97 protein-coding genes, 1 other RNA gene and 1 pseudogene (1 of these 99 only partly in view) are annotated in these 113,853 nt (G+C 61.8%); 59 read left to right on the top strand and 40 right to left on the bottom strand.

The window, feature by feature from the left end; genetic code table 11:
• From ACH6CX_RS15355 to ACH6CX_RS15395, 9 genes and pseudogenes are all read left to right on the top strand, one after another.
• Nucleotides 1-682, top strand: a pseudogene (locus ACH6CX_RS15355) (IS3 family transposase); the annotation flags it as partial.
• A 54-nt stretch (nucleotides 683-736) separates the two neighbouring features.
• Nucleotides 737-1,285: a hypothetical protein gene (locus tag ACH6CX_RS15360; RefSeq protein ID WP_233005846.1), complete on the top strand. Its 549-nt coding sequence runs from the start codon at nucleotides 737-739 to the stop codon at nucleotides 1,283-1,285.
• 124 nt (nucleotides 1,286-1,409) lie between these two features.
• Nucleotides 1,410-1,790 carry a hypothetical protein gene (locus ACH6CX_RS15365; RefSeq protein WP_233005845.1) on the top strand — a complete coding sequence of 127 codons (381 nt, stop codon included), beginning with the start codon at nucleotides 1,410-1,412 and terminating at the stop codon, nucleotides 1,788-1,790.
• A gap of 421 nt (nucleotides 1,791-2,211) precedes the next feature.
• Nucleotides 2,212-2,580 (top strand): carboxymuconolactone decarboxylase family protein, encoded by a 369-nt coding sequence (locus ACH6CX_RS15370; RefSeq protein ID WP_233005844.1) that lies wholly within the window; start codon nucleotides 2,212-2,214, stop codon nucleotides 2,578-2,580.
• A 180-nt stretch (nucleotides 2,581-2,760) separates the two neighbouring features.
• Entirely contained in the window at nucleotides 2,761-3,363 is a 603-nt protein-coding gene (locus ACH6CX_RS15375) for a cation transporter (RefSeq protein ID WP_233005843.1), read from the top strand.
• Nucleotides 3,364-3,539: 176 nt separating this feature from the next.
• On the top strand, nucleotides 3,540-4,991 hold the full coding sequence (locus ACH6CX_RS15380) for a catalase (protein WP_233005842.1): 1,452 nt from the start codon (nucleotides 3,540-3,542) through the stop codon (nucleotides 4,989-4,991).
• A gap of 83 nt (nucleotides 4,992-5,074) precedes the next feature.
• Entirely contained in the window at nucleotides 5,075-5,497 is a 423-nt protein-coding gene (locus ACH6CX_RS15385; RefSeq protein ID WP_396675811.1) for a hypothetical protein, read from the top strand.
• 228 nt (nucleotides 5,498-5,725) lie between these two features.
• Entirely contained in the window at nucleotides 5,726-6,571 is an 846-nt protein-coding gene (locus ACH6CX_RS15390; protein ID WP_237064360.1) for a DUF817 domain-containing protein, read from the top strand.
• 38 nt (nucleotides 6,572-6,609) lie between these two features.
• A complete protein-coding gene (locus ACH6CX_RS15395) occupies nucleotides 6,610-7,674 on the top strand; it encodes a peptidase M42 (protein WP_233005839.1) in 1,065 nt (354 codons plus the stop codon).
• Nucleotides 7,675-7,683: 9 nt separating this feature from the next.
• On the opposite strand, the gene ACH6CX_RS15400 is transcribed toward ACH6CX_RS15395, so the two are convergent.
• Complete coding sequence (locus ACH6CX_RS15400; RefSeq protein WP_233005838.1) at nucleotides 7,684-8,646, bottom strand: YwqG family protein; 963 nt, start codon at nucleotides 8,644-8,646, stop codon at nucleotides 7,684-7,686.
• Between the two features lie 164 nt (nucleotides 8,647-8,810).
• Between ACH6CX_RS15400 and nhaA (ACH6CX_RS15405) the strand changes: the two genes are divergently transcribed.
• The 8 genes from nhaA (ACH6CX_RS15405) (at nucleotide 8,811) to mnhG (ending at nucleotide 16,038) form a co-directional block, all read left to right on the top strand.
• Nucleotides 8,811-10,049, top strand: coding sequence for a Na+/H+ antiporter NhaA (gene nhaA, locus ACH6CX_RS15405; protein ID WP_233005837.1), 1,239 nt, complete (start codon nucleotides 8,811-8,813; stop codon nucleotides 10,047-10,049).
• A 226-nt stretch (nucleotides 10,050-10,275) separates the two neighbouring features.
• Nucleotides 10,276-12,579: a hydrogen gas-evolving membrane-bound hydrogenase subunit E gene (gene mbhE, locus ACH6CX_RS15410; protein WP_334079178.1), complete on the top strand. Its 2,304-nt coding sequence runs from the start codon at nucleotides 10,276-10,278 to the stop codon at nucleotides 12,577-12,579.
• Nucleotides 12,576-12,992: a Na+/H+ antiporter subunit B gene (locus ACH6CX_RS15415; protein WP_233005835.1), complete on the top strand. Its 417-nt coding sequence runs from the start codon at nucleotides 12,576-12,578 to the stop codon at nucleotides 12,990-12,992. Before mbhE ends, ACH6CX_RS15415 begins: the two co-directional genes overlap by 4 nt.
• 2 nt (nucleotides 12,993-12,994) lie before the next feature.
• Nucleotides 12,995-13,363 carry a Na+/H+ antiporter subunit C gene (locus tag ACH6CX_RS15420; RefSeq protein WP_233005834.1) on the top strand — a complete coding sequence of 123 codons (369 nt, stop codon included), beginning with the start codon at nucleotides 12,995-12,997 and terminating at the stop codon, nucleotides 13,361-13,363.
• Between the two features lies 1 nt (nucleotide 13,364).
• Nucleotides 13,365-14,870: a Na+/H+ antiporter subunit D gene (locus ACH6CX_RS15425; RefSeq protein ID WP_233005833.1), complete on the top strand. Its 1,506-nt coding sequence runs from the start codon at nucleotides 13,365-13,367 to the stop codon at nucleotides 14,868-14,870.
• Nucleotides 14,871-14,889: 19 nt separating this feature from the next.
• Nucleotides 14,890-15,363, top strand: coding sequence for a Na+/H+ antiporter subunit E (locus ACH6CX_RS15430; RefSeq protein ID WP_233005832.1), 474 nt, complete (start codon nucleotides 14,890-14,892; stop codon nucleotides 15,361-15,363).
• Nucleotides 15,363-15,704 (top strand): monovalent cation/H+ antiporter complex subunit F, encoded by a 342-nt coding sequence (locus ACH6CX_RS15435; protein WP_233005831.1) that lies wholly within the window; start codon nucleotides 15,363-15,365, stop codon nucleotides 15,702-15,704. The genes ACH6CX_RS15430 and ACH6CX_RS15435 overlap by 1 nt, the downstream gene beginning before the upstream one ends.
• Nucleotides 15,691-16,038, top strand: coding sequence for a monovalent cation/H(+) antiporter subunit G (mnhG, locus tag ACH6CX_RS15440; RefSeq protein WP_233005830.1), 348 nt, complete (start codon nucleotides 15,691-15,693; stop codon nucleotides 16,036-16,038). The genes ACH6CX_RS15435 and mnhG overlap by 14 nt, the downstream gene beginning before the upstream one ends.
• A gap of 36 nt (nucleotides 16,039-16,074) precedes the next feature.
• Here mnhG and ACH6CX_RS15445 read toward each other — a convergent pair whose 3' ends face one another.
• Genes ACH6CX_RS15445 through ACH6CX_RS15460 form a run of 4 tightly spaced genes read right to left on the bottom strand, consistent with a single transcriptional unit; the run spans nucleotide 16,075 to nucleotide 18,865 of the window.
• On the bottom strand, nucleotides 16,075-17,199 hold the full coding sequence (locus ACH6CX_RS15445) for a 5-(carboxyamino)imidazole ribonucleotide synthase (RefSeq protein WP_396675816.1): 1,125 nt from the start codon (nucleotides 17,197-17,199) through the stop codon (nucleotides 16,075-16,077).
• Between the two features lie 2 nt (nucleotides 17,200-17,201).
• Entirely contained in the window at nucleotides 17,202-17,666 is a 465-nt protein-coding gene (gene purE, locus ACH6CX_RS15450; protein WP_255774794.1) for a 5-(carboxyamino)imidazole ribonucleotide mutase, read from the bottom strand.
• A gap of 33 nt (nucleotides 17,667-17,699) precedes the next feature.
• Nucleotides 17,700-18,650: a sodium-dependent bicarbonate transport family permease gene (locus tag ACH6CX_RS15455; protein ID WP_396675818.1), complete on the bottom strand. Its 951-nt coding sequence runs from the start codon at nucleotides 18,648-18,650 to the stop codon at nucleotides 17,700-17,702.
• Between the two features lie 2 nt (nucleotides 18,651-18,652).
• A complete protein-coding gene (locus ACH6CX_RS15460) occupies nucleotides 18,653-18,865 on the bottom strand; it encodes a hypothetical protein (RefSeq protein WP_233005826.1) in 213 nt (70 codons plus the stop codon).
• Between the two features lie 112 nt (nucleotides 18,866-18,977).
• Between ACH6CX_RS15460 and ACH6CX_RS15465 the strand changes: the two genes are divergently transcribed.
• The gene (locus ACH6CX_RS15465) at nucleotides 18,978-19,925 is read left to right on the top strand and encodes a LysR family transcriptional regulator (protein ID WP_233005825.1); all 948 of its coding nucleotides are present in this window, start codon (nucleotides 18,978-18,980) and stop codon (nucleotides 19,923-19,925) included.
• Nucleotides 19,926-19,966: 41 nt separating this feature from the next.
• Here the strand turns inward: ACH6CX_RS15465 and ACH6CX_RS15470 are convergent, their stop codons facing one another.
• The 3 genes from ACH6CX_RS15470 to ACH6CX_RS15480 form a co-directional block, all read right to left on the bottom strand.
• Nucleotides 19,967-20,290, bottom strand: coding sequence for a hypothetical protein (locus ACH6CX_RS15470; RefSeq protein WP_237064350.1), 324 nt, complete (start codon nucleotides 20,288-20,290; stop codon nucleotides 19,967-19,969).
• Between the two features lie 242 nt (nucleotides 20,291-20,532).
• A complete protein-coding gene (locus ACH6CX_RS15475; protein WP_233005823.1) occupies nucleotides 20,533-20,811 on the bottom strand; it encodes a PepSY domain-containing protein in 279 nt (92 codons plus the stop codon).
• Between the two features lie 89 nt (nucleotides 20,812-20,900).
• A complete protein-coding gene (locus tag ACH6CX_RS15480) occupies nucleotides 20,901-21,407 on the bottom strand; it encodes a hypothetical protein (RefSeq protein ID WP_233005822.1) in 507 nt (168 codons plus the stop codon).
• Between the two features lie 197 nt (nucleotides 21,408-21,604).
• On the opposite strand from ACH6CX_RS15480, the gene ACH6CX_RS15485 reads away from it, so the two are divergent.
• The gene (locus tag ACH6CX_RS15485; RefSeq protein WP_396675821.1) at nucleotides 21,605-22,636 is read left to right on the top strand and encodes a Fe(3+) ABC transporter substrate-binding protein; all 1,032 of its coding nucleotides are present in this window, start codon (nucleotides 21,605-21,607) and stop codon (nucleotides 22,634-22,636) included.
• A 94-nt stretch (nucleotides 22,637-22,730) separates the two neighbouring features.
• The gene (locus tag ACH6CX_RS15490) at nucleotides 22,731-24,431 is read left to right on the top strand and encodes an iron ABC transporter permease (RefSeq protein ID WP_233005820.1); all 1,701 of its coding nucleotides are present in this window, start codon (nucleotides 22,731-22,733) and stop codon (nucleotides 24,429-24,431) included.
• Between the two features lie 16 nt (nucleotides 24,432-24,447).
• Here the strand turns inward: ACH6CX_RS15490 and ACH6CX_RS15495 are convergent, their stop codons facing one another.
• From ACH6CX_RS15495 to ACH6CX_RS15510, 4 genes are all read right to left on the bottom strand, one after another.
• Nucleotides 24,448-25,500 carry an ABC transporter ATP-binding protein gene (locus ACH6CX_RS15495; RefSeq protein ID WP_237064347.1) on the bottom strand — a complete coding sequence of 351 codons (1,053 nt, stop codon included), beginning with the start codon at nucleotides 25,498-25,500 and terminating at the stop codon, nucleotides 24,448-24,450.
• Nucleotides 25,501-25,589: 89 nt separating this feature from the next.
• Nucleotides 25,590-26,864: an adenosylmethionine--8-amino-7-oxononanoate transaminase gene (gene bioA, locus ACH6CX_RS15500; protein ID WP_237064346.1), complete on the bottom strand. Its 1,275-nt coding sequence runs from the start codon at nucleotides 26,862-26,864 to the stop codon at nucleotides 25,590-25,592.
• Nucleotides 26,865-27,030: 166 nt separating this feature from the next.
• Nucleotides 27,031-29,496, bottom strand: a complete 2,466-nt coding sequence (locus ACH6CX_RS15505; protein WP_396675824.1) for an ABC transporter permease — start codon at nucleotides 29,494-29,496, stop codon at nucleotides 27,031-27,033.
• Entirely contained in the window at nucleotides 29,496-30,221 is a 726-nt protein-coding gene (locus ACH6CX_RS15510; protein WP_233005816.1) for an ABC transporter ATP-binding protein, read from the bottom strand. Before ACH6CX_RS15510 ends, ACH6CX_RS15505 begins: the two co-directional genes overlap by 1 nt.
• A gap of 79 nt (nucleotides 30,222-30,300) precedes the next feature.
• On the opposite strand from ACH6CX_RS15510, the gene ACH6CX_RS15515 reads away from it, so the two are divergent.
• Both ACH6CX_RS15515 and ttcA read left to right on the top strand, forming a co-directional pair.
• On the top strand, nucleotides 30,301-30,975 hold the full coding sequence (locus tag ACH6CX_RS15515; protein WP_233005815.1) for an arylesterase: 675 nt from the start codon (nucleotides 30,301-30,303) through the stop codon (nucleotides 30,973-30,975).
• Nucleotides 30,976-31,097: 122 nt separating this feature from the next.
• A complete protein-coding gene (gene ttcA / locus ACH6CX_RS15520; RefSeq protein ID WP_233005814.1) occupies nucleotides 31,098-32,030 on the top strand; it encodes a tRNA 2-thiocytidine(32) synthetase TtcA in 933 nt (310 codons plus the stop codon).
• Here the strand turns inward: ttcA and ACH6CX_RS15525 are convergent.
• Nucleotides 31,912-32,430, bottom strand: a complete 519-nt coding sequence (locus tag ACH6CX_RS15525; RefSeq protein ID WP_233005813.1) for a hypothetical protein — start codon at nucleotides 32,428-32,430, stop codon at nucleotides 31,912-31,914. The genes ttcA and ACH6CX_RS15525 overlap by 119 nt on opposite strands.
• A 279-nt stretch (nucleotides 32,431-32,709) precedes the next feature.
• On the opposite strand from ACH6CX_RS15525, the gene putP reads away from it, so the two are divergent.
• The 3 genes from putP to ACH6CX_RS15540 all read left to right on the top strand — a co-directional run bounded on the left by putP (nucleotide 32,710) and on the right by ACH6CX_RS15540 (nucleotide 35,432).
• On the top strand, nucleotides 32,710-34,179 hold the full coding sequence (gene putP / locus ACH6CX_RS15530) for a sodium/proline symporter PutP (RefSeq protein WP_233005812.1): 1,470 nt from the start codon (nucleotides 32,710-32,712) through the stop codon (nucleotides 34,177-34,179).
• Nucleotides 34,180-34,353: 174 nt separating this feature from the next.
• On the top strand, nucleotides 34,354-34,866 hold the full coding sequence (locus ACH6CX_RS15535) for an O-acetyl-ADP-ribose deacetylase (RefSeq protein ID WP_233005811.1): 513 nt from the start codon (nucleotides 34,354-34,356) through the stop codon (nucleotides 34,864-34,866).
• A 101-nt stretch (nucleotides 34,867-34,967) separates the two neighbouring features.
• Nucleotides 34,968-35,432, top strand: coding sequence for a DUF962 domain-containing protein (locus tag ACH6CX_RS15540; RefSeq protein ID WP_233005810.1), 465 nt, complete (start codon nucleotides 34,968-34,970; stop codon nucleotides 35,430-35,432).
• 70 nt (nucleotides 35,433-35,502) lie between these two features.
• On the opposite strand, the gene ACH6CX_RS15545 is transcribed toward ACH6CX_RS15540, so the two are convergent.
• The gene (locus ACH6CX_RS15545; protein WP_233005809.1) at nucleotides 35,503-35,988 is read right to left on the bottom strand and encodes an Lrp/AsnC ligand binding domain-containing protein; all 486 of its coding nucleotides are present in this window, start codon (nucleotides 35,986-35,988) and stop codon (nucleotides 35,503-35,505) included.
• A gap of 202 nt (nucleotides 35,989-36,190) precedes the next feature.
• Between ACH6CX_RS15545 and ald the strand changes: the two genes are divergently transcribed.
• The gene (gene ald / locus ACH6CX_RS15550) at nucleotides 36,191-37,336 is read left to right on the top strand and encodes an alanine dehydrogenase (RefSeq protein WP_233005808.1); all 1,146 of its coding nucleotides are present in this window, start codon (nucleotides 36,191-36,193) and stop codon (nucleotides 37,334-37,336) included.
• Between the two features lie 234 nt (nucleotides 37,337-37,570).
• Here the strand turns inward: ald and ACH6CX_RS15555 are convergent, their stop codons facing one another.
• Nucleotides 37,571-38,293: a 16S rRNA (uracil(1498)-N(3))-methyltransferase gene (locus tag ACH6CX_RS15555; RefSeq protein ID WP_334079181.1), complete on the bottom strand. Its 723-nt coding sequence runs from the start codon at nucleotides 38,291-38,293 to the stop codon at nucleotides 37,571-37,573.
• Nucleotides 38,294-38,339: 46 nt separating this feature from the next.
• On the bottom strand, nucleotides 38,340-39,185 hold the full coding sequence (locus tag ACH6CX_RS15560; protein ID WP_237064343.1) for a 6-carboxytetrahydropterin synthase: 846 nt from the start codon (nucleotides 39,183-39,185) through the stop codon (nucleotides 38,340-38,342).
• A 143-nt stretch (nucleotides 39,186-39,328) separates the two neighbouring features.
• Here ACH6CX_RS15560 and ffs point away from each other — a divergent pair.
• Nucleotides 39,329-39,426, top strand: an RNA gene (ffs, locus tag ACH6CX_RS15565) — signal recognition particle sRNA small type.
• Nucleotides 39,427-39,646: 220 nt separating this feature from the next.
• Entirely contained in the window at nucleotides 39,647-41,566 is a 1,920-nt protein-coding gene (locus tag ACH6CX_RS15570; protein WP_237064342.1) for a M2 family metallopeptidase, read from the top strand.
• Nucleotides 41,567-41,818: 252 nt separating this feature from the next.
• On the opposite strand, the gene ACH6CX_RS15575 is transcribed toward ACH6CX_RS15570, so the two are convergent.
• The 8 genes from ACH6CX_RS15575 to purM all read right to left on the bottom strand — a co-directional run bounded on the left by ACH6CX_RS15575 (nucleotide 41,819) and on the right by purM (nucleotide 51,465).
• The gene (locus tag ACH6CX_RS15575) at nucleotides 41,819-43,042 is read right to left on the bottom strand and encodes an alginate export family protein (RefSeq protein ID WP_237064341.1); all 1,224 of its coding nucleotides are present in this window, start codon (nucleotides 43,040-43,042) and stop codon (nucleotides 41,819-41,821) included.
• A gap of 141 nt (nucleotides 43,043-43,183) precedes the next feature.
• A complete protein-coding gene (locus ACH6CX_RS15580; RefSeq protein ID WP_233005803.1) occupies nucleotides 43,184-44,062 on the bottom strand; it encodes an ABC transporter ATP-binding protein in 879 nt (292 codons plus the stop codon).
• Between the two features lie 65 nt (nucleotides 44,063-44,127).
• Complete coding sequence (locus tag ACH6CX_RS15585) at nucleotides 44,128-45,123, bottom strand: ABC transporter permease (RefSeq protein ID WP_233005802.1); 996 nt, start codon at nucleotides 45,121-45,123, stop codon at nucleotides 44,128-44,130.
• Between the two features lie 71 nt (nucleotides 45,124-45,194).
• The gene (locus ACH6CX_RS15590; RefSeq protein WP_237064365.1) at nucleotides 45,195-46,514 is read right to left on the bottom strand and encodes a CmpA/NrtA family ABC transporter substrate-binding protein; all 1,320 of its coding nucleotides are present in this window, start codon (nucleotides 46,512-46,514) and stop codon (nucleotides 45,195-45,197) included.
• 687 nt (nucleotides 46,515-47,201) lie between these two features.
• Complete coding sequence (locus ACH6CX_RS15595; protein ID WP_233005801.1) at nucleotides 47,202-48,653, bottom strand: OmpP1/FadL family transporter; 1,452 nt, start codon at nucleotides 48,651-48,653, stop codon at nucleotides 47,202-47,204.
• 249 nt (nucleotides 48,654-48,902) lie between these two features.
• Nucleotides 48,903-49,601 carry a DUF3108 domain-containing protein gene (locus tag ACH6CX_RS15600; protein ID WP_237064339.1) on the bottom strand — a complete coding sequence of 233 codons (699 nt, stop codon included), beginning with the start codon at nucleotides 49,599-49,601 and terminating at the stop codon, nucleotides 48,903-48,905.
• A 146-nt stretch (nucleotides 49,602-49,747) separates the two neighbouring features.
• Nucleotides 49,748-50,419 (bottom strand): phosphoribosylglycinamide formyltransferase, encoded by a 672-nt coding sequence (gene purN / locus ACH6CX_RS15605; RefSeq protein ID WP_396675832.1) that lies wholly within the window; start codon nucleotides 50,417-50,419, stop codon nucleotides 49,748-49,750.
• Nucleotides 50,419-51,465 carry a phosphoribosylformylglycinamidine cyclo-ligase gene (purM, locus tag ACH6CX_RS15610; protein WP_233005798.1) on the bottom strand — a complete coding sequence of 349 codons (1,047 nt, stop codon included), beginning with the start codon at nucleotides 51,463-51,465 and terminating at the stop codon, nucleotides 50,419-50,421. The genes purN and purM overlap by 1 nt, the downstream gene beginning before the upstream one ends.
• A gap of 226 nt (nucleotides 51,466-51,691) precedes the next feature.
• Here purM and ACH6CX_RS15615 point away from each other — a divergent pair, with 226 nt between their 5' ends.
• A complete protein-coding gene (locus ACH6CX_RS15615; protein ID WP_233005797.1) occupies nucleotides 51,692-52,795 on the top strand; it encodes a DUF2066 domain-containing protein in 1,104 nt (367 codons plus the stop codon).
• Between the two features lies 1 nt (nucleotide 52,796).
• The gene (gene hda, locus ACH6CX_RS15620; protein ID WP_334079186.1) at nucleotides 52,797-53,522 is read left to right on the top strand and encodes a DnaA regulatory inactivator Hda; all 726 of its coding nucleotides are present in this window, start codon (nucleotides 52,797-52,799) and stop codon (nucleotides 53,520-53,522) included.
• A gap of 11 nt (nucleotides 53,523-53,533) precedes the next feature.
• Here hda and ACH6CX_RS15625 read toward each other — a convergent pair whose 3' ends face one another.
• Genes ACH6CX_RS15625 through ACH6CX_RS15635 form a run of 3 tightly spaced genes read right to left on the bottom strand, consistent with a single transcriptional unit; the run spans nucleotide 53,534 to nucleotide 57,344 of the window.
• Nucleotides 53,534-54,889: an MBL fold metallo-hydrolase RNA specificity domain-containing protein gene (locus tag ACH6CX_RS15625; protein ID WP_233005795.1), complete on the bottom strand. Its 1,356-nt coding sequence runs from the start codon at nucleotides 54,887-54,889 to the stop codon at nucleotides 53,534-53,536.
• Nucleotides 54,886-55,815 carry a ribose-phosphate diphosphokinase gene (locus tag ACH6CX_RS15630; protein ID WP_396675835.1) on the bottom strand — a complete coding sequence of 310 codons (930 nt, stop codon included), beginning with the start codon at nucleotides 55,813-55,815 and terminating at the stop codon, nucleotides 54,886-54,888. The genes ACH6CX_RS15625 and ACH6CX_RS15630 overlap by 4 nt, the downstream gene beginning before the upstream one ends.
• Complete coding sequence (locus ACH6CX_RS15635; RefSeq protein ID WP_396675837.1) at nucleotides 55,812-57,344, bottom strand: thymidine phosphorylase family protein; 1,533 nt, start codon at nucleotides 57,342-57,344, stop codon at nucleotides 55,812-55,814. The genes ACH6CX_RS15630 and ACH6CX_RS15635 overlap by 4 nt, the downstream gene beginning before the upstream one ends.
• Before the next feature lie 201 nt (nucleotides 57,345-57,545).
• Here ACH6CX_RS15635 and ACH6CX_RS15640 point away from each other — a divergent pair, with 201 nt between their 5' ends.
• Complete coding sequence (locus ACH6CX_RS15640) at nucleotides 57,546-58,478, top strand: universal stress protein (protein WP_233005792.1); 933 nt, start codon at nucleotides 57,546-57,548, stop codon at nucleotides 58,476-58,478.
• Nucleotides 58,479-58,574: 96 nt separating this feature from the next.
• Here ACH6CX_RS15640 and ACH6CX_RS15645 read toward each other — a convergent pair whose 3' ends face one another.
• Both ACH6CX_RS15645 and ACH6CX_RS15650 read right to left on the bottom strand, forming a co-directional pair.
• Nucleotides 58,575-60,494: a DUF885 family protein gene (locus ACH6CX_RS15645; RefSeq protein WP_233005791.1), complete on the bottom strand. Its 1,920-nt coding sequence runs from the start codon at nucleotides 60,492-60,494 to the stop codon at nucleotides 58,575-58,577.
• 118 nt (nucleotides 60,495-60,612) lie between these two features.
• Nucleotides 60,613-61,194 (bottom strand): superoxide dismutase, encoded by a 582-nt coding sequence (locus tag ACH6CX_RS15650; RefSeq protein ID WP_233005790.1) that lies wholly within the window; start codon nucleotides 61,192-61,194, stop codon nucleotides 60,613-60,615.
• A gap of 263 nt (nucleotides 61,195-61,457) precedes the next feature.
• Between ACH6CX_RS15650 and ACH6CX_RS15655 the strand changes: the two genes are divergently transcribed.
• Both ACH6CX_RS15655 and ACH6CX_RS15660 read left to right on the top strand, forming a co-directional pair.
• Nucleotides 61,458-62,222, top strand: a complete 765-nt coding sequence (locus tag ACH6CX_RS15655) for a hypothetical protein (protein ID WP_237064337.1) — start codon at nucleotides 61,458-61,460, stop codon at nucleotides 62,220-62,222.
• 153 nt (nucleotides 62,223-62,375) lie between these two features.
• A complete protein-coding gene (locus ACH6CX_RS15660; RefSeq protein ID WP_233005788.1) occupies nucleotides 62,376-63,884 on the top strand; it encodes a fumarate hydratase in 1,509 nt (502 codons plus the stop codon).
• 170 nt (nucleotides 63,885-64,054) lie between these two features.
• Here the strand turns inward: ACH6CX_RS15660 and ACH6CX_RS15665 are convergent, their stop codons facing one another.
• Nucleotides 64,055-65,890, bottom strand: a complete 1,836-nt coding sequence (locus tag ACH6CX_RS15665) for a DUF885 domain-containing protein (RefSeq protein WP_233005787.1) — start codon at nucleotides 65,888-65,890, stop codon at nucleotides 64,055-64,057.
• 292 nt (nucleotides 65,891-66,182) lie between these two features.
• Here ACH6CX_RS15665 and ACH6CX_RS15670 point away from each other — a divergent pair, with 292 nt between their 5' ends.
• The gene (locus ACH6CX_RS15670) at nucleotides 66,183-66,527 is read left to right on the top strand and encodes a 4a-hydroxytetrahydrobiopterin dehydratase (RefSeq protein ID WP_233005786.1); all 345 of its coding nucleotides are present in this window, start codon (nucleotides 66,183-66,185) and stop codon (nucleotides 66,525-66,527) included.
• A 119-nt stretch (nucleotides 66,528-66,646) separates the two neighbouring features.
• Nucleotides 66,647-66,877, top strand: coding sequence for a DUF1272 domain-containing protein (locus ACH6CX_RS15675; RefSeq protein WP_233005785.1), 231 nt, complete (start codon nucleotides 66,647-66,649; stop codon nucleotides 66,875-66,877).
• 156 nt (nucleotides 66,878-67,033) lie between these two features.
• Here the strand turns inward: ACH6CX_RS15675 and ACH6CX_RS15680 are convergent, their stop codons facing one another.
• Entirely contained in the window at nucleotides 67,034-67,795 is a 762-nt protein-coding gene (locus tag ACH6CX_RS15680) for a TlyA family RNA methyltransferase (RefSeq protein WP_233005784.1), read from the bottom strand.
• 108 nt (nucleotides 67,796-67,903) lie between these two features.
• Here ACH6CX_RS15680 and nhaA (ACH6CX_RS15685) point away from each other — a divergent pair, with 108 nt between their 5' ends.
• Entirely contained in the window at nucleotides 67,904-69,370 is a 1,467-nt protein-coding gene (gene nhaA, locus ACH6CX_RS15685; protein ID WP_233005783.1) for a Na+/H+ antiporter NhaA, read from the top strand.
• On the opposite strand, the gene ACH6CX_RS15690 is transcribed toward nhaA (ACH6CX_RS15685), so the two are convergent.
• The gene (locus tag ACH6CX_RS15690; protein ID WP_396675842.1) at nucleotides 69,358-70,104 is read right to left on the bottom strand and encodes a Mut7-C RNAse domain-containing protein; all 747 of its coding nucleotides are present in this window, start codon (nucleotides 70,102-70,104) and stop codon (nucleotides 69,358-69,360) included. The two genes, nhaA (ACH6CX_RS15685) and ACH6CX_RS15690, sit on opposite strands and share 13 nt — an antisense overlap.
• 182 nt (nucleotides 70,105-70,286) lie before the next feature.
• Here ACH6CX_RS15690 and ACH6CX_RS15695 point away from each other — a divergent pair, with 182 nt between their 5' ends.
• The 8 genes from ACH6CX_RS15695 (at nucleotide 70,287) to ACH6CX_RS15730 (ending at nucleotide 78,731) form a co-directional block, all read left to right on the top strand.
• Nucleotides 70,287-71,456, top strand: coding sequence for a carbon-nitrogen hydrolase family protein (locus ACH6CX_RS15695; protein ID WP_396675844.1), 1,170 nt, complete (start codon nucleotides 70,287-70,289; stop codon nucleotides 71,454-71,456).
• Nucleotides 71,457-71,480: 24 nt separating this feature from the next.
• Entirely contained in the window at nucleotides 71,481-72,851 is a 1,371-nt protein-coding gene (locus tag ACH6CX_RS15700) for a flavin monoamine oxidase family protein (RefSeq protein ID WP_237064330.1), read from the top strand.
• Nucleotides 72,844-74,040, top strand: a complete 1,197-nt coding sequence (locus tag ACH6CX_RS15705; RefSeq protein ID WP_233005779.1) for a C69 family dipeptidase — start codon at nucleotides 72,844-72,846, stop codon at nucleotides 74,038-74,040. The genes ACH6CX_RS15700 and ACH6CX_RS15705 overlap by 8 nt, the downstream gene beginning before the upstream one ends.
• Entirely contained in the window at nucleotides 74,037-75,374 is a 1,338-nt protein-coding gene (locus ACH6CX_RS15710; protein ID WP_233005778.1) for a hypothetical protein, read from the top strand. The genes ACH6CX_RS15705 and ACH6CX_RS15710 overlap by 4 nt, the downstream gene beginning before the upstream one ends.
• A gap of 155 nt (nucleotides 75,375-75,529) precedes the next feature.
• Complete coding sequence (locus ACH6CX_RS15715) at nucleotides 75,530-76,342, top strand: DUF4349 domain-containing protein (RefSeq protein ID WP_233005777.1); 813 nt, start codon at nucleotides 75,530-75,532, stop codon at nucleotides 76,340-76,342.
• 72 nt (nucleotides 76,343-76,414) lie between these two features.
• Nucleotides 76,415-77,269, top strand: coding sequence for a thioredoxin (gene trxA, locus ACH6CX_RS15720; protein WP_233005776.1), 855 nt, complete (start codon nucleotides 76,415-76,417; stop codon nucleotides 77,267-77,269).
• 122 nt (nucleotides 77,270-77,391) lie between these two features.
• Nucleotides 77,392-77,709 carry a YqfO family protein gene (locus ACH6CX_RS15725; protein ID WP_233005775.1) on the top strand — a complete coding sequence of 106 codons (318 nt, stop codon included), beginning with the start codon at nucleotides 77,392-77,394 and terminating at the stop codon, nucleotides 77,707-77,709.
• A 77-nt stretch (nucleotides 77,710-77,786) separates the two neighbouring features.
• Entirely contained in the window at nucleotides 77,787-78,731 is a 945-nt protein-coding gene (locus tag ACH6CX_RS15730; RefSeq protein WP_396675846.1) for an alpha/beta fold hydrolase, read from the top strand.
• A gap of 42 nt (nucleotides 78,732-78,773) precedes the next feature.
• Here ACH6CX_RS15730 and ACH6CX_RS15735 read toward each other — a convergent pair whose 3' ends face one another.
• From ACH6CX_RS15735 to ACH6CX_RS15750, 4 genes are all read right to left on the bottom strand, one after another.
• Entirely contained in the window at nucleotides 78,774-79,313 is a 540-nt protein-coding gene (locus ACH6CX_RS15735; protein ID WP_396675848.1) for an NUDIX hydrolase, read from the bottom strand.
• Nucleotides 79,314-79,401: 88 nt separating this feature from the next.
• Complete coding sequence (nhaC, locus tag ACH6CX_RS15740) at nucleotides 79,402-80,871, bottom strand: Na+/H+ antiporter NhaC (RefSeq protein ID WP_233005772.1); 1,470 nt, start codon at nucleotides 80,869-80,871, stop codon at nucleotides 79,402-79,404.
• Nucleotides 80,872-80,924: 53 nt separating this feature from the next.
• Nucleotides 80,925-82,193, bottom strand: coding sequence for an arginine deiminase (gene arcA / locus ACH6CX_RS15745; RefSeq protein WP_396675851.1), 1,269 nt, complete (start codon nucleotides 82,191-82,193; stop codon nucleotides 80,925-80,927).
• Between the two features lie 16 nt (nucleotides 82,194-82,209).
• Nucleotides 82,210-83,643: a basic amino acid/polyamine antiporter gene (locus tag ACH6CX_RS15750; protein WP_396675853.1), complete on the bottom strand. Its 1,434-nt coding sequence runs from the start codon at nucleotides 83,641-83,643 to the stop codon at nucleotides 82,210-82,212.
• A 232-nt stretch (nucleotides 83,644-83,875) separates the two neighbouring features.
• Here ACH6CX_RS15750 and ACH6CX_RS15755 point away from each other — a divergent pair, with 232 nt between their 5' ends.
• The 6 genes from ACH6CX_RS15755 to ACH6CX_RS15780 all read left to right on the top strand — a co-directional run bounded on the left by ACH6CX_RS15755 (nucleotide 83,876) and on the right by ACH6CX_RS15780 (nucleotide 92,869).
• Nucleotides 83,876-85,132, top strand: coding sequence for an efflux RND transporter periplasmic adaptor subunit (locus ACH6CX_RS15755; RefSeq protein ID WP_396675855.1), 1,257 nt, complete (start codon nucleotides 83,876-83,878; stop codon nucleotides 85,130-85,132).
• A 93-nt stretch (nucleotides 85,133-85,225) separates the two neighbouring features.
• The gene (locus ACH6CX_RS15760; RefSeq protein ID WP_396675857.1) at nucleotides 85,226-88,387 is read left to right on the top strand and encodes an efflux RND transporter permease subunit; all 3,162 of its coding nucleotides are present in this window, start codon (nucleotides 85,226-85,228) and stop codon (nucleotides 88,385-88,387) included.
• 108 nt (nucleotides 88,388-88,495) lie between these two features.
• Nucleotides 88,496-89,107, top strand: coding sequence for a CoA pyrophosphatase (locus tag ACH6CX_RS15765; protein WP_233005767.1), 612 nt, complete (start codon nucleotides 88,496-88,498; stop codon nucleotides 89,105-89,107).
• Nucleotides 89,108-89,253: 146 nt separating this feature from the next.
• Nucleotides 89,254-91,086 (top strand): ABCB family ABC transporter ATP-binding protein/permease, encoded by a 1,833-nt coding sequence (locus ACH6CX_RS15770; protein ID WP_396675859.1) that lies wholly within the window; start codon nucleotides 89,254-89,256, stop codon nucleotides 91,084-91,086.
• A gap of 477 nt (nucleotides 91,087-91,563) precedes the next feature.
• The gene (locus ACH6CX_RS15775; RefSeq protein ID WP_396675892.1) at nucleotides 91,564-91,659 is read left to right on the top strand and encodes a hypothetical protein; all 96 of its coding nucleotides are present in this window, start codon (nucleotides 91,564-91,566) and stop codon (nucleotides 91,657-91,659) included.
• Entirely contained in the window at nucleotides 91,619-92,869 is a 1,251-nt protein-coding gene (locus tag ACH6CX_RS15780; RefSeq protein ID WP_396675894.1) for a Zn-dependent hydrolase, read from the top strand. The genes ACH6CX_RS15775 and ACH6CX_RS15780 overlap by 41 nt, the downstream gene beginning before the upstream one ends.
• Before the next feature lie 254 nt (nucleotides 92,870-93,123).
• On the opposite strand, the gene ACH6CX_RS15785 is transcribed toward ACH6CX_RS15780, so the two are convergent.
• Together ACH6CX_RS15785 and ACH6CX_RS15790 are read right to left on the bottom strand one after the other, a co-directional pair.
• The gene (locus tag ACH6CX_RS15785; protein WP_396675861.1) at nucleotides 93,124-96,147 is read right to left on the bottom strand and encodes a thrombospondin type 3 repeat-containing protein; all 3,024 of its coding nucleotides are present in this window, start codon (nucleotides 96,145-96,147) and stop codon (nucleotides 93,124-93,126) included.
• A gap of 448 nt (nucleotides 96,148-96,595) precedes the next feature.
• Nucleotides 96,596-99,142, bottom strand: coding sequence for a thrombospondin type 3 repeat-containing protein (locus ACH6CX_RS15790; RefSeq protein ID WP_237064308.1), 2,547 nt, complete (start codon nucleotides 99,140-99,142; stop codon nucleotides 96,596-96,598).
• A gap of 356 nt (nucleotides 99,143-99,498) precedes the next feature.
• Between ACH6CX_RS15790 and ACH6CX_RS15795 the strand changes: the two genes are divergently transcribed.
• From ACH6CX_RS15795 to ACH6CX_RS15820, 6 genes are all read left to right on the top strand, one after another.
• Nucleotides 99,499-100,956, top strand: a complete 1,458-nt coding sequence (locus tag ACH6CX_RS15795) for a DNA-3-methyladenine glycosylase 2 (RefSeq protein WP_233005762.1) — start codon at nucleotides 99,499-99,501, stop codon at nucleotides 100,954-100,956.
• Nucleotides 100,953-101,465, top strand: a complete 513-nt coding sequence (locus ACH6CX_RS15800) for a methylated-DNA--[protein]-cysteine S-methyltransferase (RefSeq protein WP_305080596.1) — start codon at nucleotides 100,953-100,955, stop codon at nucleotides 101,463-101,465. Before ACH6CX_RS15795 ends, ACH6CX_RS15800 begins: the two co-directional genes overlap by 4 nt.
• 198 nt (nucleotides 101,466-101,663) lie before the next feature.
• On the top strand, nucleotides 101,664-102,194 hold the full coding sequence (locus tag ACH6CX_RS15805) for a gamma carbonic anhydrase family protein (protein ID WP_233005761.1): 531 nt from the start codon (nucleotides 101,664-101,666) through the stop codon (nucleotides 102,192-102,194).
• On the top strand, nucleotides 102,191-102,418 hold the full coding sequence (locus ACH6CX_RS15810; protein ID WP_233005760.1) for a DUF1289 domain-containing protein: 228 nt from the start codon (nucleotides 102,191-102,193) through the stop codon (nucleotides 102,416-102,418). Before ACH6CX_RS15805 ends, ACH6CX_RS15810 begins: the two co-directional genes overlap by 4 nt.
• Nucleotides 102,419-102,568: 150 nt before the next feature.
• Nucleotides 102,569-106,084, top strand: coding sequence for a DNA polymerase III subunit alpha (gene dnaE / locus ACH6CX_RS15815; RefSeq protein WP_233005759.1), 3,516 nt, complete (start codon nucleotides 102,569-102,571; stop codon nucleotides 106,082-106,084).
• A gap of 165 nt (nucleotides 106,085-106,249) precedes the next feature.
• Nucleotides 106,250-107,203, top strand: a complete 954-nt coding sequence (locus tag ACH6CX_RS15820; protein ID WP_233005758.1) for an acetyl-CoA carboxylase carboxyltransferase subunit alpha — start codon at nucleotides 106,250-106,252, stop codon at nucleotides 107,201-107,203.
• A gap of 120 nt (nucleotides 107,204-107,323) precedes the next feature.
• On the opposite strand, the gene ACH6CX_RS15825 is transcribed toward ACH6CX_RS15820, so the two are convergent.
• Together ACH6CX_RS15825 and ACH6CX_RS15830 are read right to left on the bottom strand one after the other, a co-directional pair.
• Complete coding sequence (locus ACH6CX_RS15825) at nucleotides 107,324-108,232, bottom strand: DegV family protein (protein WP_233005757.1); 909 nt, start codon at nucleotides 108,230-108,232, stop codon at nucleotides 107,324-107,326.
• A 224-nt stretch (nucleotides 108,233-108,456) separates the two neighbouring features.
• Nucleotides 108,457-109,896 (bottom strand): sugar porter family MFS transporter, encoded by a 1,440-nt coding sequence (locus ACH6CX_RS15830; protein ID WP_396675866.1) that lies wholly within the window; start codon nucleotides 109,894-109,896, stop codon nucleotides 108,457-108,459.
• Nucleotides 109,897-110,282: 386 nt separating this feature from the next.
• Between ACH6CX_RS15830 and tilS the strand changes: the two genes are divergently transcribed.
• The 3 genes from tilS to kdsA form a co-directional block, all read left to right on the top strand.
• Complete coding sequence (gene tilS, locus ACH6CX_RS15835) at nucleotides 110,283-111,590, top strand: tRNA lysidine(34) synthetase TilS (protein WP_233005755.1); 1,308 nt, start codon at nucleotides 110,283-110,285, stop codon at nucleotides 111,588-111,590.
• A gap of 124 nt (nucleotides 111,591-111,714) precedes the next feature.
• Entirely contained in the window at nucleotides 111,715-113,349 is a 1,635-nt protein-coding gene (locus tag ACH6CX_RS15840; protein ID WP_233005754.1) for a CTP synthase, read from the top strand.
• 82 nt (nucleotides 113,350-113,431) lie between these two features.
• Nucleotides 113,432-113,853: the 5' end (the start) of a 3-deoxy-8-phosphooctulonate synthase gene (gene kdsA, locus ACH6CX_RS15845; RefSeq protein ID WP_233005753.1), read on the top strand. Its footprint extends 424 nt past the window's final position; only the first 422 of its 846 coding nucleotides appear in the window; it begins with the start codon at nucleotides 113,432-113,434; its stop codon lies beyond the right edge, outside the window.

Genomic DNA, 113,853 nt, shown 5'->3' on the forward strand with positions numbered 1-113,853 from the left:
AGGCTCGCTATGGGGCTCCCAGGATTGCCCGAGAGCTCTTGGATGCAGGGGTCCCTTGCTCAACCAACTATATCGCTGGAATTATGCATAAAGAGCATATCCGTGCGAGGAATGGAAAAGGTTTTCGTTATAGCAGGCCCGTCGAAGGTAGAGTCAACGTTGCTACCAACCTGCTGAAGCGATGCTTTCAGCTAAATCGGCCTAACCGTCGCTGGACCAGCGACACTACCCACATCTGGGTTAGAGATAGATGGTTGTATCTCGCCGTGGTGATGGACCTGTATTCGCGTCGCATCGTCGGGTGGCGCTGGATACCCAGATGACCGAAGAGCTTACGCAGCGGGCATTGAAGATGGCCCTGCAGCATAGGGAGTCAAAGCCAGGCTTGATCGTGCATTCAGACCGGGGCGTTAAGTATCGAGCCCAGGGGTATCAGGACCTGCTAATGGCGAATGGCTGCAGATCCAGTATGAGCCGCCAGGCCAATTGCGGGGACAACGCCGCAATGGAGTCCTTCTTCAGCCGCCTGAAGCTAGAGCTGGTATACGCGGGGCATTTTAAGAGTGTCAACCAGGCGAAGGCTGAAGTGTTCGAATACATCGAAGTTTTTTACAACAGGGTACGTAGACACTCTACACTGGGATACATAAGTCCAGCTGAATATGAGCGCAAATGCGCATAGTTATAGTGTCTACTTTTTGTGGGTAAGGCCACCTTTTTTGACTCAGAGGAATAAATGAAGAAGCTACTTGTACTATTTTTTTTGTGCTCTCAAGCAATCGCATCTGAACCAGGTATCTCACTTGAAAAAATCGATAATAAAGTAGACTTGGGCGAGTATCTGACAATGATTGTAGATACCGTAAAAGACAGCAAGAACCGGATTCGCTTCTTTAAGGCTGAGGAGCTCTACGAATACCACTGTTATGAAGATTGCGGGTATATCTTTCTGACCTCTGCAACCGGCCCGGACCTACCGTATGAGTTCTTCCCGTATCGAGTGATTGGGGCCAAGGATATTAAGATATTGCCTTATCACGGCAATGAAACATGGCGTGACTACGGTTTTGAATGTGGTTGGAGGCAAAGCCAGTATACTGAACTGGAAATTAAAGACTATACGAATAAAAAAAGGAACTTTGCTCTTGTTGAACTGAGCATTCCCGCCAGCGACGAGGGTGAGCTCAATTATAATTCTGTGAAGTTACAGTTGATGGAAAAGCGCTCTGAGAAGCTGCCTTATAGCGCGATACCGCCGGGTTGTGCTACCGATCTGGTAGGCTAACAACAACTAGCTGCAGCTGATGCCTTGCTTTGTGCGATTTTTGTGCGGCGGCTGCGCACCCATTTTCGTGTAAACTGCGCATAGGGAAGATCGCCCTCTGCGGGCAGCATTATGTGAAATCTAGATGAGCTATTTAGTAAGAGTAATAACTGGGCTATCGGCAATAGCGTTGCTGTTAGTTCTAGTCATGGTTTTGTTTGCGTTGGCACCGTCGTTCCTGCTGGAGTACTGGATGCTGGCAGAATTCATGAGTGGTGATTGGCAATCCTCTAGTGACACAATTGATTACATTTTAAGATTTTCCGTGAGCTTCTGGATGATAGTTGGCTTCAGTTACCTGTTCGGTGCGGCGGTTTATCGCTTTCTAAGAGTCTCATTCGGAAAAACATGGATGATCGTACTGGAATCGGGCCGCAGGAGCTATTTCCCTGCGTTCTGGAAGTTTATTCTCGGGTCGCTGCTATATTTTCTGCTGGTTACCCTTACCCTGTGGCTTCTTCCGTGAGCCATGGCAGCCATTGCATGATAATCGCAGGCAGATTGCTCCAGCGCTTTGGGTAGCGGCGGCCAATGGAAGGATCAAAGTCCTTCTAGCATGGTGAGAAGATCCGGGAAGGGCGCGATTCCAGCAAGGTGTGCGGACTCCCAGGCGTGCCGAAGCGCGGTTTTTATCCTGGGCACAGTATTAGGCAGCCTCAGCCCACCACTTGCCCCCGTGCTGCCCGGCTCCGGCGTGTGGGCGCTTGCAAGGTCCTGGCTGGGATCATGTTTTCAACTACATTGGCGTGAGCTTGCCTGTTTTTGATCCGGGTAGCAGCGGCGCCATCGCCAGCTCTTTTGAGCGGAAAGGCGTTTGCCAAGTCTTGACGTAAGCCCCCGGATCTGTGCAGGTATTCCGGCTTTGATACACGGTGAGGATACAAGCCATGACTAAAAAAGCGCCAGAAGCTGGTGGGTACCCCGACAGGTTACAGAACTTCGAAAAGCACGCCCGCACCCTGTCATCGGCACAGCCCGCGGTAATGAGTGCATTCTGGGACTTGCACAAGGCGGCGGTGTCTGGGGGCGCCCTCGATTCGAAAACGAAGGAGCTGATAACACTGGCAATCAGCGTTGCTACACATTGCGATGACTGCATCGCGCACCATACACATGACGCGCTTGAAGCCGGCGCCAGCAGCGAGGAAATTGCCGACGCACTCGGTGTGGCGATACTGATGGGTGGTGGAACCAGCGTGGTTTACGCCACGCACGCCATCAGAGCGCTGGAGGAATTTTCCGGCCCGGCAGGATAAGTAGACCTACCCGGGTAGCCGAATGGGTGACCGCTGCTGGCCTGGCTGGTTGCAGCTCTTTTGCACTATTAGCCGCAGAATAGTGAGAGCTACGCATTTGCAGGTGGTTTACCCTTGGGTATCTTGTATGAGTGCGTTGCGGCAGGGGGTTTTATACAGCACCAGCTAGCCGGGGTATAGATGACAGGGTGTGATGAAGAGCTGGATGCCAGTGCCGGGCGTGAACGGGGGACGCTGATCGCCGTTCTCGCCATCAACGCCGTGATGTTTGTGATTGAGCTCCTGACCGGTGTGCTGGCGGAATCAACGGCGCTGATTGCCGATTCCCTCGATATGCTCGCCGATGCCACCGTATACGCCATCAGTCTTTATGCGGTGGGCAGGGGCAGTCAGCTTAAGCGGCGTGCCGCACGCCTCAGTGGAGTACTGCAGGTTACCCTGGCGGGGCTGGTGCTGCTCGATGTGCTTCGCCGTTTCCTGCTGGGCAGCGAACCAACCAGCGGCCTGATGGCGGGGATGGGCATCGTGGCGCTGGTTGCCAATGTGGCCTGCCTGCTATTGGTTGCACGCCAGCGCCACGCCGGGATACATATGCGGGCTTCCCTGATCTTTTCTGCCAATGACGTGATCGCCAACCTGGGCGTTATTGTGTCCGCGGGGCTGGTATGGCTGCTGGACAGTCGCTATCCCGACCTTGTGGTTGGCCTCGTCATCGCGATGGTGGTTTGTCGCGGTGGTATTCAAATTCTTATTGAGGCTGGTGAATCCCACACTGGCCGCTGATGAGGCAGCTGTGCGTCCGCACCGAGCCAGACGAGGCCCGCCCCTGTAGCCCAGGCCGCTGGTGGGCCGGGCAGGGCAACGGTTGTTGTGCGCCTTTTGCCACTTGCTCCCGGTGCGGCTGGGCTATGTTACCCCTAGCAATCTCCCCCGCCATTTCGATCCCGAGGATAAGACCCGTGAGCAAGGACGACCGCAAGCCCACCACCAATGATGCCGGCATGCCGGTGCCCAGTGACGAATACTCCCTTACCGTTGGGCCGGATGGCCCGATCCTGCTGCAGGACCATTACCTGATCGAGCAGATGGCCAACTTCAACCGGGAGCGGATTCCGGAGCGCCAGCCCCATGCCAAGGGTTCCGGTGCCTTTGGCTATTTCGAGGTGACGCAGGATGTGACCGCCTACACCAGGGCGGCGGTGTTCCAGCCCGGTACCAAAACCGATACTGTCATCCGTTTTTCCACCGTGGCCGGGGAGCGGGGCAGCCCGGATACCTGGCGGGATCCGCGGGGCTTTGCCCTGAAGTTCTACACCAGCGAGGGTAACTACGACCTGGTGGGCAATAATACGCCGGTGTTCTTTGTGCGCGACCCGATGAAGTTCCAGCACTTTATCCGGTCCCAGAAGCGCCGTGCCGACAATGGCCTGCGGGACCACGATATGCAGTGGGACTTCTGGACCCTGTCGCCAGAGACCGCGCACCAGGTCACCTGGCTGATGGGGGACCGGGGCATCCCAAAAAGCTATCGGCATATGAACGGTTACTCCAGCCATACCTATATGTGGGTGAACAAGGATGGCGAGAGGTTCTGGGTCAAGTACCATTTCAAGACTGACCAGGGCATCGAATGCCTCACCCAGGAAGAGGCAGACCGGCTGGCCGGGGAAGACGCCGACGTACACCGCCGCGACCTGTTCGATGCCATTGCCGGGGGCGACTACCCCAGCTGGACGCTCAAGGTCCAGCTGATGCCATTCGATGAAGCGGAGAAATACCGTTTCAACCCGTTCGACCTGACCAAGGTCTGGCCACACGACGACTATCCGTTGCAGGAAGTGGGCAAGCTCGTGCTGAATAAAAATCCCACCGACTTCCATACCGAGATAGAGCAGGCCGCGTTCGAAGTTAACAATACGGTCCCCGGTATCGGCTTCAGCCCGGACAAGATGCTGCTGGGCCGGGTGTTTTCCTATGCTGATGCCCACCGTGCACGTCTGGGGGTCAACTACAAGCAGATCCCGGTCAATGCGCCCAAGTGTCCGGTGCACAGTTACAGCAAGGATGGCGCCATGCGGGTGCAGAAAGTATCTGACCCGGTCTACGCGCCCAATTCCAAGGGCGGCCCGGCTGCGGACGGGGGGCAATATCCCTACCGGGAGAAGTGGTCCGCCAGCGGCGAGTTTATGCATGCCGCTTACACCCCCCATGCTGAGGACGACGACTTTGTGCAGGCCGGGACCCTGGTGCGCAAAGTGATGGACGATGCCCAGCGCGAGCGCCTGGTATCGAATGTGGCGGGCCACCTGAGGGCCGGTGTGACGGATGAGGTGCTGCAGCGGGCCTTCGGGTACTGGCGCAATATCGACAAGGATATAGGTGACAGGATTGAGAAGGCAGTGAAAGCCTGACAAGTCCCTATTCCGGAGGAACCCCGGATACGGGTGCCCACCTCCATCGCTGATAGCAAGGGATCGATTACCGGGAAGCTGATATGGCGTTTGTGGCCATTATTGCGCTGTATGTGTCACTGGGGATACTTGCGGCAGCGGGTACCATTGCCATTTCCGGGCGCCTGTTTGCCGGAGTGGGTGAGTGGGTTTTCTATAGCCTGCTGTTAATCCTGATCGCCGTCTTCTATCCCGTGTTCAGCGTATACTTCACCAACCCCGCTAGCTGGCCAACAAAACTGGTTGCCGCGGCCGGATTCGGCTTGCTGGGGCTGTTGGGCTTGCGGTTCGCCGGCGCCCTGGTGGCCGGGTACCTGCTGCACGGGCTCTGGGACTTGCTGCACGAAGCCTGGGCAGTTGCTGGCGTTGGCATCGGGCTTCCCCTGACTGAAATCCCGCTCGCCTACGGCTTCCTGTGCCTGGCGTATGACTGTTCAATTGCCACCTATATTCTCCGATGTCGATAAGCCTGGTTGGGGCAGCCGAGCACAAGCTGACCGGGAGTGCGCGACCAGCGGGGAGGGACGCAAGGCAGCTTGCAGCGTGGAACAGGTGAGGCCAGGGTGACCGGGGAATCCGCTTGCCATACTCGGCCATCACCATGGCGGCATCGCCCCGCCTGCTTGCACCTGCCATGAAGTGAGGGGAAACTTGGGGCAATGGTCGGCACAGACCGGCAGTTTAGAGGGGGCGGTATGAGCTTGGCGGTGTTTATCAGGGAGCTGTGGCTGTTTGGCGTCAAGCAGGCCTACGCCTGTATGTTTGGTGGCTTCCTGCTGCTGGTGATGATCGTTACCCGTTACTGGTACCCGCTGGAATCCCTGCACCGTTACGATTTTATTTTCCTGGCGGCGGTGGCTTTCCAGCTGTTCCTGCTGCTGTTCCGCTTTGAGACCCTGCGCGAGGCCCTGGTGATCGTGGTGTTTCACCTGGTGGCCACCGTGATGGAGCTGTTCAAGACCGCGGATGCAATTGGCTCCTGGGTATATCCGGAAGCCTTTGTGTTTGGCGTGGGTAATGTGCCCCTGTTTACCGGCTTTATGTACAGCGCGGTCGGCAGCTATATCGCCCGGGTATGGCGCATCTTTGATTTCCGCTTCACCGATTACCCGGGGCATTACTGGGCAGTGACGCTGGTGGCCCTGATTTACCTCAATTTCTTCACCCATCATTTCCTGCCAGACCTGCGCTGGCTGTTGCTGGCGATAACGGTCCTGTTATTCTGGCGTACCCGGATCTATTTCCGTGTCGAGCGGGAGCACCGCTATATGCCGCTGTTGCTGGGGTGGTTGCTGGTGGCGCTGTTTATCTGGCTGGCGGAGAATATCGCTACCTATGTAAACATCTGGATCTACCCCAACCAGTCCGCCGGCTGGAACCCGGTGCCGCTGGCCAAGCTGTCTTCCTGGTACCTGCTGATGTTGTTGAGCTTTGTGCTGGTATCGCTGGTCAACCGGGTGCGGGGCATCGGCGCCCGGGGCGGGCAGCCAGTGGCTGGGGCCGGAAAAAACGGCCTGGTTGCGCCGGCGCTGCAGGACTGACTGTTACCGGGCCAACAACAATACGGAGGCTGTGACACATGCAGAAGCCGGACGAGTTTATCGATTTGCTCAAGCTGCTGGTGCGTAGCCCCAGCGTGGTGGGTGCAGAGCACGCATTCTTCCGGGTACTCCAGCGGGAGCTGGAGGAGCGGGGTGCCGAGGTCACCTGGTATGAGGGGCTGCTGGTGGCACGGGGGCGCGAGCCGGAGTCGGTGATGTTTTCCGCCCATGCCGATCGCCACGGCCTGATCTGTACCGGCCCCAATGAATTCCAGTATGCCGCTTTTGTTGCCGGGCGCCGCTCCGACCTGCTGGGCAACTCGGTTTCCGAAAAGCTGATGCGGAAGATCGTCGACCGGTTCCACGGGGTGCCGGTGACGGCTTACGAGCCCTGGTCCGGCTCCTATCTCGGCAGCGGCGAGATCGACCGCGCCTACGTGTGCGAGTACCGCAATAACCTGATATTCGAGGTGAATGGCCTCGATCACCTGGTAGCCGGTACGCCGGTGGCGTTTCGTGATGGGCTGACCGTCGGGGATGGCATCCTGAGCGCGCAGCTCGACAATGTACTCACGGTGGCCCACCTGGTGCACCTGTTTTCCCTGGGGTTCCAGGGGACTGCCTTTTTCACCGCCCAGGAGGAGTCCGGTAGCAGCTGGCGCTACCTGCTGGAGTGGTTCCGCCGCTTCAACGGCGGCACTGACCGGCTGATTGTGGTGGATACCAGTCCCTACCCGGACCGTGCCACGGCCGACCAGCAGCAGGTGGCCCTGCGCCGGTGCGATGCCAACGCGGCTTTCCACGGGCCCACCACCACCATGCTCGAGGCTCTGTGCCGGGAGCACGGCATTGCCTACGGCTACAAGGATGCCTATATCGAGGAGCTGAATCGCCGGGCGGAGGCCGCGGGCCAGGAGCCGCAGTCACTGGGCAGTACCGAGCTGGGCCGGATTGTGGCGGCTTCCGAGGGCTTTGTGCAGGGTACCACCCTGCAGGTGCCCACTACCGGTTACCACACCATGGAGGAGTCTGCCTCGGTGGAGAGCAACGCGGCGTTCAGCCGGTTGCTGTACCTGGTGGCGCGAGCGGCCGGCGCCTGCTGAGCTGCCTCCCTAGCAGCAGTCCCAGTTGTACCAGACCCGGCTGAAGTCGCGCCGGGCCAGGTCCTGGGGGCGAATAAAGAAATTGCCCACCCCGGCGTCACCCCAGAGGATTTCCACCCCCTCACGGCTTTCGCTGTCCATCTGGAACAGCAGGGGCCAGGCATTTTCCGTTTCCCCTTCGCGCGGGTCATCCTGGGTGAAGTTGGCGTAACCACCGATGCGGCTGCCGTCGGCCTCGTTGCGGTCGAATAGCTCGTCCATGACCTCGTCGGGCAGGCTGGAGAGGTCGATACCGGTACGGCCGAAGCGGTAGTCAGCCAGGGCCGGCAGGCCGGATTCCCGTGAGAATGTGAGCGCATACTCATCCTGCAGGGGAAAGAACTCGGCATCCCGGGTGTCCGGCACATCCGGTTCCAGCGCAGCCGTGTCGCGCTCGATCACCGGGTGGTAAACCACGCGGTAATTGCTCGCCCGGTGTGCTTTGCCGGTGGCGGCTCCGGCGCCATCGAGCGGCAGGCCAAGCAGATCGTCATCGGTGATAAAGAACTGCAAAAGGCCGCTGTCCGGCAGCCCCGGGAAAGAGGGAAGCTCAGGGATCTCCTCAAAATTCAGTTGCGCCAGCAGGAACAGTGACCGGCCGTTGTCCGCCCGCGGATAGTCCAGGTCGCGGGGCCAGTAGGGACGGCCGCCGAACTTGCTCTGCCACGGGTGCAGGGCCGGTTTCGGCTGAGGGCTGATGGCGATGTATTCAAGCCTGAACTGCTCGAGGCGCCGGTCGATCTGCTCCAGCGCGGCGTCGAGCTCCTCCCGCGACAGGGTGGGTCCTCTCAGTGTGCCGGGTCCGGTATCCGGCGCGGTGCCAGGGCGGGCCTGCTGATCCCGCTTGCGTGCCCCCTCACTGTGGAAACGCTGGTAGAGGGAGATTGCGACCAGGATAAAAACGGCAATAGTGACAAAGGCGGATGTAGACATTCTCTGGGTCCAGGCTGGGGTACGGAGAGCCTAACAGCTAACGGCACGTCAATCACCACCGTGACAGCAGGGTAATTGTGCGTTCTTTTTTGCACCCTTAGCTGCTCCAAAATGGTCTGCCGTGCGTATACACCGGCTTTGGAGGAACTTTAAGGGGAGGGGGAATGAGCCATTCCATAGCGGGGCTGCTGCAGCGATTCTTTCGTATGGAGTCTGCCGGGGGAATATTGCTGATACTGATGGCACTGTTGGCGATCCTCATTGCCAATTCACCACTGCATTCGTATTACGACCTGCTGTTACAGACGCCGGTCGAAGTTCGGGTGGGCGGCTTCGCCATCGACAAGCCGCTTCTGCTGTGGGTAAACGACGGCCTGATGGCGGTTTTCTTCTTCCTGATCGGCCTGGAGCTGAAGCGCGAGTTACTGGAGGGAGAGCTTTCAGAGCCCTCGCGGGTGGTGTTGCCGGCGCTCGGGGCGGTCGGGGGGATGCTGTTCCCGGCACTGATTTACGTTTTTTTCAACTGGGATGACCCGCTCGCCCTGGAGGGATGGGCGGTGCCGGCAGCCACGGATATCGCCTTTGCCCTGGGTGTGCTGTCGCTACTGGGCTCCCGGGTACCGCGATCGGCAAAGGTGTTCCTGGCATCACTTGCCATCTTTGATGATGTCGGCGCCATCCTGATTATCGCATTCTTTTATACCGACAATATCTCTCTGGTGGCGCTGGCAACTGCGGCCGGGTGCATCCTGGTCCTGGCGGCGCTGGTCGCAGCGCGGGTGGAGAAGCGCCGGATCTACCTGGCGGTGGGGTTGGTGATGTGGGCCTCCCTGTTGAAGAGCGGCGTGCACGCGACACTTGCCGGTGTGCTGCTGGCGATGTTTATCCCGCTGCATTCCCGTCACCGGGAGGGCTTCTCACCACTGAGGCACCTGGAGCACGAGATTCACCCGATGGTGACTTTCCTGATTCTCCCCCTGTTCGCCTTCGCCAATGCCGGCGTGAGTTTTGACAACATGGATGCGGACTACGTTTTCCACGGGGTGCCGGTGGGTATCGCACTGGGCTTATTTGTCGGCAACCAGGTGGGGATCTTTTCCCTGTGCTGGCTGGGCGTACGACTGGGCATCGCCCGCCTGCCCGGTGATATGTCCTGGCTGACGCTATACGGCGTCGGTGTGACCTGCGGTATTGGATTCACCATGAGCCTGTTTATCGGCTCCCTGGCGTTTGAGGAGTCGGGCGTGGACCGCTTCTTTGATGAGCGTGTTGGCATCCTGCTGGGGTCCCTGATGTCAGGTGTCATCGGCTGGGCTGTGCTGCGATTTGCCTTGCGCGAGCGCGATGGCGTCACCGATGCCACCTCGGCGCTCAGTTCCGCCGGGTCCACCGCCGGCCGATAGCTCGGCTCCCTCATGGGGCGTCGGTCCCGGCGCCACATCGGCCCGTGACAGCCGGTAAATCCTGCTGGATGGTTCCGGTGTGGCTTGCCGTCGCAAAACGCACTGGCGTGCTTCGCCCCAGCACCCTGCCGCCCGACTACAATTCTCGAACCCGATGGGTAATCGGCCGGGGCGTTGAATCGGCAGCGCCAGCATTGAAACATGCTGGTGCCGGGCAGGGACTTGTATGGTTGGCAGGAAGCATACCGTTGCAATGGCGCCGGGCCGGCGAAGCGAGATAGCGCTGACCCTGGTGGTACTGGCAGTGCCGCTGTGCCTGTCGCTGTGGCTGCTTTCCATGGTAGGGACCGTGCGCGAACACGGCTCGCTGGAATTTGCCCTGCCCTGGGTGCCCAGTCTCGGTGTGTCGCTGGATTTCCTCGTCGACGGCCTCAGCCTGCTGTTTGCGTTACTGATCAGTGGGATCGGTGTTTTCGTAACCCTTTATGCAGGCAGTTATCTTGCGGGGCACGCATTGTTGCGTCGCTTCTATCTGTCGCTGCTGCTGTTCATGCTGGGCATGCTGGGCCTGGTGTTGGCGGGGAACCTCATCACCCTGTTCGTCTTCTGGGAAGTCACCACCATTGCCAGCTACCTGTTGATCGGTTTTGACCACTCCAGCGAGACGGCCCGGCGTGCCGCCTTGCAGGCATTACTGGTGACCGCGCTCGGTGGGTTATGCCTGCTGGCCGGTCTGGTACTGCTGGGGATGGTAGTCGGAAGTTACGACCTCTCTACCGTACTGGGACAGGGAGAGATCGTCCGCAGCCATGGGCTTTACGGACCGATACTGATCCTGGTGTTGCTGGGCGCGTTTGCGAAGTCGGCACAGGTGCCGCTTCACTTCTGGCTACCCAATGCCATGGCGGCACCTACACCGGTTAGCGCTTACCTGCATTCGGCAACCATGGTCAAGGCGGGTATCTACCTGATAGCGCGGCTGCATCCGGTGCTGGGATATACCGATCTGTGGATGTGGACGCTGACGCTGGTGGGGGCCGGCACTGCAGTGATTGCCGCAGTACTGGCCCTGCGCCAGACAGACCTCAAACTGGCGCTCGCTTATACCACCGTTGTCGCCCTGGGCACCTTGACCATGTTCCTCGGCTCGGAAGCATCGGTCGCGATCGCCGCAGCCATGACATTTATCCTGGTGCACTCTTTTTATAAAGCGGCACTTTTTATGGTGGTGGGGATCATCGATCACCAGGCGGGTACACGGGAGCTCGGCTCCCTGGGGGGACTGGCTGCACGTTTGCCGGTGACATTTATCGCAGCACTTGCGGCGGGCCTGTCGATGGCGGGGTTCCCGCCATTTCTCGGTTTTATTGGCAAGGAGCTCAAGTACGAGGGCGCACTGGCGATTGCCTCTGAGCCCCTGCTGGTGGCCGGCGCGGCCGTGTTCGCCAATGCGCTGATGGTGGCGGTGGCGGCGACGGTAGTGTTGAAGCCCTTCTGGGGTCGTTTGCCGGCCGGGCTCCGCTCGACACGAGAGGCGACGCCGGGACTGCTGGCCGGGCCACTGCTGCTCGCTGGCCTGGGGCTGACGTTTGGGCTGGCGCCGGGGCTGGTGGCAGAAAGTCTGGTGCAGCCGGCCGTCACTGCGGTCCTGGGGCGGCCGGAGACAGTGAAGCTGAAACTCTGGCACGGAATTAACCTGCCGTTTTTCCTCAGTGTGGTGACGCTGTTACTCGGCACGACGATCTTCCTCGGCCAGCGGCGGCTGCGGTCGGTGTTTGACAGGTTGGCACGCCTGCTACCTGTCAGTGCCGACCACAGTTGGGACCGGGCACTGGCGCTGTTCAGGCACCTGGCCACGGTACAGACTCGCTTTCTGCAGCATGGCATCCTCAGGCATTACCTGGCGGTGGTGTTTGCCAGTGTGGCGATCGTGCTGCTGTGGGTGCTGGCGGAAGGCGGTGTTTTATCGATGGGTTTGTCCTGGCCGGAACTCACGGTCAAGGAGTGGGCGGCACTGGTGCTGGTCCTGACCGGGGCCCTGTTTGCGACAACCAGTCGGGCGCCGTTGGCAGCGATCTGCAGCCTGGGAGCCCTGGGCGTGGGGATTGCGCTGATTTATCTCTTCTTTGGTGCGCCGGATGTCGCGATTACCCAGTTGTTGGTGGAAACCCTGTTCCTGGTGCTGGTGGCAATGACCCTGCACCGGCTGCCGGTACTGTCCGGTGCCCATATTGCTGGATTTCGCCCCTGGGACGCACTGCTGGCGTTACTGGTGGGCAGTGCTGTGTCCCTCACTATGCTCGCGGTCCTGGAACAGCCGTTTACCAGTCCCACCAGGAGCTTTTTCGAGCAGGCAGCAGTGGCGCAAGCCTACGGCCGCAACATCGTCAATGTCATCCTGGTGGACTTTCGCGCACTGGATACTTTCGGGGAGGTATTGGTGGTCCTGGTTGCAGCGGTGGGTGCTGCGTCGCTGTTGGGGCAGCGATTACGCGGCGGCAAAGCGGCAGGAGGGAAGCGGCAACCGTGAATTCGATTATCCTCCAGGGCGCGACCCGGTTGCTGGTGGCCCTGATACTCCTGTTTTCCGTGTACATGTTGCTCCGCGGCCACAACCAGCCCGGCGGAGGGTTTATTGCGGGCCTGATTGCCGCCGCGGCATTCATCCTTTACGCGCTGGCCTGGGGGATGGCCGCGGCGCGCGCCTCGCTGCGTGTGGCTCCCGCTCGCCTTGCGGCAGCGGGCGCGCTGCTGGCCGCCGCAGCGGGCTCACTGGCAGCGCTTGCGGGTTTGCCGCCCTTTACGGGGCTGTGGTTGTTTATCGGTGGCAGTGAAACCGCCAAGGGCATACCAATTAGCAATGTGTTGCTGTTCGATACCGGTATCTACCTGGCGGTGGTGGGTTCGGTGCTGACCCTGTTCTTTGTGCTGGAGGAGGACTGATTGTGGAGACGGCCCTGGCTGTACTGGTTGGTGCCATGACCGCTACTGGGGTTTACCTGATGCTGGCGCCAAATCTTTTACGTTACCTCTTCGGGCTGATTTTGCTTAGCAATGCGGCCAACCTGGCCATTTTTGCGGCCGGGAGATTGACCCGCGCCGTGCCGCCGCTGGTTCCCGAGGGCCTCGATGTCCCGCCCGTGCCGGTAGCCAACGCCCTGCCGCAGGCTATGATCCTCACGGCAATCGTGATCGGCTTTGGCCTGCTGGCCTTTACGCTGGCGTTGGTGGTCAGTTGCTACCGGCAGCTGGGCACATTGAATTCGGACACCATGCGCCTGGCGGAACCGCCCGCTGCGGGCGGGGAGCACTGACTTGGGCTGGTTGCTGGCGCTGCCATTCCTGTTGCCGATCGCCAGCGGACTGCTGGCTTTCGCAGCCAGGCGCAACACCGGGCTGGCTCGCGGTATCAGCCTGCTGGGTTGCGGCCTGCTGCTGCTTGTCACGGCCTGGATCTTTGCATCGGTTTCGCGGCAGGGGCCGCTCGTTGCCCAGATGGGTAACTGGCCTGCACCTTTCGGTATTACCCTGGTTGTGGACCGTCTCAGTGCGATCATGCTCCTGGTCACTGGCCTGGTGGGGCTGGCCGTGGGGGTATTTGCGCTCGCGGATATCGACCGGCGGCGCGAGCGCCTGGGTTTCCAGGGTTTTTTCCAGCTATTGCTGGCGGGTGTCTGTGGGAGTTTTGTCACCGGCGACCTGTTCAACCTTTATGTCTGGTTCGAGGTAATGCTGATAGCCTCGTTCGCACTGCTGGTGCTCGGGGGCGAGCGGCAGCAGGTCGATGGTGGCATAAAGTATGTGGCCCTGAACCTTGTTTCCACCCTGCTGATGCTGACCGCCATTGGCCTGGTCTACGGGCTTACCGGCACCCTCAACCTGGCCGACCTGCACCTGGCTATTGCAGCGCAGGGTGAGTCGGTGGCGGTGAACGCGCTAGCGGTATTGTTGATCGGTGCCTTCGGTATCAAGGCGGCACTGTTTCCGCTGTTTTTCTGGTTGCCGGCCTCTTATCACGTCCCCCCGGTAGCGGTGACGGCGGTCTTTGCCGGTTTACTCACCAAGGTAGGAGTCTACGCGCTGATTCGTACCTTTACCCTGGTGTTCCCTGCTGACCTCGAATTTGCCCACAACCTGCTGCTGGTAGCAGCGTTACTGACCATGCTCACAGGTGTTCTCGGGGCCGCAGCCCAGTATGAATTCCGTCGCATACTGGCGTTTCACATCATCAGCCAGATCGGTTTCCTGGTGCTGGGGCTGGCCCTTTTCACCCCATTGGCCCTGGCTGGGGCGGTCTTTTACATGATTCATAACATCGTGGCCAAGACGAACCTGCTGCTGATCAGCGGCACAGTCAGGAGAATGGCCGGAAGCTTCGAGCTGGCACAGATCGGGGGGGTGTACCGGGCCAGCCCATTGATGGCGACGCTGTTTTTTATTGCCGCGTTCAGCCTTGCCGGTTTCCCACCACTGTCCGGGTTCTGGGCCAAACTGCTTCTGGTAACCGCCAGCCTGGAAGAGGCGTCTTATTGGGTGGCCGCGGTCCTGCTGGTCACCGGGGCGCTGACGCTATTCTCGATGAGCAAAATTTGGGCCGAGGCATTCTGGAAGGAACACCCGGGCGGTGGGGCGCTGGCACTGGCTGCGCTGGGCAGGCCTGAGCAGTGGCAGCGAGTGGTGCCATCCCTGTTGCTGGTCCTGGTAACAGTAGCGATGGGGATCTATCCGGAACCCCTGATTACATTTGCCAGGGATACGGCAGATGAACTTCTGAATCCGGCTGGCTATATCGATGCGGTTTTATCGCAGTCGCCTGACTGATATGCGGAGGTAGTGGGGTATGAAGCTCTTCCTTTTAAACATACTGTTGGCAATCAGCTGGTCAGCCCTGACTGGAAACGCTTCACTGCTGAATTTCCTGGCCGGTTTCGCCATCGGTTATGCAGCTCTGGCACTGTCCCCGCTTGAGACCGGGGGACGGGATTACTTTCGGCGATTGCCAAAGGCCCTGGGACTACTCATTTATTTCCTGCGCGAGCTGCTGGTGTCTGGATGGCGCACGGCACGGGAGGTGCTCTCGCCCGTCCGGCGCAGTCAGCCACGGGTAATCCGTGTGCCAGTTGAATTGCGGGAGCGCAACCAGGTGTTGCTGCTGTCGCAGCTGATATCACTGACTCCCGGTACCCTGGTCCTCGATGTCTCGCCCACGGCAAACGCCCTGTATGTGCACACCATGTTTGTCGGTGATCCAGAGCAGTTCCGGCGGGAGCTTCGCGAGGGGCTGGAGAAGCGGGTGAGGGAGGTACTCGACTGATGTTGGAAGTTATTGTGGAGGGTAGGTCGCCACTGCTGGCGCTGGCGGCCAATATTGCCTCGTGGCTGCTGCTGCTGGCGCTTGGCCTGTGTTTCTATCGCCTGGCCCGCGGGCCGTCACTGGCGGATCGCGTAGTCGCCCTGGACGTACTGAATATCCTCGCTGTGGCTTACTGCGCTTTGCTGGCGATCGCTTCCGGACGGGCGGTGTACCTCGATGCGGCAATCGCGCTGGCATTGGTGGCATTCCTGGTGACGGTGGCGTTTGCCCATTTCGTGGAGCGCAGTGTGTTGCGGGAGCAACCCGAAACTGACAGGGGGAAAAACGATGTGGATCACTGAATGGCTGATTGCGGCATTGATTCTCGGGGGCAGCTTCTTCGGCTTTACCGCTGCTCTCGGGCTGGTGCGTATGCCGGATATTTACATGCGTATGAGTACATCGGGCAAGGCTGCCACACTGTGCTGTGGCCTGCTGCTGGCGGGTGTTGCGATCCTTTTCCAGGATGCAAAGGTCACTGCGCGGGCAGTGGCAGCAATTCTGTTCCTGTTGCTTACGGTACCCGTCGGCGCCCATATGATTGCGCGGGCGGCATTCCGCACCCGCTCACCCATGTGGGAGGATACGGTCCTGGAAGACGATCCCCGGCCGGCGGCGCCGGCCGAGGATGGCTGAAGTTTTGGCCATACTGAGCTTGGATCTACCGCGTATTCAGGCGCTGGCCGCGAGCCGCGTCTGCCGCTCTGGGTACAGTTCCGCCAGTACCTGCTCCACCCGCCGGTCCAGGCGCGCACTGACCTCGTCGAGCAGCAGGACGTGGCCCAGCTTGCGGCCCGGGCGCGGGGATTTTCCGTAAACCCACACACCCTCGTTGGGTGTCTCCGGAGCGGTATCAATGCCGAGCATATTGACCATGGCCGCCGGGCGATCGCAGTGGGTATCCCCCAGGGGCATATCCAGTATCGCCCGCAGGTGGTTGGCAAACTGGCTGGTGGCGGCGCCGCCCAGGCTCCAGTGGCCACTGTTGTGGACCCGCGGGGCCAGCTCGTTGACCAGCACACCGGAAGCGGTGACAAAGCATTCCATGGCGAGCACGCCCACATAGTCCCAGTCCCGCAGCAGTGTTTCCAGGTAGCGGTGTGCGGTATCCAGCTGTTCATCGTCCCGCTGTGGCACCGGTGCCCGTGAGACCAGCAGGGTGCCGTTCACATGCAGGTTTTCGGCCATGGCGTAGGTGCGGGTCTCGCCGCTGGCGCTGCGTACGCCAATGATGGAAACCTCGCGCGTGAAGGGCACGCCTTTTTCCACCACGCAGGGCAGGTTGCCAATCTCGCCGCGAATTTTTTCCAGCTGCGCCGGACTATCGATACGCCACTGGTTCTTGCCGTCATAGCCGCTTTCGCAGGCCTTGATAAACGCCGGGTAGCCGAGGTAACGGATTGCCCGGCTGATTTCGTGGGCGTCCCCGGCGGGGAGAAATGGTGCGACGGGAATCCCAGATTCCAGCAGTGAGAGTTTTTCCCGCAGGCGGTGCTGGGTCTTGGCCACGGCATCCGGACGCGGGTAAACCGGACAGAAATCTTCCAGCGCGCGCAGCAGGTCGAGGGGCACATCCTCGCGCTCGGTGGTGATTACTTCCGGGGAGCCAAGGGCCTGGTACAGCGCCGCGGGATCGGGGGCTTCACCTGCCCGGACGATTTCCCCGAGGCCTTTCACACAGGTGACATTTTCCTTTCCCAGCGCAATGAAAGCGAATTCCAGCCCGAGTGCCTGGCCCTCCTGAGCCATCATCCGGGCCAGCTGTCCGCAACCGATAATCCCGACACGGTGGTTCATGATTATTCGACCTCCAGCGGTACCTGTGCGCTCTGCTTTTCCCGCCAGGCGACGAGACGCTCTGCCAGTTGCTGATCGGCAAGCGACAGCATCTGTGCGGCCATCAGCCCGGCATTGAACGCGCCAGAGTTCCCCACCGCCTGTGTGGCGACGGCGATGCCTTTTGGCATTTGCACGATGGACAGGAGGCTATCCATCCCGGTCATGAATTTGCTTTCCACCGGTACGGCAATCACCGGCAGCGGGCTGAGTGCGGCGATCATGCCGGGCAGGTGAGCCGAGCCACCGGCACCGGCGATGATGACCTGGGTGCCGGCATCCCGGGCACGCTCGGCAAATTCCACCATCCGGTGGGGCGTGCGGTGCGCGGACACGACAGCCGCAGCGTGGGGAACTTCCAGGTCGGTGAGTGGCAGGGTCGCATTCTTCATGGTGGGCCAGTCGGAACGGGAGCCCATCACGATCATGACCTTTTCAAAATTGATTATTTCCACGTTGCGTTAACTCCAGTGTTGGACCAGTGCCAGGTAGGCCGGGATGGCCACCAGCACGTTGAAGGGAAAAGTGATTGCCAGTGACAGGGTGATCGACAGGCTGGCGTTGGCCTGAGGCAGTGCCACCGCCATGGCTGCCGGTACGGCAATGTAGGAGGCGCTGCTGCCGAGCACCGCCAGCAGCACGATGCCGCCGGGGCTCAGGCCCAGCAGGCTGGCGAGGGCGGCCCCCCCGGCGGCGCCGAGCAGCGGCATCAGTACGCCGAAGCTGAGCAGGAAGGCGCCCTGCCGGCGGATAGTGGGCAGGCGCTCCGCTGCCACCCGGCCCATCTCCAGCAGGAACAGCGCCAGCACGCCGTGGAACAGGTCGCCGAAGAAGGGCATCACCGATACGGTGCGGTCGCCGGCCCAGGCGCCGATGGCGATGCCTCCGAGTAGCAGGAGCACACCCTGGTTGAGGAATATCTCACGGATGATCTTGCCCCAGTCCGCGCCCCGGCTGGCGCCGCCGGTACTGGTTGCAGCTGTCCCCGCCAGCAGGATGCCGATAATGATGGCCGGTACTTCCAGCAGGGCCACGAACAGCGGGAAGTAGGCCTCGTAGTCGACCCCGCGGCTCTCCAGCAGGGCAATCGCCACGGCATAGGTGGCGACGCTCACCGAGCCATAGTGCGCTGCGGTGGCGGCGGCATCGATCCGCGACCAGCGGCCGATATAGCGGAGGATCGGGAATGCCACCAGGGGCAGCAGGGCGCCAAAGGCCACCACCGCCATGGATTGCGGCAGCAGGGTCGTGATGGGTGACTTGCTGAGGGCGGCACCGCCTTTCAGGCCGATGGCCAGCAACAGGAAGATCACGCAGGACTTGTAGAGACTCTCCGGCAGGCGCAGGTCGCTGCGCACCAGCTGGGCGAAGGCCCCCAGGATGAAGAAGCCGACTACGATATCCAGCTGCATGCTCAGGCCACCCCATCGCGGACGGTGGCCCCGGCCGGTGCCGCTGGCCGGGCGGCCCTGCGCTCCAGCGCCCAGTATGCGCTATTGACCAGCAGGACCAGCAGGCCGGTGCCTGCCAGGGCGTTACCGGTGATCTCGGCCGCATTGAGTGTGATACCCAGTGCCGCCACGGCCGTGCCGACGGCCATACCAAACAGGAGTTGGGCTTTTGTCATGGTTCCCCCTTGTCACAGTGTCCGAATTGGCGCGCATTATCGACAAGGGCTTTAATAGATAAAAATAGATAATTAATATACTTTCTATAGACTTTTGATTATAGGTGGCCAAATGGTCTCTCACCGCGTTCATGCCCATATCGGCACCGTGCGGCAGCTGGAAATCATCCTGGTGGTATTTGAGCACCGCAGTATCAGTGCCGCTGCGCGCCAGCTGCACCTGACCCAGCCCAGTGTCTCCATGCAGCTGGCCAAGCTGGCCGATGCAGTGGGGCTGCCACTCTACTATTCGGTGGGCAGGCAGTTGCGTTTTACCGAGGCGGGGCTGGCCCTGGTGGAGAGCGCCCGCGAGATACTGCGCTGCTATGAATACCTGGACCTGAAGCTGGCGAACCTGCGCGGGCTGGAGACGGGCAGCCTGCACCTGGCGGTGGTGACCACGGCGAAATACTTTATCCCCCACCTGATCGGTGAGTTTTACGACCAGCACCCGCAGCTGGATATCCGCTTTCGCGTGGGCAACCGGCGCCAGATCATCGCGCGGACCGCCGAGGACGAGGATGACTTCTATGTATTCAGCCATCCGCCGGATAACCCGGACCTGGAACTGGTGGAGTTCCTGCCCAACCGGCTGGTTGCCATCGCCCCGGAAAACCATCCCCTGGCGGGCAAGAAGGATATCCCGCTGGCGGAGTTCGCCGGGCTCCCGTTCCTGCGCCGGGAGGAGGGCTCGGGTACCCGGCATGCGATCGAGCGATTCCTGGAGCGCGAGGGTGAGGAACTCAATGTGCGCATGACCATCGAGAGCAACGAAGCGATCAAGCACGCGGTCATGTCGGGACTCGGTGTGTCCATCCTGTCCGAACACACGCTGGCTTTTGGTGGCAGTGCGGGGCTGGCAGTGCTGGATGTGCAGCAATTGCCAATCGATACGCGCTGGTACCTGGCGCGGCGTCACTCGCGCCCTCTGTCCCCGGCGGCCCGGAGCTTCCTCGAGTATGCGCGGAACCTGGCCAGCAAGCCGTTTGACAGCGGGCTGGGGTTGTCACCGGCAGGCTGAGTAAAGGCGCCGATGTGATTGCGCGAGTTTCCTGTGACCGGTCAGCGCCCGTCGGCGGGCCGGTCAGACAGCACCCAGCCGGTATTGGGCTCCACCCGCAGGTGGCGGGCGCGATCGCCGCGATAGGCGATAACCGACCAGCGGCCGTTCTCGAATTCCATCGAGGTGATCGGATGGTAACCCAGCGACCGCAGTCGCTGGCGCACGGTGGAAACTTCCAGTGCGATTACATCGGGTTCGTCCCCGTACAGGTCCTCGCTGTCATACAGGTTGATGTTGGGTTCGACCTGCGGATCCGGGGGGATGGGCATGGTGAGCCCCCCGGTGAGCAGGATGCTGGGCAGGATTCCGGACAACAGGCTCATAGCGCACTCCGAACCAACTGGAAAATATATGATTGGTAATGTGCGCCGCGGCGAATTCCAACAGGAATTTACCGGAAATATTATTTGGGGCTGACGCCTGTCTGCAGAGAGAAATTTACCAGCAATACCAGGTACGGCGAGGTATGCGCCGCAGGAGCTTAATCCTAGTGACCAGAGGCGTTGACTGGGGAGTGACGAGCAATCAGGGGGAGGGAGCCCGCCGCGAACGCGGCGGGAGGGTTTCAGTCAGCGGGCTTGTCGGAAAGAATTTCGCCGGAATTCGGGTCCACCTCAAGCTCACGTTTCTCGCCGGTTTTATAGGCCTCCACTTCCCAGCGCTCATCGCTGAGCGAGACTTCGATGATGGGAGTGTAGCCCTGCTGTTCCAGCTGTGTAAGCACTGTGGAAAGGGCCATGGCTCCGGGTGGTGGTTTTTCCTCATCTTCATCTGCGGCGAGTGCATGCGGCATTGAAGCCGAAGCAAAGAGAGCGGCCACCAGCAGGCTTCTCAATGGGTTCATGGAATCCTCCTGCGTGCAGGGGAGCCGGGGATGCGCAAGGCAACCCCGGCCGGGCAATGCCGGATCGCCCCGGGCGGGGCGGGCGTCTGTCAGTAGGAGTCCGGCATCTTGTCGAAGCGGCTCTCCATCATGCTACACCACTCATCGCTGCCGCCATCCGGGCCGTGGGCGCCATCGCCACCGGTGAGTTTGTCCATGGCCACGAACCATTCATCACTGCCGACTTCCGGCGGGCCGTCGGGGTGCATCTCGTCCAGTTTGGCTTTCTTGTCCGGCATGGCCATGACTTTCTGGTTCAGCCAGACAAACCATTGGTCGGTACAGACCTCCACCTCGGAGGTATCTCCCATTTGCGGGCCGGTGGTTTCCTGGTCGTCGGGCGAGGTGGCGTCACCGGGCATGTCCTGGGATTGGTCAGACTCGGGCATGCTGTCCATATCAGAGGTGCCGCCAGCATCCATGTCGGAAGTGCTTTCAGCCGGGGTTTCCCTCTCGAACTCAATGGTCTCGCTTTCGGTCTCGGCTTCCTCTTTGGGGCCACACCCGCCGAGGGCCAGGGGCAGTGCCAGAGCCAGCAGGGGCAAATAGCGGTTCATATCGTCTCCTCGGGTTCAGGGGTTAGCGTTCGGTGTTGTGATTCAAAGCATAGGTTGAAATATGCGACTTTGCAGGAAAATTTCCCGGCTCGCGGTGCCGGGGCAGGCGAAAGTTGACTTTGGCTTCATTAGAAATGAGAATCCTTCTCAAAGTGCAGTGCCGTCACTGTATCCACAAACAGTAAAAGGGACATTGGATGATCGCGCGTGTTTTCTGCCGTCTTACCACCGCAGCGGTGGCCCTGGGCGTTGCCATGGGCAGCGTTGCCGCCGAGCAGGTCAATATTTACTCATATCGCCAGCCGTTCCTGATCGAGCCGGTGCTGGACAGGTTCACCGAAGAGACCGGTATCGAAACCCGTGTGGTCTACGCCAGCAAGGGACTCAATGAGCGCCTGCAGCGCGAGGGGCGCAACAGCCCCGCGGACCTGGTGCTGACCTCCAATACCAGTAACCTGGTGGAGCTGGTGGACAAGGGGCTGACCCAGCCCGTTGAATCGGAAGTGCTGGAGGAGAATATACCGGCCCAGTTCCGGGACCCGGAGGACCACTGGTTCGGGCTGACCACCCGCGCGCGCCTGATTTATGCCTCCAAGGACCGGGTCAAGCCGGGGGAGATTACCCGCTACGAGGAACTGGCGGACCCGAAGTGGAAAGGCCGGATCTGTACTCGCAGTGGCAAGCACCCCTACAACCTGTCCCTGTTTGCCTCCATGATTGCCCACCATGGGGAGAAAGAGACCAAAAAATGGCTGGAGGGCCTCAAGGCGAACCTGGCGCGCAAGCCGCAGGGTAACGATCGCGCCCAGGTAAAGGCCATCAGTGAGGGTGTCTGTGACCTGTCGCTGGGCAACAGCTACTACTTCGGCAAGATGATCACCAACAAAGAGGAGCCGGAGCAGGTGGACTGGGCGAATTCTGTCAACCTGGTGTTCCCCAACCAGGAAGACCGCGGTACCCATATGTTTATCTCCGGTGCGGCGCTGACCAAGTATGCGCCCAACCGCGACAATGCGGTCAAGCTGCTGGAATTCCTCTCCGGCGAGCAGGCCCAGTACCTGTATGCGGAGAAGAACTTCGAGTTCCCGGTGCGTCCGGGGACGCAGCGCTCCGACCTCATCAACCAGTATATGGGTGAGTTCAAGGAAGACGATATCAGCCTGACGGAAATCGGCTCCCATGTGCCCACCGCGTCAAAGTTGGTGGATGAAGTCGGTTTTGACTTTTAGTTTGGACAAGGTGCCGGTCCACGGGCCGGCGATATAAGCTGTCAGATGATGGAAGCGCGGCCCGGGCGGGTCGCGCTTTTTGCGTATGGTGAACATGCAGAATAATTTCTCCGCCGCCGGGGCCGATGCCTCTGGCCGGAGCTGGCTGGTGCTCGTGGCCGCGGTGGCGCTGCTGGTGGCACTTCCGGTGCTGGCGATATTCTGGCTGGCGTTTTTTCCCGAGGAGAATATCTGGCCGCACCTGCTGGAAACGGTGTTCTTCCACTATGTGTCCGAGACCCTGGTGTTGGCGGCGGGAGTGGGCTTCTTCACCCTGGTGACCGGGGTGGGCGCGGCCTGGCTGGTGACCATGTGCCGGTTTCCCGGGCGCGGCTTTTTCGAGTGGGCGTTACTGTTGCCATTCGCCGTGCCCGCCTATGTTATTGCTTACGTGTACACCGACTTGCTGGAGTACGCCGGGCCGGTACAGGGGGCCCTGCGTGACTGGTTTGGCTGGCAGACGGCGCGGGACTACTGGTTCCCGGAGATCCGCAGCATGGGCGGCGCCATCGCCATGTTGTCACTGGTGCTCTATCCCTATGTCTACATGCTCGCGCGCGCGGCCTTCCTGGAACAGTGCGGCAGTATCCGCGCGGCCAGCCGGGCCCTCGGCTGTTCTCCCTGGCAGAGTTTCCTGCGGGTATCCCTGCCGATGGCGCGACCGGCCATCGCCGTGGGCCTGTCCCTGGTACTGATGGAAACCCTGAACGACTTCGGTACGGTGGACTTTTTTGCGGTGCGCACCCTGAGTGTGGGGATCTACGATACCTGGCTCAGCCGCGGCAACCTGGGCGGGGCGGCGCAGATTGCCTGCAGTACGCTGGTGTTTGTGGTGTTGCTGATCTCGCTGGAACGGCTCGGCCGGGCGCGCCAGCGGCACTATGTGCAATCGCCCGCGCGCAACGAAGATACCTATCGGCTGCGCGCAAGTGGCGCCTGGCTGGCGTGTGGTTTCTGCCTGCTGCTCCTTGTCGCCGGCTTCGGTGTGCCGCTGCTGGTGTTGGGCAGTTATGCCCTGGGGAATTTTGCCAGTTACTGGACGGATGATTTTATCGGCATCGCGGGCAACAGTTTTGCGCTGTCGGCCGGGGCCGCTGCCTGCACCGCCCTGCTGGGGCTTATACTGGCTTACGGCAAGCGCCTGTTTCCCACCCGCGCGGTCAGGGTACTGGTCAGCTTCGCGCGGCTGGGCTACGCCATGCCCGGCGCAGTGATGGCGATCGGGGTGCTGATTCCGCTGGGGGCTTTCGACAACACACTGGATGCGTTTATGCGCAGCCAGTTCGGGGTTTCCACGGGCCTGCTCCTGAGCGGCACGGTGTTCGCCATCCTGTTTGCCTACACGGCGCGCTTCCTCGCGGTCTCGGCCGGGGCGGCGGAAACCAGCCTGGAGAAAGTCACCCCGTCGATGGATCGGGCCGCCCGGGCCCTGGGCCGCAATAGCTGGCAGACCCTGTGGTATGTGCACCTGCCGCTGGTGCGCGCGGGACTGCTGAGCGGTGCATTGGTGGTGTTCGTCGACTGCATGAAAGAACTGCCGGCAACCCTGCTGCTGCGCCCGTTCGGCTTTGAGACCCTGGCTACCTATGTTTACCAGTTCGCCTCTGACGAGATGCTGGAGCGCTCGGCATTGGGCGCGCTGATGATCGTGCTGGTGGGGCTGCTGCCGGTGATCCTGCTCAGCCGCTCAATGGGACGGAAGGGGCGGGCGGCCGGGCCGGAGTTACTGCGGGAGACCGAGGCCCCGGCACTGTAGCGAGACTGGCCGGCGCTCAGGTGTGGCCGCGGCCCCGGGCAAATACCAGTGGGCCTTCCATGCGCAGGGCGATTTCCTGGCCTGGTGCAATGTCCACCGGGCTTTCCAGGTTGGCCTCAATGGTGCGACCGCCCGGCAGCCGGAAGCGATACAGGGCGCTGTCGCCGAGAAAGTGCTTTTCCACCACCTGTACCGTGACTGCGCGGTGGTGCTCGCCCGCGACCAGGTCGCCGCTGCGGGCGAAAATATCCACGTGGGAACCAGCGGGCCGGTCGGTATCACGGATCTCCACCTGTCCCAGTTCCGTATCCACCAGCCCTGGCTGCACCACCTTGCCCCGGAGCAGGTTGCCCTCGCCGACGATCCGCGCCACCCCGGTGGTGGCCGGTGTGCGGTAAACAGTTTCCGGTGTATCCCATTGCTGCAGGCGCCCATGGGTAATAACCCCGATCCGGTCCCCGGCAATAAACGCCTCGCTGCGGTCGTGGGTGACGATCAGTGCCGAGGTGCCGGTTTCGCGCAGGATATGGCGCACCTCCCTGGCAAGACTGCGCCGCAGCTCGGTATCCAGGTTGGAGAACGGCTCGTCCATCAACAGCAGCCGCGGGCGTGGTGCCAGGGCCCGGGCCAGTGCCACGCGCTGCTGCTGGCCACCGGACAGCTGGTGGGGGAAGTGGCCGGCGTATTCCTGCAGGTGCACAAGCTCCAGCATTTCCTCGACGCGGGCCCGCTGTTCCGCCCGGGGCATCCCCGCCAGTCCGAAAGCCAGGTTACCGGCGACGGACAGGTGCGGGAAGAGGGCGTAGTCCTGGAATACCACGCCCACCTGGCGTTTCTCCGGCGGCAGGGCCGCGGTGGGAGTGGAGATGACCTCTCCATCCAGGGAGATGCTGCCGTGGAAAATGGGCTGGAAGCCGGCAATGGCATGCAGCAGTGTGGTCTTGCCGCAGCCACTGGGGCCCAGCAGGCAGCCGATCTCCCCCTGGTGCAGGGTGAGGGAAACGGCTTCCAGGATCACCCGCTTTCCATAACGGCATTCCAGGTCGGCGATTTGTAATAGCGGCTGCACTCGGTTCACTCAATCAAACGAATCTTATTGCTGCAGGAGCCTGCTTCCAGGCTCCCGCGGGCGATTTGTAATATCGGGTTGCTGGACGATCAGGCCTGCTGCCGGCCCAGTACTTCCACCATCGCTGTGGTCAGCTGGCTGAGCTCCTCGCGCTCGATGATATATGGCGGCATGGCGTACACCATACGGCCGAACGGGCGTAGCCATACGCCGCGTTCGATCAGGGCCTCCTGTACCCGCTGCATGTCTACCGGCTCGCGCATTTCCACTACACCGATAGCGCCGAGGCTGCGCACGTCCTGGACGGCGCTGTTGTCGGCCAGCGGGGCCAGTTCGTCGCGCAGTTGGTTCTCGATTGCGCTGACCCGTTCCTGCCAGGGGCCGGCGAGCAGCAGGTCGATGCTGGCATTGGAGACCGCACAGGCCAGCGGGTTACCCATGAATGTGGGGCCGTGCATGAATACACCCGCCTCGCCGCGGCAGATCCCCTCGGCGACGCGGTCGGTGCACAGGGTGGCGGCGAGGGTCATGGTGCCGCCGGTCAGGGCCTTGCCCAGGGTAAGGATATCCGGGCTGATTCCGGCATGCTCACAGGCGAACAGTTTGCCGCTGCGGCCGAAACCGGTGGCGATTTCATCGGCGATCAGTAGCAGGTCGAACTCGTCGCAGAGTGCCCGCACGCGCCGGAGGTACTCCGGCGAATAAAACCGCATGCCGCCGGCGCCCTGGACAATCGGTTCCAGGATCAGTGCCGCCAGCTGGTGTTGGTTTTCCTCGATCACCTGGCGCAGTTCGGCGATATCCTCATCATTGCACGGTTCCTCGAATCGCGGACCCGGCGCCGGCGCGAACAGGTGCCCGGTGAGGTGACTGGCAAACAGGTGATGCATGCCGGTGACCGGGTCGCAGGTGGCCATGGCACCGAAGGTATCGCCGTGATAGCCATTGCGCAGGGCCAGCAGCCGGTTCTTTTCGCTCTTGCCCTGCGACTGCCAGTATTGCAGGGCCATCTTGATCGACACTTCCACGGATACCGAGCCGGAGTCGGCGAGGAAGACCCGCTGCAGTGGCTCGGGGGTGATGTCCACTAGCTTGCGGCACAGCTCGATCGCCGGCTCGTGGGTGAGGCCACCGAACATCACATGCGACATCTTCTCCATCTGCTCACGGGCGGCGCGGTTGAGTTCCGGCACGTTATAGCCGTGCAGGGCGCACCACCAGGACGACATGCCATCGATCAGGCCGCGACCGTCCTCCAGGTAGAAACGCACACCCTCGGCGCGGGCGACCGGATACACCGGCGGAGGGTCGATCAGTGAGGAGTAGGGGTGCCAGATATGCTTGCGATCGAAATCGAGATCCATAGAAACAGCAATGATTGTGGTGAGTGACAACCCCGTGGCGCGCCGGGGCAAAGGCGACATTGTACCGTTTTTGCGGGAGTAGCCCACGGCAGGGACCAGCGGCGCGACCGCGGCGGGAGCCGGTAAGGTCGCGTCGACAGGTCCCTGCCGCGGGGGAGGGCAGTTATCAGGCCAGCTCGCGCAGTACTTTCAGCGGCGGCTGGCTGACCGAGCTGCGGCAGGCCAGGGTGCCGGCGATGCCCACCAGCAGGGCGCCGGCAATGGGGCCGGCCAGCCACAACAGCGGGTGCAGGCTGAACGGCAACTCGAACACCCGCATCGCCAGTACCGCCAGCGTTGCCTCGGCGCCGATGGCGGCCAGCAGCCCGGCGGCGATGCCGAGGAGGCCGAACTCGATCACCAGGCTCTTCAGCAGCAGGCCGCGGCGGCCGCCGAGTGTGCGGATGATGGCCGCCTCCTGCAAGCGCTCGGCAATGCTGGAGCGCACACCGGAGATCAGCACCAGGACCCCGGCCACCAGCATCAGCGCCATCACCGACTCAATGGCCAGGGAGACCTGCCCGATGGTGTCGCGAATGCGCTCGATGATCTTGTCCAGCTCGATCAGGCTGACACTGGGGAAATTGCGTACCAGGTCGTTGACCAGCAGTTTCTGGTCTGCCGGTAGGTAAAAACTGGTGATATAGGTGGCCGGGAAATCATCCAGTGTTCCGGGAGCGAACAGCATGTAGAAATTGGGCCGCATACTGTTCCAGTCCAGCGAGCGCAGGCTGGCGATATGGGTCTCGACTTCCAGGCCGCCAATCGAGAAGCGCAGCTTGTCGCCCAGGGCCAGGTTCAGGCGCGCCGCCAGTTCCACCTCCACGGAGACGCCCTCATCAGCCCTGTCCCACCAATCACCGGCGACGATGCGGTTATCCGGCGCCAGGTTTTCGGTCCAGCTCAGGTTCAGTTCGCGGCGCAGGGCCCCGGCCTGCTCCGCGCGCTCTGTCGCCGGCACATCGTTGATGGCCACCAGGCGGCCGCGGACCATGGGATAGATTTCGGTGGCCGCGATGCCGTTCTCATCCAGCAATGCCTGCAGTCGCTCCACATCATGGGGAGCGATATTGAACATGAAATGGTTGGGGGCGTTCTCTGGCAACTGCATGCGCCACTCTTCGATCAGCGTGGTGCGGGCGAACACCAGGGCCAGCATCGCCAGCAGGCCGGTGCCAAATGCGGCGATCAGCAGGGTATTGAAGGCCGCGCGCCGCTGCAGGCTTCCCAGCGCGATCCGCCAGGCGCCGCCCAGGGAGGCCAGCTGGCCGCGCACCAGCAGCTGGTTCACCAGCGCGCTGCCACCCACCAGCAGGGCCATGCCGGCAAACAGGGCCAGGGTGATGGGCAGGCTGCCCGACAGCCACCAGATCAGCAGCAGCATACTGGTGGGCCCCATGACCATGCCCAGCCATTCGCGCCGGTCCGGATTGCTCCAGTCGCGGCGCAGGGTCTGCATGGGGTCGGTCCGGGCCAGCCGGAACAACGGCGGCAGGGCAAAACCGAAGGCGCAGGCAAATCCGGTAGCCAGGCCCACCAGCAGCGGGTTCCAGCTGCTGGGCGGCGGCTCCACCGGGAAGAAATCGGCCATCAGGCTGACCGCCTGGGCCTGGATCAGGCTCCCGATCAGCAGCCCGACGACAGTGGCACACAATGCCAGGGCGACCAGCTGGCCGATGTAGATCTGCAGCACCTTGGCGCGGCCCGCCCCCAGGCTTTTCATTACCGCCACGTAGGCGGTGTGGCGCAGGCTGTAGCGGCGCGCCGCCAGGCCCACTGCCACGCTGGCGAGCAGCACGGCCAGGCTGCCAGCCAGGAACAGGAAGCTCTCGGCCCGGTCCAGCGCAGAGGCCACCCGCGGCTGGCCCTCGCGCAGGTCGATCACCCGCTGGTGCTCGGTCAGGCGCGGCTCCAGCCACTTGAAGTAACTCTCCAGTGCCGCGTCGTCGCCGGCGAACAGGTAGCGGTAGCGCACGCGGCTGCCGGGCTGGATGATGTTGGTGGCGGGCAGGTCGGCGATATTCATCATCACCCGCGCGCCCATGGAAAACAGGTTGTCGCTGCGGTCGGGTTCGTGGTCCAGCAGGCCGGTTACCAGCAGTTCCGCCTCGCCCACCTGCAGCCGGTCGCCCATCTGCAGTTCCAGCAGCGGCAGCAGGCGCGGTTCCAGCCATACCTCGCCAGTGCCGGGTCCCTGCGACACCACCTCCCTGGGGGCATCGGCGGCGGTGCGCATTTCCAGGTGGCCCACCAGCGGGTAACCGGCGCTGACCGCCTTGATGGCGGCAAACTGGAACTGCTCGCCGGCGGAGAGCATGGATGCGAAAGATACTGTTTCGGCCCGTTCCAGGCCGCGATCGCGGGCCTCGTCGGTCCATGCGGGATCGACCGGCTTGCTGCTGCGGACGACCCGTTCGGCCGCCAGGAAGGTCTGCGACTGGATATGCATGGCGCGGGTCAGGCGGTCACTGAAGTGCGCAATCGCCGTTACGCAGGCCACTGCCAGCACCAGTGCGGTGGCAATCAGGGCCAGTTCGCCACCGCGCCAGTCGCGGCTGAGCAGTTTCAGCGGCAGGGTGGGGGTCGCGGCCATCAGGCAGATACCTCCGACAGGTTGCCGCCATCCCTCGGTTGCAGGTCGGCGCCCTGGATCTCCCCGGCGGCCATGCGCAGGTGGGAATGGCAGCGCTCAGCCAGGCGCTGTTCGTGGGTGACCAGTACCAGGGTGGTGGCGGATTCGGCATTGAGCTCGAACAGCAGGTCGATCACCTTCTCGCCGTTGCCGGCATCCAGACTGCCGGTGGGTTCATCGGCAAACAGGATGCCATCGTTACCGGAGAAGCTGGCGAACGCGCGGGCAATGGCCACCCGCTGTTGCTCGCCCCCGGATAGCTGCCGGGGATAGTGGCCCAGGCGATGCTCCAGGCCTACGCGCCCGAGGAACTCGGCGGCGCGCCCGGCGGCGTTGCGGTCGCCTCGCAGTTCGCTGGGCAGCATCACATTTTCCTGGGCGGTAAGGCCCGGCAGTAGCTGGAATGTCTGGAACACAAAGCCCACGCAGCGGGCCCTGACCGCTGCCCGTTGCTCCTCGTCCATGGCTGTGATCTCATCGCCCGCCAGCCAGATCCTGCCTTCGGTGGGCCGGTCCAGTCCCGCCAGCAGGCCCAGTAGGGTGGACTTGCCGGAGCCGGACGCGCCGGTGATGGCCAGACTCTCGCCGCGGGCCAATTGCAGGGAAATATTATTTAATAGGGTCAGTGGGCCCTCACTGGTGGGTACCCGGTGAGAGAGGCTCTCGGCCCTCAACATAGCGGACATGCGACTTCCTTAACCTTGCGTACTGTCTGGGATACAGGGATTCTTGTGCTTATACGACGAAAGCAGTGGAGAGTATGACATGACGACAGAATTTTTCCGGCAGCGACTCTGGCAGCTCGGCGTATGCCTGCTGCTGTTGGTCCCGTTGGGCCAGGCGGACGCGCGCGCCGGGGAGAAGCTGCTGGTGTTGGGCGACAGCGTCAGCGCCGCATACGGTATGGATGAGTCCCAGGGCTGGGTCGAGCTGATGCGCACACGGCTGCAGGAAGAGGGCCGTGATGTGGAAGTGGTCAACGCCAGCGTCAGCGGGGAAACCACCTCCGGTGGCCTGGCGCGCCTGCCCCGGCTGCTGGAAGAACACAGCCCCAGCTGGCTGATCGTGGAGCTGGGTGGCAACGATGGCCTGCGCGGCTACCCGCCGCGGGCCCTGCAGAATAACCTGCAACAGATGGTACAGATGGCCCGGGAGGAGGGCGCGGGTGTCCTGCTGCTGGGTATGCGCATGCCTCCGAATTATGGCGCCGCTTATACCAATGCCTTTGCGGCGGTTTACCCCGAGGTGGCGAAGGCGGAGGAGGTAGCGCTGGTGCCCTTTTTCCTGGAGCCGGTGGCGCTCGAGGAGGGCGGCATGCAGACCGATGGCATCCACCCGTCCGTGGCGGCACAGCCGGCGCTGCTGGAGCATATCTGGCCGTGTGTGGAATCGCTGATCGAGGGTGGGACCGTCGGGTCAGAGAAACTGTGCAAGCCCTGAGCGAAATGCGTACAATCGCGCACCTGAGCCGTGCGGGTGCATGGCCCTGACTTGTAGGGGCGGACCTGCTGTCCGCCCGGGGGCGTCCGCCCCTGGCTGAACCGGTCTGATAGAGAAGCACCATGTCCGAACTGGAAAACCGCCGCGAGCGGCTGGAATTCAACAAACTGCAAAAGCGCCTGCGCCGCCATGTGGGCCGTGCCATCGCCGACTTCAGCATGATTGAAGAGGGCGACAAGATCATGGTGTGCCTGTCCGGTGGCAAGGACTCCTATGCCATGCTGGATATCCTGCTTAATCTGCAGAAAACGGCGCCGGTGCGGTTCGAGCTGGTGGCAGTCAACATGGACCAGAAGCAGCCGGGCTTTCCCGAGCACGTACTGCCGGAGTACCTGGAATCACTCGGCGTCCCCTACCACATCGTGGAGAAAGACACCTATTCAGTGGTGAAGGAAGTGGTACCCGAGGGCAAGACCACCTGTGGCCTCTGCTCGCGCCTGCGTCGCGGCACCCTGTACGGGTTCGCCGAGGAGATCGGTGCCACCAAGGTGGCGCTGGGCCACCACAAGGACGATATCGTCGAGACCCTGTTCCTGAACATGTTCTATGGCGGGCGCCTCAAGGCCATGCCGCCCAAGCTGCGCGCCGACGATGGCCGCAATATCGTGATCCGCCCGCTGGCCTACTGCCGCGAGGAGGACATCGAGAAGTTCGCCGAACACAAGCAGTTCCCCATCATTCCCTGCAACCTGTGCGGCAGCCAGGAAAACCTCCAGCGCCAGGCCATCAAACAGATGCTGCGGGAGTGGGATCGCAAGTTCCCGGGACGCTCGGAGAATATCTTTGCCGCACTGACCCGGGTCTCCCCGTCGCAGCTGGCGGATACGGAGCTCTACGACTTCAACAGCCTGGAACTGGACCGCTCGCAGCCGGCCGCTAGCGAGCCGTCTGGGCGCTCAATTGAGCGGCAGGTGCACTCCTGGGTGCCTGGCGAGTGGGAGCCTGAGCCTGGGCAGGAAGAGGCGCCGCGCTATATTGACGCGCTGAATCTGTAGCGTCACCCAGAACCAGGCCGGTGTAGCTGCGCACATAGTCACGGGCGCTGGCGACTGGGCCGTGGTGGAAGTGGCGGTGCCACAGCTTGGCCATGGCGCGGATGTTGCCGTCTTCGACCCGCTCGACGCCGGCAGCGCGATAGATCAGCCAGGCGATTGCCGTTGCGTAGCGCAGGTTGGTGGTGAGTTCGCTGTGGGGGTGGTCAAGGAAGTCCCGCTGGCTGGCCAGTCCCCGAACCTTGGAGGCCAGGGCAGGGTAGTCAATCAGGAACTTGTCCCAGATTTCCCGGTGGGTATGGGGCTGGATCTGGTACAGCCCCAGGCCATGGCGCCGGCCGAGTTTCAGGTGGAAGCCGAGCTGTGATTCCTGCGCGGCCGTGCCCAGTAGCAGGTTTTCCATGCCGGCTGACCATGCCCGCAGATGCTTGAGTGTGGGACGAATGACCAGAAGCCGTAATTCGTCCAGACAAATGCCCATAATGGTGTCAGGTTTTTCCGTGTCTACCCCAATGTTTAGTTTGTGGTTTGAGTTGCCGCCAGCTAATGGGTAGATTTGCGCGCAATAAACACAAAAACCGGCCGCAGAACCTATCCGGAAGCTCGCTGGCGCAATAATTTGTATTCGTGCGTCGTGCCACGGGTCAGCTGCTGTGGTCACCAAGGATCAAGGAACCACCCTATGTCTGGACAATGGCTTATTGCGCTTACCTTTGTCGCCTACCTGGCGATGATCCTGGCCATCGGTGTCTACGCCTACCTGCGCACCCGTAACGCCAGTGACTACTTCCTCGGCGGTCGCTCGCTGCCGCCGGCGGTGGCGGCACTCAGTGCCGGTGCCTCGGACATGAGTGGCTGGCTGCTGCTGGGGCTGCCCGGGGCGGCCTATGCCAGTGGCCTGTCTTCGGCCTGGATTGCGCTGGGACTGTTTTCCGGCATTGTGCTGAGCTGGACCACCATGGCCCGGCGCCTGCGTATCTATACCTACGAACTGGACGACGCCCTGACTGTGCCGGCCTACCTGCACCGGCGGTTCAACCTGGGCCACCCCTACCTGCGCACGGTGTGTGCATTCTTTATCCTGCTGTTTTTCCTGTTTTACGTTGCCTCCGGCCTGATTGCCGGCGGCAAGCTGTTCGAGACAGTGTTTGGCTGGGACTACGAGTGGGCGGTGCTGATCGGTGCCGCGGCGGTGATCTCCTACACGTTGTTCGGTGGTTTCCTGGCCGTGTCCTGGACCGACGTGATCCAGGGCCTGCTGATGAGCCTGGCGCTGGTGGCGGTTCCACTGGTGGTGATCAATGATGAGGGCGGCTTTGCAGCCAGCTGGGGCCAGCTGCACGACAAGGTGCCGGAGCTGATGCACTGGATGCAGGACAACACCGGCCAGGCACTGGGTGTAGCGGCGGTGCTGAGTTCGCTGGCCTGGGGCCTGGGTTATTTCGGCCAGCCGCATATCGTGGCGCGGTTTATGGCGGTCCGCCGCCCGGAGGATGTGCCTGCGGCGGCCACCGTGGCGGCGATCTGGTCGCTGTTTGGTTTCCTCGGGGCCATGTCCGTGGGCCTGTTCGGCCACCTGGAACTGGCGCAGACACTGCCGGATGGCGAGCGCGTATTCATGGCGCTGGTGGAGGCCCTGTTCCACCCACTGGTAGCCGGTATCCTGCTGGCAGCGATCCTGTCGGCCATCATGAGTACCGCTGACTCGCAACTGCTGGTGAGCTCTGCCGCGCTGGCCGAGGATATCTACCATGTATGGTTCGGGCGCAAGACGACCCCGGAGGCGATGGTCAAGGTGGGCCGCTGGGCGGTGGTGGCGCTGTCCCTGATTGCCGTGGCGGTGGCCATGGACCCGGAATCCAAGGTGCTGGACGTGGTGGCTTATGCCTGGGCGGGCCTGGGCGCGGCGTTCGGCCCCGCCACACTGATCAGCCTGTTCTGGTCGCGTATGACTGGCGCCGGGGCGATTGCCGGCGTGATTGTCGGCGGCCTGACGGTGGTGGTCTGGCGCCAGCTGTCCGGTGGTATCTTCGACCTCTATGAACTGCTGCCGGGCTTCATTCTCTCTGCAGCTGCTATCGTGATAGTTAGTGCGGCGACGAAATGTCCCGCCGCGGTGGCAGCGCGCCACCGGCAGCTGTTGGGCTCCTGAGGGCGCCCGCCTGCCGTACGCGCTGCCGGGGCTGTCCGGACGGCGTGGGATACGCCTGTCCGGCAGCGTTCTCAGTGGCCGTCCCCGCCGTCGCATGCCGGCAGCGGGGCAGCTGTAGAGCGAAAAGGATGTCCATCCGCAGCGATTCGTTTAATAAGCGGTTGGAGATACTGAGTGATCGAAGTCCATGTCGGTGATATCACTCGATTGCAGGTTGATGTAATCGTCAATGCCGCCAACCAGCGGCTGGCCGGTGGTGGTGGCGTAGACGGCGCCATTCACCGGGCCGCGGGCCCGGAATTGTCCGAGGCCTGCCGCAAGTTAGGTGGCTGTCCTGTAGGTGAGGTACGTGCCACCCCCGCCTTCGAGATTCCTGTCAGGCGTATCTATCACACGGTCGGGCCGGTCTGGCGCGGCGGTAACCTGGGGGAACCGGAGTTGCTGGCGAGTTGCTACCGGCACTGCCTGGCCCTGGCCCGTCGTGAACATATCCGCTCGATTGCTTTCCCCGCCATCAGTTGTGGTGTCTACGATTACCCGCCGGAGCAGGCCGTGGAAATCGCCGTGGAAGAGGTGCAGTCGCACCTGGAGCGGGATACTGCACCGGGGCGAATCGTATTCTGCTGTTTCGATGAATCCATGGCAGAGCTCTACCGGTTGCAGCTGGATGCGGTGGTGCGGCGCTAGCCCGCCGCGTTGCGTGCGGACCCGGGGATATTGATTCCCGGGCGCCGCTGCCCGATGATTGGGACCTCCAGAAGAGAACGATAACAATACGAGGTGAGAGCATGCGCACGGCAGAGCAGTGGTTCGCGGAATATGGTGAGAGCCACCAGAACCCGGTAAACAAGGCGATTCACTGGCTGGCGGTGCCGGCCATCTACGCGACTGTAGTGGGGCTGCTGTGGGAGATCCCACAGCCCGGCTTTATGGCAGCCATATCCTGGCTGAACTGGGCCGTGGTGGCCCTGGTCCCCACGCTGGCCTTCTACCTGATGTTGTCTTTTCCCGTGGCGCTGGGCATGGCCGCGCTGAGTGCGGTGTGTTTCTGGGGCTGGGGCGTGGCCGACCGGATCGGCATTCCGGTATGGCAGACGGCGCTGGGAATCTTTGTGGTGATGTGGGTGCTGCAGTTTGTCGGCCACCATGTCGAGGGCAAGAAACCGTCTTTCTTCAAGGACCTCCAGTTCCTGCTGATCGGCCCCGCGTGGGTGATCGGTTTCGTCTATCGCGCGCTCGGCATCCGCTACTGAGCCAGTTGCCGGCCGGGCCGCTGCGGGCCCGGCCACACCGTTCTACCCGGTACCGGCAGTGCGGGCCGCGCTAGCGGTTGTAGTGCACCGGAACCTCCAGGGTTTCCTTTACTTCCTCCATCACCACGTAACTGGTGCATTCCTGCACCTCCGGCAGGGTCAGCAGTGTCTCGCCGTAGAACCGTCGGTAGGCGCTCATGTCGGCCACCCGCGCCTTGATCAGGTAGTCGAAGTTCCCCGACACCAGGTAGCACTCCTGTACCTCCGGCAGCTCTGCCACTGCGTTGCGGAATTCCTCGAATGCGTCCTGGGCCGAGCGATTCAGGCGGATCTGCACGAACACCACCAGCGCGGCATCGAGGAACTCCGGGTTGATCAGGGTGGTATAGCCCTGGATCACCCCGTCGCTTTCCAGGCGCTTGACCCGTTCTACGCAGGGAGTCGCGGTAAGGCCTACCTGGCGCGCCAGTTCGGCGTAGCTGGTGCGGCCATTCTTTTGCAGGACCCGCAGGATATTGCGGTCGATGGTGCTGAGTTCACTGGCGCGTTTGCGCATCTGGGGGCTCCGGGTTGGTCAGTTTGCTTAAAAAGCGGCCTTTTGAGTGCCATAAATAGTGGATTCCACTAGTTAAGCAGAAAATCTTACATAAATACACTTACTGGCTGTTCTTATACTGGGTGAAATCACAGAGACAGGGTGCTGAACCCGTCACCTGACTAAAACCGGCGCATCAGCCAGAACACTGGGAGAGATAACAATGTTGATCGGTGTACCGAAAGAGATTAAGAACCACGAATACCGCATTGGCCTGACGCCGGCGAGTGTTCGTGAACTCATCAGCCACGGTCACGAGGTGATCGTGCAGAAAGATGGTGGTTCTGCCATCGGCTTTACTGACGAGATGTACGAGCAGGCTGGTGCCAAGATCATCGACACGCCGGAAGAGATCTTCGCCAGCGCCGACATGATCGTCAAGGTCAAAGAGCCGCAGCCGCACGAGTGCGAAATGCTGCGCCCCGGCCAGCTGCTGTACACCTACCTGCACCTGGCCCCGGATCCCAAGCAGACCGAGCTGCTGGTGAAGTCCGGTGCCACCTGCATCGCCTACGAGACCGTCACCGACCGCACCGGCGGCCTGCCGCTGCTGGCGCCGATGTCCGAGGTTGCCGGTCGCATGTCAGTACAGTGTGGCGCCCACCACCTGGAAAAAGCCCAGGGCGGCCTGGGTGTACTGCTGGGCGGTGTGCCCGGTGTTGCCCCGGCCAAGGTGCTGATCATCGGCGGTGGTGTCGTGGGCACCAACGCGGCCAAGATGGCGCTGGGTATGGGTGCTGACGTCACTATCCTGGACCGCTCCCTGCCGCGCCTGCGCCAGCTGGACGATATCTTCGGCGGCGCCGTGCGCACCGAGTACTCCACCAACGACGCGATCGAGCAGCATGCGCTGGAAGCGGACATGGTTGTCGGAGCAGTACTGATCCCGGGTGCCGCTGCCCCCAAGCTGCTGACCCGCGACATGATCAGCCGCATGAAGAAAGGTGCCGTGGTTGTGGACGTGGCCATCGACCAGGGCGGTTGCTTCGAAACCTCCAAGGCGACCACCCACCAGGAGCCGACCTACGTTGTCGACGGTGTGGTGCACTACTGCGTGGCCAACATGCCGGGCGGCGTTGCGCGCACCTCCACCATGGCCCTGAACAACGCCACCCTGCCGTACGCTGTGGCGCTGGCCAACAAGGGCGCCAAGCAGGCACTGCTGGACGACGCCAACCTGCTGGAGGGCCTCAACGTCCACGCCGGCATGGTTACCTACCAGGCGGTTGCCGATGTGCTGGGCTACGAGTATGTGGACCCGAAACTGGCGCTGCAGAAAGATGCAGCGGCGGAAGGTGCGGCGGCCTGAGCCCCGCACCGCAAGAGTTAACGCGAACTGACGTTGCTTGTGATGCTGCCGGGCACTTTCCGGCAGCTTAGGGAGTTTCTCCCCGGGGGCAGGGTATGCCCCCACTCTGTGAGACCCGGTGGCTCAAACCACCAGTTTAGTGCCGCGTTTTTACGCGGCTTTTTTATGTCCGGAAATCGGGAAAAACGGGAGCACAGGGGAGGATCGTGAGGTTTTCGAGGGGCGGGCTGGTCCTCAGCGACCGGGGTACAGCCTTGACAGCAGTACCGGCAGGGCGGTCTCAACCCGCAATATGCGCGGGCCCAGGTGGACGGGGGCAAATCCCTGCTGCTGCAGTTTTTCCACTTCATACGGGATGAATCCGCCCTCGGGCCCCACTGCCAGGGTCACCGGGTGTTGCACATCGACGGGGCAGGGCCCGGCGGATACCGGGTGGGCCACCAGGGCCTCGGTGCCGGCGATGATGCCCGGAAGTTCATCCTCCACAAACGGCTTGAAGCGCTTGCGCAGCTCGATGCGGGGCATCACCGTATCCACGGCCTGTTCCAGCCCCAGCAGGCACTGTTCCCGCAGTTTCTCCGCTTCCAGCCACGGGGTCTGCCAGTAGGACTTCTCCACCCGGTAGGCGTTAACCAGGTAGATTTCCTTGGCGCCCATCGCCGTGGCGTGCTGGATGATGCGCTTGAGCATTTTCGGGCGCGGGAGCGCCAGTACCAGCTTCAGGGGCAGCGCTGAGGGTGGTTGCCGGGCATCACTGAAGGAGACCTCCAGTTCGACCTGTTCGTCATCCAGTGCCGTCACTTCTGCGGTGCCGATGTGGCCATTCAGCAGGCCTACACGCAGCTGCTCCCCGGGGGCTGCGCGGTGGACGGTGCGGATATGCCCGGCGCGGCGGTCACGGAGCCGGGCGCGCTCCGGGGAGATAAAGTCTTCCGGGTGCAGGAGGATCAGGTTCACGGCGGGCAGTCTCTGGCTTCGCGGCAGGGGAAGGATACTGGGCGTGTCAGCGGCGGGCGCTCGCCACCGCGCCCTTGCCCAGTCCCTCGAAGGCCCGCACACGCACCTCGTGCCCGGGTTCGTCGGCGGCAATGGTGTTGGCGATATACATGGCCAGCTGCTCCACCGTGGTGTCGCAGTCGACCAGCTCGCAGCAGTCAGCAGGGATTTCCAGTGCAAACTCTCCCTGTTGTGCGCGATAGGCGAAGTTCAGCGGGTCGCCATTGCCATCCGGAACCAGGTCTTCCCGCGTGCCCAGGTAGATGTCCCGCCAGCGTTCGGCCCACTTCTCTTCCCAGCGGGCACTGCGCTCGCCGTTGACGAACACCTGGATACGGGAGCGATGGCCGTGGGCAATGCGCTGGCAATTGCCGCCGTGCTTTTTCAGGCCGTGGCTGTAGTGGTAGAAAGCATCGTTGATCTCTTCACAGCTGAAGGACAGCTTCAACTGCTCCACGCTGGTGGGGAAGGCGCTGGCCAGCTGGGCAACACTCCAGGCTGCCACACTGTCCATATCGATAATGTCTGCCTCGACCAGGGCGAAGGCCTGGCGGGGCCCGCTGACCTTGATATGCCTGCCACTGTCGAGCCGCCAGTCCACCGAGACGCGGTCACCGTTCTCTTCGAGCACCAGGTGGGGTGAGCCGGTCGGGACCAGCAGGCGGTGGTCCAGCTCCTCGTCCAGCCAGTGGCGCAGGGTCTTCTTGACGACACCGAAGTCACACACCATGCCCTGTTCATCCAGTGCGCCGTCCAGCGCGGCGTTTGCCAGCCAGGTCTCGCCCACCAGGCCACGGTGATGGTCCAGGTAGCTGAAATCGATGTTGATCAGGTTGTCGACAAAGAGGTGCATGAGGTTCCTCAGGCGTTGAAACTTCCGGGTTTACTGCGGTGCACAGTATAACCTGAATAGGGGGGTGGAACTCGCGCCTGTGAGTCTCTATAATCGCGCCCTCTTCGGCAGTGAAGCATTGTCGAAGCTTGCAGTGGCGGCCCTTCCGGTCCCCTCGCAATGAACAGCTGTGAACTCCGCCAGGCCCGGAAGGGAGCAACGGTAGCAGTGACGTCATGTGCCGAGGGTGTTGCTGGTTGGGCTGCCTCCATTTCTGCCCCCTCCTTTTGTTTTCGCCCGACCGGGCACCGACTCCCGATGTTGACGCTGAATCCCGGATTCACAGGATTTTTGTTGTTTCTATGCCGTGTTGGGGGAATTTCATGCCGATGTGCGCTCGTTATGGCGGCTGCAGCCCGCCCGGTGTCGCGCTTATGCTATAAAACGTCGTCAAATATAACTGAAAAGCAGAGAGGGAGCTGATGAAAAAGATTGCCCTGGCCGCCGCTGTGGCGGTGGTATTGGCTGGCTGTGACAACCGCCAGGCAGAGCCTGAAGATGCCGCGACAGACAGTGCTATGGCGAATGTGGCCGCAGAGAGTGCCGGCGCCGGGACAGCTGAGTCCGCCACCCAAACCGGTACCGGCGAGTCCGCCAATGGCCCGGTGACCGCCGAGGATGCCAAGGCCTTCCTCGAGCAGGCACAGCAGCGCCTGGCCAAGATGGCGGAGGAAGGCGCACACGCATCCTGGCTTGCAGCCACCTACATTAACGTGGATTCCCAGTACACCGAGGCGCTGGCCTCGGAGCGCTTTACCTCCCTGGCGGTCGAGCTGGCTAACGAGGCAGCCCGCTTCGATGACCTGGAGCTCGACCCTGAAACCCGTCGCCAGCTCACCATGCTCAAGCAGGGCCTGGTACTGCCAGCGCCGCAGGATCCGGAATTGACCGCCGAGCTGGCCCAGATCGGCTCCAAGCTGCAGGGCATGTATGGCTCCGGCAAGTACTGCTCCGGCGAGGGCGACAAGGAAAAATGCTACGGCCTCACTGAGATGGGCCGCCTGATGGCGGAGAGCCGCGATCCGGACCTGCTGAAGGAGCTCTGGGTTGGCTGGCGCAAGGTAGCGCCGCCCATGAAGCCGCTCTACGAGCGCCAGGTGGAGATCGCCAATGCCGGTGCCCGGGAGCTGGGCTACAAGGACCTGAGTGAGATGTGGCGCTCCAAGTACGACATGGAGGCGGATGCTTTTTCCGCGGACATGGATGCACAGTGGAGCAAGGTAAAGCCCCTGTATGAAGCCCTGCACTGCCATGTACGGGCCAGGCTGAACGAGCGCTACGGCGACGACGTGGTGCCGCCCAACGGCAAGATCCCGGCGCACCTGCTGGGCAATATGTGGGCGCAGGAGTGGGGCAACGTCTATGACGTGGTCAAGGACGAGGATATGCAGGCCCCCTACGACCTGACCCAGCTGGTGGTTGATTCCGGCATGGATGAAAAGGAAATGGTCAAGGTCGGCGAGCGGTTCTTTACCTCGCTGGGCTTCAAGCCACTGCCGGAAACTTTCTGGGAGCGTTCCCAGTTCACCAAGCCCCGTGATCGCGACGTCGTCTGCCATGCCAGTGCCTGGAACCTGGATAACAAGGACGACATCCGTATCAAGATGTGTATCCAGAAGACCGCGGATGACTTCATTACCATCCATCACGAACTGGGCCACAACTTTTACCAGCGTATCTACAACGACCAGCCGTTCCTGTACCAGGAGGGTGCCAATGATGGTTTCCACGAGGCGGTGGGTGATGCCATTGCGCTTTCCATCACGCCAAAGTACCTGAAACAGATTGGCCTGATGGACGAGGTGCCGGACGAGAGCAAGGATATCGGCTTCCTGATGCGCCAGGCACTGGACAAGATCGCCTTCCTGCCGTTCGGGCTGCTGGTGGACAAGTGGCGCTGGCAGGTGTTCAGCGGTGAGGTGGACCCCAGCGATTACAATAAGGCCTGGTGGGAATTGCGCGAGGATTACCAGGGCATCCAGCCGCCGGTAAGCCGCAGCGAGGCCAATTTTGATCCGGGCGCCAAGTACCATATCCCGGGCAACACGCCCTATGCGCGTTACTTCCTGGCTCGTATCCAGCAGTTCCAGTTCCACCGCGCCCTGTGTGAGGCGGCGGGCCACGAGGGACCACTGCATCGCTGCTCGATTTACAACAACGCGGCCGCCGGTGAGAAACTCCGCAATATGCTTGCAATGGGTGCCAGCAAGCCGTGGCCGGATGCGATGGAAGCCCTGACCGGCCAGCGCGAGCTGGACTCCTCGGCCATCATCGATTACTTCCAGCCGCTGATGGCGTACCTGGAAGAGCAAAACCAAGACCGCCAGTGCGGTTGGGAATAATCAAGCGCATAGCGAGCACTGCTCGCTGCTTGATTATTCGACCGGCCAGTGCAGGTTTTTGCTCCATGCAAAACCTGCATTCCCGCCATCCATGGCGGTCAGATAGCCGGGCCGGAGCCTGAACAAAGGCTTGCTCAGGGCGCTGCCGCGAGCAGTTCTAGCGACGTGAATAACCCGTAATAGAAAGCCCGGCAACGCCGGGCTTTTTTGTGTTGGCGATGATTCGGTGCCAATTCGCCAGTGTGCGGGCCTTCAGAACTCGGCCTGGGCCGTCAGCCACAGCTTGTCCGTATCCACACTGAACTCATCGGCCTGGTACTGGCTGTACTTGAGGCTCATGCCCACCACGCCGAGCTTGCCGGCGACCAGGAAGCCGTACTCGCTGCCAAGCTTATCCATGCCGGACACGTCCGGGTCATCTGAACCCAGCTGATGATAATTCACTGCAAGTTTGACTCCGGCGAGTGTCGTCCCCACTGAAAGATAGGTGTCCTCGATACCACCGGGAATATTGCCGGTACCGCCGCCGAGGAATTTATCGTTCCAGCCCTGGAACTTGTGCAGCGTCGCCAGCGGGGTAATAAACTGGCCGTCGCTGCCATCCGCACCCAGGAGCTCATATCCCGCGGCAAGCCTGACGGGGCCCAGCTTGTAGCCAGCGTCAACCAATACGTAGTCTGCGGAATATGAGGCAGGGCTGTCGCCGGCCTCGGTCTGGGTGGCATATTCCAGCTGGTAGCCCAGGTTGCCGGCGGCACCGGCAAAGCGCAGGCCGTAGGTGTCGGTGGAAAAAAGTGGGGCCGTCTCGTTGTCGATCAGGTAGGCATAGGCGGACAGGGCACCCACGGAAAACCCTTCGTAACGGGCATTGAACAGGTAGGTATCGTTCTCATGATCGCCGAGCGGGCTGTCCTCGCCGAAGATCCGGTTGACGTTGTCGATATGGGCGAGGAAGACAGTTGTATCTTCCAGGCTGGTGTTGCTCAGGCTGAAGCCATCGTAGGTCTGCTCATTCTGGCGAAAGCCCACCCCCCCGACAAAGCGCTGGTTGTCCAGCAGTATGCGCTGTCGACCATACTTGAGGGTCGTGCTTCCTTTTGAGTAAGCGAGCATATACCGGTTGACCTCGGTACCTTCGGGGTCCGCAATCCCTCCTTCAAACTCGGTTACATGGGTCACGTCATCCATTTCCAGCAGCACGCTGAAGCCCTGGTATTCTGCCGAGGACAGGGTCAGTCGCGTCTTCAGGCTCAGCAGGTCGACAGAGTCACTGCCTTCAATGTCCACGGTTTCACTGCGGGCCCGGAAGTTCACGGTGGCATCCCCCTGTTGCAATGCCTGGGCAAAGTTCGTCACCGCGGGGGGCTGTTCCAGCGGTGCGTCCTGGGCGAAGGCGTTGTGGGAATATGCCGTTGCCACGGCAACTGCCAGCAGGCCCCGGCGAGTGATTCGGATGGGTCCATTCATCTGTGTCATTTTTTGTCTCCAGGTTTTCTCGGTAAATCTTTTTATTCCAGGCACAAGCCGGGCATCGTCACCGATTACAGGCAATGGCGGAAGGGTAGGGAAGTTATGAACCCCGTGGGTAAAGGGTTTCTTTCTAAAATGAGAACCAGGTCAGGCTGCGTCGACCACCTCCCCGGTATCGCGGGTGCAAGCCCGCGCTGATTCGCCGGGTGCTACAGCGGCTCGGCCCAGAGCCGGGTCAGCACCGACTTTGTCATGTCTTTCGTGCAGGAATTTCAGTACGCGGGCACGATAGTGGTTGTAGTGGCTGTCGCCCGCCAGGTCCAATCGATGGCGGGGGCGCTCGAGCTCTACATCCAGCACTTCGCCGATGGTGGCCGCGGGACCGTTGGTCATCATCACAATCCGATCTGATAGCAGCACAGCTTCATCGACGTCGTGGGTAATCATGATGACGGTGTTTTTCAGGTCCGCCTGGATCTCCATCAGGGAATCCTGCATGTGTGCGCGGGTGAGTGCATCCAGCGCACCAAAAGGTTCATCCATCAGCAGGACCTTGGGTTGCATGGCCAGTGCGCGGGCAATACCCACTCGCTGTTTCATACCCCCGGAGATTTCCCCGGGCCGTTTGTGCGCAGCATGGGCCATGTGTACCAGCTCGAGATTGTGATCGATCCATTCCCGTATTGCGCTGCGGGACATCTTCCTGCCGAATACCTGGCTCACTGCCAGCTCGACATTCTCGTAGGCGGTCAACCAGGGCAGCAGGGAGTGATTCTGGAATACCACCGCCCGCTCGGGGCCGGGCTCAGTGACCTCACGTCCATCCAGAATCACCCCGCCGGAGCTTGCCTGGTGCAGCCCGGCGACAATATTGAGAACCGTGGACTTGCCGCAGCCGGAGTGGCCGATCAGGGAGACGAACTCGCCCTGGCGGATTTTCAGGTTGATATCCCGCAGGGCCGTGAACGGACCATTAGGCGTGGGGAACTGCATACCTACCTGGCTGATATCGAGAAGCGTGTTCATGGAAACCTCGTTCAGTGTTGCTGGCAAATGTAGGCCGGCGAGTTTGTCCGGCGGCATTGTTTCATTCAGTGGGTGGTTATTTCCTTGTCCCAGGAAAAGAACCGCTGTAACTGCAGCATGCAACGGTCAAGCAGGAAGCCAATAAAGCCGATCACGAGCACTGCGGCCATAATGCGGGCCAGCGAGTCGGAGCTGCCGTTCTGGAACTCGTCCCAGACGAACTTGCCCAGCCCGGGATTCTGGGCGAGCATTTCGGCCGCAATCAGTACCATCCAGGCGACGCCCAGGGACAGGCGCATGCCGGTGAATATCATTGGCACCGAAGCTGGCAACACGATACGTCGTACATGCTTCAGCGCCGGCAGGCGCAGGACCTTGCTGACGTTTAACAGGTCGCGATCAATCGAGGCGACACCCACAGCCGTGTTGATCACCATCGGCCAGAGGCAGCAAAGCGTTACCGTGATCATGGAGTTGATAAATGACTTGGCGATCATCGGGTCCGGGGTGGCGTACAGGGCGCTCACAACCATGGTCACCAGGGGTAACCATGCCAGTGGGGAGACCGGCTTGAATACCTGGATAATCGGGTTACAGGCGGCATTGAGTGCGGGGCTGAGCCCGATGGCGATACCCAGGGGAACGGCAATCAGTGCCGCGAGCAGGAAACCGCTCATGACCGTGACCAGGCTGGTGCGGATCTGGTCGATAAAGGTTTCCTTGCCAGTGTAATCCCGTATTTTCGGTTCGTAGCCCGGATCCTCGGCGACCCGCCTGGCATTACGCTCCCGTTGCCGCTCATAAAAGGCGGCCTCTTTCTCCCGGGAGCGCTGGTGCTCACTGTAGAGGGCGCCGAACTGCTCCCAGACCGCCACCGGTCCCGGGAAAGTCCCCAGTGATGTATCGATATTGCGGGCGCTCACCGACCACAGCAGGAGAAAAACCAGTATCCCGGTTGCAGGCAGGGCGAGCAGGGCCGCGGTGCGCAGGAGCAGTCCTCCATCGGCCCGGGGCAGGCGCCAGTTTAATATCTTGCCGGAAGTCAAGGTGCTGCTAGTCATAGTGCGTTATCTCGTTTGCATCACTTTTCAGGGCGGCGTCCATGGCCGCCCGGCAATTCCACGGTTTACTTTCAGAGTTTCTCGCCACTTTTCAGGCCGATGGGAAACTTGTCGATATAGGCATTGGGTGTCCTGCCGTTGTATACAATCCCGTCGATAAAGTGGGTCTGGGGCTCGCGGAAGCCGTCCTCGGTGTCAAAATCCGGGAACTGGTCCGCCTTGGCCAGGCCTTCTGCGATCAGTGATTTCGCGGCGGCCTCATAGATGTCCGGGCGGTATACCTTTTGTGCAAGATCCTTGTACCAGTCATCACTCTTGTCTTCCGGGATCTGGCCCCAGCGCCGCATCTGGGTCAGGTACCAGATGGCATCCGAGTAATAGGGGTAGGTGGCGTTGTAGCGGAAGAAAACATTGAAGTCCGGCACTGAGCGCTTGTCCCCTTTCTCGTACTCGAAGGTGCCGGTCATGCTGTTGGCAATTACTTCATAGTCGGCTCCCACATAGTGGGATTTCGAGAGGATCTCCACCGCTTCCGTGCGGTTGGCATTGTTGTTTTCGTCCAGCCACATAGCCGCTCGAATCAGCGCGCGGGTCAGGCGGATTGTGGTGTTGGGGTATTTTTCCGCAAACTCCCTGGTGATACCGAAGACCTTTTCCGGATTGTCCTTCCAGATCTCGTAGTCGGTAACCACCGGCACACCAATGCCCTTGAATACCGCCTGCTGGTTCCAGGGTTCACCGACGCAGTAGCCGTAGATGGTGCCGGACTCGAGCGTGGCGGGCATTTGCGGCGGGGGCGTCACTGACAGCAGGGCATCCGCATTGATCTGGCCCGAGATATCCCCCTTGTGCGGGGCATAAAAGCCCGGGTGGATGCCGCCGGCGGCAAGCCAGTAACGCAGTTCATAATTGTGGGTGGAAACCGGGAAAACCATGCCCATGTTGAATGGTTTGCCGTCGTCCTTGTAAGCCTCAACCACCGGCTTCAGGGCATCCGACTTGATCGGGTGCACGGGCAAGCCATCTTCCCGCTTGGGAATATTGGGTTTCATCTGTTCCCAGATTTCGTTCGAGACGGTAATGCCGTTGCCATTCAGGTCCATCGAGAAAGGGGTGATGATGTCGGCCCGGGTGCCAAAGCCCATGGTGGCGGCAATCGGCTGGCCCGCCAGCATATGGGCACCATCCAGCCGGCCATCAATCACGCCGTCGAGTAGCACCTTCCAGTTGGCCTGCGCCTCGATGGTGACGTAAAGGCCCTCATCCTCGAAGAAACCCTTTTCATAGGCGACGGCAATTGGCGCCATGTCGGTCAGCTTGATAAAGCCAAACGTCAGCTCCTCTTTTTCCGGGTAGCCGAGCTTTTCCGCCCGGGCGGGTGCCGTGCCCATTGCTATTGTGGCCACTAGCATGGCGGCGACTGCCCATGCCCCGAATGATTTGTTCCAGTTCATCTGGCTTTCTCCTGTGCGGGTTTCCTGTACTTTTCCGGGCCAAAAAAAAACGCTCATTGATCGGTGCCTTTGGCACGGGTCAATGAGCGTCTTTGCTCGGCAGCTGGCAGGCTTGTGCCTGCCGTCAGTGTTCAGTTGTTGTTGCCCCTGTTTCCTATACTCCCGAATTCCGGTGTCTTGCCGGGTGTTGCCTTTCAGTTCACACCGCAAAAATCAGGGGGCATTGATTGGTGTGGCCAGGGCAGCAAAATTCATTCTTCACCGAAGCAAATTGCACAGATCGTGCCAAGGCTGCGGCCACTGCATGTTGAAGATGGGCTGGGACAGGCTCCTGAGGCTGGCCCCAGGTTGTTATATGGGCGCGGGAGCACGGGATTTCATGTGTTCCGGGGATGCTGCTGGTTGTGACAATGCCGCGTGCGGCAATCGTTGCAATGCATCGCGATGATATGGTCCCGGTGTACTGCGTTGCGGCCGCAAGCCTTAAGGTAGTGCGGAAGCGGGGGGCGCTGCCCGCTGATGGGGCATTGTGTGCCGGAGGGAAGGTGGGAATATCGCTGGCAACAAAACCAAAAAGGGCCGGACATCGCTGTCCGGCCCTTATGCTGGCTTCCGATCGGGGGATCAGAAGTTGTAGTTTACAGAAACACCAGCCAGCCAGGCTTCGATATTGGTGGTGCCGCCATCGAAGTAAGTAACCAGGGCTGTACCCGGGCCGACCAGTGAATCGGTCGGGATCACGCTGCCTTCCTGGATGGTTTCGTCGTCACCCCACAGGTAGGCAAAGCCGCCGTCAACCGACAACTGGTCGCTGAACTTGTAAGTGCCGCCGAAAGTCACCCACTGGCGATCGGTGTCCGGGATGGACAGGGTGCGCCAGGTGATCGGGCGGCCAAAGCTGGCGGTTTCCTCGTCAAACAGGCCGTCGCGTGCAGCGCCCTCGTCGTAGGCGTAGCCGATGCGCCAGGTGACTTCCTCACACGGGTAGTATTCGCCGGCGATGCTGTAACGCATGCCACTCTCGAAGTTCTCTTCCTTGATCAGCAGCGGATTGTAGGGCTCGGGGTCCACGCCGAACTTCTGGCCGGGGATGAAGCCCTCAAGGCGTTCGAAGTCATCCCAGTCGGTCCACATGGCACCCAGCGCCAGGCCCCACTGGCTGTTGAAGCGATGGTAGAAACCCAGCTCCAGGGTGTCGGGCAGGTCCAGGGTCAGGTTGGCGGATGCATTCCGCAGGCCGATACCACCCATATTGTTGGGCAGGGCCTGGGAATTGACATCACCTTCCAGCTCCGGGTCCAGCTCGGAGTGATAGGAGATACCGAAGCGGGATTGTTCATTGATCTGCCACAGGGCGCCCAGGGACCAGCCCACATCCCAGTCGTCACCCTCGAGGTCGAGGATGGTCAGTTCGGGGATACCGGACCCGTCGGGCAGGAAGAGCCCGGTCTGCTGGCTCAGGTTGCGCGGCACCTTGGTTTTCAGGGTGGCGTCGGCGTAGAGGAAGTTTACTGCAAGGCCGATACTGAACTGGTCGTTGAAGTTGTACGCCACCGAGGGTGCAATATTAACCGTCAGCAGTTCAGTTTTATCGGCAATATGGGTCACCAGCCAGTCCGGGTCGAAGTCGGTTTCCAGGCCGTAGTCGGTAAACATGCCCAGGCCGAAAGACCAGCAGTCATCAAAAGGAACTGCCAGGGCGAAGTCGGGGACAAAAGCATCGCTGGCGTAGTCGCTGGCAGTGTCGCGGAACGGGCCTACCTGGGCGAGCGGCACCGGCTGGCCGGTAACCGGGTTGGTGCCTACAACGGAAAAGTCGACCTCACCGGCGGCGTCAATTTCCGGGTTGACGTAGGTGACGCCCGCGGACAGTGAAATCCGGTCAAACAGAGCAGAACCGGCCGGGTTGCGGTTCAGGATGGCGGCATTGTCACCGATGGTGTTTTCCGCCGCGAACGCGCGGCCAAGGCCAGAAGGGTTGGTCTCCTGCAGGTAAAAACCCGCAGCCATGGTACCGCTGGAAGCGGTGCTGATTGCTGCAGCCAGAACTGCACGACGCAGAAGTTTCTTTTTCATGAGGTCCCACTCTGTTTTTAAATCGCGGATCACAAATGCATCACGCGACGACTGCGTGGCAGTTTCCGGCGCGCGATGGAGAACCCTGTTCAGGTTCCCGGGTTTGCAATTGATTCCCTGACCCGAAAATTCTAGCAGTGCCAGAATATTGTTTCAGGGGAGGCGGGCGACTTTATAAAGACAAAGAGGCGAAAAATCTATCATTTCGCGCCACTTTTTCTTTATTTTTACGAGTTGTTCGAAACTTTTTTATTGTTGGCGGGAAGAGTCTCTATGGGTGGAAAATTTGGTCAAGGAAATCTGGTAGGTTTCGCCATCTTCTTCCTGCATCAGTTTAACCAGCGCGTGATTCCACTCCGGGGCGAACCAGATATAAGTCGTGCGATCTGCACCTTCTTCGCGCACGCGTTCCACCTTGACCGTGTCCACGGGACCCAGTGGCGTCTGCAGCTTCTCGGTACCGGCAACGGCAAAACGATATGTGCGCACTCGCTTGCCATCGGCTACCTGATAGACGAGATCTTCCTTGCCGGCAGCCACATCCAGTGCCAGCTGCAGCTGGTAACTGATTTTGTCGTGGATATCCTTCGGGACATTCTCGAGCGTGCGGTCCGGCTTTGACACATTGACGACCCGGCCGTTTTCAAAATTCAGGGATGTGTGGCGATTGCGCCCGAGTCCGGTACGACGGTACTCATAGTGCCGGGGGGTAATGCTGGCATCGGCCAGGGAAAAGCGGGAGTGCTCGCGGATGTCGGCGAGGAAAGAATCCGCCCGGAAATCCAGCCGCCAGTTGTCTCCGGCGCCGGAGAGCTCGCGCCTGGCTTCTACCTTGATGCCGTTGTAACTGGCAGAGTAGGTGGCGGAGAAGGGCTCCAGGCCCTGGGCGCTGGCGGCCAGGGCCTGGCAGCTGAAAACGAGAAAAAGTACAAACTGTCGAACGGGCACGGCGATCTCCCTTTTCCTGGTGGCGTTCGCTGGGGCGGGGCATATCCGGTGGGCAAAACCTTGCCTGCCGGTGCCTGGGCCCTACGATAGCTTTGACCGCTGCCGGCTGCAAAAAGTGCCCGGGAGAGTCCCGGGCACGCAATCGCTCAGGTCCTGACCACGTTTCCTGTGGGGGGCAGGCGTTCGCCATCGAGTTCCGAATGGTCACCGACCATGCGCAGGCGCCCTTCGGCAAACCAGCTTACTGCGAGCGGGTAGATAACATGCTCCTGAGCCTGTACCCGTTGGGCCAGGCTCTGCGCGGTATCACCGGACTCGACGGGAATCACCGCCTGTACGATGGGTGGGCCGCCGTCCAGTTCCTCGGTGACAAAGTGCACGGTAACCCCGTGTTCGGCGTCGCCGGCGTCCAGAGCCCGCTGGTGGGTGTGCAGGCCCTGGTACTTGGGCAGGAGGGAAGGGTGGATATTCAGCAGGCGGCCGCTGTAATGGCGGACAAACGCCGGGGTGAGGATACGCATGAACCCGGCCAGCACCACCAGCTCGGCGCCATAACTGTCGATACTGTCGATCAGGGCGCGATCGAATGATTCCCGGTCTTTATAGTCCCGGTGGTTGACCACCGCCGCGGGAATGCCCGCCTCGCGGGCGCGGGTCAGGCCATAGGCCTCCGCCTTGTTACTGATCACCGCGCACAGCTCAAAGCTGGCATCGGTCGTTGCCGCCGCGTCGATCAGGGCCTGCAGGTTGGTGCCGCTGCCGGAAATCAGCACGGCCACCCGACATTTCTCCCGCGCCATCGGAGCCTTCTGCGTCATTAGAGCCCCGAGAGTTCCACGGCCTCGTCACCGGAGGCGGATTCGATGCTGCCAATAATGAAGGCTTCCTCGCCCGACTGGCGCAGGATCCCCAGGGCCTCGTCGGCCCGGTCGGCGGGGACACAGACCACCATGCCCACACCGCAGTTGAATGTGCGGTACATCTCGCGGCGGTCGATATTGCCGTTTTTGCGCAGCCACTCGAATACCGGGGGCATTTCCCAGCTGTTGGTATCGATGTGGGCGCAGGTGCCTTCCGGCAGCACGCGCGGCAGGTTTTCCAGCAAACCGCCGCCGGTGATGTGGCTCAGGGCGTTCACCTGCGATTTAGCGATCAGCTCGAGGAGGTTCTTGACGTAAATTCGGGTCGGGGCCATCAGCGCCTCGGCCAGCGTCACCCCGCCCATGTCCTGCTGCAGGTCGGCGCCGCTGACTTCCAGCACCTTGCGCACCAGGGAGTAGCCGTTGGAGTGGGGGCCGCTGGAGGCCAGGCCGATCAGCTTGTCGCCGGCAGCCACTTTGCTGCCATCGATGATGCCGGACTTCTCCACCACACCCACGCAGAAGCCTGCCAGGTCGTAGTCGTCGCCTTCGTACATCCCGGGCATCTCTGCGGTCTCACCGCCCACCAGGGCACAGCCGGCCAGCTCACAGCCACGGCCGATGCCATTGACAACCTCGGCCGCGATATCCACATTCAGCTTGCCGGTGGCGTAGTAATCCAGGAACAGCAGGGGCTCGGCACCGGCTACCACCAGGTCGTTCACGCACATGGCCACCAGGTCGATGCCGATGGTGTCGTGAATCCCCAGGTCCATCGCCAGGCGCAGCTTGGTGCCTACACCGTCGGTGCCCGATACCAGTACCGGCTCCTTATAGCCCTTGGGCAGCTCACACAGCGCCCCGAAACCGCCCAGGCCGCCCATCACTTCCGGGCGCTGGGTCCGCTTGGCGACATGCTTGATGCGGTCGACCAGGGCGTTGCCCGCGTCGATGTCGACACCGGCATCTTTATAACTGAGGGATTGGGGCTTGGAATCGCTCATGATTCTTCCTGCAATGGGCTTTCGAAGGGCGCGTATTCTAGAGGAATTTCGCCCAAATGTGCGAACTCGGGGCTGGGAGAAAAAACCGACACTGATACAATAGCCCCTCTGGCCCGGTTTGACCCGGGATCGATTCCGGCCCGCAGCCGTGCCGGCGCCCCTTTCCCGGGCCCGGTAGAGCGCGCTGGCCGGTCAACCGAATAAGTGGTTTGGGGGAGTTTGAGAGATGCAGATGCTGGTCCGGCGCGGTGTGGCAACAGCAGCGAAGTTGCTGGCCCTTGCCCTGTGCCTAACGATGTTGCCGGCGCAGGCTCGGGTGATTGCAGACCTTTACGAGGTGGCGGAGCCCGTTCCCAGCCGCAGTGCGAGTGACCGTGCGGCCGCGGCCAGCCGTGGCCTCGAGCAGGTTTTCGTGCGGGTTACCGGCGAGCCCTCAATTGCCGGTAGCGGCGTGTTGAGCCCGGTACTGCGGGAGGCGCAGTCCTTTATGCAGGGTTACCGCTATGTCACCGAGGAGGACGAGCTGTACGTGCAGCTGACCTTCGATCCCCAGGCGGTGGCGGCCAAGGTGCACGAACTGCAGCTGCCCATGTGGCCCAATAACCGTCCCGGCACGCTGGTGTGGCTGGCTGTGGACACCCTCGGGGAGGGACGCAGCTATCTGAGCGAGACCGAGTCGCCGGAAGTCTTTTCCGCCCTGGATGCCGCCGCTATCGCCCGCGGCCTGCCGCTGGAATTCCCCGCACTCGACAGTACTGACCGGCGCGCCATGCCGCTGGGCAATCTCTGGGCCCAGGACGAGCGGGCGGCTAAAAGTGCCGCGGCGCGTTACCAGCCCGATGCGAGCCTGATGGGGCGCGTGCTGCAGCTGTCCCAGGGGCGTTGGCAGGGCAACTGGCTGCTGATCCACGGCGGCCGCAGCTATGCTTTTGACGCCACCGGGGATTCCCTGGAAACCGTGGCCCAGCAGGGGGTCAATGAGGCCGCCAACCTGCTGGCCCAGCGCTACGCGGTGCGCCCGGACGCCGGCGGTGGTGAATCCAGCTCCGTGGTCCTGGAGCTGGTGGGCGTGTCCACGTTTGCGGATTACAACGAGGCCTCGGCTTACCTTCGGGGCCTGGCCCAGGTCAGCCGGGCAGACCTGCTGCAGGTGGATGGCGACCGTATGCGTTTCGCCCTCAGTACCGGCGTGCCCATGCGGAACCTGCGCGATGCCCTGGCACTGAACCGCAAACTGCGGGCCGAGGCGGAACAGGACCCGATCGACCTCAATGGCTATCGCGCGCCCGCGGGCAGCGCGGAGAATCCCCTGCGTTATCGCTGGCAGTGAGATGAACAAGCAAAGCGGTGTGCCGCAGCAGCTGCCCCTGGGGGTATCGCTGCGCGATGACGCCACCTTCGACAATTTTTACCTGTCGCCGGAGGATCCCAACCGCCAGGTTGTGGCCGCCCTGCAGGGCTTTGCCGCCGGCAGCCTGCCGGAGCAGTTGATTTACCTCTGGGGTGAAGAGGGCTCCGGTGTCAGCCACCTGTTGCAGTCCGCCTGCCAGAGTGCTGAGGACAGCGGCCGGAGTTTCCAGTACCTGCCGCTGGGGGAACTCCTGCCGATGGATCCTGCCGTCATCCTCGATGGCCTGGAGGAAGTGGAGCTGCTGTGTATTGACGGTATGCACCTGCTGGAAGGGCAACCGCAGTGGCAGACGGCGCTGTTTCACCTGTTCAACCGGGTGCGCGATGCCGGCGGCCAGATGCTGCTGGGGGCACGGCGCTCGCCCCGTGGCCTTGAGCTGGAACTGGCTGACCTGGCCTCAAGGCTCCAGTGGGGGCTTACCTTCCAGCTGCAGCCCCTGAACGACAATGACAAGCTGGCGGCCCTGCGCCAGCGCAGCCGCCGGCGTGGCTTTGACCTCCCGGAAGATGTGGCGTTGTATATCCTGCACCGGGCACCACGCCACACCGGTGCCCTGTTTGCCTGCCTGGAACAGCTGGACCGGGCCTCGCTGATGGCCAAGCGCAAAATCACCATTCCCTTTGTGAAGGAAGTCCTGAAGATCTGAGGGCCCCGGGGTTACAGGCGCAGGATCTGGCGATACTGTGCCACTTCCACCTCGAAGCGGGTGTGATCCTGCAGGTAGAGGCGCAGGCAGTCGGCGGCATCCGGCTCCCCGTGCACCAGCTGGATGGCGGTGCCTGGTTGCAGCTGTGAGGAGTGGAGCCAGCGACCCAGGTCCCGGTAGTCAGCATGTGCCGATAGTCCCTCTAGCATTTCCACCTGCGCCCGGCAGGGAATGTATTCCCCGTGAATCTTTACCGTACTGCTGCCGGCCATCAGCCGGGCACCCCGTGTACCGCCCGCCTGGTAACCGGCAAACAGGACCGTGGTGCGATGGTTGGGCAGCAGGCGCTTGAGGTGGTGCAGTACCCGGCCACCGGAGGCCATGCCGCTGCCGGCAATGATGATGTGGGGATACTGGATATTATCCAGTGCCTTGGATTCCTCGATTTCGCGGGTGTAGGTGACTCCCTCGCTCATGCGCCGGCACTCGGCCTTCGTCAGCCGGTGCAGTTCCGGGTAGCGGTTATAGATATGGGAGGCATCGATGGCCATGGGGCTGTCGAGAAAGATCGGCAGGCGCGGGATATCACCGGCCTCCATCGCCCGGACCAGCATATGTTGCAGTGTCTGCGCCCGACCCACGGCAAAGCTGGGAATCACCAGCACTCCCCCGCGACCCACAACCTCATTCACCACCCGGTTGAGCTCCTCCTGTATGTCCAGGTCCGGGTGGCGGCGGTCGCCGTAGGTGGATTCCAGCAACAGCAGGTCCAGGGCCGGCAGGGGATCGGGCGGGTACATCAGGACATCGTCGGGCCGGCCCACATCGCCGGAAAAGCCCACCCGCTTGCCGCCGGCCTCGAGGATGCCGCTGCCGGCGCCGAGGATATGGCCGGCGCTCTGCAGCCTGGCAGTGATCTCTCCAATGCGCACCGACTCGCCGAATGCGATCGGCTGGAACAGCTCCAGGCTGCGCTCGGCGGTCTCGCCATCGTAGAGGGGCTCCGGGTGGGCATGCTTGCCGAGCCGGTGGCGGGCATAGAAACGGGCATCTTCCTCCTGGATATGCCCGGCGTCCGGTAACAGGATGCTGCACAGGTCCACGGTGGCCGGATGGCAGAACACCGGGCCGCGGTAACCGAGCTGGTACAGTCGCGGGATATAGCCCGAGTGGTCCAGGTGCGCATGGGTGAGCAGGATGCCGTCCAGGCCATGGATATCGAAGGCCGGTGGCTGCCAGTTCCGCTGCCGCAGCCACTTGTAGCCCTGGAACAGGCCGCAGTCGACCAGCAGACGGGTGTTGCCGTGCTCCACCAGGAATTTGGAACCGGTGACCGTCTGGGTGGCACCGAGAAAAAGCAGGTTCATGGGTTCGACTCCCGGTTACGGCCGGTAGCGGGATGTGACCCGGCCAGCAGTTCGTGCAGCGGCCCGGCGATTACTGGGGCCAGGTCGAAAGTGCAGTGGGGGCCCGGGATGCTGTTGCTGGTGTACAGCTGGTGTATCCCGCTTGCCTGCAGCTGCGCTTCGCAGTCACCGGCAAAAATCCCATGTACCGCGGCGCAGTGGATCTGGTCGATGCCGGCGTGCTGCAATGCCGCGGCCGTTTCCATCAATGTGTGGCCACTGGAGATGACATCGTCCACCAGCAGCGCCGGCCGGTTGCGGTAACCTGATACGTCGGGTACCTCCACTGATACCGCGCGATCACCGGTCCGGGTCTTTTCACAAACGACAAACGGCAGCCCGGTCTGCCCGGCCAGTGTGCTGACCCACTGGCGGCTCTCACTGTCCGGACCCACCAGTAAATAAGAGGACTCCTGTTGCTGCACCCAGTCGCCGATCGTACTGACGGCCGAGAGGGCGAATGCCGGGATGGAATAGATTTCGTCGAGGTGGTCATAGCGGTGCAGGTGAGGATCCACAGTAACCAGCCAATCCACCCGGGCGGAAATTTCCCGGGCAAAAACTCTTGAGGTGATGGCCTCGCCCTCCCGGAATCGCCGGTCCTGCCGCATGTAGCTGAGGTAGGGCGCCACTAGGCCGATCGTTGCCGCGCCCAGTTCACGGAGCGTGGCGGCGAGGAAAACCAGTGCCAGGTAACCGGGGTCCGGGTCACACAGGTTGGCGAGGATGATGCAGTCGCGGTTCTTTGGCGGCGTGTCCACCCGCAGGTAGGTTTCACCGTCGGGAAAGCGCCGTCGTGCCAGTTGAGCTGGTTCCGTGCCCAGTTGTGCGCACAGCGGGGCTGCGAGCGGCAGTCCTTCCTCGAGTGCGAATAGCAGTGGTTTCATGCTCCCTTCTCCGCGACCTCCGCGACCTCCGCGACGTAAAACAGTTTGTGGTTACGGCGGTAGTATTCCTGCGCGTAAGCCAGTTCCCCGGGAGAGTCGGCGAGCAAAGTGGCCATGGGTTGGCCTTCGGTTACGGGCTCGCCGATCTTTACGTGCAGCCGCAGCCCTGCCGCCGGGGAGGACGGGGCCCCGGCAAGTTTCGCCAGCTGCGCGAGGCGCCTGTTATCCATCGCTGCCAGTACCCCCGAGCGCCCGGCCCTGAGCGGGGCCCGGTGGCGGGCCTCACGAAACTCTTTCATTCCACCCTGGGCGGCGCAGATCCGCTCAAATTGCCGCAGTGCCCGGCCGGATTCCAGTAGCTCGCGGGCTCGCAATTCGCAGCCCTGGTCGTCATCGCCAGTAGCCATGGCCAGCAGTCGGGAGGCCAGCAATACCGAGCGGTCCACCAGGTCCCCTGGCGCCTCTGCCCGGTTGTGTAGCACCGCCAGCACATCCCGCGCTTCCTCCACCGGGCCAATACCATAGCCAATTGGCTGGGTGCCGTCGGTGATGATGCAACGGAGATGCAGGCCCAGGTCTTCGGCCACTTCGGAGAAAAGTAGGGAAAGGCGTTGAGCCTGCTCCTGGTCACGCAGCTTGACCGTTGGCCCCACGGGCATATCAATCAGCACGTGGGTGGAACCGGCGGCCACTTTCTTGGACAGCACCGATGCCACCAGCTGTCCCTCGCTGTCCAGGTTCAGTGCCCGCTCTATCCGGATCAGGATGTCGTCAGTCGGGCTCAGGCCAACCCGTCCACCCGCGGCCAGGCAGGCCCCGGTATCAATGACTACCTGCTGCAGCTGTCGCAGGGACAGGTCCACTTCGGTCAGCACGGCCATGGTGTCCGCGGTGCCGGCGGGCGAGGTAATGGCGTGGGAAGAGGTCTTGGGAATTACCAGGCCGGCGGCACTGGCGATGGAAATCACGATCGGGGTGGTGCGGTTACCGGGCAGTCCGCCGATACAGTGTTTGTCGAAAATGCGTGGGAATTCCGGCCACTGCAGGCGGTTTCCGCTGCGGACCATGGCGTTGGTGAGGGCGCTGGTTTCCCGCCGGCTCACACCACCGGTGGCGCATGCGGTGAGGAAGGCGGCAATTTCGATATCGGAATACAACCGGTTACTGATGTCACGAATGATGCCACTGATTTCCGTCGCGTTCAGTTCGTTGCCATAAATTTTCTTGCGCAGGGCACTGAGTGAGTGGACCAGGGGCGCATGGCGGACCTCGACCTCCTGTCCGGGGGTAAGCCCGAGGAACTCCCAGGCGCCGTCAGAGAAGCCGATGACGCCTCCCGGCAGCACTTCGGCACTGACGGTATGGAGGGTGGCAATCAGGTTGCGACCGGCCGTTCGTACCTGCAGGCGCGTATTGGCCGTGAACCCCTCAGCCCGGCAGATAGCGCAGTCATCGCGCATGAACACAATCGGTTCCTCATGGGTGTTGATCCCCATCAGGTGCGCACGCAGGTACTGGTCACGTGCCATAGGCTGGATCCATGTCGCTGCTGTCTCCCCTGTTTGATGCCGCTGGCGCGCGCCACCGCGCAACCGCCTCCATACTGTCCGATACGGCTGGGAAATCCGGCCGCCCGGCCCTTTAATTGTGGCACCGGGAATTGTGGCGTCGGGCAAGAATCCGGCGCTCATGCGTATTTATTCAGTTTTCTGATCTTCTGGTTCTCCAATATGCAGAATCTTCATAAAGTGCTATTTGTAAGCCACGCGGTCGACGAGCCCAATGAAGGGCTCCACCAGGCCGTCAGTCTCGTCAGGAGTAGTGGTGCGGAGCTACATATCATGGCGGTGTGTCCGGCGCTGCCGGAGGCGTTCGGTGACTATGCCGACGCTTATGGGGACGGCCTGGCGGCCCGCGTGAAATCCTCCCTGGATTCGGTGCTGGCGGATGAGGGCCTGGCTGCTGACGACCTCCCCGTTTCCCTGCAGGTAGAGTGCGGCAGCACGCCGGCCGAGCGGGTGATCCACCGGGTGATAGATGAAGACTTCGACATGGTGATCAAGAATGTCGAGGGGCGCAGCCAGCGCAAGGGTTTCAAGGCCATGGACATGGAGTTACTGCGCAAATGTCCCTGCCCGGTCTGGTTGTGCCGGCCGGTACACCACGGTCGCAGCGATATCCGGGTACTGGTGGCAATAGACCCGGAGTGCGAGCAGGGGCATGCCTATGACCTGGCCATCCGCCTGCTGCGGCTGTCACGCGCACTGGCCGATTCCTGGGAGGGCACCTTACATATCGTTTCGTGCTGGGATTACGATGTGGATGCTTACTTGCGCCAGAACTTCCCGCTTGACCTGCCGGATGCGGAGATAGACCGGGTGGTGGAACAGGCCGGCGCCAAACACCGTGCCAAGCTGGATGTACTGATCCGTGCGGCCGGGATCGGTGGCCCGATGGAAATACATCACACCATCGCCAATCCGGCGCGTTTTATCCCGTTGCTGGTGGAGGAGAAAAAATTCGACCTGCTGGTGATGGGTACCGTAGCCCGCACAGGCATCCCCGGTTTTATCATGGGCAATACGGCGGAAAACATCCTGCAGAAAATCAGCTGTTCCCTGCTGGCACTGAAGCCGGGGGATTTCAAGTCACCGGTGCACTGAAAGCTGCGGGGAAATCCGCCGTGGAAAGTCTTTGGGAGCAATAGCAATAAAAAAGGCGGGCCCGGGGGCCCGCCTTTTGTTCACCGCTCTAAGGTGTTACGACTGTGCCTTTACTTCTGCGACCCACTCGTCCACCAGCTCCTCGAGCACATCGAGGGGCACGGCGCCGTTGGCCAGTACCGTGTCATGGAAGCCGCGGATATCGAACTGGTCACCGAGTTCCCGCCTGGCCTTTTCACGCAGCTCGATAATCTTCAGCATGCCAATCTTGTAGGCAGTGGCCTGTCCGGGCATCACGATGTAGCGCTCGATCGCCTTGACCTGGTCTCCCTTGGGGTTGGGGGTGTTCTCTCCCAGGTACTCGATTGCCTCCTCGCGGGTCCACTTCTTGCTGTGGATGCCAGTGTCCACCACCAGGCGCGCGGCGCGCCACAGCTCCATGGCCAGGCGGCCAAAGTCGGAGTAGGGATCCTTGTAGAGGCCGATCTCCTTCGGCACCAGCTCGGAGTAGAGGCCCCAGCCCTCGGTGTAGGCGGTATAGCCACCGAACTTGCGGAACTTGGGAATGCCCTCCAGTTCCTGGGCGATGGACAGCTGCATGTGGTGGCCCGGGATACCTTCGTGATAGGCCAGCGCCTCCATCTGGTAGGTGGGCATGTCCGCAGTGTTGTATAGGTTGGCGTAGTAGATGCCCGGGCGCGAGCCGTCCGGTGCCGGGCGCTGGTAGAACGCCTTGCCTGCCGATTTCTCGCGGAAGGGTTCCACGGCCTTGACGACCAGGTCCGCTTCCGGCTTGGTGATGAACAATTCGTCCAGGCGGCCCTTCATGTTGTCGATGATTGCCGTGGCTTCCTTGAGGTAGCGCTTTTTCCCTTCCTCGGTATTCGGGTAGTAAAACTGCTCATCGGTGCGCATGAATTCGAAGAATTCCTGCAGGGTTCCGTCGAATTCCACCTGCTCCATGATCTCGCGCATTTCACCGTGAATACGCTCGACTTCGTCCAGGCCTTTCTGGTGGATTTCGTCGGCGGTCATGTCAGTGGTGGTATACACGTTCAGGCGATGTGCGTAGAAGTCATCGCCGTCCGGCAGTTTCCAGGCGCCGTCGTCTTTGGTGGCTTTTTTCTCCAGTTTACCCAGGTGGGCGATCAGCTTTTCATAAGCCGGCTGGGCGCTCTCCAGCAGGGCAGTTTGCGCCTGCTCCACCAGTGCCTGTTTCTTTTCTTCCGGAATTTCCAGCTTCTCAACCTTGCCCTTGAAGTCCTCAAACAGCGTGCTGTCTTCCCCGTCGGTGAAGGGGGCGCCGCTGATCAGGTTCTTGCCGTCGCTGATAACGTAGGGGAAAACGAACTTGGGTGGGATAACGCCGGCCTCGGCGCGTTCTTCCAGGTTGGCGATCAGCTGGTCAAAGTGACCGGGCAACGCGTTGAGGCGGGAGATGTAGGCCTCGGCATCCTCGACATCGTCGATACGGTGCTGGTTGATCAACAGGGATGCGACACCGGTGTGCACGGCATACATCTGGTTGACCGGGTAAGTGTGCAGTCGCCACTGGAAGCCCTCGATTTCCTCTTCCTTGTTGCGGACAGCCAGTTTCAGGCTCAGCGCGGTGGCATCGTCCAGTTGGCTGGAATCGATCTGTTTCAGTTCTTCCAGCTGGCGCTTCTGGATCTCCATGGTTTCCCGCTCGAATTCCGGCGAGAGATTGTCCCACTTGCCATAATCCTCATCATCGGTCTTGCCAAGGAAGGTCTTGAATTCCGGGCTGCGCTCCAGCAGCTCCTGGAAGTGGTCCTCAAACAGCTGGTTGGCCTTGGTTACCATCTCCTGGTTGACAGAAGAGTCGCTGGCGGATTCTGCTGCCGCGTCGGCAGTGTTGCCGTTGGGATTTGCGGTGCTGCTTTCGGCGGCTACCTCGGTTTCAGTGGTGGTGGGCTGGTTGTTTTCAGCCCGGTCACAGCCTGCCATTACCAGCGTGCTGATGGCAGCGGCAATCAGGGTCTTGTTGAACTGCATGTTTCGCATTCCCGTCCGATTGAAATAGTTATGGGGTTGAGCGGGGGACCGTTATGGGGTTTCCGGTCTCCAGAAAGTAAAAAAGCGGGCCGCCAGCCCGCTTTCTCGATCTCCCGGATCAGGCGAAGTTCTGGTTGACGAAGTCCCAGTTCACCAGGCTCCAGAACGCCTCCATGTACTTCGGACGGGCGTTGCGGTAGTCGATGTAGTAGGCGTGCTCCCAGACGTCACAAGTCAGCAGCGGGGTCTGGTCGGCCTCGGTCAGCGGGGTACCGGCATTGGAAGTGTTAACGATGGCCACGGAGCCGTCGCCTTTCTTCACCAGCCAGGTCCAGCCGGAGCCGAAGTTGTTCACAGCGCTGTTGGTGAACTCTTCCTTGAACTTGTCGAAGGAACCAAATGCCTTGTCGATGGCCTCAGCTACGGCACCGGAGGCGGCACCGCCACCGTTGGGGCTCAGGCAGTTCCAGTAGAAGGTGTGGTTCCAGATCTGCGCGGCATTATTGAACACGCCGCCGGAAGAGGACTTGATCACGTCTTCCAGGGATTTCTCTGCGTCGGCAGTGCCTTCCAGCAGGCCGTTCAGCTTGTCCACGTAGGTCTTGTGGTGCTTGCCGTAGTGATACTCCAGGGTTTCCTGGGAGATATGCGGTTCCAGGGCATCCATCGCGTAGGGGAGTTCGGGGAGAACGTGAGCCATGATTTCTTCCTTCCTTATGTCTCGGTTTGTGGATGAAGGCATTCTACACGCGCCGGATTGCAGAATTAACCCGGCATGTGGCTGACTACAGCGTATGGGGGCAAATACGGCGAAGACAAGTGGGTCAGCTAATCTTAAGCGGTAAACGCTTACTTTTTCGTCAATTTTTGGTATAACTGCCGCTGAAATCGACCAATCAATCCTCGTGTACGGGCCACTGGCCAGGTGCGCGAGCCAAACGCACGAATCGGGTATATCTAACGATGCAACGCAGAGAGCCGACCCTGGATGGCCGCGGTCCCGCCATAGACCCGGCAATGGACAACAAACCGATCGGTGGCGCCCCCCGTGGCAGCGCCCCGCAGCCGCCCGCTGACGATGAGGGTGGCTCCGGTGGCTCCTCAGTCCTGGCTGTTGTGGCCCTGATCCTGGCTCTCGCCGGCGTCGGCGGTGCGGGCTTCCTCTACACCCAGTGGCAGGACACCCGCTCGCAACTGGTGAGCGCGGAAGAGCGAATCGTGGAACTCGAGAAGCGTTTCGAAATGTCGGACGAGGAGTCAACGGCGTCCGTGGAGGTCCTGAATGCCCGGGTGAAGGAGAATTCCTCCGAGATCCGCAAGCTGTGGGGTGTTTCCCACGATACCAACCGCAAAAACATCGCCGCCAACAAGGCAGCGGCCGCCGCTGCCGCAAAGGACGCTGCTGCGGCCAAGAAGCAGGCCGCGCAGCTGGCCGGCAAGGTCAGTGGCCTGAGCGACAGCGTGAAGAAAATTGCTTCCGTGGAATTCGCCCTGTCCGAGCTGCGTGAGACCACTACCAGCAGCCAGCGCGACCTCAAGGACAAGCTCGCCAGCCTGGAGCGCCAGCTCAACTCGGTGCGCAGTGACCTGGGCGGCCGGGTGAGCGCCAACGAGGAGGCTGTTGAGTCCATCGACGCCTACCGCCGCTCCGTGAACAAGGACCTGGTACAGCTGCGCGACGCCATCCGCAGCCTGCAGTCTGGTGGCAGCACCGCCGGCATCCAGTAAGGCTTTGCCCCTCGCCGCGGCCCGGATTCCCCGGGCCGCGACTTCCCTGCTTTCCACTATTGCCGGCCATATCCTGTCCCCACGCCCCAATCGGGGAATTTGCCCGCAATTCGTGTAAAATCGCCCGCCTTGAGACGTAAACCGGAGACGGCCATGACCACTATCCGCCAGGATGACCTGATCGACAGCGTCGCGGATGCGCTGCAGTTTATTTCCTACTACCACCCGCAGGACTTTATCCAGGCCCTGAACCAGGCCTACGAGAAGGAGGCCAACCCGGCGGCGAAGGACGCCATGGCCCAGATCCTGATCAATTCCCGTATGTGTGCCCAGGGGCACCGCCCCATCTGCCAGGACACGGGTATCGTGACCGTAAAGCTGAAAGTGGGCATGAATGTGCAATGGGATGCGGACATGAGCGTGACCGACATGGTCAACGAGGGTGTGCGTCGAGCGTATAACAACCCGGACAACGTGCTGCGTGCCTCCATCCTCGAGGACCCGGACGGCGCCCGCAAGAATACCGGGGACAATACCCCGGCGGTGATCCATTACGAGATCGTTCCCGGCGATACCGTGGAAGTCTATGTGGCCGCCAAGGGTGGTGGCAGCGAGGCGAAGAGCAAGTTCGCCATGCTGAACCCGTCTGACTCGGTGGTCGACTGGGTGCTCAAGATGGTGCCGCAGATGGGTGCGGGCTGGTGCCCGCCGGGTATGCTCGGCATCGGTGTCGGCGGAACCGCCGAGAAAGCCATGCTGCTGGCCAAGGAGTCACTGCTGGATCCGATCGATATCCAGGACCTGCAGGAGCGGGGCGCTGCCAATCGCGCCGAGGAGCTGCGCCTCGAACTGTTCGACAAGGTCAACAAGCTGGGTATCGGTGCCCAGGGCCTGGGCGGCCTGACCACGGTGCTGGACGTGAAGGTAAAGGACTATCCCACCCACGCCGCCAACAAGGCGGTGGCAATCATCCCCAACTGCGCTGCCACCCGCCACGCCCATTTCACCCTGGATGGTTCCGGCGCAGCGCGGCAGGCCCCGCCGAAGCTGGAAGACTGGCCGGAGATCACCCGTGAGGCCGGCAGCAATACCCGCCGGGTCAACCTGGACGAGGTTACCCGCGAGGACGTGTTGAGCTGGCAGCCGGGCGAGACCCTGCTGCTGAACGGTAAGATGCTGACCGGCCGCGATGCGGCCCACAAGAAAATGGTCGATATCCTGGCAAAGGGTGAGTCCCTGCCGGTGGACCTGGCTGGTCGCTTCATCTATTACGTGGGCCCGGTGGACCCGGTGCGCGAGGAGGTAGTGGGTCCGGCTGGCCCCACCACGGCCACCCGTATGGACAAGTTCACCCGTACCATGCTGGAAGAGACCGGCCTGCTGGGCATGATCGGCAAGGCCGAGCGCGGCCCGACCGCCATCGAGGCCATCCGCGACAACAAGGCGGTTTACCTGATGGCCGTCGGTGGCGCCGCCTACCTGGTGGCCCAGGCGATCAAGGACGCGAAGGTGGTGGCCTTCCCGGAACTGGGTATGGAAGCGATCTACGAGTTCGAAGTGGAAGATATGCCTGTGACCGTGGCCGTGGACAGCCAGGGCGAGTCGGTGCACAACACCGGGCCGCTGGTCTGGAAGGCCAAGATCGAGGAGGGCGTGGTTTAATACTGCCCTGAGAGAACAAAGGCCGGGCCCCGCGAGGTGCCCGGCCTTTTTTGTTTGTGTAGCCGGCTTCCTGCCTGGCTATCCCCGGGCGCACACGAGGTGCGCCCCTGCGGTAAACTGGGGACGTGGCGGGATCCTTGTTATCGCCCGGCCCCGCACGGAATTCCCGCTCAGCTTTGCTGGTCCAGCTCGGCCAGCATCAGCTCCCGGATCACCGGCACTGGTGCATTGCCATAGCTGAGGAATTTCTCGTGAAATTCCTTGAGGTTGAAGTCGTCCCCGAGTTTCTCCTTCATTTCCTCGCGCAGGGCGAGGATGTCTGCATAGCCGGCGAAGTAGCTGGTGAGCTGCACCTGGCTCAGGGTTGCACGGCGCCACTTGCCCTTGGCCTCGGCTTTCTGCTGGAAGCCCTGGCGTACCAGTAGGTCCATGGCCCGTTCCTCGTCGATGCCCTTCACCTGGATCTCGTAGTCCAGGATGGTGTTGATGACCACGCGCAGGTTCCACTTGTAATACATCATCCACAGCTCCGGCGAGAAATCCCCGTAGCCGGCATCGAGCATCATGCGCTCTGTGTAAACGGCCCAGCCCTCGATCATGGCACCGTTGGCGAGAATGCTTTTGACGAGGCTGGGGGACTGGTTGGCATAGACCAGCTGGGTGTAGTGCCCGGGAATGGCCTCGTGGATATTGAGGATCTGCATCATGTAGGTGTTGTACTCGCGCAGGAAGCTCTCTGCTGCGTCATCCTCTAACTCCTCGATGGGCATGACGTTGTAGTAGGTATTGGCTTCCTTGTCGTAGGGTCCTGGCGCGTTGATGGAAGCCACGGAAAAACCGCGCATATACGGTGGGGTGGTGCGCACCACCAGCGGCTTGCTCTCGTCCAGGGTGAGCAGGTCTTTGTCCTTGACGAAGGCAACCAGTTCAGGGATCTGCTTCTCCACCTCGGCCTTGAAGGTCTCCTTGGTGGCGTGGTGTTGGGACAGCTCTTCCAGTACCGCGCGGATCTTTTCCAGGCGGTCCTCTGGCGGCTGCTGGTCGGGGAAATATTTTGGCCACAGCTCGTCGGCCAGTTCCGCCATCTTGTTGTGCAGCCGGTCCTTCTCTGCCAGGGCCCGCTGGTAGAGTTCGCTGGCCGTCATGCCGATCTGGATATCGTAAGCGAACTTCTGCTCGTAGAGTTCCTCGCCAATGCGGAAGTCCCTGTAGTCCTGGGTTTTCTCCAGTTCCGCGTGCAGGGTCTGCAGGTGGGTAATATAGCCCTCGATGGCCTCCCGGGCTGCTTCTGCTCGCTGGCGCAGCTCTTCTTTTTCTGCCTGTGCCAGGCCGCTTTCGGCAATTTTCTCCTCCAGTTCTTCAGCGAAAATTCCCTTGGCGCCCTCGTTCTGCTGGATGGCCAGCACCAGTTGCGGTGATGCCGGTTTATCCAGTGATGCCTCTGCTGCCTCGTAATAGGCCGGTACTTTCTCCAGCCGCTTGCTGAAGGTGCGCAGGCGCTCGTCCAGCGGGGCGTAATCGGTATTCAGGATCAGCGAGAACGCGTGGGAAACGTTGTAGTTGGCCGGGTTCCACTGGTGTGATTTGAACTCGGTTATCTCCCATACCAGTTTGTCGAGGAAGTTCTGGATCAATGCCAGGTCGCTGCGGGCACCGGGATCCAGCGCCTGGGTATCTATTTCAGCGAGCCGGGCCCGGTAGCTCTCGGCAAATTCCAGCAGGCGCTGGCGTTGCTGGTCGTCGGGAATAGCCAGCTGGTCCGCAACCGCATAGTAGCCCTCGCGCACAGCCCAGGATGGGTACAGCTGCCACAGCTGTTCAATCATTTTGTTCGATAAATCCGCAAATGCCTTATCGGCTGTGACCTGATCCTGCGTCGCGGTCTGCTGATGTTCGCCGGCTGTGGTCGCGGTGGCAGATTCGCTGCCATCGTACTGTTCAGCTTTGTCCGGTGTACACCCGCTGAACATCGCCAGCAGTGCCAGGGTGGTGAGTGAGCGTTTCATGGTCCCTCTCTTGGTCAAAGTATGCTTGGCAGGGAAATTAGCATATCTGCATCGGCATTTGTGCCCGAATGCCGGGGGGCATTAATCGTTTTTATTTGAATTAGTGGCGGGTGGATGCACCCGGCCTGTGGCGGCTGATTGCTCATTTTTTAGGACTCTGTCCCATCTGTGCGGGCAAAAACCACATACAATCCGGTTTTTTCCGGCGAGCTTGTCTAGGTCGGGGGCGGCGAGTAGAGTGGGATGCAATTCCAAGCATAACCAAAAAATTGAATCAGCAGAGGAACTCCCCATGACCGAACTTGCCGAACAGAAGTGTGAAGCCTGCCGTGCCGACGCACCCCTGGTAAGTGACGAGGAACTTGCACAACTGATACGCGAAATTCCCGACTGGACGCCTGTCACCCGTGACGGCGTGATGCAGCTGGAGCGTGTATTCAAGTTTCGCAATTTCAAGCAGGCCCTGGCCTTTACCAACCGCGTTGGCGAGATCGCGGAAGAGGTGGGGCATCATCCGGCACTGCTCACCGAGTGGGGCAAGGTGACCGTGACCTGGTGGAGCCACGAGGCCGGTGGCTTGCACAAGAATGATTTTATTATGGCCGCACGCACCGATAAGCAGCTCGAGACAGAGTAAGCGCCACCCGACTGGCGGTCTCCAGCGCCGGCAGGTGGATTCATACGCGGATACGTCCGCGTGGGAGCGACCTGCCCGGTGGCCTGCGGTGTTTGTAAATGCAAGGATCTGGAACCGCCATGTTGAAAATGAAGCAGAGTTGCGAGCGCTGTGGTGCATCGCTGGGACTGACCGATCGGGCCTATATCTGCTCTTTTGAGTGCACTTACTGCCCCGATTGCTACGAGCAGCTGGGCCACACCTGTGTGAACTGCCAGGGTGTACTCACCGCGCGCCCGCCGCGCAAATCCTCCCCTACGGAAGCCGCATCCCCGCGGTTCAAGGCCAAGCTCGAGAAGATCCTCGGCTAGTGGGTCGCACGCAAAGTCCGGCAACAGGTCGCCTCGCCGACTCGCCCGGCTATGTGTTGAAAAAGCTTTAAATAACGCTGCTATTCCAGCGCTTTCTCGCCTTGAGCTGATCGATTTGGCTGTGCTTCTTTGTTGCCGGGCTTCACCAGCGGCCCACTAGCCAGTTGCTCGCTGGGCCCAGAGTAAAAACTCCCGGTTGCCGTCGCCGCCCCTGATGGGGCTCTCGATATAGTCGCGGACCTGCAGCCCCAGTGTTTCGCAGAGGTTAGTGATTTTCTCCTGCACCCGCGGGTACAGGGACGGATCCTTTACCAGGCCCCCCTTGCCGATATTGTCGGCACCAACCTCGAACTGCGGCTTGACCAGGCTGAGCAGTTGCCCGCCGGGGCGGAGCAGTGGTGGCAGGCGGGGCAGGATCAGGGCTTGGGAAATAAAGGAAACATCCATTACCACCGCGTCAAACCCGGTCTCGCCGTATGGCGCCAGTTGGCCCGGTTCCAGGTGCCGGGCATTGATGCCCTCGAACAGCTTCATGCGCGGCTCCTCCCGCAGGCGCTGTGCCAGCTGGTCGCGCCCCACGTCTACTCCCACCACCAGGTCTGCGCCCCGCTGCAGCAGGCAGTCGCTGAAACCGCCAGTGGAGCACCCTACGTCCAGTGCCCGCCAGCCCTTTGGGTCGAGGCCGGTATGGTCGAGGATCGCAGCCAGCTTCAGGCCTGCGCGGGACACATAGCGGTCCTCGGGCAGGGGTTCCACCTGCAGTCGCTGGTCCTCCGGGACCGACTGGCCGGCCTTCTGCGCCGGGCGCCATCCCTGTCCTGTATCCAGTAGCACCCTGCCGCTGTCGATCAGTTTCTTGGCGTGGGTGCGGGAATTGGCCAGCTTCAGCTGTACGAGTAACTGATCCAGACGGGTCATGAATGGCACTATAGTTCTTTCTGTAGTGGATGACGTAGGCGTCATGCTACTCTCTGCGCCCGTTGTGTAGAAGCTCTATGCTTAAAAGATGAAGGAGACCACCGGCTGATGGCGAAAAGCGTTCTGGGCAAGTTCAGGGTTCGTAAGGGCAAGGTTTTTGAGGCGCCGCTCGAGAGCGCCTTCGGACGCCTGGTCACGCCCTTTGAGGAGTTTATCCACCGCCAGAGCAGCAGTGGCCTGCTCCTGATCACCTGCGCGATTATCGCCCTGATTATCGCGAACTCCCCGCTGCAGGAGGCTTACAAGCATATCCTGCACATGCCCGTCAGTATCAACGCAGGTGACTGGAGTTTCTCCCTCAGTGTGCACCACTGGATCAACGAAGGCCTGATGACGATCTTCTTTTTCCTGGTGGGGCTGGAGCTCAAGCGGGAGTTCCTTGTCGGTGAGCTGTCGGAGCTGAAGCAGGCGGTGCTGCCAGTCCTGGCCGCCATTGGTGGCATGGTGGTGCCGGCGCTGATCTACGCCTCCCTGAACAGTGGGACCGAGGGCGCGCGGGGCTGGGGTATCCCCATGGCCACGGATATCGCCTTTGCCGTGGGCTGTATTGCCCTGCTGGGCAATCGGGTGCCGCGCTCGGTGGTGACTTTCCTGGTGGCCCTGGCCATCGTCGACGACCTGGGCGCCATCCTGGTGATCGCCATCTGGTATACCGAGAGCGTCAATATGACCGCCCTGATGGCCTCGGGCCTGCTGGTGGTGATCATGTGGTTGCTGAAGTTTGCCGGGGTACGGCGCTCGCCGGCCTACATTTTCGTGGGGGTACTGCTCTGGTACGAGCTGTATGTCACCGGCGTGCACGCGACCCTGGCGGGGGTGATTACGGCGATGGCACTGCCGGCAAAGCCCAAGTATGACCCGGTGGCGTTCAGTACCTTCGTCAAGGACATCATTCGAAGCTTTGACCGCTGCTTCCGGCCCGGTGACAAGATTATCGCCAACGATGCCCTGCGGGCCCGGGTCATGGCTCTGGGTAATGGCGTCAACCTGGCCCAGTCGCCGCTGCAGCGGATGGAGACCCGCCTGCACACCCCGGTGGCTTTCCTGGTAATCCCGATCTTTGCGCTGGCCAATGCGGGAATCCCGGTCGACAGCTTCACGAGCTCGGATGCAGTGCTTAATCCCATCACCCAGGGGGTGATCCTGGGACTGGTGTTCGGCAAGCTGGTGGGTATTGTCGGCGCCACCTGGATCGGCTGGAAGCTGGGGCTGGGCCGGCTGCCCCGTGCTGCCAGTTTCCACCACATCATCGGGGTGGCACTGCTGGGGGGTATCGGTTTCACCATGTCGATCTTCATCGCCGAGCTTGCGTTTTACGGCGAAGATGAGTTGCTGGTGCAGGCCAAGGCCGGCGTGCTGCTGGCGTCAGTGGTGGCCGGTGTCGCGGGCTACCTGGTATTGCGCAAGGCGCCGGTGTCCGACGAGCTCAGTACACTTACCGATACAGACGAGGGTGAGGAAATGACGCCAGCCGAGGCCGCCGAGCCGGGCGGTGCCGGGGATCAGGGGCGCTGATCGGGAACGCCGCTGCCGCGGATCTCACCGACCAGCCGCTGCAGGCGCTGGAAGTGGCTGCCTTTCCAGTAAATGCGGCGGCAATCCCCGCACTGCAGGAAATCACCGTAGTAGCGCCGGGTGCGCGGTTGCAGGTATTCCTCGATCGCCTGCCTGGCGACCGGCGATAGCAGCCCGTTGCAAACCATGCAGCGAGTGAAAGGGCGCAGCATGCTGGCCAGCCGGAAATGCCCTGCCACCTCGTGCAGTTGCCGGCGTGGCCGGGTGGCTCGCACATAGTAGCCACGGCGCAGTGCCTTCCGTTTCAGCAGGTCGCGGTCGCGGGTCAGCAGGGTGCGGTCCTGCTCCAGGGAAATCTCCAGCAATTGCCGGTCGTGGTAATTGCCCTCAAACAGGCTGTCGAAGCCCAGCAGGCGCAGGTAGCGGGCCAGCCGGCCCAGGTGGCAGTCCAGCACAAAGGCGGGCTCCGGGAGGGGCGGCGGCACCAGCCTGTATTCGTTGCCTGCCTGTGGATAGACCTGCACCTGGTCGCCATCCTCCAGCTGGTAGCCGAACCCCACCACCTGGCCGCCCACCACGATCCTGTCCACTTCCACATGGGGTACGCCCAGGCTCTCGATAGCGTCCTTGACCGCGCCCGGGTAGTCCCGCTCCAGCAGGATCGGGCGACCCCGCCGGTGAGCCGGCAGGAAATCCTCCAGGCTGGCAGAGAATTCGAACTGGGTGCGGACCATGGTATGGGGGTTTCCGGGACGGTCACCACGAGTGTAGTCTGGGGACGGTGATCCCGTTGATGCGGCCAGGTTGGCAAACGGGGTGCCAGTTATCGTCCAGCGGTGGTACATTGGTCCTTATTTGGCATCATTTGCCTGCCCGGTAAACCTGCTCCGCTGCTGCGGCAGGCGACTAAAAAATAATGACAAGAAAACGATTGCTGTCACTGTTCTTCGTCCTTGCGATCCCGGTACTGCTCGCCCAGCTACCGGCCGTCCCTCCTGTGGAGGGTGCCGCCGGGCCAGCGCCGCCAGTGCTGGAAAAACTCAATGCACCCGTCGCCGGGGCGGCCAACCTCGTGTCCATCCAGCCCTGGTTGCAGCCAGCCGATTACATTGATGGGGCTCAGCTGCACCGCAAGCTGCATGGCTACCTGGCCCGGGCCGATCGGGAGGGCTGGCTCGGCCCGCGCACCGTAGTGGTATTCCCGGAGCATATCGGCACCTGGCTGGTGGCCTCCGGGGAGGGGTTGCTCACTTTCCGTGCAGGCGGTACTGCCTCTGCCATGGTATGGGCGGCGCTGGGTAACCTGCCCACATTTTCCAGCGCTCTCTATCGGGAAGTGGCCGCAGGCGACACGGCAGATCCCTTTGCCGCAGCCCTGTTCAACGCCAAGGCGGAGGTTATGGCCAGTGAATACCAGGAGGTATTTTCCGGGCTCGCCACAAAGTTTGGGGTGACGGTCGTTGCCGGGTCCATCGTGCTGCCGGACCCCGCCGTCGATGGGCAGTCGATCCAGCCCGGTGACGGCCCGCTGTACAACAGTAGTTTCGTATTCGACGCCGGTGGGGATATCCATGGTCCGGTGCGCAAAGTCTACCCGATTGAGAGCGAACTCCCCTTTACGCGTCCCTCCCGGGCACCACTGCCGGTATTTGATACCCCGGCCGGTCGCCTGGCCGTCCTGGTCTGCGCTGACAGCTGGTACCCGGATACCTGGGCCCAGGTGTCCGGGGCGGATGTCGTCGCGGTGCCATCGTTTTCCACGCCCAGTGGCATATGGGCACAACCCTGGCAGGGCTATAACGGCGCGGGCGCGCCGCAAGACGTAGACCCCGGGGATGTGGGTCATATCAGCGAGGGCGAAGCCTGGTACCGCTACGCCCTGGCTGGTCGCGGCCGGCACCTGCGCGGGGGCATCAATACTTTCCTGCGGGGCGACCTGTGGGACCTGGGGGATGACGGTCGTACCACAGCCGTGGTGCACGGGCGCGTGCTACAGGGAGCACAGCGGGATGGTGCGGTAATTTCCAGCATCTGGCTGCCACCGCCAGGCCGCAGTGGGCTTACCCCGGAAATGGCAGAACAATAACAGCGTTTGGGCAGGAGAAGCGCGATGGAAGAAGTCGATGTGGCAATTCTCGGGGGCGGTATTTCCGGGCTGCAGGCCGCCCGCCTGTTGCACCGGGATTATTCGGTGCGCGTGCTCGAGGCACGCGACCGGGTAGGGGGGCGGCTGCTCAACCATGTTTTTGCCAATGGCGACACGGTGGACCTGGGTGGCCAGTGGCTCGGCCCGGGCCAGGAACGGATGTATCGCCTGGTAGAGGAGCTGGGGGCGGTGACCTGGCCCCTGCATGACGAGGGCGACAACCTGCTGTTCCTGGACCGGGGGGCGCGCCGCTACCGCGGTACTGTCCCGCGGATCAATCCGTTCGCCATGGTGGACCTGGGTATGGCCATGGCCCGCTTCGAGAAAATGGCCCGTTCCATCGATCCCTCCACCCCCTGGGCCCATCGCCAGGCAGCCCACTGGGATGGCATGACACTGCAGACCTGGATCCGGCAGAACTGCCGGACCCGCACCGCCCGGCGCCTGTTTGCTGTGGCGGTGGGCGCGGTCTTTGCTGCCGAGCCCGGCGATATCTCCCTGTTGCATGCCCTGTTTTACGCGCGTTCCGGGGATTCCCTGGAGAAGCTGTTGGCAGTGACCGGCGGCGCCCAGCAGGACCGGGTGCGCGGGGGGACGGCCGGCCTGTGCGAGCGCATGGCAGCGGGGTTGGGGCCAAGTGTGCGGCTCAACAGCCCGGTCGAGAGTATTAGCCGGACCGCGGACCAGCGCCTGCAGGTGCATTACCGCGGGGGCGCAATCCTCTGCCGGCGACTGATCATCGCCATTCCCCCCAACCAGGCCCTGCGCATCCGCTTTGAGCCGGAATTGCCGGCCTGGCGTGACCAGGCGCTGCAAAGAATGCCGGCAGGAGCCTGTATCAAGTGTATCGCCCGTTACGACCGGCCCTTCTGGCGCGATTCACAATTGTCCGGCCAGGTGACCAGTACCCGGGGGCCGGTGCGGGTGACATTCGATAACTCCGAGCCGGGAAGGGATTCCGGCCTGCTCATGGGATTCCTCGAGGGCGATGCCGCACGACATTACAGCGCTATGGCACCCGATGAACGCCGGCAGGTTGTGCTGGACTGTTTTGCCGGCTTTTTCGGCGAGCGGGCTCGTTCACCGGAGGAATATATCGACAAGGACTGGAGCAGCGAGCCCTGGACCCGCGGGTGCTACGCCGCTTATTTCCCCCCGGGCGCATGGACCCGCCACGGTGAGCGCCTGCGGGAACCGAACGGAAACATTCACTGGGCCGGTACCGAGTTCGCCACGCGCTGGTACGGCTATATGGAGGGTGCCCTGGAGTCCGCCGAGCGGGCTGTGCGCGAAGTGAAGTGGATGATGCTGCCAGCCGGGGCCGAACATGTGTGACACGCTGGTGTACCGCGCTGGCGACACCACCTGGCTGGCCAAGAACAGCGACCGCGACCCCCTGGAGGCGCAGCGGGTTGAAGTAATCCCGGCAGTGCGCGGCGACAGTGCTTCAGTTCTCCGCTGTACCTGGCTTGAGATCCCGCAGGTGCCTGATCGCTATGCTTGCGTAGTTGGCCGGCCGGCATGGATGTGGGGCGCGGAGATGGGGGTGAATGAATGTGGTGTAGCCATTGGTAACGAGGCCATTTTCTCCCGGCGGGTAAAGCGTGCCGGTGTGGCCCTGCTGGGGATGGACCTGGTGCGCCTGGCCCTGGAACGGGCCGACAGCGCCGCAGCGGCGCTGCGGGTCATCGTCGACCTGTTGCGGGAATTCGGGCAGGGCGGCCCCGCCGGTTTCAGCCAGGGGGAATCGCGACGTAATGTGCGTTATGACAACAGTTTCCTGATTGCCGACAGGACGGAAACCTGGAAGCTGGAAACTGCCGGGCGCGAATGGGTGGCCCGGCGGGTAAAAAAGTATGACGCCATCTCCAACGGGCTGACCATTGGCAGTGATTACGAACTTGCCAGCGAGGCGGTTCGCGAACGGGGCGGCCGTTTTGATCGTGACAACGACACCCGCCTGCTGCCTTTTTTCGGCGCCACACGCCGTCGGCGCGGCGCCGCATTGCAGGCGCTGAATGCGCTCGAGGCGGATAGTGTTGGCTTTGCGGATTTTGCCGGTATCCTTCGCCAGCATCGATACCGGCAGCCTGGTGGCAACGCGGACCTGTGCATGCATGCGGCACCATCCGGGTCCCTGCTTCCCTGGCTGCGGCCATCACAGACTGCCAACGCCATGATTGTCGCGCTGGGGCAGGGCGCTCCGCGGATTGCCTTTACCGGAACTGCGCTGACATGCAGCAGCCTGTTCAAGCCGGTAGGCTTTGCCGGGTGCTGGTACGTATGTGAGCGCGACGGCTGGGAGCGGCACCGGGCGTGGTGCGCGCAGTGGATCGATCGTGAGCCCGTTCGTCGCCGGGAACTACAGCCCCAGCTGGAGGAGGCCGAGCGGGCTGTCTTTGCCGCCCTCGAACGCGGCGATAATCGTGTGGCGGACCAGAGGGCACGCTACTGGTCCGAAAGAGTTTTTACCGGGAAACCACTTCCGGAAAACCGTGGATACATCATGCAGGAGCACTCATGACCATTCGCAACCTGGCTTGCTTCATTTTATTTTCTCTCCTGACCCTGGCTGGCTGCGGTGAGCGACCGGCAGAGAGCGCGGGCGACCAACCCGTGTCAGAACCTGGCGGGGAGAGCCGGGTGGATATAGACCGGTTGGCGCGAGAGTACGTAAAGCTGGTGCTGGAACTGGGCAACCACGACAAAAGCTATGTCGATGCCTATTACGGCCCCGAGGCGCTGCGCACCGAGGCGGAATCCAGTGATGCCAGTGCCGCCGAGCTGGCCGAGCGGGCCGCAGAGCTGATCGACCAGTTACCGGGGGATATCGAGCCGGGCGACGATATGGACACACTGCGGCAGCACTACCTGAAAACCCAGTTGCGCGCGCTCCGGGCACATGCCGAAACACTGGCGGGCGCACGTGAGCGGACCTTTGAAAGTGATGCCCGGCAGCTCTACGACACCCGGCCGCCGAAACGCGAGCTGGCCGAGTTCGAGCCGGTGCTGGCGGAACTGGAGAAAATACTACCGGGAGATCAACCACTGCATCTCCGTGTCAAAGAGTTCAAGGAGCGGTTCGCAATCCCCGCAGACAAGCTGCCGGCGGTATTCGATGCGGCCATCGATGCCTGCCGTGAGCGGACCCGGCAGTATATCGAGCTGCCGGAAAACGAGGATTTCAAGCTGGAATATGTCACCGACAAGCCCTGGAGCGGCTACAACTGGTACCAGGGGGACGCCCACAGCCTGATCCAGGTAAATACCGAGCTGCCGGTGATGATCGACCGCGCTGTCGACCTGGGTTGCCACGAGGGTTACCCGGGCCACCACACCTACAATGCCCTGCTGGAGCAGTCGCTGGTAAAGGACCGTGGCTGGATTGAATACAGTGTCTACCCGCTGTTCAGCCCGCAGTCCCTGATTGCCGAGGGCAGCGCCAACTACGGTATCGAGCTGGCTTTCCCGGGCGGGGAAAAACTGGGGTTTGAAAAGAGTGTGCTCTACCCCCTGGCGGGGCTGGACCCGGCAGATGCGAAAAAATATGCCCGGGTGCTGGAGCTCCAGGAGCAGCTGGGCTTTGCCGAGAATGAGATCGCGCGCCAGTATATCGACGGCGAGATCGATGGTGGGAAAGTCGTGGAACTGTTCCAGGCCTATGGCCTGCGCAGCCCCGAGCGCGCCGCCCAGCGCAAGCGCTTTGTCGACACCTATGGTGCCTACGTAATCAATTATAACTGGGGCAAACAGCTGGTGGCTGACTATGTGGAGCAGGCCGGCTCCCCGGAAGAACGCTGGCAACGGTTTGCGACCCTTCTGTCCTCACCGCGACTGCCATCCTCGCTGGACTGGTAACAGCGAGCAGTCATCAGCGGTGGACTGCGCCCCAGCCCGTGGCAGCCTGGAACGGGACCTCCATAAGGGCGCCGCTACCGCTGTGCATCCGGGTTGTGGCGCAGAGAACCTTTGCGCTGACCCGCTGATTCTCCCTGTCGATATGGATACCGTTGATGAGTAACCGATTTTTATTTGTGCTGCTGGTTCTGCTCCTGGCCAGCGCTTGCAGTCGCGATTCCAGCGATGATTCTGCCCGGATGGCTGAACCAGCCGGGCAGAGTGCGGCGCTCAAGGTCGCGGACATCCAGCGCCAGCGCACAAAGTACCTCGCATATACCCATTCTGTTTCGGTGGAGTATGCGGTGGATGAGCTGGAGGAACGTTACGAGTCATTGCTGGCATGGTGTGCCGACGATGCGAAGTACCGCTGCACCCTGCTGGATAGCCGCTTGAATACCAGCAATTATGTCAGCGGGCGGATCGAGGTGCGCTTGCTGCCGGGAGGCGTGCCGGCATTGCTGGAGGTGGCCGCGGGCGGCGGTACTACAACCGGGCGTTCCACCAGTATTGAGGACCTGGGCGACGCCATCGTGGATAACCAGAAGCGGGTGGAAATGCTGCGGGATTACCGCGCCCGGCTGGAAGGGTTGAGCGAGCGCACCACCGACGATATCGAGGCTCTGGTCAAAGTGGCATCGGAGTTGGCCCGGGTCCAGTCCGACCTGGAAATGGCCGAGGGCAAGCGCAGCCGGCTGCTGCAACGGGTGGAGATGGACCGGGTGCAAATCCAGCTGTTATCGCTGTCGCAGAAATCGTTTGCGCAGCCCATTGCCGGGGCATTCCGCAGCTTTGGCGGGCAATTGTCGGAAGGGATAGCCGATACCGTGACGGCAGTGGCCTACCTGTTGCCGTGGATGCTGCTGGGATTGTTCCTGCTCTACCTGGCGCGCCTGGTATGGGTTCGTGTGCGCCGGAAGCATCACTGACAGGGTGATGGGTGTTGGTTGGAAATTGGGCGATCGGGTAAACTGCGCCCAAAATCAGATTCAGGAGTGGTTGTGAACGAATTCATTGTCGATGTCACGGCGGAAAACGCCCAGCAGGTGCTGATCGAGGAATCCATGAAACGCCCGGTGGTGGTGGACTTCTGGGCCGACTGGTGCGAACCCTGCAAGCAGCTGATGCCGGTGCTGGAAAAACTCGCCTCCGAGTATGCCGGCCAGTTCCTGCTGGCCAAGGTCAATGCCGATACCGAGCAGATGCTGGCGGGGCAGCTGGGCGTGCGCAGCCTGCCCACGGTGATGGTATTGAAGGAAGGCCAGCCGGTGGATGGCTTCGCCGGTGCCCAGCCGGAGAAGCAGATCCGCGAGATGCTGGACAAGTACCTGCCCAAGCCCTGGGACCTGAAACTGGAGCAGGGCAAGGCGCTGGTGGCTGAGGGAAAGCTGGACGAGGCCCTGCCGGTACTGCGCCAGGCCTACGGCGAGTCCGGCGAGCGCCAGGATATTGCCAAGCAGCTGGCGGCGGTACTGCTGGAGCAGAATCGCACCCAGGAAGCCGAGGAGGTACTGGGCAAGATCCTGCTGGCAGACCAGGACAGCGATTACCAGCAGCTGATGTCCCAGCTGGAACTGAAGCAGCAGGCGGCGGAAACCCCGGAGATCAAGTCCCTGCAGGAGGCGCTGGAGAGCAACCCGGGCGATTTCGACACCGCCTATAAGCTGGCGGTGCAGTACAGCCAGGCCCATCGCACCCAGGAAGCACTGGACCTGCTGCTGGATATCCTGCGCAGCGACATCAATTACGCCGATGGTGCGGCCAAGCAGGCCTACCTGGATATGGTCAAAAGCCTGGGAGCGGGTGACCCGCTGGCGACCCAGTACCAGCGCAAGCTGATGACACTGCTTTACTGATAGTTGTTCCCTGTTGCCAGGCCGGGCGGCAACGGCCCGCCTGGCTTGCCGCAAGTATTCCGCGACCCACTCACGGGCCGCGGTGTCCGACACGATGACTCCCCGGAGGCGGTACTGACACCATGTACAAACTCTGCGTTTACATTCCCGAGACCCACCTCGAACCCGTCAAGCAGGCCCTGTTCGTCGCCGGTGCCGGCCGGATCGGCGACTACGACAGTTGCTGCTGGCAAGTAGCCGGCACCGGCCAGTTCAGGCCACTGCCGGGCAGCCAGCCGTTTATCGGCCAGAGCGGTGAGGTGGAACAGGTCAATGAATACCGGGTGGAGCTGGTCTGTGCCGACGACCTGGTGGGTGAGGCGCTGGCGGCGATGCGCGCGGCCCACCCTTACGAGGAACCCGCCTTCGACCTGTGGAAGCTGGACGACCGCTGTAACTGAGCACGCCAGCCCCGACCGTGCCGCCAGGGAAAAAGCATGCAGCATAACAACACGATAATCGCCAAAAGGAATTACCCATGCAGGCACCATCGGTCCGCTATCTCTGTTGCCTGGTTATTTTACTGGTGATGGGCTGCGAGCAGCAGTCGGGCAGTGCCGGAGCAGTACCGCTGGAGAGTGAGCCCCGACTGGTGCGGCTGCCATATACCAGCCAGGCGGACGGTGCCGAGCGGGAATTCTTTGTCTACCTGCCCCGGGGCTACGAAAACCATCCGGGCCGGAAGTGGCCGCTGTTGCTCTTCCTGCATGGCAACGGTGAGCGGGGCAATGGCCGGGATGAGCTGGATTTCACCCTGGTCCACGGCCCGCTCTACGAGGCCTGGATCCAGAAACGCGACCTGCCCTTTATCATCGTGGTGCCGCAACTGCATATGTTCGGTATGGACGAGAAAGTCCCCTATATTGCCGACCGCTCGCGGGAACAGATTCCACAGCGACTCGCAGATGGTGTTCCCGAGCGCCTTTATATGGGGGCCCGTGGCGAGATGGGACCGGGGAAAGAAGTCGCCGGCTGGGAGGAGCGGCCGATTGGCTTGCCCCTGGGCTGGGACAGGGTGGAGACAGACCTGGTGCAGATGCTGGACCAGGTCGCATCGGGGTACCGGGTCGACAAGCGGCGGGTTTACCTGACTGGCCTCAGTTACGGTGGCTTCGGCAGCTGGTATATGGCCAGCCGTTACCCCCAGCGTTTTGCCGCGGTGGCGCCGGTAGCGGGCTGGGGCCACCCGGACCTGATGCCGTCAATCGCTGACAACAGCCTGCCGGTATGGGCCTTTGCCGGCGGTCGCGACCGGGTTGTCGACAAGTCGGATTTTTACGCCGGTATCAACCGCCTGGAAGAACTCGGGGGCGACGTGCGCTTCACCTTGCACGAGGATATGCCGCACGATGTGTGGGTCCGCGTCTATGCGGGGGAGGACCTTTACCGCTGGCTGCTGGCCCAGTCGCTGGATCGGCGGTGAAGGCGGCCGGGACGGCCGCCATGTATTCGTGGTTTGCCCGGCTCACAGCTTCCGCGCAATCACACCGCGGTGCAGGGGGTAGCGTCCCTCGCGGCGATCGGCGAAGTAGTGCCCCAGGGTCTCTGACATAATCGGGAAGGCGATCTCGTCCCAGGGAATCTCCTCTTCCCGGAACAGTTCCACTTCCAGCGACTCCGGGCCGGCACCGAAGTTGGTGTCGGTCAGCTCGCCGCGGTAGATCAGGTAAACCTGGTTGATATGCGGAATGTCATAAACGGTATACAGGTCGTCTACGCGGATATTGGCTCGCGCTTCTTCCCAGCTCTCCCGCAGGGCACCTTCCTCGCTGGTCTCACCATTCTCCATAAAGCCTGCCGGCAGGGTCCACAGCCCCAGCCGGGGTTCGATGGCACGCTTGCACAGCAGCACTTCGTCGCCCAGGTAGGGCAACACGCCGACGATTACGCGTGGGTTGATGTAGTGGATTGCCCCGCAGCCGCCGCACAGGTGGCGGGGCCGGTCGTCGCCCTCGGGGATGGAGAAAGTGACGGCATCGCTGCCGCAATGGCTACAGAATTTCATGGCGGCATTATACGTGCGAGTTTCCCCGGCGTCAGCGCCGGTGCGTATGGCTGGGGATATCGGGATTGGCTCAGGCCCCGGGAGGCTTCTATGGTGGACTGTCGAGTCGCACTACCTTGAAACCGGTATAGCCCAGCAGCAGACTCAGGATCGGGCTGGCGATATTGAATATGCAGAAGGGCAGGTAGACCAGGGTGGGCACGCCCAGCACTGCTGCCATAAAGGCGCCGCAGGAATTCCAGGGGACCAGCGGCGAGGTGACTGTGCCGCAGTCCGCGGCCAGGCGCGATAGGTTCTGGGGCGCGAGTCCGCGCCTGGCAAACTCGGCGCGGTAGACGCGCGTAGGCAGGACCAGCGCGATGTACTGGTCACCGGCAATGATATTTAGGCCGAAGGCGCTGGCGAATACGGTCAGGAACAGCCCGCCCGTGGTTTTGGCGCGGTCGATCAACGGATCGATCAGGCGGTGAATCAGCCCGAATTCATCCAGCAGGGAACCGAAGGTGACCGCGCCCATAATCAGCCACAGGGTGAACAGCATACTGGCCATGCCGCCGCGGGACAGCAGCTGGTCTACATCGGCAATGCCCGATTCCATACTGAAACCGCTGGCCATGGCCAGCCAGGTTGCCTTGATGGCCTCCACGATGGAGAGCCCGGAATCTTCGCCGACGAACCCGGCGTAGACCTGCGGCTGCAGGAAAGCGCCAAGTACTCCTGCAAACAGCGCGGACAGCAGCAGGCTGATGGACGCCGGGTACTTGCGGATCGACAGCCATACCAGCAGGGCCAGAGGCAGCAGGTTCAGGATGGTGATGCGGTAAATGCCGTTGAGCGCCTCCAGTTCAACGGCGCTCTGCAAATCGCTCTGGCCCGGTGCCTCCACCCGGCCGAGTCCCAGCAGGGTGAATACAACCGCCGCCAGCAGGAAGGCCGGTACCGAGGTCCACATCTGGTTGCGGATATGGGTATAGATGTCGACCCTGACCATTTGGGCCGCCAGTATGGTGGTCTCCGATAGCGGTGAGTTCTTGTCACCCAGGTAGGCACCGGATATCACCGCCCCGGCGGTAATCGCGGTGGACACCTCCAGCATCGCGGCGATCCCCACCAGGCCTACCCCGATGGTTCCGGCGGTGGTCCAGGAACTGCCGATCGACATGGCGATCAGGCCGCAGATAATGGCCGTGGCCACGTAATACCAGGTGGGTGAGAGAAACTGGATACCGTAATAGACCAGGGTGGGGATGGTGCCGGACAGGTTCCAGGTGCCAATCAGCGCGCCCACCGCCAGCAGGATAAAAATGGCGCTGGTAATCGATCCCATCGCCGCCTGGCCGGCCTTCTGCACCGTCTCCCAGCGATGACCGTTCTTCATCGCAATCAGTGCCGCCACCATACAGCAGATGATGAGCGCTGCCTGGATGGGACCGTCCAGGGCCTCCATGCCAAACAGTGCCAGGGAGCTGCCGATCAGCAGCGCCAGGGCAACGAGGGGAATGAAAGCATCAGCCAGTGATGGCTCACGCACCGGAGGTGCATTGTTGCTCTTATCCATCTGTTTCTATTAACCCGCTGACGCAGGCCCGGCGAGAACAGGCCCGCAAGGTGTCAGAAGTCCACCGGGTCACGCACGATGGGACAGGTCATACAGTGACCGCCACCGCGGCCGCGGCCCAGTTCGGCACCCACAATGGTGACCACCTCGATACCTTCCTTGCGCAGGTAAGTGTTGGTGGTGGTGTTGCGATCGTAGGCAAACACCACACCAGGCCTGGCGCAGACCAGGTTGTTGCCGCTGTCCCACTGTTGCCGCTCGGCGGCGTAGGCGTCGCCGCCCGTTTCCACCACGCGCAGTTTCTTGAAGTTGAGTGCCCGCGCCACCACTTCGGTAAAGGGCTTGTTCTCGAGGGTGACATGGAGGCTGCCCCTGGAATCCCCGGGCCGGATTACCACCGGGCGCACCTGGTCCATGATTTCCGGGTACAGCGTTACCAGGTCCCGGTCGGCGAAAGTAAAGACGGTGTCCAGGTGCATGGCGGAGCGCAGCCTGGGCATGGCCGCGACAATCACCTGTTGTGCTGCACCCTTTTCGAACAGTGCCGCCGCAAGCTGCGAGATCCCCTGGCGCGAGGTGCGCTCGCTCATACCGATCAGCACCACACCATTGCCCACCGGCATCACGTCGCCACCTTCCACCGTAGCCAGCCCGAAGTTGGTATCCGGATCGCCCCACCAGACTTCGAACTTTTCTTTCTTGAAGTCCGGGTGGAACTTATAAATAGCGGTGGTCAGGAAAGTCTCTTCCTTGCGCGCAGGCCAGTACAGCGGGTTCAGGGATACCCCGCCGTAGATCCAGCAGGTGGTGTCGCGGGTGTAGAGGGTATTGGGCAGTGGTGGCAGCAGGTACTCGGTGGCGCCATGGGCTTCCCGTGCCAGCTCGAAGAACTCGGACTGGCTGAACTCATCCGGCAGGTCCATTACCGACAGGCCCCCGATCAGGAATTCCGCCAGTTTGCGCGGCTCCAGGCTTTCCAGGTAGGCCCTGGTTTCGCCCATCAGGCTGAGGCCCACGTTGTTGGGGGTCACCTTGCGATCCAGTAGCCATTTTTTGGCTTCCGGTACCGCCACCGTCTCCGCCAGCAGGTTGTGCATTTCCAGCACTTCGATATCAAAATCCCGCATCTTGGTCATGAAATCGAAGTGATCCCGCTTGGCGTTCTGGACCCAGAGCACATCATCGAACAGCAGGTCGTCGCAGTTGGTGGGCGTCAGGCGCATATGGGCGAGGCTGGGGGCGCAGACCATAACCTTGCGCAACTGGCCCACTTCAGAGTGGACGCCGAGTGTGGCTTTGGATTCCGGTTTGGCTTTGGCCATGTGGCGAATCTCCGGTTTACAGCGTAATGGCGCCGGTGACCAGTGCGTAAATACCCACGATGGCCCCGAGTACTATGGCTGAGAAGAGCACCAGCTCGATTGGCGTGAACGTCCGCAGCTTGAGTTCGCGGCGGGCAAAAATAAACAGCAGGCTGCCGGGGGCCAGCAGTATGCAACCGAGCAGCACGTACACCAGGCCCCCGGCGATAATCATGAATATTGAGTAAATACAGGCAATGGCAGCGAATGCCATCTCGCGGCGGCGGAGCCGTCCCGGGTCCGATTCGTAGGTCTCCCGCGTCAGCCCCAGTTTCAGGCCATAGGCGGCCACCAGCAGGTAGGGGATCAGCGTCATGGAACTGGTCATTTCGAGGGTCAGGTCGAACGCGTACTGGGCAAAGATGGTCAGGATCAGGAAGATCTGCACCAGGATATTGGTCAGCCACAGGGCCGTCGACGGCACGCCGTTTTTGTTTTCGTGACCGAACGCTTTCGGTACCAGCTCATATCTGGACGCGGTAAACAGTGCCTCTGCACATAACAGGGTCCAGGCCAGGTAGGCACCGAGCACGGAAACGATCAGGCCGGCACTGACAAACACGGCGCCCCAGGTTCCTACCACCGCCTGCAAGACGCCGGCCATGGAGGGTTGGCGCAGATCGGCGATCTCCGGACGGAGCAGGACGCCGTAGGGCAGCAGGGTTACCAGGATCATCAGGCACAGCACGCCGAGGAACCCCATCACCGTGGCCCAGCCCACGTCGGAGCGATTTCTGGCGTAGCGGGAAAACACGCTTGCCCCCTCGACACCGATAAACACGAATACGGTAACCAGCATGGTGCGTCGCACCTGCCCGATTACATCGCGGAAATTGTATTCACCACCACCCCAGAAGTTTTCCACGAACAGGTCTTTCTTGAACGCAAACGCCACGATCACAATGAACATGATGATGGGGATGATTTTGGCTACAGTCACGATCTTGTTGATAAAGGCGGCTTGCTTGACTCCCCGCAGGATCATGAAGTGGATCGACCACAGCACGATGGATGACACAAAGACTGCGGGAACGGTGTTGCCTTCACCGAAGGCCGGGATGGCGGCGCCGAGTGTGGACTTGATCAGGATAAAGTAGGTGGTGTTCCCCAGGCAGCTGCCGGCCCAGAAACCGAATGCGGCGATAAACCCCGGGTAGTTGCCGAATCCTTCCTTCGCGTAGGTAAAGATACCCGCATCCAGGTCCGGTTTTCGCACCGCCAGGAACTGGAATACGAAGGCCAGCATCAGCATGCCGGTGCCGGCAATGGTCCAGGCAATCAGTGCGCCGAAGGGGCCGGTGGCGTTCCCGAAGGTGGCTGGCAGGGAAAATATCCCCGCGCCCACCATGGAGCCCACCACCATGCCCATCATGGTGGTGCGATTCAGGTAGCGCTCTTGCTCTGAGGCCATCGGGAATACCCACCAATTGCTACAACAGCAAGTGTAGATGGTGTGGTTGCATGTCCCGCACTTGCATCAATATTCCAGCGGGAAGTAAAAATGGCGTTATCCAGTTCATCTGCGTACCCGGCCATTCCGCACCTGGGCCCTGGCGCCAAAGGCACTGCCCGGGCGGGCTGTCACAGGCAACATCTATAGTTGAAGGATGAACAAGGCCTTCGGGTATGGTGACAGTCCGGCCATGAACTCCCGCATTCAGATCCCCGGGTTGTGCCTGGGTTTGCTGGCGATCATGCTCGCTGCCTGTGGTGACCGGGGACCGGAGCAAACCGCGCCACCCCCGCCGCCGGTGGAGATACTCTCTGTGCGCGAGCAACCGGTCATTCCCCGGTTCGAGTATGTCGGCCGGGTCGAGGCCACCGATGAGCTGCAGGTAAGGCCACGGGTGGAGGGCAATATCCAGGGGCGCTACTTTGAGGAAGGCAGCCTGGTCAGGGAAGGCGAACTGCTTTACGAGATTGATCCGCAGCCGTTTGTTGCCACGCTGGAAAATCGCCGCGCCGCCGTCTCCAGGGCCCGTGCAGCGCTGGAGGTGGCCGAGCGCAACTATGGGCGCGGGCGCGAATTGGTGCCGAAGGGCTTTATCAGCAAGTCGGATTTTGACCGGTTGAAGGGGGATTTTGAGCAGGCCCAGGCCAGCCTGAAAGAGGCCAGGGCTGACGTCAGCACGGCGGAACTCAATCTTTCCTACACGCGCATTTATGCTCCCCTGACAGGTCGCATCGGGCGGTCCGCCTTTCCCGTTGGTGCTTTGGTGGGACCGCAGTCGGAGCCGCTCGCGACCATACTCAATACAGACCCGGTATTCGTCTTGTTCGAGGTGCCAGAGGATAGGGTGTTCTCGGTCCAGATTACCGCGGAGCGCCGCGCCCGGGCCGGGTTGCGGCCGGAACAGCGGGATATCCGCATCGAGCAGCCGGACGGCAGTTTTTATCCCCACCCCGGCACCATTGCTTTTGTCGACAACAAGGTCAACCCGAATACCGGCTCTGTGGCGGTCCGGGCCGAATTCCCCAACCCGAACCAGTTGCTGATCCAGGGGCAGTTTGCCCGTGTGTCAGTCCGGGTCTATGGCGGCAGCGAACAGGTCAAGCCGCTGGTGCCGCAGTCGGCGGTGCTGGAAGACATGCAGGGGCGCTATGTATTCGTCGTGGACAGCCAGGATATCGCGCATCGCCGGTACCTGGAGCTGGGCCAGCGTGAGGGAGAACTGTGGGCCGTGGAAGAGGGCCTGAAAGCCGGCGAAACCGTGATCGTCAATGGGCTGCAGCGGGTGGTCGCGGAGCAACCGGTGGATCCCCAGTCCTCCGCCCGTAACCCCTATGCCGACTACCGTGCCGGAAGTCGCGAGGGCCCTGGGCGCGGGGCAAGTGGTGAGAAGGATAAGCGGGATGGGTCCGGCATCGGCAAAGACCTCGTGCCTACGGACAGCAAGTAGGCGGTCGCCGGCGCAGGCAGCGGCGGGATGCAGGGGCCGGGGTGCGGCCAGGCGACAGGGAGATGGAATTTTGCCGACAGGGAGTGGACTTTTTTGATCAGCGCATTTTTCATCCGGCGGACCAGGTTCGCTTTTGTGATTTCAATCCTGATCACCCTGGCGGGGCTGCTGTCCCTGCCACTGCTGCCCATTGCCCAGTTTCCCGACCTGGCCCCGCCGACCGTCACCGCCACCACCCGGTTTGACGGCGCCAGTGCTGAGGTCATGCGGGACAGCGTGGCGGTACCCCTGGAGGCGGAGGTTAACGGCGTTGAGGACATGCTGTACATGTCCTCTTCCAGCGGCAATGACGGCAGTTACCGGTTGACGGTGACCTTCGAGAGCGGCACGGACGAAGATATCGCGCAGGTCAATGTGCAGAACCGGGTGCAGCAGGCCACACCCGCGCTGCCGGAAGAGGTGCGCCGCAATGGCGTGATCGTGCGTAAGCAGTCCAATACCATGCTGCTGGTGGTCAACCTGATCTCCCCCGAGGAAAAATTCGATGAACTCTTCCTGGCCAACTATGCCCAGATATTTATCCGCGACGAGCTGGCACGGGTACCGGGGGTCAGTGACGTCAGTATTCTCGGTTCCCTGAATTATGCCATGCGCATCTGGCTGAACCCGGACCGGATGGCAGTGCTGAATATTACCGCGCAGGATGTGATCAATGCGGTACGCGCCCAGAATATGCAGGTCGCCGCCGGCCAGATCGGCTCACCGCCGATCGGCAAGGACCAGCAGTTCCAGTACAACATCCTCGCCCAGGGGCGGCTGGTGGATGTGGAGGAATTCAAGGATATCAGCCTGCGGGCCAACCCCGCCGGTGGCATGGTGCGGATGAAAGATATAGCGCGGGTGGAACTGGGGAGCGAGTTCTACAGTGCCTATGGCCGCCTGGACGGCAAGCCGGCGGCGGTGATCGCGGTCTACCAGCTGCCGGATGCCAATGCCCTTAACGTGGCCGAGGGCATCCGGGAACGCATGGCGGTGCTGAAAGAGCGTTTCCCGGAGGGACTGGAGGCGGAAATACTCTACGACACCACCGAGTTTGTCAGCGCATCGATCAGGGAAGTCGTGGAGACTCTGTTGATCGCACTGGTGCTGGTAATCCTGGTGGTATTCCTGTTTCTGCAGGATATCCGCTCCACCCTGATCCCCGCCATTGCCATCCCGGTGTCGCTGATCGGTACCTTTGCCCTGATGCTGGCATTCGGTATGACCATCAATACGGTCACCCTGTTCGCGCTGATCCTGGCCATCGGCATTGTGGTGGACGATGCCATTATCGTGGTGGAAAACACCCAGCGCCTGATGTCAGAGGGCCTGCCGCCACGGGAGGCTGCGCTCAAGTCCATGGAGGAAGTGACCGGGCCGGTAATTGCCACCACGCTGGTGCTGCTGGCTGTGTTTGTGCCGGTCATGCTGATGCCGGGCCTGACCGGGGGCATGTACCGGCAGTTCGCAGTCACCATCAGCATGGCGGTGATCATTTCCTCCCTCAATGCGCTGACGCTCAGCCCGGCTCTCTGTGCCACCCTGCTCAAGCGCAGTGAGGGCGGCGAAGTGGCCGGGATGAAGGAGACCGGGATTTTCGGTTGGTTCAACAAGACGCTGCACCGGCTGACCAGATCCTATATGGCCATGGTCGCGTTCTGGGTGGCCCGGCCATTGATGGGTGCGCTGTCAGTCGTCGGGATAGTCGCTCTCTGCTACTGGTTGTTTACTTCGGTGCCCTCGGGCTTTATACCGGACGAGGATCAGGGATTTTTCCTGGTCCACGTACAGTTGTCCGAAGGGGCCTCACTGAATCGCACTGGCCCGGTGGTCGAGCAGATCCGCGAAATCATGCGTGCCGAGCCTGAAGTGGCCCACGTGATGGCGGTGCCGGGATTCAATATCCTGGCGAACAATGTCAGTTCCAACTCTGCGTTCATGATCGGGATCCTGCGCCCGTGGGACGAGCGGCCGGAACGCTCCCAGCACCAGATGGCAGTGATGCAACGGGTGCAGCAGAACGTGGCGGCAGTTCCCGAGGCTCGGGTGATGGTGTTTCCAACACCGCCGCTGCCCGGGGTGGGCACCATCGGCGGCTTTGAATTTATCCTTACCGACCTGATGGGGCGTGATGCGTCCGAGCTGGCAGGCGTCCTCTACGATGTCCTCGGCCAGGCCAACCAGCGGCCGGAAATCGCCCAGGCGTTTACCAGTTTCCAGGCCAGCACCCCGCAACTGGAGCTTGAGGTCGACCGGGACAAGGCCCATACCCTCGGGGTGCAGCTGACAGATGTCTACAACACCCTGCAGACGCAGCTGGGTGGCTTCTACGTCAACGACTTCAACCTGTTCGGTAAGGTTTTCCGGGTCATGTTGCAGGGTGATGAACAGTTCCGCAGCGACGAGCAGGACCTGTCGGGATTTTTCGTCCGCGCCAACAGCGGCGAGCTGGTACCGGTTACCTCCATTGTCGAGATCTCGCCCACAGTGGCCCCCCAGACCATTGACCGCTACAACCTCTATAACAGCGTCACCATCAATGGTGCCCAGGCCCCGGGCTATTCCAGCGGCGAGGCGATGCGGGCCATGGAACAGTTGGCGGAGCGCCTGCCTGCGGGTTACAGCTACGAATGGACCGGGTCCAGCCTGCAGGAAATCACCTCGGGGAATATGGCTCCCATCCTGTTTTCCCTCGCCATCGTATTCGTATACCTGTTCCTGGTGGCGCAGTACGAGAGCTGGATGATTCCGATTGCGGTGATGTTGTGCGTGCCGATCGCCATTGCGGGGGCGTTGCTGGTTAACCTGCTGGCGGGGGCGGTCAATAACCTGTATACCCAGATCGGCCTGGTATTGCTGATCGGCATGGCGGCCAAGAGTGCAATCCTGATCGTGGAGTTTGCCGCGAACGAACGCGATGCCGGTAAGTCCGTGGCCGAGGCGGCGATAAGTGCCACCCGCCTGCGGTTCCGGGCCGTGCTGATGACGGCGTTGTCGTTTGTGCTGGGAGTGATGCCGCTGCTGGTGGCCTCCGGCGCCGGGGCGGCCAGTCGCATTTCGCTGGGGCTGGCGGTTTTCGGGGGCATGACTGCAGCGGCGATTTTCGCCACATTACTGGTGCCGGTTTACTACGCGCTGGTGCAGTCCCTGCGGGAGAAAATCAAGGGCGGGCATATTCCGGCCACGCACCGGGCGGGCCCGCCAGCGGAACCCTGAATCCTGGCCGGAAAATGTGGTCTCAGGTGTTGCTTGCCGTATAGTAAGTACAGGTGAACTGCATACCGTGCCCGGGGCACGTGCTGAAGGTGAGAAGACAATATTACGATGCTGGACAAGATCGAGCGTAGATTCCGCCATTTCCGGGACAAGTTGGAGTCCCGGGTGCCCGCCGCGCCGGACCTGAGTGGTCATGCCGCGGTATTGCTGGCGCTGACCGAAGAGCCTGACCCGGAAGTCATTCTCACCCTGCGATCCGCCCACCTGTCGACGCACTCCGGTGAGGTTTCCCTGCCGGGTGGGCGCTGGGAAACCGGGGATGCATCCCTGCTGCATACGGCCCTGCGGGAAACCGAGGAGGAAATCGGCCTGCCAGCGGAAGCGGTGCGGGTGCTGGGGCCGCTGTGGCCGCGCAGCACCCGTTGGAACGTGCACGTGACGCCCTGGCTTGGGGTGGTTTCACCGGACGTGGCACTGGTACCGAACCCGGGAGAGCTGGACGCGATCTTCCGCGTGCCGCTGTCGTTTTTCCTGGAGGACCCGCGTATCCGCACGGACCAGATCACCATCGATGAGCGGGCCATCTACCTGCCGGCCTACCAGTTCCAGGAATACGAAATCTGGGGCTTTACTGCCGGCATCCTGACCGAGTTCCTGGTGAAGATCCTCGATGCCGATATTTCCCACCGCAACGATGTGCCTTTGCGGGCACTGAACTGACTTAATCCTCCCGGAGCCGCGGGAGCCCCCAGGCGGGCGAACGGTGCTTCTTGAGCCTGCCGGAACCCGGCGGGCCAGCTTCCGCGGCGGCTGCAGCCAGCGATTCCGGGCCGTATACTGTGGGCCGGTTTCTCCCGAGTTTTACTATGCCCAGACCCAAGTCCGCGGTCGCCCTGGAAGATGTGCACTGGGGCGCGCTGAAAACCCTGTTTCCCTACCTGCTGGAATTCCGCCGCGCGGTGGTGCTTGCGCTGCTGTGCCTGGTGGGCGCCAAGCTGGCGAGTGTGGGGCTGCCTTTTATCCTCAAGCATATCGTCGACGACCTGGATGCCGCCGGTGGTGCGACTGCCGCGATCGCGTTGCCACTGGGGCTGTTGCTGGCCTACGGCGCGGTACGCTTTTCCAGTGTGCTGTTTGGCGAGCTGCGGGATACCATTTTCGGCCGGGTCACCGAGCGCGCCCAGCGGCGTATCGGGCTCGAGGTCTTCCAGCACCTGCACCGCCTCGACCTGGACTTTCACCTCAACCGCCGCACCGGGGGCCTGTCGCGGGATATCGAGCGCGGCATTTCCGGTATCGGTTTCCTGATGCGCTTCATGGTCTTCAACATTGTCCCGACCCTGCTGGAAATCGGCATGGTGGCAGTGCTGTTGTGGTGGAATTACAGCGGCGTGTTTGCGCTGCTGGTACTGGGTGCGGTGGTGGTTTACATCGGGTTCTCGGTAGTGGCCACTGAATGGCGGACGCGTTTTGTGCGTGAGCTGAATGAGGCTGAATCCCGCAGCAGCAGCCGTTCCGTGGACAGCCTGCTGAACTATGAGACGGTGAAGTATTTCGGCAATGAGCAGTACGAGGCTGGCCACTACGACGTGGAACTGGCCCAGTGGGAGCAGGCGCGGCGCAAGAACCGGCTGTCCCTTTTCGGGCTCAACGCCGGCCAGGCAGTGATTATCGCCACCGCAATGACCGCAGCGATGGTGCTGGCCGCTGCGCGGGTCACCCAGGGGCAAATGACCATTGGCGACTTTGTGCTGATCAATGCCTTTATGATGCAGATTTTTATCCCGCTCAACTTCCTCGGCTTTGTCTACCGGGAAATGAAGGGCTCCCTGGCCAATATCGAGAAAATGTTCTCGTTGCTGGAGGTGGCGCCAGGGGTGAAGGATATGCCCGGGGCAGGCGAACTGCAGGTAACGGAGGGCCAGGTGGAATTTGAGGCTGTCCGGTTTGGCTACCGCCCGGACCGGGAAATCCTCAAGGGAATCACTTTTACCGTGAAGCCGGGCCAGAAAGTTGCCATTGTCGGTGCCAGCGGCGCCGGCAAGTCGACCCTGTTCAAGTTACTGTTCCGTTTCTACGATGCCTCTGCCGGGCGGATCCTGGTCGACGGGCAGGACATTCGTACCGTCAGTCAGGCTTCCCTGCGTCGCGCCATCGGCGTGGTGCCGCAGGATACCGTGCTCTTCAACCAGTCACTGCTGGAGAATGTCCGCTACGGCCGTGTCGATGCCAGCGATGAGGAAGTGCTCGAAGCCATCCGGCACGCCCAGCTCTACGGTTTCATCAGCCAGTTGCCGGAGGGCGCCAACACCCTGGTGGGGGAGCGGGGGCTGAAACTCTCCGGTGGCGAACGCCAGCGGGTGGCGATTGCCCGGGCCCTGCTCAAACACCCACCAATCATGGTCTTCGACGAAGCCACCTCCTCCCTGGACAGCCGCTCAGAGCGAGGCATCCTGGAGGCACTGCGGCAGGTGGCCCGGGAACAGACCACCCTGGTGATTGCCCATCGCCTGTCCACAGTGGTGGATGCGGACGTGGTCCTGGTCCTGGACGAGGGGCGTATCGTGGAGCAAGGCAGCCACGAGCAGCTGCTGCGACAGGCGGGCCACTATGCTGCCCTCTGGCGTATGCAACAGGAGCAGGGCGAGGAAGGTGCTGTGGTTGATCAGGAATTGAACAGTGTGTCCCGGGACCACTGAACCCTGCGGCCACATTCTTGATAATTGGGCCGCACCGCTCTAATGTTGCGAGCCGTTGCAAAGATAACGATAGGCAGAGGCCCATATGAAGACTGCAAAATTTGCCACCGCGCTACTGGCGCTGGCTGTCATGAGCGCCTGCTCCCCCCGCGGGGAGCAGACCGAGGTAATCGAGGAGACCGGTACCGCGGTCGAACAGACCCAGGCGGAGCCCTCCGAGCAGGAAGCTGCCGAAGCCAATGGCCGCTTTGATATCTATGTTCCGGTTGAGCTGAACGCGGACCTGTCCGACCTCTCGGACGACCAGCGGCAGATGATCGGCCTGCTGATCGATGCCAGCCAGATCATGGATCGTCTCTTCTGGCTGCAGTCATTTGGTCCCGCAGAAGAGTTGCTACCGGGCATCGAGGACAGCGCCAAGCGCGAGTTTGCACGGATCAACTACGGTCCCTGGGACCGGCTCAACAACAACGAGCCATTCATCGATGGCTACGGCCCCAAGCCGCCCGGTGCCGAGTTCTATCCGGAAGACATGACCAAGAAGGAGTTCGAGCAGTGGCAGCAGCCGGGTAAGGATGGCCTCTACTCCCTGGTACGCCGCGACCAGGATGGCAACCTGAAGCTGGTGCCTTACAGCGAGGCCTACAAGAGTGACCTGGAGAAGGCTGCGGAAATCCTGCGCCAGGCGTCCGAGCTGGCCGAGGACGAGCAGTTTGCCAATTACCTGAGCATGCGCGCCGACGCGCTGCTGTCTGACGATTTCCGTCCCAGCGATATGGCCTGGATGGACATGAAGGACAATGAAATCGACGTGGTGATCGGCCCGATCGAGAACTACGAGGACCAGTTGTTCGCCTACCGCACCGCGTACGAGTCCTACGTCCTGCTGAAGGACATGGAGTGGAGTGAGAAGCTGGCCAAGTTCGCCGCCTTCCTGCCCGAGTTGCAAAAGGGCCTGCCGGTGGATGACAAGTACAAGTCCGAGGTGCCGGGCACCGATTCCGACCTGAACGCCTACGATGTAGTCTTTTACGCCGGCCACAGCAATGCGGGTTCCAAGACCATCGCCATCAACCTGCCCAATGATGAAGAGGTCCAGCTGGCCAAGGGCACCCGCCGCCTGCAGTTGAAAAACGCCATGCGCGCCAAGTTCGACAAGATCCTGGTACCCATCAGTGAAGTACTGATCGCCGAGGACCAGCGCCAGCACATCACTTTCCCGGCTTTCTTCTCCAATACCATGTTCCACGAGGTGGCACATGGACTGGGGATCAAGAAAACCGTGACCGATGGTAGCAATGTGCGCCAGGCGCTGAAGGAAACCTCGTCGGCGCTGGAAGAGGGCAAGGCGGATATCCTTGGCCTCTACATGGTGACGCGCCTGCACGAGAAGGGCGAGATCGAGGAAGGGGAACTGATGGACAATTACGTCACCTTCCTGGCCAGTATCTTCCGCAGCGTGCGCTTCGGTGCCGCCAGTGCCCACGGCAAGGCCAACATGATGCGTTTCAATTACTTCAAGGAGCAGGGCGCATTTACCCGCGATCCGGAAACCGGGCAGTACAGTGTGGACTTCGACAAGATGCAGGAAGCCATGACCAGCCTGTCCAACCTGATCCTGACCATCCAGGGTGACGGTGACTACGAGAAATCGAAGGAGCTGCTGGACAGCAAGGGCGTCGTTGGCGCCGAGCTGCAGGCCGACCTGGATCGCCTGTCTGATGCGGATATCCCGGTGGACGTCACCTTTATCCAGGGTAAGGAAGTGCTGGAACTGAAGTAAGGTCCCATAAACCCCTCCCACAAAAAACCCGGCATCACTGCCGGGTTTTTTGTTTGTAATCGCCTGCTGTAGGAGCGGCCCATGGCCGCGACCAGCGGTCGGACAACCCCGGGGCTGCAGCTGCCTTGATGGAAGCTCCGAAGTATTTCGCTGCGCCCGATGTACCCCGGTAAGGCCACCGCAGCGGGAACTGGCGGCGCTACGTGAGCGAAACAAAACCGGCCCCCGGCTGCTGCCCGGGAGCCGGTTGCCGATCAGCGGTTGATCGGGGCCAGGCAAGCCATGTACACATCCAGCTGGTTCACTTCGGTGGGCAGGCTGCCAAGGCTCAGCCGTACCCGGTCGAAAGGCTGTACCGAGTTGATAGTGATCACGCGCTGGTTCACGGCACCGTCCACATCGAAGACCACCAGAGAGCTGCCTGTGCCGCTGTCACCGGTGGGCTGGCCGCCAAGCATGGTGCTGATGCGTACGGTTTCCAGCAGCACCAGGTCCAGGAGAGAGGCAGGCTTCTCCACCAGGAAGCCTATGCGATGCCTGCCGGACAGCACCGTGGTCTTGGTCACATCGATATAGGCACCGCCACCGGCCCCAGCCGATACCTCGATCCGCGCGGCATCGGTGATCACATCGTTGGTGACCCGGCCAGGGCTGGTAACCGAGCATTCCAGGCAGGGAGTGACAATGCCGTGGGCCAGCTTGGAATCACTGGTGGTAATCGGCTGGAAGTCGCCGACTGACTCACAGGTGGCCGCAAGGCCGTTGTCGCAGGCATCGCCGATACCATCATTGTCGAAATCGTCCTGCTCTGGGTTGGCAGTCTGCGGGCAATTGTCCTCCTCGTTGGCCACCCCGTCGTTGTCCACATCGGGGTCACAGGCATCCCCGATACCATCGCCATCCGCGTCGAGCTGGTTCGGGTTGGACACTGCCGGGCAATTGTCGTCCCCGTTGTCCACGCCGTCGCCGTCGCGGTCCAGGTCGCAGGCATCGCCCGGGCCGTCACCGTCCTGGTCCGACTGGTCCGGGTTGTAGTCGACCGGGCAATTGTCTTCACTGTCGTTGACGGAATCGCCATCCAGGTCTTCGTCACAGACGTCACCGAGGCCGTCCCCATCGGCATCCGCCTGGTCATTGGCGGTCATGGGGCAGTTGTCCTCATCGTTAGTGAAGCCGTCGCCATCGACATCGGCGTCGCAGGCATCGCCGACACCGTCGCCATCGAGGTCGTCCTGGCCGGCATTGGGCTCCGCCGGGCAGTTGTCCTCGCCGTCATCCAGGCCGTCATTATCGGTATCACTGTCCGCATCGCATGCGTCGCCGATGCCGTCGCCGTCCTGGTCAGCCTGGTCGAGGTTTGCCTCACCGGGGCAGTTATCGCGGTCGTCGGGGAGGCCATCGCCATCGCGATCATCGTCGCAGGCATCGCCGGTGCCATCGCCGTCCAGGTCCGACTGCTCTGTATTGGCAACCAGCGGACAGTTGTCGGTGTCATCCTCGATACCGTCATTGTCATCGTCGCTGTCACAGGCATCGCCCTGCGCGTCGCCGTCGGTGTTCAACTGCTCTTCGTTGGCGAGTGCGGGACAGTTATCCACGTCATCACCGACCCCATCACCGTCCTCATCGCTGTCACAGGCATCGCCGTACTGGTCGCCGTCGCGATTGGCCTGGTCGGAATTGGGAATATAAGGGCAATTGTCGTCCTCATCGGCGATCGAGTCGTTGTCGTCGTCACTGTCACAGGCATCGCCGATACCATCATTGTCGGTGTCGGCCTGTGAGTGATTGGCAACCGCCGGGCAGTTATCGCCGGTATTTTCATCGCCGTCGCCATCGCGGTCGGTATCACAGGCATCACCGATACCATCGTCGTCCTGGTCCTGCTGGTCGGCATTGGCATCCTCGGGACAGTTATCGGCTTCGTCAGGTACGCCATCTGAATCGCTGTCGGTATTGTCGTCGCAGGCATCACCGAACCCGTCTCCATCGGTGTCCTGTTGGTCCTCGTTGGCAACAGAGGGGCAATTATCAGCGTCATTGTCGACATTGTCCCCGTCGACATCATCATCACAGCTGTCGCCGATTCCGTCGCCGTCCGCATCGGTCTGCTCGGCATTGGCATTGAGCGGACAGTTATCGTTCACATCATCGACACCGTCGTTGTCACTGTCTTCGTCACAGGCATCTCCGTTGCCGTCACCATCTGTGTCCTGCTGGTCTGCATTGGTAATCAGGGGGCAATTATCGCTGCTGTTCTCGGTGCCGTCGCCATCGGTATCGCTGTCGCAGGCATCACCGGTGCCGTCGCCGTCAGCATCGGCCTGATCGCGATTGGCGGTGGCGGGGCAGTTGTCGCTGTCCTCGGCGATGCCATCACCATCGCTGTCGGTGAAGTCATCACAGGCATCACCAATGGAGTCATTATCCGTGTCCTCCTGCCCGGGATTGGGTGTATCAGGGCAGTTGTCCTGCGCGGTGGGGGTATTGTCGCCATCGTGGTCGTTGTCGCAGGCGTCGCCAATGCCGTCCCCGTCCAGGTCTGCCTGGTCCTCATTGGCCGTGGCCGGGCAGTTGTCTGATCCATCGTCGACGCTGTCGCCATCATCATCTTCGTCACAGGCATCACCAGTACCGTCGCCATCGGTGTCGTCCTGCTCCGGGTTGGCCACGGCCGGGCAGTTATCCGCGCCGTCGTCGAGGCCGTCATCATCAGAATCACTGTCGGCATCACAGGCATCGCCAATGCCGTCGTTGTCCTGGTCCTCCTGGCCCGGATTTGCTGCCATGGGGCAGTTATCCAGGCTGTCGGTGACCTCATCACCATCGGTGTCATTGTCACAGCTGTCGCCGGTACCATCGCCATCGAGGTCATCCTGATCACTGTTCGCGACCAGCGGGCAGTTGTCGGCACTGTTCCCGACGGTATCGCCGTCGATATCGTTGTCGCAGGCATCACCGGTACCGTCGCTGTCACCATCGGCCTGGTCTGGATTGGCGGTCGAAGGGCAGTTATCGGCACTGTTGTCTATACCATCTCCATCCCGATCGCTGTCACAGGCGTCGCCGCTGCCATCGCCGTCGGCATCGCCCTGGCCGGGATTAGCCATGTCCGGACAATTGTCATCCTGGTCCGTGATGCCGTCGCCATCGGTGTCCAGCGGGGCCGCGGAGGCGCTGTTGAAGGTGGTTGTCTCCCTGCGACCGCTCTCATCCGCTGTGCAGGCGTAGAGAAGGGTGAGCGATGCAAAGAGAAGAAAGATCGGGAAGCGCATCATGCGGGTTTCTCCGGAGCAGGTTTTTGTTGTCTGCCCGGGGCGGGAATCTGGCGTAGATGCAATGGTCGGGACCACACAAACCGGCGTCCCTGCACGGTTGGTGACTTCAGCCTGAACAGCAACTTCCCTGTCGCCCCTGGCACGCCGCCGGGTGGATCTGGATCCCGGCGGCTTTCCTTTGCCTATAGAAAATTTTCTTTATTGCGTGATGGCTTTCTAATCTAAAGTGTGATTTGTGTCTATATGTTGGCGTCAAAGCTAACGAGTGTTGAACCTGGCGATATGACTATTTGTTGTTAACTGCCTTTCAGGTTGGCCCCCTCGTTTGGCCGCCTGACTTCTCTGCCGGTTCGGTTGCCGGGGCGGCGTTCAGTGCTGTGCCGGTTTCGCGACAGGTCAGTGTTCGATCCTGTGGCCAGGCGGGCATAGCACAGCAATCCGCCTGCGGTCATGGAGGTGGGACTGGGGCCAGGCACGGCAGGTAAATGTCTAATTGGTTTACAGAATATGGCAGGCCGTCGAGTCGAACCTCGACAGCATCGAAATCCGCGTCGGTTTTGAATGTTACCAGGCGGCGAAAACCGGACTCACCCTGTAGCCTGAACACCAGCAGCTCCCGGCCGTGAGCACGCTCGCCGGTGTCCACCCCGTCGAGTAATGTCCGCAGGGTGAGGCCTTCGAGGATTATGCGATCAAGGTGCAGGGTGGCGGACTCGAGGATAAAGCCGGCCCTGAAAGGTCCCGTATACGCCTCATTGGTATCCACTATCCGGATAAAAGCGCTGCCCGCCGAGTCTATGGGTACCGCCAGGCGCCCGGCATTGGCAAAGAAATCATCGGGAACGTTTTCCGGGGTGAATACCGGGCACAGGGGGCAGTCGGGACCTGAGCCCACGGTGAAATCAATATCGAACCCGGAGAGCGCCCTGAACCCACCCCGGTCGCCACAGGAGACCGGTTCATTGGTGTCGCATACGTCCCCCAGGCCATCATCATCAATATCCTCCTGCCCGGTATTGGCCTGGAGCGGGCAGTTATCGGAGGTATTCCCCACGCCATCGCCGTCGAGGTCGGCATCGCATAGGTCACCGATGCCGTCATTGTCGCGGTCGGCGCCGTCGGCATTGGGAATGTCCGGGCAATTGTCCGCCGAATCCGGAATGCCGTCCCCGTCCCGGTCGGTTTCGCAGAGGTTGCCGTCGCCGTCGTCGTCATCGTCGAGCTGGTCCGCGTTGGCGGTAAACGGGCAGTTGTCGGTGCCGTTGGCAACCCCATCGCTATCAAGGTCGTTGTCGCAGGCATCCCCACGGCCGTCCAGGTCGATATCGGACTGCGCTCCATTGGCGATGTCCGGGCAGTTGTCGCGGTCGTCGCGGATACCGTCGCGGTCCGCATCCGGCCGGACTTCCTCGCAGGCATCCCCGATCCCGTCGTTGTCGTCATCTTCCTGTTGCGGGTTCGGGATATCGGGGCAGTTGTCCTCTGAATCCAGCACCGTGTCATCATCGCGGTCCGGGGTCGGTGCTGCACAGGCATTGCCAATGCCGTCCCGGTCGCTGTCTTCCTGGCCGGGATTGGTTGTGTCGGGGCAGTTGTCCTCACTGTCTGCGATGCCATCCTCATCCCGGTCCAGGCCCTGCGGCGTGGGGTCGCAGGGATTGCCGCGACCATCGCCGTCATCGTCTGCCTGGCTGTTATTGGCAAGAAGGGGGCAGTTGTCGTTGCCGTCCTCCCGGCCATCGCTGTCGTCATCCCTGTCGCAGGCGTCGCCAAGGCCATCAGCGTCCGTGTCGCGCTGGTCGGGGTTGATCACCAGCGGACAGTTGTCATCGCTGTCGGGAAAGGTGTCATTGTCGTCATCCGGGTCGCAGCTGTTGCCGAAACCGTCCCTGTCCGGGTCCGGCGGATTGGCGAGGTCGCTACCGGGGCAGAGATCGGGACCGTCGCCGGGAGGAGAAGCGCCACAGAGGTCACCAACGCCGTCTGCATTACTGTCGGCCTGGTCGGGGTTGGCAAGGCCCGGGCAGTTGTCATTGTCGTTGGCCACACTGTCGCCATCCCGGTCGCGGTCGCAGGTGTCGCCCACCAGGTCATTGTCGAGGTCGGCCTGGTCGGCGTTTGCCTGAACCGGGCAGTTATCGTCGATATCATCGATGCTGTCGCCGTCATCATCCAGATCACAGCGATCTCCCAGGCCGTCACCATCGCGGTCGGACTGGTCTGTATTGGCGCGCAGGGGACAATGGTCGCTGCTGTCGCGGATCCCATCGCCGTCGTCATCGTTGTCACAGGGATTGCCGAAGCCGTCACCATCCAGGTCGGCCTGGAATTCGTTGGGACGATCGGGGCAGTTATCCAGCGGGTCCGGGACCCCGTCCAGGTCCGAGTCGACTTCCTCATCACAGGGGTCGCCGATGCCGTCGCCATCGCTGTCTCCCTGTAGGTCGTTGGTGTTGTCAGGGCAGTTGTCGAGGGCGTTGGTAAAACCGTCGCCGTCGCGATCGTTGTCGCACACATCGCCGATACCATCCTCGTCCAGGTCCAGCTGCACAATATCGGGAATACTGGCGGGCTCGCGGTTGGGGTTCAGTGGGCAATTGTCGACGTCGTTATTGACCCCGTCGCCATCGAGGTCACGATCGCAGGAGTCGCCGATGCCGTCTCGATCCTGGTCGGCCTGGCTGGGGTTGTGGGTATCCGGGCAGTTATCGGCATCGTCCTGAACCGAGTCGTTGTCAGTGTCCTGTGGCGGTGCGGGTTCCGGTGTTGTCGGTGGACTGGCTGATGGCGGGGGATCACAGGCGTCGCCGTCACCATCGCCATTGAAGTCGGCCTGGTCGGGGTTGGGGGTTGCGGGGCAGTTGTCCTGCAGGTCGATGATGCCATCGCCATCGGCATCATTATTGCGCGGGCGGCCGTTGTCGTCGTCCGAATCGAATATGCAGCCGGACAGGACGAGCGCAACCAGGACAACCAAAGCCCGTAAACGGAACATCTAAACAACTCCGGGCACATTATCCCTTGTGCCATCACTTCCCTGTGCTCCGGCGACAGCAGCCGGGGCGAATCTCCCGGACCCCTCTTCAGGTTTAGGAGATATCTGCCGATGTGTCGAAAAGGAGGTGGGAGCGACATAGGGGGCGGGCAGCCAACCGGGCATCGTATCCATCATTAAAGCGTTATCCCGGTACTGGATAACTCACCCTGGCTTTGCACCCCCCTGCCGCCATCACCGGGGCTTGCTGGCGGTGGTTAGGCCCTGTTATCACGTCCGGGCCTGTCAGTTCCGAATGTGACTCGTCACCCGGCTGGAATACCCATAGACTGGCCCCATCTGAAGAGGAGTTGCCAGTGGCCCTGTCCCGTGAAACCTGTTCCCGTGCCCGGCTGGCCCGGGACCAGAGATTTGATGGTCTGTTCTACACCGCGGTAAAAACCACGGGTATTTTCTGCCGCCCGATCTGCCCGGCCCGGGCACCCCTGGAAAAGAATGTTGAATACTTTCGAACAGCGGCCGAGGCGGCGACAGCCGGGTACCGGCCGTGCCGGCGATGCCGTCCCGATGCTGCGCCCGGCAGTCCCGCCTGGGGCCTGGTGGGTACCACCGTGCAGCGGGCGCTGGCCCTGATGCGCAGTGAGCGCGAGGGGGCGTCAGTAGAATCGCTGGCGGAACGGCTGGGAATCAGCAGCCGTTACCTGCGGCGACTGTTCAACGAGCACCTGGGTATGAGCCCACTGCAGTACTGGCAGGTGGAACGGGTAATGTTTGCGCTGGGACTGTTGCGTGAGACACGCATGCCCGTGGGCCAGGTGGCGTTCGAGGCCGGCTTCAACAGCACGCGCCGTTTCAATGCGGTTTTCCAGCAGGTATGCCACCGAACCCCCACGGAGGTGCGAAAGGAGACCCGGAGCGGGACTGCGGTCCGGGGTGGGATCCGGTTTTACCTGCCTTACCGGCCGCCCTTTGACTGGCAGAAGCTGCTGGACTTTTTCCGTGCCCGGGCACTCAGGGGAATCGAAGAGGTAAACGACGGGATATACCAGCGGAGCTTTTGCCTGGAGGGCGGTGGGCCAGGTGTGCTGAGTGTCAGCGACGATGCGGCGGCGCACCGCCTGGTGGTGGAGCTGGATTCCGGCGATGGGCGGGGCCTTTTTGTCCTCAACCAGCGGTTGCGCCGGTTGTTTGACCTGGACGTGGATACCGGTGAAATCGGGCAGGTACTGTCTGTGGACCCATTATTGGCACGGCAGCTGGAGTTGTTGCCCGGGGTGCGGCTGCCGGGCGCCTGGGATCCGTTTGAGTACGCCTTGCGGGCGATTCTGGGCCAGCAGATATCGGTCGCCGCGGCGACAACCATAGCCGGGCGGCTGGTGGAGCGTTACGGGGGGCGCTTTGTGGATACCAGTGGCCGGCAGTGGCGGCTCTTCCCGGGGGCCCGGGAACTGGCCGGGGCGGATTTCGAGGGCCTGGGGGTGACACGGGCGCGGGCGGCGACCCTGCGGACTTTCGTGGCGGCGACCCTGGAAGGGCGGGTGGACTTCACCGAGACCGACCTGGAGCGATGGTGTGCGCAGTTGACTGCATTGCCGGGCATCGGCGACTGGACCGCGCAGTACATAGCCATGCGCGGCTTGTCGCTGCCCGATGCCTTCCCGGCGTCAGACCTTGGTATCCTCCAGGCGCTGGGGGAGGGCGGCGAGCGGGCCTCGCCGGGTGCGGCCAGAAACCGGGCGGAGCAATGGCGGCCCTGGCGGGCTTATGGAGCATTACTGCTGTGGCAATCGCTGCAAACTGGGGACAGTGAATGATTGTTTACGAGATTTATCCTACCGTGCTCGGTGATGTCTGTGTCGCCGCAGAGGACAGTGGCCCACAGGCGGCACTGGTGGCGCTGGGCTTCGTCCGCGACGGCAGGTGCCCGGGGATGGGGCCCGGGTGGCAGCGGGGGACGTGCGCCCTGACGGACATGGCGTCGACCCAGCTGGGGGAGTACCTGGACGGTCGCCGGCGGGCTTTCGAGCTGCCGCTGCAGCCCCCCGGCACGCCTTTCCAGCAGCGTGTCTGGGCTGCCCTGCAGGATATCCCCTACGGCGAGACCCGGAGCTACCTGCAGCAGGCGGAAGCGCTGGGTAACCCCAGGGCGGTCCGTGCGGTTGCGCGGGCCAATGGCGCCAATCCCCTCGCCATCGTGATTCCCTGCCATCGCGTTATCGGCGCCGACGGCACCCTGACCGGCTACGCGGGAGGCCTGGAACTCAAGGCCCGCCTGCTCAGCCTCGAGGGCGCCCGCTTTTCCAGGCAGGGCGTACTGCTGTAGGCGGTGGGGCACAGGTGGGCCCGGACCTCCTGCCGGCCCCGTCTCCCCGGGCGGTCCCTCCCGACCACTTTTCCAGCCACTTTTTCAGGCATTTTCCCCCTGTGCCATTTCCTCCCCCGAATCGTGCGCAAGCCGCTGGCAATGACCGGCCACGGGCGGGATAATGGCCGCTTGAGAAGATCCACAGCCGGAGGCCAGATGCTGTACAGACTGGGTGAAAACCAGCCAGAGCTCGAGGGTGAGGGGCATTACATCGCCCCGGGTGCCCATGTGATCGGCAATGTGCGAATGCTCAGTCGCAGCTCGGTGTGGTTCAACGCAGTGGTGCGCGGTGACTGTGATCGCATCACCATCGGCGAGGACAGCAATGTCCAGGACGGTGCGGTGCTGCACACTGACCCGGGTATCCCGTTGACGATTGGTACCGGGGTGACGGTGGGCCACAAGGCAATGCTGCACGGCTGCGAAATCGGTGACTACACCCTGGTCGGCATCAACGCGGTTATCCTCAATGGCGCCAGGATCGGTCGGGGCTGTGTGATCGGTGCCAATGCGCTGGTCACCGAGAAAATGGAAGTCCCGGATTTTTCCATGGTCCTGGGGAGCCCGGGCAAGGTGGTCAAAACCCTGGACGAGTCGATGCTTGAGCTGCTGAAGGCCAGCAGCGATCACTATGCTGAAAACGGCCGGCGCTTCGCCGAAGAGCTGGTTGCCCTCGACTCGCCATGACCGTGAAAGTCCAGAATCCCGTGTCTACCGCAACGCCGGCAGCTGGCAAACCGGTAAAATCCCCCTGCATCTCGGTCTGTGCCCTCAACGCGGAAGATATCTGCGAGGGCTGTTTCCGCACCGGCACGGAGATCAGCCGCTGGGGCAATATGAACAACGACGAGCGGCGCTCGGTGTTGCAACGCTGTACCGAGCGCGCCCGGCAGATGGGCCGGCTCTGGTAGCCTGGCCGCTAAAATTTCGCAAGGTAAAGCGCATTCGGGAAATAGCTGTCCGTCGGGAAACCCCGTGACCCGGATTCCCCACGTCGCCAATGGCCGTGGCAACGGGGGCAGTGATGGGATGCGCGCAAGAAGAATTCAATACAGAAGAATATGACCCAACCCTTTGTTCACTTACGAGTCCACTCTGAATACTCGCTGATCGACGGCCTGGTGCGGATCAAGCCGCTCGTGGCCCGCGCCGCAGAGCTGGAGATGCCGGCCGTGGCGCTCACGGACCAGACCAATTTCTACGGCCAGATCAAGTTCTACAAGGCCTGCCTGGGCGCCGGGATCAAGCCCATAACCGGTGCGGATTTCTGGCTCAGTGAGGGCGGTGAGGAGCAGCCGACACTGATCTCGCTGTTCGCGATGAACACACGGGGCTACCTGAATATCACCGAGCTGATCTCCCGCGCCTGGATGGAGGGCCAATACCACGGCAACGCCTATATCCGTCGCGAGTGGCTGCCCGAGTACGCCGAGGGAGTGCTGGCATTGTCCGGTGCCCGGTACGGGGATGTGGGCCGTGCACTGGTTGCCGGCCGCACCGCCCAGGCTGAGGACCTGGCCCGGCAATGGGCAGGGGTTTTCCCCGGCCGTTATTACCTGGAACTGCAACGCACCGGCCGCCCGGGAGATGAGGATTACCTGCATGCGGCAGTGGGCCTGGCCCAGCGGTTGCAACTGCCGGTGGTGGCCACCAATGATGTACGTTTCCTCGAGGAAAGTGAGTTCGAGGCCCATGAGGTGCGGGTGTGCATTCACGACGGCCGTGCCCTGGACGACCCGCGCCGTGAGCGCCGCTATTCCCCGGAGCAGTATTTCCGCACCGCGGAGGAAATGCAGGAGCTGTTCAGCGATATCCCCGAGGCATTGCAGAACACCGTGGAGATCGCCCGGCGCTGTTCGGCACCGATCCAGCTGGGTAAGTATTTCCTGCCGGAGTACCCGATTCCCGAGGGTATGACCGAGAACCAGTTCTTCGAGAAGATCTCCTTCGAGGGGTTGGACGTGCGACTGGAAACCATCCTCGACCAGTCGGCCCCGGACTATGCCGAGCGCCGCACCGCCTATGAAAACCGGCTGCGGTTCGAACTGGACATCATTATCCAGATGGGCTTCCCGGGTTACTTCCTGATCGTGATGGACTTTATCCAGTGGGCCAAGGACCACGATATCCCGGTGGGGCCGGGGCGGGGTTCCGGTGCCGGCTCGCTGGTGGCCTACGCCCTCAAGATTACCGACCTGGACCCGCTGCAGTACGACCTGCTGTTCGAGCGATTCCTCAACCCGGAACGGGTTTCCATGCCCGACTTCGACGTCGACTTTTGCATGGAGAAGCGCGACCGCGTGATCGGCTATGTGGCCGACAACTACGGCCGCGATGCGGTGAGCCAGATCATTACTTTCGGCACCATGGCCGCGAAGGCGGTGGTGCGGGACGTGGCCCGTGTCCAGGGCAAGTCTTATGGCCTGGCGGACAAGCTTTCCAAGATGATTCCCCCGGACCCGGGCATGACCCTGGAGAAGGCCTTCGAGCAGGAGGAGATCCTGCGCGAGTTCCTCGATGGCGACGAGGAGGGCCAGGAAATCTGGGAGATGGCCCTGCAGCTGGAGGGCGTGGCCCGGAACGTGGGCAAGCACGCCGGTGGTGTGGTGATAGCCCCTACCAAACTGACCGATTTTGCGCCGCTCTACTGCGACGAGACCGGCGCCGGCCTGGTGACCCAGTTCGACAAGAACGATGTGGAGGATGCGGGCCTGGTGAAGTTCGACTTCCTCGGCCTGCGCACCCTGACGATCATCGACTGGGCTAAGGATATGGTCGACGAACAGCGTGCCCGCGAGGGCAGGGAGCCGCTGGTCATCGAGGCACTGCCGCTGGACGACGCCGAAACCTACAAGATGATCAAGCGGGCCGAGACCACCGCGGTATTCCAGCTGGAATCCCGCGGCATGAAGGACCTGATCAAGCGCCTGCAGCCGGATAACCTCGAGGACATGATCGCCCTGGTGGCCCTGTTCCGCCCGGGACCGCTGCAGTCGGGCATGGTGGATGACTTCATCAACCGGAAGCACGGCCGCGCCCAGGTGGCCTACCCGGACGCCAAGTACCAGCATGAGAAGCTCAAGCCGATCCTGGAGCCCACCTACGGGGTGATCGTCTACCAGGAGCAGGTAATGCAAATCGCCCAGGAACTGGCGGGTTACACCCTGGGCGGTGCCGACATGCTGCGCCGCGCCATGGGTAAGAAAAAACCCGAGGAGATGGCGAAGCAGCGGGAGATCTTTGCCGCCGGCGCGAAAGAGCAGGGTGTCGACCCGGACCTGGCGATGAAAATCTTTGACCTGGTGGAGAAGTTCGCCGGGTACGGCTTCAACAAGTCGCACTCCGCTGCCTACGCACTGGTGTCTTACCAGACCGCCTGGCTCAAGGCCCACTACCCGGCCCAGTTCATGGCCGCCACCATGTCCTCGGATATGGACAAGACCGACAAGGTAGTGACATTTATCGAGGAGTGCCGGGCCATGGGCCTGGAGATGGTGCCACCGGATGTAAACCTGGGTGCCTACCAGTTCTCGGTGGATATGGACAACCGCATTGTCTACGGCCTGGGTGCCATCAAGGGGCTGGGTGAAGGCCCGATCGAGAATATTATCGCCGTGCGCACCGAGGGCGGACCCTTCACCGACCTGTTCGATTTCTGTTCCCGTATTGACCCGCGCAAGGTCAACAAGCGCGCCCTGGAGGCGCTGGTGCGCTCCGGTGCCCTGGATAGTATCGGGCCGGGCGGCGAGGGCAGCGATGGCCTCAACTATGCTCGCGCGGTGCTGTTCAGTGCCGTGGATGAGGCGGTGAAGGCGGCCGAGCAGCAGTCGCGCAACAACAGTGCAGGGATGATGGACCTGTTTGGCGAGGTGGTTCCCACTGCCGCCGAGGGCGATGTCTACGCGGAATTCCGCCGCGCCCGGCCCTGGGGAATCCGCGAGCGCCTCGAGGGGGAAAAGAATACGCTCGGCCTGTACCTGACAGGGCACCCGATTGACGAGTATGAGGACGAACTCCAGCACCTGGTGAAGTCCCGAATTGCGGACCTGAAGCCGGGCCGCGAGTCGCAGAAAGTGGCGGGACTGGTGGTGGCGTTGCGGGTCATGAAGACCAAGCGCGGTGATTCCATGGCTATTGTCACCCTGGACGACCGCAGCGCCCGTATCGAGGCGGCGGTATTCAGCGAGGCTTTCGGCGAGCATCGCGAGAAACTGGCCAAGGATTCCCTGCTGGTGCTGGACGGCCCAGTGGCCCACGACGATTACAGTGGTGGCCTGAAAATGACCGTCAACGGTGTGGCAACCCTGGACGAGCTGCGCCAGGGCAGTGTGACCGGCGTGCGTCTCAAGCTGGACAGCGCCAGTGCGCCGGCGGGGCTGGCCCAGCGCCTGTCCGCCTGCCTGCGGCCCTACGTGGGCGGTAGCTGTGGGGTGCTAATGGAAGTGGAGCGCAGTGATGCCCGCGGGACATTCCAGCTGCCGCCGGAATGGAAAGTGGAGCCGAACGACCAGATGGTCCAGTCCCTGCGCGAGCTGCTGGGGCGCGACCGTGTGGTACTCGACTATGTTGAGCGGTAAGGTCGGATGGCGGACCGGTGACATTGGACGCCCTGGCCAGGAAGGAGATTACGGACGCCAGAGTGGCCATACTGGCAACGCGGGTCGACTGCCCGGTTCTATGGCGGTAAGCTATGCCGCCATTATCGCCCGGTGGCATTTTTACAGTTTAAAGGCGCGGATTGCATGAATTTCAATTTCCTCGAGTTTGAACAGCCGATTGCTGAGCTCGAAAGCAAGATCAAGGAGCTGCAGCACGTCGGCGACGACAATGAGCTGAATATCGCTGACGAAGTTGCCCGCCTGCGTGAGAAGAGTCGCAGCCTGACAGAGTCCATCTATGCCGACCTGTCCCCCTGGCAGGTGGTGCAGGTGGCCCGTCACCCGCAGCGCCCGTATTCGAAAGATTACATCGAGCGTATGTTCACTGACTGGGACGAGCTCCATGGTGATCGTCACTTTGGTGACGACAGGGCCATCATCTCCGGTATTGCGCGCCTCGACGGCAAGCCGGTAGCCGTGATCGGTGAAGAGAAGGGGCGCTCCGTCAACGACAAGGTGGCGCGCAACTTCGGTATGCCCAAGCCGGAAGGTTACCGCAAGGCCCTGCGCATCATGGAGATGGCAGAGCGTTTCCAGATGCCGGTGCTGACCCTGATTGACACGCCCGGGGCCTACCCGGGGATCGACAGTGAGGAGCGTGGCATCAGTGAGGCCATTGCCCAGAACCTCGCGGTCATGTCCCGGCTGCGTACCCCGATTATCTGCACGGTGATCGGTGAAGGTTCTTCCGGCGGTGCACTGGCGATCGGCGTGGGCGACCAGCTGAATATGCTCCAGTACTCCACCTACTTTGTGATTTCCCCGGAAGGCTGCGCCAACATCATCTGGAAAACCGTCGAGAAGGCACCGCTGGCGGCGGAGGCGATGGGCGTGACCTCCAGCGTGCTGGAAGAACTGGGAATCGTCGACGAGACCATCGAGGAGCCCCTCGGTGGCGCCCACCGGGATCCGGGCGCTATGGCGTCGCGCCTGCAGGAGCGCCTGGTGGAGCAGCTGGACCAGCTGCGCAGGGTGCCGATCGACGAGTTGCTGGAGAAGCGCTACCAGCGCCTGATGAGCTACGGCAATATCACCTGACAGCTAGTCCCTGGTAACGGGTAACCACTAAAAAAGCCACGGCAGGTTTCCCTGCCGTGGCTTTTTTTATATTCGCCCCTTGTGTCTCCTGCCGGGTCACTGGTCCCCGGCCCGGCCCGGTCAGGGCTTGTCGGCTGCCAGCGCCAGGGCCACCGTGCCCGGGCCCAGGTTGATACCGCCGGAGAGGCTCATCACCGAGTGGTAAATTTTCACATCGTTTTCTGCCGCGGCGGTCTTCAGCAGCTGGTAACCCGGCACTTTCTCCAGGTCCTCCAGTTTCCCGGCGATACTTACCATCACAATCGGCATCAGCAGCTCCCCGCCGCGAATCTTGTCGGCAGCCAGCCGGAACAGGGCTTCGGTACAGCGATCGTAACCGCGCAGGGTGTTGGTGACGGTACTGCCCTCATGGTGCATGGACAGGATCGGGTTCAGTTTCAGCAGGCGCGCGGCCATGGCCTTCAGCCAGCTGATGCTGTTTTCGTTCTTGCTGCGTGCCCGCTCGCGTACATAGTAGACGTCGCGGATTGCTGCGTAACCATGGACCTTGCGGCGGAATTCCTCGGTGCGTGTGGCAACCTGGGCACCATCGAGGCCGCGGCGGATCAGTGACAGCGTGTACAGGGCCAGCAGCCCCTGGCCAGAGAACAGGGAGTGGGTATCCACGGTGTGGACTTGCACTGACCCGTTGGTTCCGTGAGCGGCCAGGTTCTCTGCTGCCGCCACCGCATTGGCGTAAGTTGGACTGTTGGCAGCATTGATGGTCTGTACCACGATATCTGTCTGGCCCTTCTGGACCAGGCCCCGCAGGGTGTTCTCTATTTCTGCAGTGGGGGCGGGGCCGGTAACAATCTGGTGGGAGCGATCAACCAGGGACAGGGTATAAAAGTGAGCCATCTGCGCAGGGTTGCGCTGGTCACCGAAGACATCCTTGCCCACGCTCACGGTATGGGGCAGGACCGGGATGGAAAATTTGCGCAGAAACTCATCCGGAAGATCGCATCCGGAATCCACAACTAGCTGGACCATGTATGACTCTTGTTCAGATTTTTCTGGAATTTGTGGTGATTGTCCTTTGCGCGGAATTTATCACTTGCGTTCGGGCAAGCCCAGCGGATATGCACTGTTGTACTTTTCGAACAATAGAGTCGGAAGATTTGGCCCCATGTTGCCAACCGAAGGGGTAAACGTGGGAAAAAGTTTTGTGCCGGGAGGGGAGGTGCGGGCGGCATCCGATGCCGCCCGCCGGGGGATCAGCCGGGCATCTGTTCCAGTTCCAGGCCCGCTGTTTCGTTAATCCAGCGCACCACAAACAGCACTGACAGGATGGCGAAGAACATGTAGACGGAATAGGTACCGGCGAGACCGATAGCCGCCAGCATGGCGGGGAAGCTCAGGGTGATGGCAAAATTGGAGCCCCATTGTGCGAGGCCTGCCACGGCCAGGCCGGAGCCACGCACCTGGTTGGGGAACATCTCGCCCAGCATCACCCACATCACCGGGCCCCAGGAAAAGTTGAAAAAGAACACATAGGCGTTGGCAGCGGTCAGCGCCAGCAGTCCCATCTGGTCTGACAATACCAGCTTGCCGCCCTGGTCCAGGCTGGCACTGCTGAAGGCGACCACCATCATCGCCAGGGTGACAGCCATGCCCGCTGAACCAAAGAACAGCAGCGGCTTGCGGCCAAAGCGATCGATCAGTCCCAGGGCCACCAGGCAGGCGCCAATACTGACGGCACCGGAAATAATATTGATCATCAGGGCATCGGATTCGGAAAAGCCCACGGATTGCCAGAGCACGGCGCCGTAGTAGAACACCACATTGATGCCCACCAGCTGCTGGAACACGGCCAGCCCGATACCAACCCAGATGATGCCTCGAATCCTGCCGGCGCTGTCCAGCAGGTCGGCAAAACGGGGCCGGTGATCCTCGGCCACCGACGCCTGCACCTCACGCAGTTTCGCGTCTGCTGCGCCCTGTCCGGGGTAAAGTCGGCCCAGCTCAGTACGGGCGCGGCTGTCCTGTCGTGAAATTACCAGGTAGCGGGGGCTTTCAGGAATCCATACCAGAGCCACCAGGAATACGGCCGCCGGTAGCATTTCCACCCAGAACATCCAGCGCCAGGCTTCATAGCCATACCACCATTCCGTCATTGCGGATCCCGCCACCTGGGCCAGCAGGTAGTTGCTGACAAAAGCCGAGAACAGGCCGGAGATGATCGCCACCTGCTGGATGGTGGATAGCCTGCCGCGCCAAGCGGCAGGTGCCACCTCGCTGATGTAGGCCGGAGACAGGACGCTGGCGGCGCCGACAGCAAGGCCCCCAAGAAGCCGGTAGATCACGAACTCCAGCGACGAGGATGCAATGCCCGAGCCCCAGGCGCTGACGAGGAAGAAAATGGCAGCCAGTAACAATAGTCGCTTGCGGCCCCAAATGTCCGCCATTCTGCCGGCGCTGAAGGCGCCAACAGCACACCCCAGCAGCATGGATGAGACATTGAAACCGGTGCCGACACTATTGGAGTCGAAGGCGTTCTGGAGGCCGTCGATGGTGCCGTTGATCACACCGCTGTCAAACCCGAACAGGAAGCCGCCGATTGTGGCCACGCTGCAGATCAGCAGGATGAATGCGAGGGGGGGGGGCTCCTGTACTTCGGTGTCGCCCCGGTTTACTTGGCTCTCAATCGCTTCCATTGGCGGGCTCCCGTTGATTTATTGTGTTTTTGGATATGATTGTCAGTTTCACGGGATTCTAGCGGCGCTGACCGGCCAGTTATTGTAAGCAGTTGCTCTTTCGGGCCGGCCTGCCCCGGCGTAGGCCCGGCTGGGCGCATCAGCATGCGATGCTGCACAAAAATATGGCGCCCTATCCGTCTGAATATGCCAGGCACTCGAGTTGATGAGTGGTAGCTGGCCGTAATTCGCTGCCAGCCGGGCCCGGGGACTGCATTGTTGTACACTAGGCGCGGGAAAGCGCCGGGCCGGAGTCGCCGGCACTTTCACAGTTATTCAAGGGCTGCAGGTATTCAAAAGCCGGGCCTGCCTGAAGGTTGTACATGGAGCGCCCGGCGCGGGGGAATATGCAGGATCAACTCGACGTATTGCGCCGGAACCTGGCGTCGGTACTGGCGGAACACCCCTGTACGGGGCGCCGCTGGGTGGCGTTGAGCGGGGGGCTCGATTCCTGTGTGCTGCTTCACCTGCTCAACGCGCTGGGCGAGCCCTGCCACGCGATTCATATCAACCACCAGCTCTCCCCCAATGCCGGTGAGTGGCAGGCCCATTGCCGCGGGCTGGCCGAGTCGCTGGGTATCCCGTTAACCACTCGCAGTGTCACCGTAGATGACAATGGCCGCGGGCCGGAGGAGGCAGCCCGGCGCGCGCGCTATGCCGTTTTTGCGGGGCTCCTGCGGGAGGGCGACCAGCTGCTGACAGCCCACCACGGCGACGACCAGGCGGAAACCTTCCTGTTGCGCCTGTTGCGCGGAGCCGGTGTACAGGGGCTGGCCGCAATGGCGGCCACTCGCCCGCTGGGCGCCGGGGTGCTGGTGCGTCCCCTGCTGGGCTCTGGCCGGGCAGAGCTGGAGCGTTATGCCCGGGCAGCGGGGCTGGCCTGGGTGGATGACGAAAGTAATGCGGATACACGTTTTGATCGCAACTTCCTGCGCCGGGAGGTGATGCCCCGGCTCCGCTCCCGCTGGCCGGTGCGCGATCGGATCGGGCGTGCCGTTGCCAACCTGGGGGAGGCCGCCGAGTTGCTGCGGGAGCTGGCCCGGGAGGATCTCCAGGCCTGTGGCCTGCGCCGAGAGCGCAGCGGGGAGAGTGTTGACCTGGATCACCTGGGCACGCTCAGCCAGGCGCGGTGCAAGAACCTGCTGCGCTACTGGGTACACGGTCGAGCGGGCGATATGCCGGCGGCGGTTCAGCTGGCGGAGCTGTTGCGCCAGCTGGGCGCTGCCCGGGAAGACCGCCTGCCGGCGGTGGAGCTGGGCCCACTGTGCGCCCGGCGTTATCGGGGGCGCCTTTACCTGCTGCCGCCCCTGGCGCCGATCGATCCGGGCCTGGAGCTCGCGTGGTCCGGAGAGGCGGAGCTGCAGGTTCCGGGGGCCGGAACAGTGGTCCCCCGGCGCGGTTGGCCCCCCGGGGATTACCGGGTGCGTTTCCGTCGCGGCGGTGAGCGGGCCAGGCCGGTGGGCCGGGGGCATTCCCAGACCCTCAAGAAGCTGTTGCAGGAGTACGGGCTGGAGCCCTGGCTGCGGGAGCGGGTTCCGCTAATCTTTGAGGGGGAGCAGATGCTGGCGGTAGGTGACCTGTTCCTGTGCCAGGGAGATAGGGAAGGCTCCCTGCCTGGTACACCGGGATGGCAACCAGAGACGTTTTCTGATTGAGCAGATCTGCGCATTCTGGTAGTCTGGCGTCCCATCTCGAGGCAGAGGAATACGCCAGCCGGCGTGGCCTGTGCCAGCCCCGCAACCCGATTCCATCGGGCATTCAGATTGACCAAGGTTTTGCATGACGCGCTATATTTTTGTAACCGGTGGCGTGGTTTCCTCGTTGGGGAAAGGTATCGCCTCCGCCTCCCTGGCCGCTATCCTCGAAGCCCGCGGCCTCAAGGTCACCATCCTCAAGCTTGACCCCTATATCAACGTTGACCCGGGCACCATGAGCCCGTTCCAGCACGGCGAGGTCTACGTGACCGAAGATGGCGCCGAAACGGACCTGGACCTGGGGCACTACGAGCGCTTCATCCGCACGCGCATGTCCAAGCGCAACAACTTCACCACCGGCCGGGTGTACGAGACTGTGCTGCGCAAGGAGCGCCGCGGCGACTACCTGGGCGGCACCGTGCAGGTGATCCCGCATATCACCGATGAGATCAAGCGCCGCGTGCTCGAGGGCGGTCGCGACGTGGATGTGGCCATCGTCGAGATCGGTGGCACCGTGGGGGATATCGAGTCCCAGCCGTTCCTGGAATCCGTGCGCCAGCTGCGGGTGGAGCTGGGCCTGAACCGCGCGCTGCTGATTCACCTGAGTTATGTCCCGTTTATCGCCACTGCCGGCGAAACCAAGACCAAGCCTACCCAGCACTCTGTGAAAGAGCTGCGCTCCATCGGCCTGCAGCCGGATATACTGCTGTGCCGTTCCGAGCGCGAGATCGACGAGGACTCACGCCGCAAGATCGCCCTGTTCACCAATGTCGAGGAGCGTGCGGTGGTGCCGCTGCCGGATGCCAAGACCATATATAGTGTGCCGCGCCTGCTGCATACCTATGGCCTCGACGATATCGTGGTGGAAAAGTTGCAGCTGGAATGTGCCGCGCCGGACCTGTCCGAGTGGGATGGGGTCGTCGATGGCAAACTGAACCCCGACCACGAAGTGAAAATTGCCATGGTCGGCAAGTACATGGAGCTGCTGGATGCCTACAAATCCCTGATCGAGTCGCTGACCCACGCCGGTATCAAGCACCGCTGCAAGGTGGATATCGACTTTATCAACGCCGAGGACGTGGAGTCCGAGGGTGGTTTGGAACTGATCAAGGGTGCCGACGCCATCCTCGTGCCGGGTGGTTTCGGTGAGCGCGGCCTGGAGGGCAAGCTCGAGTCCGTGCGCTATGCGCGCGAGAACGGTATTCCCTTCCTGGGCATCTGCCTCGGCCTGCAGTCCGTGGTGATCGAGTACGCCCGCAATGTACTGGGCCTGAAAGAGGCCAACAGCACCGAGTTTGATGCCAACACCAAGCACCCGGTCATCGGCCTGATTACCGAGTGGATCGACAGCGAAGGCAAGATCGAGAAGCGCGATGAGCAGTCCGACCTGGGCGGTACCATGCGCCTGGGTGGGCAGGAGTGTCGCCTGGCCAAGGACAGCAAGGCGCGCGAGATCTACGGTGCAGATGTGATTGTCGAGCGCCACCGTCACCGTTACGAGGTCAACAATAATTACGTTGATCGCCTGCAGAAAGCGGGCCTGAAAATAGGTGGCTGGTCTGCGGACGACACCCTTGTGGAAATGGTCGAGCTGCCGGAGCATCCCTGGTTCATGGCGTGCCAGTTCCACCCGGAATTCACCTCGACGCCGCGCGATGGCCATCCGCTCTTCGAGAGTTTCGTCGCTGCAGCGATGCGCCAGCACGACAAGCAGGACTAATAAGTTACAGGGCCCGCAGGGGCCCTCGCGGATATACCACCTCCCCCCGCCGTCGCGGGGTGGGTGAGGCAAAGGGAAGAAAATGAAAACGATTGAAGTCGGAAAAGCCCGGGTTGCCAACGACAGGCCCTTTACCCTGTTCGGCGGCATGAATGTGCTGGAATCCCGCGACCTGGCCATGCAGGTTGCCGAGCACTATGTAAAAGTCACCGAGAAACTCGGCATTCCCTATGTGTTCAAGGCCTCATTTGACAAGGCCAACCGCTCGTCCATCCATTCCTACCGGGGTCCGGGTATGGAAGAAGGGCTGAAGATCTTTGAGGAAATTAAGCAGACCTTCGGCGTCCCGCTGATCACCGATGTGCATGAGTCCTACCAGGCGGCTCCGGTGGCAGAGGTGGTGGATGTGATCCAGCTGCCGGCTTTCCTCGCCCGCCAGACCGACCTGGTCCAGGCCATGGCGGCCACCAATGCGGTGATCAATGTAAAGAAACCCCAGTTCAT

It is taken from the genome of Microbulbifer sp. JSM ZJ756, from assembly GCF_044383805.1.
In the GTDB taxonomy this organism is placed as follows: domain Bacteria; phylum Pseudomonadota; class Gammaproteobacteria; order Pseudomonadales; family Cellvibrionaceae; genus Microbulbifer; species Microbulbifer zhoushanensis.

Excerpts from the sequence above, each read along its gene's own strand:
- ACH6CX_RS15395 (WP_233005839.1), top strand. The coding sequence starts at position 6,610 with ATGCAGAAGCCGGACGAGTTTATCGATTTGCTCAAGCTGCTGGTGCGT.
- ACH6CX_RS15690 (WP_396675842.1), bottom strand. The coding sequence starts at position 70,104 with ATGGTCCGCACCCAGTTCGAATTCTCTGCCAGCCTGGAGGATTTCCTG.
- ACH6CX_RS15840 (WP_233005754.1), top strand. The coding sequence starts at position 111,715 with ATGACGCGCTATATTTTTGTAACCGGTGGCGTGGTTTCCTCGTTGGGG.
- ACH6CX_RS15515 (WP_233005815.1), top strand. The coding sequence starts at position 30,301 with ATGACGACAGAATTTTTCCGGCAGCGACTCTGGCAGCTCGGCGTATGC.
- ACH6CX_RS15365 (WP_233005845.1), top strand. The coding sequence starts at position 1,410 with ATGAGCTATTTAGTAAGAGTAATAACTGGGCTATCGGCAATAGCGTTG.
- arcA (WP_396675851.1), bottom strand. The coding sequence starts at position 82,193 with ATGGCCAAAGCCAAACCGGAATCCAAAGCCACACTCGGCGTCCACTCT.
- ACH6CX_RS15770 (WP_396675859.1), top strand. The coding sequence starts at position 89,254 with ATGCCCAGACCCAAGTCCGCGGTCGCCCTGGAAGATGTGCACTGGGGC.
- ACH6CX_RS15445 (WP_396675816.1), bottom strand. The coding sequence starts at position 17,199 with ATGAACCACCGTGTCGGGATTATCGGTTGCGGACAGCTGGCCCGGATG.
- ACH6CX_RS15585 (WP_233005802.1), bottom strand. The coding sequence starts at position 45,123 with ATGACTAGCAGCACCTTGACTTCCGGCAAGATATTAAACTGGCGCCTG.
- ACH6CX_RS15375 (WP_233005843.1), top strand. The coding sequence starts at position 2,761 with ATGACAGGGTGTGATGAAGAGCTGGATGCCAGTGCCGGGCGTGAACGG.
- ACH6CX_RS15765 (WP_233005767.1), top strand. The coding sequence starts at position 88,496 with ATGCTGGACAAGATCGAGCGTAGATTCCGCCATTTCCGGGACAAGTTG.
- ACH6CX_RS15545 (WP_233005809.1), bottom strand. The coding sequence starts at position 35,988 with ATGCGCAAACGCGCCAGTGAACTCAGCACCATCGACCGCAATATCCTG.
- ACH6CX_RS15385 (WP_396675811.1), top strand. The coding sequence starts at position 5,075 with ATGGCGTTTGTGGCCATTATTGCGCTGTATGTGTCACTGGGGATACTT.
- ACH6CX_RS15360 (WP_233005846.1), top strand. The coding sequence starts at position 737 with ATGAAGAAGCTACTTGTACTATTTTTTTTGTGCTCTCAAGCAATCGCA.
- ACH6CX_RS15540 (WP_233005810.1), top strand. The coding sequence starts at position 34,968 with ATGCGCACGGCAGAGCAGTGGTTCGCGGAATATGGTGAGAGCCACCAG.
- nhaA (WP_233005837.1), top strand. The coding sequence starts at position 8,811 with ATGAGCCATTCCATAGCGGGGCTGCTGCAGCGATTCTTTCGTATGGAG.
- ttcA (WP_233005814.1), top strand. The coding sequence starts at position 31,098 with ATGTCCGAACTGGAAAACCGCCGCGAGCGGCTGGAATTCAACAAACTG.
- ACH6CX_RS15715 (WP_233005777.1), top strand. The coding sequence starts at position 75,530 with ATGAGTAACCGATTTTTATTTGTGCTGCTGGTTCTGCTCCTGGCCAGC.
- ACH6CX_RS15810 (WP_233005760.1), top strand. The coding sequence starts at position 102,191 with ATGACCGTGAAAGTCCAGAATCCCGTGTCTACCGCAACGCCGGCAGCT.
- ACH6CX_RS15800 (WP_305080596.1), top strand. The coding sequence starts at position 100,953 with ATGATTGTTTACGAGATTTATCCTACCGTGCTCGGTGATGTCTGTGTC.
- ACH6CX_RS15475 (WP_233005823.1), bottom strand. The coding sequence starts at position 20,811 with ATGAACCCATTGAGAAGCCTGCTGGTGGCCGCTCTCTTTGCTTCGGCT.
- tilS (WP_233005755.1), top strand. The coding sequence starts at position 110,283 with ATGCAGGATCAACTCGACGTATTGCGCCGGAACCTGGCGTCGGTACTG.
- ACH6CX_RS15580 (WP_233005803.1), bottom strand. The coding sequence starts at position 44,062 with ATGAACACGCTTCTCGATATCAGCCAGGTAGGTATGCAGTTCCCCACG.
- ACH6CX_RS15785 (WP_396675861.1), bottom strand. The coding sequence starts at position 96,147 with ATGATGCGCTTCCCGATCTTTCTTCTCTTTGCATCGCTCACCCTTCTC.
- ald (WP_233005808.1), top strand. The coding sequence starts at position 36,191 with ATGTTGATCGGTGTACCGAAAGAGATTAAGAACCACGAATACCGCATT.
- ACH6CX_RS15830 (WP_396675866.1), bottom strand. The coding sequence starts at position 109,896 with ATGGAAGCGATTGAGAGCCAAGTAAACCGGGGCGACACCGAAGTACAG.
- ACH6CX_RS15730 (WP_396675846.1), top strand. The coding sequence starts at position 77,787 with ATGCAGGCACCATCGGTCCGCTATCTCTGTTGCCTGGTTATTTTACTG.
- purM (WP_233005798.1), bottom strand. The coding sequence starts at position 51,465 with ATGAGCGATTCCAAGCCCCAATCCCTCAGTTATAAAGATGCCGGTGTC.
- ACH6CX_RS15625 (WP_233005795.1), bottom strand. The coding sequence starts at position 54,889 with ATGAACCTGCTTTTTCTCGGTGCCACCCAGACGGTCACCGGTTCCAAA.
- ACH6CX_RS15560 (WP_237064343.1), bottom strand. The coding sequence starts at position 39,185 with ATGCACCTCTTTGTCGACAACCTGATCAACATCGATTTCAGCTACCTG.
- ACH6CX_RS15465 (WP_233005825.1), top strand. The coding sequence starts at position 18,978 with ATGGTCTCTCACCGCGTTCATGCCCATATCGGCACCGTGCGGCAGCTG.
- ACH6CX_RS15825 (WP_233005757.1), bottom strand. The coding sequence starts at position 108,232 with ATGGTCCAGCTAGTTGTGGATTCCGGATGCGATCTTCCGGATGAGTTT.
- nhaC (WP_233005772.1), bottom strand. The coding sequence starts at position 80,871 with ATGGATAAGAGCAACAATGCACCTCCGGTGCGTGAGCCATCACTGGCT.
- ACH6CX_RS15805 (WP_233005761.1), top strand. The coding sequence starts at position 101,664 with ATGCTGTACAGACTGGGTGAAAACCAGCCAGAGCTCGAGGGTGAGGGG.
- ACH6CX_RS15430 (WP_233005832.1), top strand. The coding sequence starts at position 14,890 with ATGAAGCTCTTCCTTTTAAACATACTGTTGGCAATCAGCTGGTCAGCC.
- dnaE (WP_233005759.1), top strand. The coding sequence starts at position 102,569 with ATGACCCAACCCTTTGTTCACTTACGAGTCCACTCTGAATACTCGCTG.
- purE (WP_255774794.1), bottom strand. The coding sequence starts at position 17,666 with ATGATCGTGATGGGCTCCCGTTCCGACTGGCCCACCATGAAGAATGCG.
- ACH6CX_RS15590 (WP_237064365.1), bottom strand. The coding sequence starts at position 46,514 with ATGGGCACGGCACCCGCCCGGGCGGAAAAGCTCGGCTACCCGGAAAAA.
- ACH6CX_RS15725 (WP_233005775.1), top strand. The coding sequence starts at position 77,392 with ATGTACAAACTCTGCGTTTACATTCCCGAGACCCACCTCGAACCCGTC.
- ACH6CX_RS15635 (WP_396675837.1), bottom strand. The coding sequence starts at position 57,344 with ATGGCACGTGACCAGTACCTGCGTGCGCACCTGATGGGGATCAACACC.
- ACH6CX_RS15460 (WP_233005826.1), bottom strand. The coding sequence starts at position 18,865 with ATGACAAAAGCCCAACTCCTGTTTGGTATGGCCGTCGGCACGGCCGTG.
- ACH6CX_RS15735 (WP_396675848.1), bottom strand. The coding sequence starts at position 79,313 with ATGAAATTCTGTAGCCATTGCGGCAGCGATGCCGTCACTTTCTCCATC.
- nhaA (WP_233005783.1), top strand. The coding sequence starts at position 67,904 with ATGGCGAAAAGCGTTCTGGGCAAGTTCAGGGTTCGTAAGGGCAAGGTT.
- ACH6CX_RS15750 (WP_396675853.1), bottom strand. The coding sequence starts at position 83,643 with ATGGCCTCAGAGCAAGAGCGCTACCTGAATCGCACCACCATGATGGGC.
- putP (WP_233005812.1), top strand. The coding sequence starts at position 32,710 with ATGTCTGGACAATGGCTTATTGCGCTTACCTTTGTCGCCTACCTGGCG.
- ACH6CX_RS15710 (WP_233005778.1), top strand. The coding sequence starts at position 74,037 with ATGACCATTCGCAACCTGGCTTGCTTCATTTTATTTTCTCTCCTGACC.
- ACH6CX_RS15665 (WP_233005787.1), bottom strand. The coding sequence starts at position 65,890 with ATGAAACGCTCACTCACCACCCTGGCACTGCTGGCGATGTTCAGCGGG.
- ACH6CX_RS15595 (WP_233005801.1), bottom strand. The coding sequence starts at position 48,653 with ATGAAAAAGAAACTTCTGCGTCGTGCAGTTCTGGCTGCAGCAATCAGC.
- ACH6CX_RS15705 (WP_233005779.1), top strand. The coding sequence starts at position 72,844 with ATGTGTGACACGCTGGTGTACCGCGCTGGCGACACCACCTGGCTGGCC.
- bioA (WP_237064346.1), bottom strand. The coding sequence starts at position 26,864 with ATGGATCTCGATTTCGATCGCAAGCATATCTGGCACCCCTACTCCTCA.
- ACH6CX_RS15675 (WP_233005785.1), top strand. The coding sequence starts at position 66,647 with ATGTTGAAAATGAAGCAGAGTTGCGAGCGCTGTGGTGCATCGCTGGGA.
- mnhG (WP_233005830.1), top strand. The coding sequence starts at position 15,691 with ATGTGGATCACTGAATGGCTGATTGCGGCATTGATTCTCGGGGGCAGC.
- ACH6CX_RS15655 (WP_237064337.1), top strand. The coding sequence starts at position 61,458 with ATGCAACGCAGAGAGCCGACCCTGGATGGCCGCGGTCCCGCCATAGAC.
- ACH6CX_RS15490 (WP_233005820.1), top strand. The coding sequence starts at position 22,731 with ATGCAGAATAATTTCTCCGCCGCCGGGGCCGATGCCTCTGGCCGGAGC.
- ACH6CX_RS15650 (WP_233005790.1), bottom strand. The coding sequence starts at position 61,194 with ATGGCTCACGTTCTCCCCGAACTCCCCTACGCGATGGATGCCCTGGAA.
- ACH6CX_RS15700 (WP_237064330.1), top strand. The coding sequence starts at position 71,481 with ATGGAAGAAGTCGATGTGGCAATTCTCGGGGGCGGTATTTCCGGGCTG.
- ACH6CX_RS15790 (WP_237064308.1), bottom strand. The coding sequence starts at position 99,142 with ATGTTCCGTTTACGGGCTTTGGTTGTCCTGGTTGCGCTCGTCCTGTCC.
- mbhE (WP_334079178.1), top strand. The coding sequence starts at position 10,276 with ATGGTTGGCAGGAAGCATACCGTTGCAATGGCGCCGGGCCGGCGAAGC.
- ACH6CX_RS15570 (WP_237064342.1), top strand. The coding sequence starts at position 39,647 with ATGAAAAAGATTGCCCTGGCCGCCGCTGTGGCGGTGGTATTGGCTGGC.
- ACH6CX_RS15680 (WP_233005784.1), bottom strand. The coding sequence starts at position 67,795 with ATGACCCGTCTGGATCAGTTACTCGTACAGCTGAAGCTGGCCAATTCC.
- ACH6CX_RS15510 (WP_233005816.1), bottom strand. The coding sequence starts at position 30,221 with ATGTCCGCTATGTTGAGGGCCGAGAGCCTCTCTCACCGGGTACCCACC.
- ACH6CX_RS15645 (WP_233005791.1), bottom strand. The coding sequence starts at position 60,494 with ATGCAGTTCAACAAGACCCTGATTGCCGCTGCCATCAGCACGCTGGTA.
- ACH6CX_RS15435 (WP_233005831.1), top strand. The coding sequence starts at position 15,363 with ATGTTGGAAGTTATTGTGGAGGGTAGGTCGCCACTGCTGGCGCTGGCG.
- ACH6CX_RS15480 (WP_233005822.1), bottom strand. The coding sequence starts at position 21,407 with ATGAACCGCTATTTGCCCCTGCTGGCTCTGGCACTGCCCCTGGCCCTC.
- purN (WP_396675832.1), bottom strand. The coding sequence starts at position 50,419 with ATGACGCAGAAGGCTCCGATGGCGCGGGAGAAATGTCGGGTGGCCGTG.
- ACH6CX_RS15470 (WP_237064350.1), bottom strand. The coding sequence starts at position 20,290 with ATGAGCCTGTTGTCCGGAATCCTGCCCAGCATCCTGCTCACCGGGGGG.
- ACH6CX_RS15630 (WP_396675835.1), bottom strand. The coding sequence starts at position 55,815 with ATGAAACCACTGCTATTCGCACTCGAGGAAGGACTGCCGCTCGCAGCC.
- hda (WP_334079186.1), top strand. The coding sequence starts at position 52,797 with ATGAACAAGCAAAGCGGTGTGCCGCAGCAGCTGCCCCTGGGGGTATCG.
- ACH6CX_RS15485 (WP_396675821.1), top strand. The coding sequence starts at position 21,605 with ATGATCGCGCGTGTTTTCTGCCGTCTTACCACCGCAGCGGTGGCCCTG.
- ACH6CX_RS15525 (WP_233005813.1), bottom strand. The coding sequence starts at position 32,430 with ATGGAAAACCTGCTACTGGGCACGGCCGCGCAGGAATCACAGCTCGGC.
- ACH6CX_RS15455 (WP_396675818.1), bottom strand. The coding sequence starts at position 18,650 with ATGCAGCTGGATATCGTAGTCGGCTTCTTCATCCTGGGGGCCTTCGCC.
- ACH6CX_RS15505 (WP_396675824.1), bottom strand. The coding sequence starts at position 29,496 with ATGGCCGCGACCCCCACCCTGCCGCTGAAACTGCTCAGCCGCGACTGG.
- ACH6CX_RS15615 (WP_233005797.1), top strand. The coding sequence starts at position 51,692 with ATGCAGATGCTGGTCCGGCGCGGTGTGGCAACAGCAGCGAAGTTGCTG.
- ACH6CX_RS15640 (WP_233005792.1), top strand. The coding sequence starts at position 57,546 with ATGCAGAATCTTCATAAAGTGCTATTTGTAAGCCACGCGGTCGACGAG.
- ACH6CX_RS15755 (WP_396675855.1), top strand. The coding sequence starts at position 83,876 with ATGAACTCCCGCATTCAGATCCCCGGGTTGTGCCTGGGTTTGCTGGCG.
- ACH6CX_RS15695 (WP_396675844.1), top strand. The coding sequence starts at position 70,287 with ATGACAAGAAAACGATTGCTGTCACTGTTCTTCGTCCTTGCGATCCCG.
- ACH6CX_RS15820 (WP_233005758.1), top strand. The coding sequence starts at position 106,250 with ATGAATTTCAATTTCCTCGAGTTTGAACAGCCGATTGCTGAGCTCGAA.
- ACH6CX_RS15390 (WP_237064360.1), top strand. The coding sequence starts at position 5,726 with ATGAGCTTGGCGGTGTTTATCAGGGAGCTGTGGCTGTTTGGCGTCAAG.
- ACH6CX_RS15780 (WP_396675894.1), top strand. The coding sequence starts at position 91,619 with ATGACCAAGAAGGAGTTCGAGCAGTGGCAGCAGCCGGGTAAGGATGGC.
- ACH6CX_RS15575 (WP_237064341.1), bottom strand. The coding sequence starts at position 43,042 with ATGACACAGATGAATGGACCCATCCGAATCACTCGCCGGGGCCTGCTG.
- ACH6CX_RS15670 (WP_233005786.1), top strand. The coding sequence starts at position 66,183 with ATGACCGAACTTGCCGAACAGAAGTGTGAAGCCTGCCGTGCCGACGCA.
- ACH6CX_RS15370 (WP_233005844.1), top strand. The coding sequence starts at position 2,212 with ATGACTAAAAAAGCGCCAGAAGCTGGTGGGTACCCCGACAGGTTACAG.
- ACH6CX_RS15400 (WP_233005838.1), bottom strand. The coding sequence starts at position 8,646 with ATGTCTACATCCGCCTTTGTCACTATTGCCGTTTTTATCCTGGTCGCA.
- ACH6CX_RS15660 (WP_233005788.1), top strand. The coding sequence starts at position 62,376 with ATGACCACTATCCGCCAGGATGACCTGATCGACAGCGTCGCGGATGCG.